At 41.2% G+C, this 115,343-nt stretch carries 95 protein-coding genes and 3 tRNA genes (1 of these 98 only partly in view); 59 read left to right on the top strand and 39 right to left on the bottom strand.

Annotated elements, in window-relative coordinates:
• Positions 1 to 547 carry the 5' end (the start) of a serine hydrolase domain-containing protein gene (locus IYN84_RS18920; RefSeq protein WP_196140835.1) on the bottom strand. Its footprint begins 776 nt before the window's first position, so only the first 547 of its 1,323 coding nucleotides appear in the window; the start codon lies at positions 545 to 547; the stop codon falls past the left edge of the window.
• 213 nt (positions 548 to 760) lie between these two features.
• Between IYN84_RS18920 and IYN84_RS18915 the strand changes: the two genes are divergently transcribed.
• Positions 761 to 2,314 carry a LytTR family DNA-binding domain-containing protein gene (locus IYN84_RS18915; protein ID WP_196140834.1) on the top strand — a complete coding sequence of 518 codons (1,554 nt, stop codon included), beginning with the start codon at positions 761 to 763 and terminating at the stop codon, positions 2,312 to 2,314.
• Between the two features lie 587 nt (positions 2,315 to 2,901).
• Here IYN84_RS18915 and IYN84_RS18910 read toward each other — a convergent pair.
• The 5 genes from IYN84_RS18910 to IYN84_RS18890 form a co-directional block, all read right to left on the bottom strand.
• The gene (locus IYN84_RS18910; RefSeq protein ID WP_196140833.1) at positions 2,902 to 3,105 is read right to left on the bottom strand and encodes a hypothetical protein; all 204 of its coding nucleotides are present in this window, start codon (positions 3,103 to 3,105) and stop codon (positions 2,902 to 2,904) included.
• 8 nt (positions 3,106 to 3,113) lie between these two features.
• Positions 3,114 to 3,542: a hypothetical protein gene (locus IYN84_RS18905; protein ID WP_196140832.1), complete on the bottom strand. Its 429-nt coding sequence runs from the start codon at positions 3,540 to 3,542 to the stop codon at positions 3,114 to 3,116.
• Positions 3,543 to 3,593: 51 nt separating this feature from the next.
• Positions 3,594 to 4,355: an esterase family protein gene (locus IYN84_RS18900; RefSeq protein ID WP_196140831.1), complete on the bottom strand. Its 762-nt coding sequence runs from the start codon at positions 4,353 to 4,355 to the stop codon at positions 3,594 to 3,596.
• Positions 4,356 to 4,413: 58 nt separating this feature from the next.
• On the bottom strand, positions 4,414 to 6,636 hold the full coding sequence (locus tag IYN84_RS18895) for a DUF5916 domain-containing protein (RefSeq protein WP_196140830.1): 2,223 nt from the start codon (positions 6,634 to 6,636) through the stop codon (positions 4,414 to 4,416).
• Positions 6,637 to 6,895: 259 nt separating this feature from the next.
• Entirely contained in the window at positions 6,896 to 8,713 is a 1,818-nt protein-coding gene (locus tag IYN84_RS18890) for a tetratricopeptide repeat protein (RefSeq protein WP_196140829.1), read from the bottom strand.
• Between the two features lie 243 nt (positions 8,714 to 8,956).
• On the opposite strand from IYN84_RS18890, the gene IYN84_RS18885 reads away from it, so the two are divergent.
• Positions 8,957 to 10,027 (top strand): AraC family transcriptional regulator, encoded by a 1,071-nt coding sequence (locus IYN84_RS18885; RefSeq protein ID WP_196140828.1) that lies wholly within the window; start codon positions 8,957 to 8,959, stop codon positions 10,025 to 10,027.
• An 83-nt stretch (positions 10,028 to 10,110) separates the two neighbouring features.
• Here the strand turns inward: IYN84_RS18885 and IYN84_RS18880 are convergent, their stop codons facing one another.
• Positions 10,111 to 12,135, bottom strand: a complete 2,025-nt coding sequence (locus tag IYN84_RS18880) for a TonB-dependent siderophore receptor (protein WP_196140827.1) — start codon at positions 12,133 to 12,135, stop codon at positions 10,111 to 10,113.
• 252 nt (positions 12,136 to 12,387) lie between these two features.
• Between IYN84_RS18880 and IYN84_RS18875 the strand changes: the two genes are divergently transcribed.
• Positions 12,388 to 12,792, top strand: coding sequence for a hypothetical protein (locus IYN84_RS18875; protein ID WP_196140826.1), 405 nt, complete (start codon positions 12,388 to 12,390; stop codon positions 12,790 to 12,792).
• Positions 12,793 to 12,957: 165 nt separating this feature from the next.
• Here IYN84_RS18875 and IYN84_RS18870 read toward each other — a convergent pair whose 3' ends face one another.
• Positions 12,958 to 13,815: an enoyl-CoA hydratase/isomerase family protein gene (locus IYN84_RS18870; protein WP_196140825.1), complete on the bottom strand. Its 858-nt coding sequence runs from the start codon at positions 13,813 to 13,815 to the stop codon at positions 12,958 to 12,960.
• Positions 13,816 to 14,205: 390 nt separating this feature from the next.
• Between IYN84_RS18870 and IYN84_RS18865 the strand changes: the two genes are divergently transcribed.
• Positions 14,206 to 18,669 carry a two-component regulator propeller domain-containing protein gene (locus IYN84_RS18865; protein WP_196140824.1) on the top strand — a complete coding sequence of 1,488 codons (4,464 nt, stop codon included), beginning with the start codon at positions 14,206 to 14,208 and terminating at the stop codon, positions 18,667 to 18,669.
• A gap of 207 nt (positions 18,670 to 18,876) precedes the next feature.
• Here IYN84_RS18865 and IYN84_RS18860 read toward each other — a convergent pair whose 3' ends face one another.
• A complete protein-coding gene (locus tag IYN84_RS18860) occupies positions 18,877 to 19,095 on the bottom strand; it encodes a tautomerase family protein (protein WP_196140823.1) in 219 nt (72 codons plus the stop codon).
• Between the two features lie 168 nt (positions 19,096 to 19,263).
• Between IYN84_RS18860 and IYN84_RS18855 the strand changes: the two genes are divergently transcribed.
• Positions 19,264 to 19,947, top strand: coding sequence for a helix-turn-helix domain-containing protein (locus IYN84_RS18855; RefSeq protein WP_196140822.1), 684 nt, complete (start codon positions 19,264 to 19,266; stop codon positions 19,945 to 19,947).
• On the opposite strand, the gene IYN84_RS18850 is transcribed toward IYN84_RS18855, so the two are convergent.
• Both IYN84_RS18850 and IYN84_RS18845 read right to left on the bottom strand, forming a co-directional pair.
• A complete protein-coding gene (locus IYN84_RS18850) occupies positions 19,876 to 21,090 on the bottom strand; it encodes a VCBS repeat-containing protein (protein ID WP_196140821.1) in 1,215 nt (404 codons plus the stop codon). The two genes, IYN84_RS18855 and IYN84_RS18850, sit on opposite strands and share 72 nt — an antisense overlap.
• 279 nt (positions 21,091 to 21,369) lie before the next feature.
• Positions 21,370 to 22,923, bottom strand: coding sequence for a choice-of-anchor X domain-containing protein (locus IYN84_RS18845; protein WP_196140820.1), 1,554 nt, complete (start codon positions 22,921 to 22,923; stop codon positions 21,370 to 21,372).
• 211 nt (positions 22,924 to 23,134) lie between these two features.
• On the opposite strand from IYN84_RS18845, the gene IYN84_RS18840 reads away from it, so the two are divergent.
• The 9 genes from IYN84_RS18840 (at position 23,135) to IYN84_RS18800 (ending at position 34,728) form a co-directional block, all read left to right on the top strand.
• The gene (locus tag IYN84_RS18840) at positions 23,135 to 24,235 is read left to right on the top strand and encodes a type 1 glutamine amidotransferase domain-containing protein (RefSeq protein ID WP_196140819.1); all 1,101 of its coding nucleotides are present in this window, start codon (positions 23,135 to 23,137) and stop codon (positions 24,233 to 24,235) included.
• A 112-nt stretch (positions 24,236 to 24,347) separates the two neighbouring features.
• Positions 24,348 to 25,364, top strand: coding sequence for a dual specificity protein phosphatase family protein (locus IYN84_RS18835; RefSeq protein ID WP_196140818.1), 1,017 nt, complete (start codon positions 24,348 to 24,350; stop codon positions 25,362 to 25,364).
• A gap of 338 nt (positions 25,365 to 25,702) precedes the next feature.
• Positions 25,703 to 26,074 carry a DsrE family protein gene (locus IYN84_RS18830; RefSeq protein WP_210330704.1) on the top strand — a complete coding sequence of 124 codons (372 nt, stop codon included), beginning with the start codon at positions 25,703 to 25,705 and terminating at the stop codon, positions 26,072 to 26,074.
• Between the two features lie 180 nt (positions 26,075 to 26,254).
• Positions 26,255 to 27,616: a DUF2314 domain-containing protein gene (locus IYN84_RS18825; RefSeq protein ID WP_196140817.1), complete on the top strand. Its 1,362-nt coding sequence runs from the start codon at positions 26,255 to 26,257 to the stop codon at positions 27,614 to 27,616.
• Between the two features lie 94 nt (positions 27,617 to 27,710).
• Positions 27,711 to 31,049 carry a two-component regulator propeller domain-containing protein gene (locus IYN84_RS18820; RefSeq protein ID WP_196140816.1) on the top strand — a complete coding sequence of 1,113 codons (3,339 nt, stop codon included), beginning with the start codon at positions 27,711 to 27,713 and terminating at the stop codon, positions 31,047 to 31,049.
• Between the two features lie 140 nt (positions 31,050 to 31,189).
• Complete coding sequence (locus tag IYN84_RS18815) at positions 31,190 to 31,762, top strand: hypothetical protein (RefSeq protein WP_196140815.1); 573 nt, start codon at positions 31,190 to 31,192, stop codon at positions 31,760 to 31,762.
• 102 nt (positions 31,763 to 31,864) lie between these two features.
• On the top strand, positions 31,865 to 32,410 hold the full coding sequence (locus tag IYN84_RS18810) for a hypothetical protein (protein WP_196140814.1): 546 nt from the start codon (positions 31,865 to 31,867) through the stop codon (positions 32,408 to 32,410).
• A gap of 96 nt (positions 32,411 to 32,506) precedes the next feature.
• Complete coding sequence (truC, locus tag IYN84_RS18805) at positions 32,507 to 33,235, top strand: tRNA pseudouridine(65) synthase TruC (protein ID WP_196140813.1); 729 nt, start codon at positions 32,507 to 32,509, stop codon at positions 33,233 to 33,235.
• A 335-nt stretch (positions 33,236 to 33,570) separates the two neighbouring features.
• The gene (locus IYN84_RS18800) at positions 33,571 to 34,728 is read left to right on the top strand and encodes a thioesterase domain-containing protein (RefSeq protein WP_196140812.1); all 1,158 of its coding nucleotides are present in this window, start codon (positions 33,571 to 33,573) and stop codon (positions 34,726 to 34,728) included.
• A gap of 160 nt (positions 34,729 to 34,888) precedes the next feature.
• On the opposite strand, the gene IYN84_RS18795 is transcribed toward IYN84_RS18800, so the two are convergent.
• Positions 34,889 to 35,980, bottom strand: coding sequence for a glycerophosphodiester phosphodiesterase family protein (locus IYN84_RS18795; RefSeq protein ID WP_371734995.1), 1,092 nt, complete (start codon positions 35,978 to 35,980; stop codon positions 34,889 to 34,891).
• Between the two features lie 723 nt (positions 35,981 to 36,703).
• On the opposite strand from IYN84_RS18795, the gene IYN84_RS18790 reads away from it, so the two are divergent.
• The 3 genes from IYN84_RS18790 (at position 36,704) to IYN84_RS18780 (ending at position 40,716) form a co-directional block, all read left to right on the top strand.
• Entirely contained in the window at positions 36,704 to 37,138 is a 435-nt protein-coding gene (locus IYN84_RS18790; protein WP_196140811.1) for a DUF6795 domain-containing protein, read from the top strand.
• A gap of 2 nt (positions 37,139 to 37,140) precedes the next feature.
• Positions 37,141 to 38,325: a lipase family protein gene (locus IYN84_RS18785; RefSeq protein ID WP_196140810.1), complete on the top strand. Its 1,185-nt coding sequence runs from the start codon at positions 37,141 to 37,143 to the stop codon at positions 38,323 to 38,325.
• Between the two features lie 552 nt (positions 38,326 to 38,877).
• On the top strand, positions 38,878 to 40,716 hold the full coding sequence (locus IYN84_RS18780) for a hypothetical protein (protein ID WP_196140809.1): 1,839 nt from the start codon (positions 38,878 to 38,880) through the stop codon (positions 40,714 to 40,716).
• Between the two features lie 178 nt (positions 40,717 to 40,894).
• On the opposite strand, the gene IYN84_RS18775 is transcribed toward IYN84_RS18780, so the two are convergent.
• A complete protein-coding gene (locus IYN84_RS18775) occupies positions 40,895 to 41,296 on the bottom strand; it encodes a hypothetical protein (RefSeq protein ID WP_196140808.1) in 402 nt (133 codons plus the stop codon).
• Between the two features lie 83 nt (positions 41,297 to 41,379).
• Entirely contained in the window at positions 41,380 to 41,589 is a 210-nt protein-coding gene (locus tag IYN84_RS18770; RefSeq protein WP_196140807.1) for a cold-shock protein, read from the bottom strand.
• A 369-nt stretch (positions 41,590 to 41,958) separates the two neighbouring features.
• Here IYN84_RS18770 and IYN84_RS18765 point away from each other — a divergent pair, with 369 nt between their 5' ends.
• Both IYN84_RS18765 and IYN84_RS18760 read left to right on the top strand, forming a co-directional pair.
• The gene (locus IYN84_RS18765) at positions 41,959 to 42,693 is read left to right on the top strand and encodes a rhomboid family intramembrane serine protease (RefSeq protein WP_196140806.1); all 735 of its coding nucleotides are present in this window, start codon (positions 41,959 to 41,961) and stop codon (positions 42,691 to 42,693) included.
• 109 nt (positions 42,694 to 42,802) lie between these two features.
• Entirely contained in the window at positions 42,803 to 43,198 is a 396-nt protein-coding gene (locus tag IYN84_RS18760; protein ID WP_196140805.1) for a TspO/MBR family protein, read from the top strand.
• A 25-nt stretch (positions 43,199 to 43,223) separates the two neighbouring features.
• On the opposite strand, the gene IYN84_RS18755 is transcribed toward IYN84_RS18760, so the two are convergent.
• Positions 43,224 to 43,886: a HutD family protein gene (locus IYN84_RS18755; RefSeq protein WP_196140804.1), complete on the bottom strand. Its 663-nt coding sequence runs from the start codon at positions 43,884 to 43,886 to the stop codon at positions 43,224 to 43,226.
• 261 nt (positions 43,887 to 44,147) lie between these two features.
• On the bottom strand, positions 44,148 to 44,741 hold the full coding sequence (locus IYN84_RS18750) for a winged helix-turn-helix domain-containing protein (RefSeq protein WP_196140803.1): 594 nt from the start codon (positions 44,739 to 44,741) through the stop codon (positions 44,148 to 44,150).
• Between the two features lie 339 nt (positions 44,742 to 45,080).
• Between IYN84_RS18750 and IYN84_RS18745 the strand changes: the two genes are divergently transcribed.
• Both IYN84_RS18745 and IYN84_RS18740 read left to right on the top strand, forming a co-directional pair.
• Positions 45,081 to 46,091 carry a retropepsin-like aspartic protease gene (locus tag IYN84_RS18745; protein ID WP_196140802.1) on the top strand — a complete coding sequence of 337 codons (1,011 nt, stop codon included), beginning with the start codon at positions 45,081 to 45,083 and terminating at the stop codon, positions 46,089 to 46,091.
• Between the two features lie 289 nt (positions 46,092 to 46,380).
• Positions 46,381 to 47,106 (top strand): hypothetical protein, encoded by a 726-nt coding sequence (locus tag IYN84_RS18740; protein WP_196140801.1) that lies wholly within the window; start codon positions 46,381 to 46,383, stop codon positions 47,104 to 47,106.
• Positions 47,107 to 47,167: 61 nt separating this feature from the next.
• Here IYN84_RS18740 and IYN84_RS18735 read toward each other — a convergent pair whose 3' ends face one another.
• Entirely contained in the window at positions 47,168 to 48,343 is a 1,176-nt protein-coding gene (locus IYN84_RS18735; protein WP_196140800.1) for a VWA domain-containing protein, read from the bottom strand.
• A gap of 16 nt (positions 48,344 to 48,359) precedes the next feature.
• Positions 48,360 to 49,202 carry a MoxR family ATPase gene (locus tag IYN84_RS18730; protein ID WP_196140799.1) on the bottom strand — a complete coding sequence of 281 codons (843 nt, stop codon included), beginning with the start codon at positions 49,200 to 49,202 and terminating at the stop codon, positions 48,360 to 48,362.
• Positions 49,203 to 49,663: 461 nt separating this feature from the next.
• On the opposite strand from IYN84_RS18730, the gene IYN84_RS18725 reads away from it, so the two are divergent.
• A complete protein-coding gene (locus tag IYN84_RS18725) occupies positions 49,664 to 51,520 on the top strand; it encodes a pre-peptidase C-terminal domain-containing protein (protein ID WP_196140798.1) in 1,857 nt (618 codons plus the stop codon).
• 117 nt (positions 51,521 to 51,637) lie between these two features.
• Here IYN84_RS18725 and IYN84_RS18720 read toward each other — a convergent pair whose 3' ends face one another.
• The 7 genes from IYN84_RS18720 to IYN84_RS18690 all read right to left on the bottom strand — a co-directional run bounded on the left by IYN84_RS18720 (position 51,638) and on the right by IYN84_RS18690 (position 59,898).
• Entirely contained in the window at positions 51,638 to 52,087 is a 450-nt protein-coding gene (locus IYN84_RS18720) for an immunity 22 family protein (protein ID WP_196140797.1), read from the bottom strand.
• Positions 52,088 to 52,232: 145 nt separating this feature from the next.
• Positions 52,233 to 54,521 (bottom strand): GAF domain-containing hybrid sensor histidine kinase/response regulator, encoded by a 2,289-nt coding sequence (locus IYN84_RS18715; RefSeq protein WP_196140796.1) that lies wholly within the window; start codon positions 54,519 to 54,521, stop codon positions 52,233 to 52,235.
• A gap of 198 nt (positions 54,522 to 54,719) precedes the next feature.
• Positions 54,720 to 55,865: a saccharopine dehydrogenase family protein gene (locus IYN84_RS18710; protein ID WP_196140795.1), complete on the bottom strand. Its 1,146-nt coding sequence runs from the start codon at positions 55,863 to 55,865 to the stop codon at positions 54,720 to 54,722.
• Positions 55,866 to 56,362: 497 nt separating this feature from the next.
• Entirely contained in the window at positions 56,363 to 56,791 is a 429-nt protein-coding gene (locus IYN84_RS18705) for a hypothetical protein (protein WP_196140794.1), read from the bottom strand.
• 187 nt (positions 56,792 to 56,978) lie between these two features.
• Positions 56,979 to 58,448: a DUF4407 domain-containing protein gene (locus tag IYN84_RS18700; RefSeq protein WP_196140793.1), complete on the bottom strand. Its 1,470-nt coding sequence runs from the start codon at positions 58,446 to 58,448 to the stop codon at positions 56,979 to 56,981.
• Positions 58,449 to 58,655: 207 nt separating this feature from the next.
• The gene (locus tag IYN84_RS18695) at positions 58,656 to 59,381 is read right to left on the bottom strand and encodes a CPBP family intramembrane glutamic endopeptidase (RefSeq protein ID WP_196140792.1); all 726 of its coding nucleotides are present in this window, start codon (positions 59,379 to 59,381) and stop codon (positions 58,656 to 58,658) included.
• A gap of 1 nt (position 59,382) precedes the next feature.
• A complete protein-coding gene (locus IYN84_RS18690) occupies positions 59,383 to 59,898 on the bottom strand; it encodes a MarR family winged helix-turn-helix transcriptional regulator (protein ID WP_196140791.1) in 516 nt (171 codons plus the stop codon).
• A 284-nt stretch (positions 59,899 to 60,182) separates the two neighbouring features.
• Between IYN84_RS18690 and IYN84_RS18685 the strand changes: the two genes are divergently transcribed.
• The 3 genes from IYN84_RS18685 (at position 60,183) to IYN84_RS18675 (ending at position 65,126) form a co-directional block, all read left to right on the top strand.
• Complete coding sequence (locus IYN84_RS18685) at positions 60,183 to 62,402, top strand: hypothetical protein (protein WP_196140790.1); 2,220 nt, start codon at positions 60,183 to 60,185, stop codon at positions 62,400 to 62,402.
• A gap of 2 nt (positions 62,403 to 62,404) precedes the next feature.
• Complete coding sequence (locus tag IYN84_RS18680) at positions 62,405 to 63,625, top strand: urea ABC transporter substrate-binding protein (protein WP_196140789.1); 1,221 nt, start codon at positions 62,405 to 62,407, stop codon at positions 63,623 to 63,625.
• Positions 63,626 to 63,755: 130 nt separating this feature from the next.
• A complete protein-coding gene (locus IYN84_RS18675) occupies positions 63,756 to 65,126 on the top strand; it encodes a DEAD/DEAH box helicase (protein ID WP_196140788.1) in 1,371 nt (456 codons plus the stop codon).
• A 7-nt stretch (positions 65,127 to 65,133) separates the two neighbouring features.
• Here IYN84_RS18675 and IYN84_RS18670 read toward each other — a convergent pair whose 3' ends face one another.
• Positions 65,134 to 65,721, bottom strand: a complete 588-nt coding sequence (locus IYN84_RS18670) for a hypothetical protein (protein ID WP_196140787.1) — start codon at positions 65,719 to 65,721, stop codon at positions 65,134 to 65,136.
• Between the two features lie 297 nt (positions 65,722 to 66,018).
• Here IYN84_RS18670 and IYN84_RS18665 point away from each other — a divergent pair, with 297 nt between their 5' ends.
• The gene (locus IYN84_RS18665) at positions 66,019 to 66,312 is read left to right on the top strand and encodes a hypothetical protein (RefSeq protein WP_196140786.1); all 294 of its coding nucleotides are present in this window, start codon (positions 66,019 to 66,021) and stop codon (positions 66,310 to 66,312) included.
• A gap of 85 nt (positions 66,313 to 66,397) precedes the next feature.
• Positions 66,398 to 67,285, top strand: coding sequence for a hypothetical protein (locus IYN84_RS18660; protein ID WP_196140785.1), 888 nt, complete (start codon positions 66,398 to 66,400; stop codon positions 67,283 to 67,285).
• A 32-nt stretch (positions 67,286 to 67,317) separates the two neighbouring features.
• On the opposite strand, the gene IYN84_RS18655 is transcribed toward IYN84_RS18660, so the two are convergent.
• The gene (locus IYN84_RS18655; protein WP_196140784.1) at positions 67,318 to 68,049 is read right to left on the bottom strand and encodes a helix-turn-helix domain-containing protein; all 732 of its coding nucleotides are present in this window, start codon (positions 68,047 to 68,049) and stop codon (positions 67,318 to 67,320) included.
• Between the two features lie 175 nt (positions 68,050 to 68,224).
• On the opposite strand from IYN84_RS18655, the gene cysK reads away from it, so the two are divergent.
• Both cysK and IYN84_RS18645 read left to right on the top strand, forming a co-directional pair.
• Positions 68,225 to 69,202 (top strand): cysteine synthase A, encoded by a 978-nt coding sequence (gene cysK / locus IYN84_RS18650; protein ID WP_196140783.1) that lies wholly within the window; start codon positions 68,225 to 68,227, stop codon positions 69,200 to 69,202.
• 213 nt (positions 69,203 to 69,415) lie between these two features.
• A complete protein-coding gene (locus tag IYN84_RS18645; RefSeq protein WP_196140782.1) occupies positions 69,416 to 69,928 on the top strand; it encodes a hypothetical protein in 513 nt (170 codons plus the stop codon).
• 88 nt (positions 69,929 to 70,016) lie between these two features.
• Here IYN84_RS18645 and IYN84_RS18640 read toward each other — a convergent pair whose 3' ends face one another.
• Complete coding sequence (locus IYN84_RS18640; RefSeq protein ID WP_196140781.1) at positions 70,017 to 70,961, bottom strand: homocysteine S-methyltransferase family protein; 945 nt, start codon at positions 70,959 to 70,961, stop codon at positions 70,017 to 70,019.
• Between the two features lie 228 nt (positions 70,962 to 71,189).
• Here IYN84_RS18640 and IYN84_RS18635 point away from each other — a divergent pair, with 228 nt between their 5' ends.
• Positions 71,190 to 71,822, top strand: a complete 633-nt coding sequence (locus IYN84_RS18635) for a TetR/AcrR family transcriptional regulator (protein ID WP_196140780.1) — start codon at positions 71,190 to 71,192, stop codon at positions 71,820 to 71,822.
• Here the strand turns inward: IYN84_RS18635 and IYN84_RS18630 are convergent, their stop codons facing one another.
• Complete coding sequence (locus IYN84_RS18630; protein ID WP_196140779.1) at positions 71,823 to 72,683, bottom strand: AraC family transcriptional regulator; 861 nt, start codon at positions 72,681 to 72,683, stop codon at positions 71,823 to 71,825. It lies immediately after the preceding gene.
• A gap of 301 nt (positions 72,684 to 72,984) precedes the next feature.
• Here IYN84_RS18630 and IYN84_RS18625 point away from each other — a divergent pair, with 301 nt between their 5' ends.
• The 4 genes from IYN84_RS18625 (at position 72,985) to IYN84_RS18610 (ending at position 77,253) form a co-directional block, all read left to right on the top strand.
• A complete protein-coding gene (locus IYN84_RS18625; RefSeq protein WP_196140778.1) occupies positions 72,985 to 73,458 on the top strand; it encodes a carboxymuconolactone decarboxylase family protein in 474 nt (157 codons plus the stop codon).
• 719 nt (positions 73,459 to 74,177) lie between these two features.
• The gene (locus IYN84_RS18620; RefSeq protein ID WP_196140777.1) at positions 74,178 to 74,720 is read left to right on the top strand and encodes a GbsR/MarR family transcriptional regulator; all 543 of its coding nucleotides are present in this window, start codon (positions 74,178 to 74,180) and stop codon (positions 74,718 to 74,720) included.
• Positions 74,721 to 74,794: 74 nt separating this feature from the next.
• On the top strand, positions 74,795 to 76,258 hold the full coding sequence (locus tag IYN84_RS18615) for a cytochrome ubiquinol oxidase subunit I (RefSeq protein WP_196140776.1): 1,464 nt from the start codon (positions 74,795 to 74,797) through the stop codon (positions 76,256 to 76,258).
• Positions 76,255 to 77,253, top strand: coding sequence for a cytochrome d ubiquinol oxidase subunit II (locus tag IYN84_RS18610; RefSeq protein WP_196140775.1), 999 nt, complete (start codon positions 76,255 to 76,257; stop codon positions 77,251 to 77,253). The genes IYN84_RS18615 and IYN84_RS18610 overlap by 4 nt, the downstream gene beginning before the upstream one ends.
• A gap of 271 nt (positions 77,254 to 77,524) precedes the next feature.
• On the opposite strand, the gene IYN84_RS18605 is transcribed toward IYN84_RS18610, so the two are convergent.
• Positions 77,525 to 77,851 (bottom strand): hypothetical protein, encoded by a 327-nt coding sequence (locus tag IYN84_RS18605; RefSeq protein WP_196140774.1) that lies wholly within the window; start codon positions 77,849 to 77,851, stop codon positions 77,525 to 77,527.
• 438 nt (positions 77,852 to 78,289) lie between these two features.
• Here IYN84_RS18605 and IYN84_RS18600 point away from each other — a divergent pair, with 438 nt between their 5' ends.
• The 5 genes from IYN84_RS18600 (at position 78,290) to IYN84_RS18580 (ending at position 82,228) form a co-directional block, all read left to right on the top strand.
• The gene (locus tag IYN84_RS18600; protein ID WP_196140773.1) at positions 78,290 to 79,579 is read left to right on the top strand and encodes an ABC transporter substrate-binding protein; all 1,290 of its coding nucleotides are present in this window, start codon (positions 78,290 to 78,292) and stop codon (positions 79,577 to 79,579) included.
• Positions 79,580 to 79,996: 417 nt separating this feature from the next.
• Positions 79,997 to 80,500, top strand: a complete 504-nt coding sequence (locus tag IYN84_RS18595) for a hypothetical protein (protein WP_210330702.1) — start codon at positions 79,997 to 79,999, stop codon at positions 80,498 to 80,500.
• A gap of 110 nt (positions 80,501 to 80,610) precedes the next feature.
• Positions 80,611 to 81,003 (top strand): hypothetical protein, encoded by a 393-nt coding sequence (locus IYN84_RS18590; RefSeq protein ID WP_196140772.1) that lies wholly within the window; start codon positions 80,611 to 80,613, stop codon positions 81,001 to 81,003.
• A gap of 100 nt (positions 81,004 to 81,103) precedes the next feature.
• Positions 81,104 to 81,472 carry a hypothetical protein gene (locus IYN84_RS18585; protein ID WP_196140771.1) on the top strand — a complete coding sequence of 123 codons (369 nt, stop codon included), beginning with the start codon at positions 81,104 to 81,106 and terminating at the stop codon, positions 81,470 to 81,472.
• 318 nt (positions 81,473 to 81,790) lie between these two features.
• Entirely contained in the window at positions 81,791 to 82,228 is a 438-nt protein-coding gene (locus IYN84_RS18580; RefSeq protein WP_196140770.1) for a hypothetical protein, read from the top strand.
• Between the two features lie 167 nt (positions 82,229 to 82,395).
• Here the strand turns inward: IYN84_RS18580 and IYN84_RS18575 are convergent, their stop codons facing one another.
• Positions 82,396 to 83,592: a pyridoxal phosphate-dependent aminotransferase gene (locus tag IYN84_RS18575; RefSeq protein ID WP_196140769.1), complete on the bottom strand. Its 1,197-nt coding sequence runs from the start codon at positions 83,590 to 83,592 to the stop codon at positions 82,396 to 82,398.
• Positions 83,593 to 83,764: 172 nt separating this feature from the next.
• Between IYN84_RS18575 and IYN84_RS18570 the strand changes: the two genes are divergently transcribed.
• The 5 genes from IYN84_RS18570 to IYN84_RS18550 all read left to right on the top strand — a co-directional run bounded on the left by IYN84_RS18570 (position 83,765) and on the right by IYN84_RS18550 (position 88,425).
• Positions 83,765 to 84,445 (top strand): adenosylcobinamide amidohydrolase, encoded by a 681-nt coding sequence (locus tag IYN84_RS18570; protein WP_196140768.1) that lies wholly within the window; start codon positions 83,765 to 83,767, stop codon positions 84,443 to 84,445.
• 500 nt (positions 84,446 to 84,945) lie between these two features.
• Positions 84,946 to 86,154, top strand: a complete 1,209-nt coding sequence (locus tag IYN84_RS18565; protein WP_196140767.1) for an RtcB family protein — start codon at positions 84,946 to 84,948, stop codon at positions 86,152 to 86,154.
• Between the two features lie 165 nt (positions 86,155 to 86,319).
• Complete coding sequence (locus IYN84_RS18560) at positions 86,320 to 87,255, top strand: hypothetical protein (protein ID WP_196140766.1); 936 nt, start codon at positions 86,320 to 86,322, stop codon at positions 87,253 to 87,255.
• Positions 87,256 to 87,297: 42 nt separating this feature from the next.
• Complete coding sequence (locus IYN84_RS18555) at positions 87,298 to 87,540, top strand: hypothetical protein (protein ID WP_196140765.1); 243 nt, start codon at positions 87,298 to 87,300, stop codon at positions 87,538 to 87,540.
• Between the two features lie 606 nt (positions 87,541 to 88,146).
• Positions 88,147 to 88,425: a putative quinol monooxygenase gene (locus IYN84_RS18550; RefSeq protein WP_196140764.1), complete on the top strand. Its 279-nt coding sequence runs from the start codon at positions 88,147 to 88,149 to the stop codon at positions 88,423 to 88,425.
• Between the two features lie 96 nt (positions 88,426 to 88,521).
• Here IYN84_RS18550 and IYN84_RS18545 read toward each other — a convergent pair whose 3' ends face one another.
• Positions 88,522 to 89,805 (bottom strand): alpha/beta hydrolase-fold protein, encoded by a 1,284-nt coding sequence (locus tag IYN84_RS18545; protein WP_196140763.1) that lies wholly within the window; start codon positions 89,803 to 89,805, stop codon positions 88,522 to 88,524.
• A gap of 232 nt (positions 89,806 to 90,037) precedes the next feature.
• Here IYN84_RS18545 and IYN84_RS18540 point away from each other — a divergent pair, with 232 nt between their 5' ends.
• Positions 90,038 to 90,955 (top strand): MBL fold metallo-hydrolase, encoded by a 918-nt coding sequence (locus tag IYN84_RS18540; protein ID WP_196140762.1) that lies wholly within the window; start codon positions 90,038 to 90,040, stop codon positions 90,953 to 90,955.
• A gap of 19 nt (positions 90,956 to 90,974) precedes the next feature.
• Positions 90,975 to 91,511 (top strand): hypothetical protein, encoded by a 537-nt coding sequence (locus IYN84_RS18535; protein ID WP_196140761.1) that lies wholly within the window; start codon positions 90,975 to 90,977, stop codon positions 91,509 to 91,511.
• 79 nt (positions 91,512 to 91,590) lie between these two features.
• On the opposite strand, the gene IYN84_RS18530 is transcribed toward IYN84_RS18535, so the two are convergent.
• Positions 91,591 to 92,763, bottom strand: a complete 1,173-nt coding sequence (locus IYN84_RS18530) for a metallophosphoesterase (protein WP_196140760.1) — start codon at positions 92,761 to 92,763, stop codon at positions 91,591 to 91,593.
• Between IYN84_RS18530 and IYN84_RS18525 the strand changes: the two genes are divergently transcribed.
• Positions 92,750 to 93,691, top strand: coding sequence for a helix-turn-helix domain-containing protein (locus IYN84_RS18525; protein ID WP_196140759.1), 942 nt, complete (start codon positions 92,750 to 92,752; stop codon positions 93,689 to 93,691). The two genes, IYN84_RS18530 and IYN84_RS18525, sit on opposite strands and share 14 nt — an antisense overlap.
• A gap of 39 nt (positions 93,692 to 93,730) precedes the next feature.
• Here IYN84_RS18525 and IYN84_RS18520 read toward each other — a convergent pair whose 3' ends face one another.
• The gene (locus tag IYN84_RS18520) at positions 93,731 to 94,444 is read right to left on the bottom strand and encodes a sterol desaturase family protein (RefSeq protein ID WP_196140758.1); all 714 of its coding nucleotides are present in this window, start codon (positions 94,442 to 94,444) and stop codon (positions 93,731 to 93,733) included.
• A 109-nt stretch (positions 94,445 to 94,553) separates the two neighbouring features.
• Between IYN84_RS18520 and IYN84_RS18515 the strand changes: the two genes are divergently transcribed.
• The 3 genes from IYN84_RS18515 (at position 94,554) to IYN84_RS18505 (ending at position 97,422) form a co-directional block, all read left to right on the top strand.
• The gene (locus IYN84_RS18515) at positions 94,554 to 95,591 is read left to right on the top strand and encodes an AraC family transcriptional regulator (protein ID WP_196140757.1); all 1,038 of its coding nucleotides are present in this window, start codon (positions 94,554 to 94,556) and stop codon (positions 95,589 to 95,591) included.
• 249 nt (positions 95,592 to 95,840) lie between these two features.
• Positions 95,841 to 96,317, top strand: coding sequence for a MarR family winged helix-turn-helix transcriptional regulator (locus IYN84_RS18510; RefSeq protein WP_196140756.1), 477 nt, complete (start codon positions 95,841 to 95,843; stop codon positions 96,315 to 96,317).
• Positions 96,318 to 96,333: 16 nt separating this feature from the next.
• Positions 96,334 to 97,422, top strand: a complete 1,089-nt coding sequence (locus IYN84_RS18505; protein WP_196140755.1) for a S41 family peptidase — start codon at positions 96,334 to 96,336, stop codon at positions 97,420 to 97,422.
• Between the two features lie 62 nt (positions 97,423 to 97,484).
• On the opposite strand, the gene IYN84_RS18500 is transcribed toward IYN84_RS18505, so the two are convergent.
• Positions 97,485 to 98,762 carry an MFS transporter gene (locus tag IYN84_RS18500; protein WP_196140754.1) on the bottom strand — a complete coding sequence of 426 codons (1,278 nt, stop codon included), beginning with the start codon at positions 98,760 to 98,762 and terminating at the stop codon, positions 97,485 to 97,487.
• Between the two features lie 1,044 nt (positions 98,763 to 99,806).
• Between IYN84_RS18500 and IYN84_RS18495 the strand changes: the two genes are divergently transcribed.
• The 6 genes from IYN84_RS18495 to IYN84_RS18470 all read left to right on the top strand — a co-directional run bounded on the left by IYN84_RS18495 (position 99,807) and on the right by IYN84_RS18470 (position 104,268).
• Positions 99,807 to 99,885 (top strand) — tRNA-Leu (locus IYN84_RS18495).
• 48 nt (positions 99,886 to 99,933) lie between these two features.
• Positions 99,934 to 100,022 (top strand) — tRNA-Ser (locus IYN84_RS18490).
• Positions 100,023 to 100,089: 67 nt separating this feature from the next.
• Positions 100,090 to 100,172 (top strand) — tRNA-Tyr (locus IYN84_RS18485).
• A gap of 406 nt (positions 100,173 to 100,578) precedes the next feature.
• On the top strand, positions 100,579 to 101,136 hold the full coding sequence (locus IYN84_RS18480) for an HNH endonuclease (RefSeq protein WP_196140753.1): 558 nt from the start codon (positions 100,579 to 100,581) through the stop codon (positions 101,134 to 101,136).
• 616 nt (positions 101,137 to 101,752) lie between these two features.
• The gene (locus tag IYN84_RS18475) at positions 101,753 to 103,705 is read left to right on the top strand and encodes a S8 family serine peptidase (protein WP_196140752.1); all 1,953 of its coding nucleotides are present in this window, start codon (positions 101,753 to 101,755) and stop codon (positions 103,703 to 103,705) included.
• A gap of 284 nt (positions 103,706 to 103,989) precedes the next feature.
• Positions 103,990 to 104,268, top strand: coding sequence for a hypothetical protein (locus IYN84_RS18470; protein WP_196140751.1), 279 nt, complete (start codon positions 103,990 to 103,992; stop codon positions 104,266 to 104,268).
• 11 nt (positions 104,269 to 104,279) lie between these two features.
• Here the strand turns inward: IYN84_RS18470 and IYN84_RS18465 are convergent, their stop codons facing one another.
• Both IYN84_RS18465 and IYN84_RS18460 read right to left on the bottom strand, forming a co-directional pair.
• Positions 104,280 to 104,936 carry a response regulator gene (locus tag IYN84_RS18465; RefSeq protein WP_196140750.1) on the bottom strand — a complete coding sequence of 219 codons (657 nt, stop codon included), beginning with the start codon at positions 104,934 to 104,936 and terminating at the stop codon, positions 104,280 to 104,282.
• 14 nt (positions 104,937 to 104,950) lie between these two features.
• Complete coding sequence (locus IYN84_RS18460) at positions 104,951 to 106,402, bottom strand: ATP-binding protein (protein WP_196140749.1); 1,452 nt, start codon at positions 106,400 to 106,402, stop codon at positions 104,951 to 104,953.
• Between the two features lie 259 nt (positions 106,403 to 106,661).
• Between IYN84_RS18460 and IYN84_RS18455 the strand changes: the two genes are divergently transcribed.
• Together IYN84_RS18455 and IYN84_RS18450 are read left to right on the top strand one after the other, a co-directional pair.
• Positions 106,662 to 108,521 (top strand): PKD domain-containing protein, encoded by a 1,860-nt coding sequence (locus IYN84_RS18455; protein WP_196140748.1) that lies wholly within the window; start codon positions 106,662 to 106,664, stop codon positions 108,519 to 108,521.
• A 91-nt stretch (positions 108,522 to 108,612) separates the two neighbouring features.
• Positions 108,613 to 109,344, top strand: a complete 732-nt coding sequence (locus tag IYN84_RS18450; RefSeq protein WP_196140747.1) for a hypothetical protein — start codon at positions 108,613 to 108,615, stop codon at positions 109,342 to 109,344.
• 137 nt (positions 109,345 to 109,481) lie between these two features.
• Here IYN84_RS18450 and IYN84_RS18445 read toward each other — a convergent pair whose 3' ends face one another.
• Complete coding sequence (locus IYN84_RS18445; protein ID WP_196140746.1) at positions 109,482 to 111,392, bottom strand: M6 family metalloprotease domain-containing protein; 1,911 nt, start codon at positions 111,390 to 111,392, stop codon at positions 109,482 to 109,484.
• A 486-nt stretch (positions 111,393 to 111,878) separates the two neighbouring features.
• Here IYN84_RS18445 and IYN84_RS18440 point away from each other — a divergent pair, with 486 nt between their 5' ends.
• Positions 111,879 to 114,320: a prolyl oligopeptidase family serine peptidase gene (locus tag IYN84_RS18440; RefSeq protein WP_196140745.1), complete on the top strand. Its 2,442-nt coding sequence runs from the start codon at positions 111,879 to 111,881 to the stop codon at positions 114,318 to 114,320.
• A 198-nt stretch (positions 114,321 to 114,518) separates the two neighbouring features.
• On the opposite strand, the gene IYN84_RS18435 is transcribed toward IYN84_RS18440, so the two are convergent.
• Positions 114,519 to 115,148 (bottom strand): 2OG-Fe(II) oxygenase, encoded by a 630-nt coding sequence (locus tag IYN84_RS18435; protein WP_210330700.1) that lies wholly within the window; start codon positions 115,146 to 115,148, stop codon positions 114,519 to 114,521.
• Positions 115,149 to 115,343 lie beyond the last annotated feature (195 nt).

Below are 115,343 nucleotides of genomic sequence, written 5' to 3'. Positions count from 1 at the left end.
GACGAACTCCGGCCATGTGACTGACCAGCTGCCTGGCGGTCATTTCTGTTGAATAGCGCGGATAATCGGGCAAATAATTATGGATTGGTGCATCAAGATCAATCATCCCCTGTTCCACCATACGCATTAATGTTACCGCCGTGATGGACTTCGAAACGCTACCTACCCGGTACTGGGTGTTAAGGCTGGCTGCCTGTTCTGTCTCAACTCTGGCAAGTCCAACGGTACCTGCCCATACGAGTTCGCCATCGACGGCCATGGCGCCTGACATGGAGACCGATTGTAATTCTTCCGCTAGATCAAGCATATTTTGCTGGGCTTTATGAGCAACACTATGGACCATACTAGTTGCGTCCGATTGCGATTGATGAGTTTGCTTGTCATCAGACCTTGGTAAATTGGCTAAATCCTGATGGGCCAGATGCCGGGTTGGTAGAGGAAGGTGCGGCTTTTCCCATTGCCAAACCCAATATCCAATCGCCCCGACATAAATAGCGATAACCGCGAGCGGTGCTGCTAACCATTTTAAAACCTTCTTCCAATTCACAAATAGTCTCCTCATTTTATTTTTGCCTAAAAGCTGATTGTTAAGTTCAGTGCCAGATGCAGGGGTGAGCCAGGATTCTAATTTCGCATCCAATCTCAATTTACATCTCGACCTGATAAATTTATATTGCACCTACAACCTTGTTCCTTTTAATAAGTACGTCGAATACATGGCTTCGAACAACCATAAAGTGACAAATGACTCGGGATATTGATGAGCAGCTCGGATAAAATGACCAAAAGCGCAATGAGCGTTTGGCAATTTGCCCTTTTAATAACAACAGCTTATGTTGTCGGTATGTTTATTACTCACCGTACAACCGTGTTGGAAACCATCTATTGGTCAGGCTATGAGCTTGAAGTTCAAAATGATGAAGGAGCCTGGGTAGACGGCAATCGTTTCCAGATTGGGACCCACGAAAAGGTACAACGGGTTCGGTTTAATCTTCAGATCGATGACTCTGAAAAATGGAAGAGTCCGATTAGTTTGATGGTGGGAGGGCCTTTTTCTGCTGAAATCTTTTGGGATGGCGAGAAGATTGGAAATAAAGGCGAGGTAGGCAACAGCATTGAGGAAGAAACGGCTGGCCCTATTGATTTCTCCTCATTTGTTCCTTCCAGACTACTGAGCCCCGGAGCGCATCAAATTGAACTTCATATTTCAACCCGGCACTTACTGGTGCGTGATGATTCGGTCCTGCATTTTGTCTGGGTGGCTCCCTATCGTCAGGATGGACAACGTGACCTGCGCTACTATGCGGTACCGCTGCTGATTTTAAGTGGTCTCATCGCACTGAGTTTGCAAAGCTTTCGTATCGGCCGCAGTGCCGGCAATTCGCTGCATACTGGGCTGGGACTGTTTGGATTCTGTATCGTTATTACTCTGATGTCGGAAGTATCCCGTGCAGTTATTAACTATCCTTACCACTACCATGAGCTGCGTGGTCTGCTTGCTTGGTTTGGTAACCTTGGAGCCGGATTCGCCTTAATATATACCTGTTATCGCCTGAATGATTCGCGCTTCTCAAAAATAATACTGGCACTGGGAATTGGGGTGGTTATTGCCAGTTACTTTATCCCTATGAATAGTGGCGACCAGAGACTGGCGCAGGATTTTACTTTGTTAACCCTGGCGCCCACATTGGTTTTCGTTGTTTTATTAATTAAAAAACGAATCAGTTACTTTTCAACATTACCGATCTTCTGGTTAGCCTGTATAACCTCACAGAAACTATCCACCGGTCTTTTCCTCGATAGCTTCCAGTTTATCGCTTCTCTAATTTTAATCGGTGGTGCCTGGGTTTGGACTTATGTTGATACCTCGGCTTATAGTGGTACTTTGCCATTTAACGGCAACAGGCAAGCTGAGAATCGCGAGCAAAGCAAAAATCAGGTACCGGCAGAACAGGAAGGCGCGAGCCACTTCATCATTCGATCGGGGGGTGAAGAGAAGAAGATCCCGGTTTCTGATTGCTATGCATTAAAAGGGGAAGGTAACTTTACTGCCGTTTTGTTGCTCGATGGCCAGTCCGTACTTCATCAGGATGGACTGGGCACAATTATGAAAACCGAACCACGAAACTTTATCCGGATTCATAAATCCTATGCTGTTAATCTAGGTGCGGTTGTGAGTTTGAAGTCGGCGGAAGGAAGTAAGTACTGGTTGCAAATGAGCAATAACGAAACCATTCCGGTGAGTCGATACCGGGTGGCAGAGCTCAGAGGGCTCCTCAAAACGAGAGACCTGGCGAATACTACGAAAGCTTAGGAAGCCAGGTTCACATATTTGTGGGGCTGGTCGAGAATACGGATTTGAGGGGCTGTTTGAAAAAGCTTTAAACAAGGGAAGAATTTTTACGACCCATTAAAAGTTATTCCAAATCAATGACAAATCAGCTTTATGATAAATCAGCTAACAGATGAGCCAACTCCGCCAAACAAATGCGTCTGATGAAACATGACTCAATCGTTAAAAGCTAAAGCGCAGCTAGCATGTTTGAAGCAATAATTGGATGACCGAGCAGGGTAATCTGGAACTCATCGATATTCGACTGTTTGCTATCAACAACTTCTGAAATTTTCGCATATCTGTCTATTTTGCTTTTTTAAATCTTCATTGAGTTAAATAAACAGTTCCCGGGGGAGTTCCATGACAAGTTGCGCGAAAAACATCGCCAACGCTTGCAGGCCTATTAGTCTTCAACTGACGTTAGCACATTGGCGACTGAACGCCTGGCCGTGACATTCATCAGTAGCAAGCATTTATATGCCGTACGAGCCAAAATGGGATACGCATCAATAGTCTAGTCTTTACAACTGCTTTATCCGCTAAAGAAAGACAACTGTGACCATGCACTACCAATTTATCCAGAGAGCCCCTTTCAGCATCAAAAGAGAAATATCCGCCGGATGTGGCTTTGGATCAACACACCACAAAACATGAGACCAACTTTGAGATTTGAGGTGGTTATTACTATCAGCATTTGACAACCGGTGACTTTGTGCGATCGATTGCAGGTTTACCATTGATTGAGAGCTTTCCGTGATTGTCGCTCCCATTTTAGGCGCTAAAGATTAATTTCAATGCTATCGATTTTCCAACGCTGCTCCATCTTCATGTGGACAATTTGCTTTTCCGGACCTGTCGAAGCATTGCCGCAAATATCCTGTTGCGAATACTCCAGTATGGCTGTGTCATTTTCTAGCGTTTCACTGACGAGATCGATTTTTTTGCATTTAGCGGCTTCCCTGGAGAACTCCAAATAGGTCGCAATCACTTGCTCCCGCGATTTCTTCATTTGCTTCATATATTGCTGCAGTTTGGCTTCAGCTTCACGTTGCTTTCTTTGAGTGAAATAGGCCAGATCTTCCTGGTATCCAATACCTTCGATTACTTTTGAGTTATATTCATCGTACACCTCGCTAGGAGACTTCTGTTGAGAGCAGCCTGATGACGCGACCATTAAAGAGGCTATTAAAAACATATTAATTTTCATGATGAAGCTCCTTGAAATAAAGGGGAGTGTTTAAAATTACTATTGGAAGAATTAGCAATTATTGCCAAATAACCAACAGATTGAGTTTTCTAGCAATTCTGCTCCATGGCTAAAGTTATGACCTTCTGTACCGAATTCAAATTGATAGTCATACTTTTTAAACTTTAAAGCAGCCGCCATTTGTTTATTGCCTAGTGCCCAATTGCCGTAGCGTGTGTCCAAGTCATTTTCACCGCTCTGAAAAAACATTCTTATTGATTTTTTAGGTGAATTTCGAATCAGAGAAGGGTATTGTCCGCCGCCACGGATATCGACAAAACTGCCACAATGGCTCAATACGTTGCCGAATGAATCGGGACGAAACCAGGCAACAGACCAGGCACAAATACCTCCGGAGCTAAAGCCTGCAATCGCTCTGCACTTTGGATCTCTGGAAACATTAAATTCAACTAGTGCCTCGGGGAGAAGCTCATCCACAAGAAATCGTGAATATCGATCACTGACGGTATCGTATTCGAGGCTTCGTTGTGTATCGGGGTGTTGCTGGGCCTGTGACGGTTGCGGATAAATTCCCGGGTTAACAAAAACACAAATGGTTGGCAGTATCAGACCATCTGCTACCAGCTTATCGATTGTCTTGGGGATCTGCATCGTTCTATTTTCATCGAGGTAGCAATAACCATCTTGGAAAACCATTAAATTTGCCTCTTTTTGCGGAGAATAATTTACGGATGTATGTATCCAATAGTCTCTTACCGTTCCCGGGTAAATATCACTATGAAATGATTTTTTTGCTAGTTTTCTATATCTCATCTTTTTTATATGCACATGTTTTAAAACTTAATAAGTTAGTAAGTTCAGGTCATTCAGTCTAAAACTGATAGCGAATTTTAACCAAAAAATTGTCGCCTACTTTTTCATTCCACCCGGGCTGAAAAAGCGAATTAAGCGAATCACTATCTTCAAAAAATGCGCTTCCACCGCGACTATAAACCAGGTAAATATTTGATAAAGGCGCTAGCTCATAACGGTATCTAAGCTGGAGTGCAGTATCGGAAAGACTAAAGTCCTGAATTTTATTTTGTGAATCCAGCAAAGAACCATCCATAGTGATTCTATAGCCTTTTTGTGTTTTTGCATTCAACGCCAGCCATTCAAATTTAAAGGACAGCTCTTGTTTATCATCGATAGTTGCGTTGAAATTAATGCTGGTCAAAAGTTGATGACGGCTATAGCTGGTAACATCATTGTCTTGTTGCCAGACAAGCCACTCATCAGAGCGAGTGTACCATGTTGCAAGATCTAGCGAATAATTATCACTATAGAAATATGTTCCATGTCCATGTATCTTATAACCGTTCCCACTTACCGCTTGATTATATAGATAAGCTTGTACATGGTAGTTGAACGTCTCTTTATTCGCGCCGTAGTAGAGTAACTCAAGCTTGAAGCCTGAGTTTTTTTCCAAACTGTTGTTACCTCGACTCAATAAGTCGTCGTAACCGCCATTGTCAAAAGTGATTCTAGTCATAATGCTGCTGGCATCTTTCCACGACCAGGTATCTGCCAGCACAATCGATTCAACTAATTTTAGTCCACTTGTATTTTCTTTACGTTCAAATTCGAAATCCAGGCGATGCTCCTTGACTGAGCTGGCCTTGTCGACAATTGGGTTTTTCCAACTATTGGTATAACTGATACTGGAAAGATCATTACGCGGTAAGTATCCGAGATCATTGGGTTCAAACTCATCACCGTAATAGCTAAATTGGAATGATTGTGCCCAATTATCATCGAGTTGATGTTCTAGCTCTAACCAATTAGCTGTATCACTATGATTATTTTCTGTTAGATGGACATGAGATTGAACTAGCTGCCCAGTTAGTTTGAGATGATTGCTGAAGCTATAGGAGTAATCCAGGGAGTTTACCGTTGCACTTCTATCGATATCGGGTCTGTCAACACGAGTCAACAAATATCCCAGGCTATACTTTTCTTGCTTTGTAAGGGCTCGACCAACATAAAATTTACGGCCTTTAGATAATTTGTCGCCATCTTCAAATGCTGAGAATAAGCCGTAGTTTATTTCATTTACTACGCTGGTAAATTTCATCGCTCCTAAAAGGTCTGCACCAACACTGTCACCGATGTCTGGTTTGGCGCCAATACGACGGGTGTGAACTAAACGTAAAGATTCTGTACCACGAACGTCAAACAGCCCTTGGTTTTCGGTAAAGAATGGACGGTTTTCAGAAAAGAATGTTTCTGTTGGTGAAAAATTAACCACTAGTTGATCACTTTCAACGTGGCCAAAATCTGGATTGAGAGAAATGCTTAACTGCTTGTTACTACTTGGCTTCCAGAAAATATCAACTCCAACGTCGCTAAAGAACTCATCATTGACCCTGTCTTCTCTCACAGAGGCATAACCAAACATCTGCAATGAAGATGTTGAAAAGTCACTGATATTCACTTTATTAAAGTCCGACATGAATCTTTGTCGATTGTATTGTGTTGGAGCGTTAGCATAGGTCTTTGAAAGGTGAGCCACACGCCTGGAAATAAAAAAACCTATTTCACGTTTATCATTATCGGCTAGCGCCATTGGCGCTACATCCCACGGGATGTGAATTTCGCTATACCAATGTTCGTCGTCTGATGAAGTTTGCGCATACCAAACACCGTTCCACTCGTAACTATAATCATTTTCATTTCGGTAAATACCGTCTTCAATTGAGCCTCCGTTAGCGACGGTAAAACTGTAAGCGGATATCGAGTTATTATCAAAATCAAGCACGATGTTATTATAGTCGGCGACCATGTGTGCATCCCTTGCGGTACGCTTGCTTCTTTGAGCCGACTTAGGTTGATGGTTTATTATCGCAAAGTAAATGCCATTCGCATTGCTAAGAACCTTTACTTCTGTTTTATATTCAGGAGTAGAAAGAGAAAATGGACTAACCGTTGTAAATGTATTGCTACTTTTTATGTGTTGCCATTCTTTATCGTTAATTATTCCATCGACAATGATAGCCTTTACCTGAATTGAAAATATAATCCAGGAAAACAAAATTATTTTATATATTAGTTTCAACTAGAGTTACCTGTTTTCTTTATAATAATCGTTTAAAAAATATCGTTAAGCTCGCTAAGGTATCTTCTACAGCCTATGAGTAAGTCAAATGGCCATCCTCAATGTGACCGACAATGAATGCCAGATGAATATCAAATCATATACGTTGAATATTGATGAATACGGGCTTTAAAGTTTTTCGGATGAACAATATGGGCACGAACCAGTGCTCGTGCTCGTATTGGGGTTGAGAGTTTAGGAGCCGTAGTGTATTTAAAACTTACTCTATAGCTTTGTGTGCGTAGGTTTTTATAATCTCAAAGATGGCATTCATCGCCGGATCTTGTCCTGAAAAATACTGCTTCGAAGAAAGCATGGCAGGGACGTGTGGTGCCACCCAGATCCGATGGTCTTCTGCTTTTGACGCCTGATGGAATTGCGTTGAAATAATTCCCCAGGTTCCGCTATAGGGTAATTTAAACCAACCGGCTTCACTTAGGGCATTGGGTCTGGAGCCACTGGGTTCACCAACCAGTATTGGACTGGTAAGGCGGTTGATATCCAGTAATAAATTATGTGCGGCAGAAAAAGTATTCCGCCCCATAATCACAAAGAGTTTACCATCGGGATTCGATGCTTCAAATTGCACCAGCGTTTTGAGTAGAGGCGGGTAAGTGCTGCCATCGCCACCGGCATTATGGCGTAGATCCAAAATGATATTATCGACTTTAAGCGCTGATATTTTGTTACGTAACTCAATATTGAAATCTTCAAAGGGTTGAGAGGGGTCGTTGTGTACATAGTTGTACTGAATATATAGCACTGACTGCTCAGGGATCGCCTGATACCAATAGCGTTTTTTGATCCTCAGGTTGTGGATTGCATTAGTATTCGCCAGCGCTGGCAATTTGGGGAAGCCATTGAAGCTCATCGCTTTTAGCCTGGGCTTTATCACCTGTCGCGTGCCTTTACGATTCTCAAGGATCAGCGATATATCCTTAGCATTATCAACGATGTCTAATCCTTTGAGTACTTCGGCCATTCCTAAATAATGAGGCCCGAGCCACAGCTGTTGCATTTCATTATCCCTCGCGTTAATGCGTTGAGTTCTGGTTAAGGCTTCTTCAATTACGGTGCTGCCGATAGCGACGACTTTACTACCAACCAATTGCTCGTATCCTTGATCAGCTTTGACGATAAAAAGCCCGTCGCTAAATTGATAAAACTGCAAAGGTAATTGATGAAAGGTGCCTATTTTGGCGTATGCAGGGACAATAAAATTATGACCATTGCCCACCGCTGCGACCAGCTTCATCAATTCAAATACGATTTCCTGATCCGATAGTTCAGGAATTTTCTTACGAATACTGACTATCATTTGTTCGAATTTCGTTCTATCCAGTGAGTGGTAGAGATTGACATGGAGTCGCTTTATTTCTGAAATCAGGAATTCCAAGTCATATTGCCATGATTGAATTCGAGATAAATTCTCAGGAAGAAAACTACCAGAAGTTTTTTGAAAGGCTTTAGAGTTAGCCATGGATTTGAAATGATCGTTGTTGACTAAATCTTTTCTCCCATCGTAACGTGCTTGTAACGATTGGTTTATCCAAGATATTGCGTTGGCTTCGTCTCCAAGTTCAGCATAAGCCTCGGCAATTTTAATCATAATGTCATTGGCAGGCGCTGAGCCCGTTGGGATATTCGATAGAATAGTACCTAAAGCTAATGTTCTTTTAAATGCTGTAATCGATTTTTCCCAGTCTCCCAATTGAAAATAGGTGAGTCCCAGGATGTACCAGGTGTCACCGTCGTCGGCATATTGGCTGGTCAAGGATTCAAGAACCGGTTTGGCGGTTCGCCACTTTTCTTCACGGACAAGTTTTAGCGCTTTTTCCCGATTGGTATAGTAAATAGCCGGAGTATCCAGTTCGCTCAAAGACGGATGTTGACCGATAGCACTATTGGTCATTTCGCCAACCCTGTTAGTTTCTAAAGCACTATTGGTTTCTAAAACATGATTGCTAGCCGCAGCGTGAATTGAAAAAATAGCAAACACAGTAAAGATACAAAAATAGATTGCCCTGGTAAGGTGCATTACACTTCCTTTCTTTGAATGTACAATATGGGACAATATAGTCATTTTAGGCTAGCCAATCGTCCGAAATCAGGATTTAGGACGCTTTTTTTGGCAAATTATTGCTTTGTTGAACAATTCATAACCAGGTATTAATTGGTATCCAGATATTGTTCATAACATTGTTCATAACACGACACTAAGATTAATAACCAGGCACCGCGATTAATAAGCCTCTGAATATGGATTAACAAATACTAAAATATGTCAGAGTTCTCTTTTACATTAGCCAATATAGTTCAAACCCTGTTTATTTTTCTTGGAATATTGGGCGGAGCGCTTCTTTTTGAAAAGCAGCGCTTCAAGGGGGTAGTGTTGCTGCTCGCTTATTTCACGCTACTCATGACATTTAATCTGTTGGAAGAGCGAGACATATCGAAACAGTTTCTGTTTATCACCCCATCATTCACGCTGTTGATGGGACCCATTCTCTACTTTATGGTGATGAGCCTGGCCAGTGCGCCTGGGCTATCCCACTGGAACTGGCTAAAGCATTGTATACCAGCTCTGCTCTCGATTCCTTTTACCAGTCATTTGCAATGGGTGGTCGCACTTGGCTCTATAAGTCAGCTAATGTATTTGGTCGCATCCTATCGATTATTGCAACGCTATGATCTGGCGGTGTTTAATTCTCGCTCGGATGCCGAAGCTTTGCAGTTGGGGTGGGTCACAAGCGCCAGTATTGTCATTATAGGCTTTCTGGTGGTGGATATGGTGCGGCTTAACATACGCCCATTGCTGGATAATGATGTTTATTATTCTTGGTATTTAGTCGACCTCAATATCCTGTTTTTAATTTGTTGTTATTTGCTAGTGAAGTCGGTTAAACAACCTGAATTATTTGATGGCTTGACAGATTATGAAAGTAGTGAGGGTGAGAAAGACTTTGCTAAAAAAGTTGCTAAAAAGGCTGCTGAAGGTGAGCAAAAGCTATTAGCGATGCAGCTGTTTGAGGTGATCGACAAAAAAATTACGAGTAATCAATTGTATAAGACGCCCAAATTGACCGTGCAACAAGTCGCCGAGGAAGCTTGTGTCGCCGTCAAGGAGACTTCCTGGGCAATCAACCAGGTCTCTGGGAGAAACTTTAACGACTACATTAACGGATTGCGCATCGAAGCGGTTAAGCAGCAACTCAAAGCCGAGGCGGGGACGGGGCCCAGCATTCTGGATATCGCTATGGAATGTGGGTTCAATTCAAAGTCGACTTTTAACCTTGCGTTTAAAAAATTAGAAAATATGACACCGACTCAATATGCGAAAAATGGAAATTAGACCATTGTTTAAGCGCTCATCGTTACACGGGGACCTACGTAACTCATTATAAGTAATACGTCTGATGGGACAACCGTCGGTTGCTAAAAGCTAAAACGCAGCTTGGCATAAAGCTCCCGGCTGGGACCAGGATAGGGGGCGTGGAAGCCATCGTAATAGGGCTGAACAAAAATAACATCATCATCTGTTAAGTTGTAACCGCCAAAATGGAGATCAACTTTCTCCGACAAAAAACCTTTTTTGATTATATTGAGGTTGAGCAATGTTGTTGAATCTAGCTCTTCGGCAACTAATTGTTCTTCGTCCTCAGTCACGCCTGTGTAAGCATACTTCTTACTTTGAAAAACCAGGCTGGGATTGATTGACCAATCATCATCCAGATTATACGAAAAATTCATTGTAAACTTATGTGGCGAAATCCCGAGTAATTCATCGTCAGTCACAAGTTCAAGAATGTCATCGTCTGGATTGGAATCAACACTTCGCACCGCGTATTGATCAACACTGTTTTCTGAGACTTTATAGTAGGAGTAGGATAATGTCAGGTATCCCCAGGTATCTTTGTAACGACTTTCAAATTCAAAACCTTGTGTACTGACATTAGGGTAATTTCTGTAGGCGTCCGAGTCAATAAAATAGTAAACAATGGGATCATCAATACTGATATCAAATAGATTAGCAGTGAGATAGATCTTGTCATTCATTTTGTAACCCACTTCGATTTCGAACACCGTTGTATTCTCCGGCTCTATCGAGGATTGAAGGCCTTCCGGATCATTAAAATCGATAATATTTTGGATCACTGGTGCGCGAAAGGCCTTACTCCAAAGCACCTTCAAGTTGAGATCGTCCCATGAGTTGGTATAACCGAGTCTGGGAAGAAAATTATCTCCGGCTTCACTGTGATCAACATAGCGTCCACCAACGGTGAAATTGCCAATGTGGGTACTGAATAAGCCTTGTCCAAATATCGCAAGGTTATCGTATTTTAGATTGTCAGTATTGTCTTTGTCCTCATAGTAGCTCATGCCAAAAATAATATTATCTGTTTCGTTTACATTGTAATCGGCGGTTAGTTTGAAAGTGTTTCTTTCTACTTCCTGGCCAAAATACTGTCCGTAGGAGTCAGGATCGGAATTATCCAGATCAATTGCCGCCTGCGATGTGGAGTGCCATGGTTTCTGAGACTTCAGGTTTACTTCTGGTGTTAATGTCCATGCTTCATTGATTTTCCAGGCGTACTTGAATTCATAAAAATTGCTTTCAAAAGATTGTTCGAGTTCATAGGGGGAGTTTACAAAAAATACATCGCGTTGAGTCATGTCATAACGGTCAAGCAGTAATCTTGCTGAAAAGTCCTTGTAAGTGATACCAAAATTCAACATTAAACTATCGAGATCTGAATTGTCTTCCATATTGAAAGTATCACCGTAAAAATCGGTAAAGTTTTTGTCACTTCGTTTTCCCGAACTATAGTGAATATTTGCATTGTAATGTCCGCTTTCGATTTCGTTGGCCGTAGCAATGGATACACCAGAACGACCACTACTTTCTTTCATTTGGCTGTAGCTTACTGCGCCTTCGGTTCCATTTAATGATGATGCTGATTTAGTAGTGATTTTGATGACCCCCATTTCTGCAAAGCCACCGTATATTGCAGATCCCGGTCCGCGAATGATCTCAATTCTTTCGATGTTCTCAACAGGAAAATGATTTCCGAACTGAAGTGTGGCAAAGGATAGTTCGTTAAATTCCTGGCCATCGACCATCAATAGAATCTTTCCTTCATGAGACCAGTTTCCACGAGCGGCGATCCCTACCACACCCTGAACATCCATTGCGAAACTAAATCCGGGCACCAGATTAAGTACATCCATCAAATCTCGGGCGCCGGAGTTGACGATCTCTTCTTGAGTGATCAAACTCACTATTCCGGGAGACTCCCTTAAGGTCAGTCCCTTAGAACCTGATGCTACAGAAAGTTTAATATTCAACAAGTCCTCCAGGCTAATGGATGACATTTCATCTTCTTCATAGGCCTGCGTTGATGAACAGGGATAAGCTACATTAAGGATAAGTAACGAACCGAAGAGCATTTTGATTTTCATTGGAAAGTCTTCCACCTTGACTAGTCTAAGGAATCTATAGTTCATGATGGTCAAACTGTCAAAGTTGACTTTCAATTTTGAATGGCGGCAGACTTGTGTAACACATTGAAAACAATAGTAAATCTGTGCAAAAGCAGCATTCAATACTGCTTGGAAACATTATTCATGGCTTTAAATACAGTCTCTATTGAGAAAAGTTGGTAGCGCGATTCAATCGTTATTGATTTCTCAATAATTAGATAAGGAGAAAAAATGAACTCTGACAAAAGAGAATATGAGTTTGTTTTAGCCAATGTATATAGTGAGTTTTTTAAGATTCGTCATGCGTACAGGGTTAAGGAGTGGGCGAGCATAAAAAGCTTCTTTTATTGTTTTTTTACGTTGCAAGGAGGATATGTTGAATTACTTTCAATGGAAGATAACGTCAATAAAGAAATGCTTGACTGGGTTGATGGTCATTTTAAGACGAGTAATTGCTCACAAGATGAAATCCAAAAATGCCGGGTTAATTTAAAAATGTACAAAGAAGAGCTGGTTTATAGAAATACCTTCTTGGTATTATTTATTCCTATTCTGGTACTAAGTATTACAATTGGAAGTTTGGTTGAGGGTAGCAAGATTTATTTGTTAGTCATCAATGGTCTCTTCTCTATCTGAATTGTTTTGGAAAGAATAGGCATTGCAAAGCACATAGCTTGCGCAAATCAACTTGATGTACTGTTGGAGCGACTTGTTCGTAATAGAAATAATAGAAATAATGATTAGACTCAAGAATTAAATTTCTGGAAAAATGAGACATGTACAGGCATGTCAGAATTTTAATTATAAAAATCGACTCCAAACAGGCCTTAGCAACCATAAATTAAAAAACAGGATCGACAGAAGTCGTTTCTTCTTTTTCCAGAAGAAAGCTGACTGCTGTTTTAAAAACGCAGCACTTAATATTCCATCCGCCACTTTGACCGATTCGTCTATGTTTATGGCCCTTAGCTCAGCAAGTTTTGTGGATTTTTGCGTATCACCTGGAAAAGTACGCGCCTTATTTTCTGAAATCCAGACAGAAGCAATTTCATTCGCTCTATTTAGCAAATCCTGATGCGGAACCACCCATTGCACCAGGCCTATCTCAAGTGCCTCCTGCGCATTGGGTTTCCAGCCTTCTTCACCTATCATTCTTTGAGCGTTTTGTTCTCCTAACAGGCGTGGAAATTGAACACTGGAACAACCTTCAGGCGGAACCCCGAGCTTTGCAAAAGGGGTTGAGAAAGTAGCACTTTCCGATGCGATAATTGCATCGCATAAAGTGGAGGAGGTAACACTTGCGCCAATTGCCGGACCATTAATGGCGGATAATATCGGCTTGGGAAACAATAGAAATATTTCAAAAAGCTGCTGATTTAGCGTTTTGATAGCCTGGTGCAATTTTCTCGGATGCATCGGTTTTAGTGAACCGCCCAAATCCACCCCGGCAGAAAAATAATTACCGGCGCCGCTAAAAATGACTGCTTTGACCGCATCGTTTTTTGCCGCTTTACTAAAAGTTTCTTGCAGCGCTTCTATCATCGGTAATGTCCAACCATTTAATTTCTCAGGCCGATTCATAAGGATAGTGAGTATCTGGTTTTTGATGGTTGTAGCAATGTAACCTGCTGCTTTACTACTTAACTGTAATTCATTCACCGGTCTTTACCTTGTTTGATGGTCTATAAATAATTCGACTAATTAAACAGTTCGACTAATTAAACAGTTCGACCAATATAAAACTGAACCTGTAACAGGGAGATATATTAATCCTATTTGATTGTTTTTGCTAATTGCGGAATTAAAAGTAAAAAAGAGATCATAAGAGCCTGAGCGCTGACTGGAAATTCGATTTGAAATGGCAGTTTGATTGATGACTTTACCGAGTATGATAAATGAATTTAACGTTCTTTACTTTGAATTACTATGGAGCTGAATTGAAGAATCAGCCTTGCAGCCAAATATGCATCTATTACATCTATAGTCTAAGCTTAAGAAGTTATTCTGCTTTCTTTGTTTGGTGTTTACATAAGGTTTTGAAATCTTTGGATGTCTAGAACTTACTCGCTGCTCTTCGGTGTTTTAATCAGTTTGTTGTGGCCAGGCAACCTTGTTGCCCGTTCAAGTCTTTTTGATGCGGGCAAACTATATTTCGAATCAATCAGAAGTGGAGAGATTGATGCCATTATTACCGATGTCACTCAAGATCAGGATGGTTTTTTGTGGTTTGCCACCCAGAACGGTCTTGTGAGGTATGACGGCTATCAATTTAAACGATTTATACACAATCCTGAAGATCCGAATTCGCTGGTCAATAATCGTGTGTTAACCCTCCACATTGATGTCTCTGGCAATCTGTGGGTTGGGACAAAGTATGGCGGACTATCCTTATACAGGAAGGAAACTCAGGACTTTGTTTCTTACAGTCATAAAAAAGATGATAACAATAGCCTGACCGGAAATCATGTTCGCAGTATTGTCAGTGATTCGAAAGGCGGGATCTGGGTTGCGACATTTAGTGGCCTCAATTATCTGGACTGGAAAACCGGTCAATTCAATCGAATCCTTCATGATCCCAATAATCCGGCTTCCTTGCCAACTAATCGCTTAAATTCTTTGCTAATCGACGGCGAATATCTTTGGGTCGGTGGAGCGAAAGGTCTGGTCAGGCTGAATATGTCTACATCAAAAGTCGACTTTCCTAAGGCTTTAGCCCCATTGTCTGAGTTTAATATCTTTAAACAGTTTCGCGATAGACTTGGCAATCACTGGATAGGAACCGCTAAAGAAGGGGCCTTTCGACTGGATTTGAATAGTCAGCTTCATCAAATAAAATCAAAAGGTAACGCCTTAAAGGACATTCGAAAGCAGTGGATATTTGATTTCGAACAGCCTAATCCGGAGGAAGTCTGGTTAGCCAGTTATGGCGGCGGATTGTTTGTTTATAACCTTGCCACAGAGCAAATTACTCGACATGTTCTTTATAAATCCGGGACAAAACACGGGATTAATTCAAACGATATTAGCGCTTTGTATACAGACCGCTCGGGGTTGACCTGGATAGGTAATTGGGGAGGAGGGTTAAATCGTATTAATAGTACGAATGCTGCCTTTCGCGTCCTGTATGAAGCAGAAAACTCTATCTCCAGAAACAGTATTTTATCTTTCCTTGAAACCAGTCAAGGAGAAGTATGGATTGGTACTATGGGAAACGGGATTGATATCTATCACCCGGAAAAAGGCTTTGTTGAGGGCATTCGACCTAATCAAACCGGACAAGGTCTGGGTGATGATACTGTGATGTCGATGTTGCAGTCAGATCAGGATACATTGTGGATTGGAACTCGCCGCGCGGGTGTATACCGATACTCGTTGAAAAATAAGACGTTTAAGAATTATCAACAACAGGATGGGCTTAACAGAAACTTTATTACCAAGATACATCGATCAAAGGATGGGCGTATATGGGTGGCTAATAAAAATGGCCTCGCCTTATATCAACCACAAACGGATAACTTCACTCAAATAGCGACACAAGGCGATCCCGGTACGCCTTTTTCATCAGAGGTGGTGTTCATCAAAGAGTCTCGACAGGCTGTCTGGTTTGCGACGGTGGAAGGTTTGTATCGGATCCGGTCCGGGGAGAGTCTTCTCAAAAAAGTAGAATTTAGCAATCCTGCGCTTGTTGCAAAAAGTTGCACTTCGGTTATGAGCCCAATTGTTGATCAAAATGATCAACTTTGGCTTGGTTGTCAGAATGGGCTTAATAAAGTTGTTAATCAGTATCAAGCGATTGTTAGCCTGGAGCATACTCCCTCTTCACTTGTTGGAGACAAAGGTTCGTATGCGAAGAATATGCTATTCGATCAAGCTGGCCAACTATGGCATCTTGAAACGGTAAGAAGAATGGATAATCACTATGCCGTAAAGCTGGATAAGAATTATGGCATCGATATTGGCAATTCTTGGGCGGGTAGCGCACTCAGGACATCAAATGATGATTTATTATTTGGTGGTACTTCAGGTTTATTACTTGTGCGACCGGCATTGTTTCAGGAATGGAAATTCAAACCGCCCATTGTTTTAACCAATATCGCCGTTGATAACTTGCCGACGAGGCTGAATGTGACCGGTTCACTGGAATTGAAACCTTACACTAAAAGCTTTAGTTTCGAATTTGCATCGCTGGATTTTTCCAAGCCAGAGCAAAATCAGTACGCATACCGATTATTGGGGTATGACGATAACTGGATAGAAACAAGCAGCACCTATCGAATTGCCAGTTACACCAATCTGGCGCCTGGAAATTATACCTTGCAGGTGAAGGCAACCAATCGCACCGGCGTTTGGTCTGATAATCAGGTGTCAGTCAATATAAGGCAGTTGGCAGCATGGTATCAAACACTATGGTTTAAGCTTTGTCTGGTTGCTGCTGGATTACTCGTAATCTATCTGGCTTTCGAAATTAGAACTCGAACTCTAAAAGCTAGAGCGACTATACTGAGACAAAAAATCAAAGCACACACAGCGGACCTGAATCGTTCCTTATCGTTAGTTGAAGCAACACTCGAATCGAGTGCAAATGGCATTTTGGTTCTGGACAACGACGGCGTTGTCCAAAGATTTAATGCGCGTTTAGCCGAAATGTGGGGGCTTGAAAATGACGCCGATGCTTACAATGAACGACAACAAATATTGAATGTTATTGCAAATCAAATTGAGCATGAAGAAAAAATTTCAGATGATCATTTGCCAGAAAATAATAGCATTAGAAATCAGAATCATGATTTGATTCGGTGTAGGGATGGCCGCATTTTTGAGCGGTTTTCTCAGCCTCAGCGAGTCGAAGGTAAAACAGTCGGTCAGGTCTGGAGCTACCTGGATATTACCGCTCAAAAGGAAAATGAGGCAGCGCTACAAAAAGCTAAAGATGAAGCGGTTCTAGCTAATAATTCTAAATCAGATTTCATTGCCAATATGAGCCATGAAATTCGAACACCGATGAATGGGGTAATTGGGGTAACGGAAATGTTACTCGATACCGAACTTGATACCCTTCAGCAAAAATACGCATTGACGGTAAAAAATTGTGGAGAGTCCTTACTTGCCATAACCAATGATATATTGGACCTTTCAAAAATTGAGGCAGGTAAAATAGACATAGAAACGATCGAGTTCGACCTGATGCTTCTATTGGAAACTTGTGTAACAACCAACGCCCTGCGCATGAAAAATGAGGTAGAGCTCATCTGTCGCATTGACAATGATGTGCCCCAGTATGTGGTTGGCGATCCGACAAGGTTGAATCAGGTGTTAACAAATCTTGTCAGCAATGCAATCAAATTTACCGAAAAGGGTGAAATTATCATTGCATGCTATCTTGACCAGCAAAAGAAATCGTCAAGAAATTTTCTCAACCTCCGGTTTGATGTTTCTGATAGTGGTGTAGGCTTGTCGCAAGAGCAGCAAAGCAAATTGTTTCAAAAATATGCGCAAGCTGATGTATCGACAACTAGAAAGTATGGCGGAACAGGTTTGGGTTTGATGATTGCAAAGGACCTGGTGCAGTTGATGGGCGGAGACATATCTTTACAAAGTGAAGTTAATAAGGGCACCGTTTTTAGTTTCAATATTGTTGCCGGTAGCGGCAAAAAAGTCATGGATGACTATTCAATAAAAAATGTCCAAAGTATTCATGCGATTGTCGTGACAGAAAATCCCAAAGTGGGGGAGTCGTTATCTGATGCATTGTCATACTGTTATATAGAAACGCAAGCCTTTGAGGCGCCGCGTGAAGAAGACGTCGACTTATGGGGTAGTCAGCTAATGGCTTTAAAGGAATCAAATGATGGAGATATGATTTTATTTATCGATAGTGGATTCAAAAATTTATCACCTTCCAGACTGCAATTGGCAGTAGCGAAAATTAAGTCTTCAGGTTTTAAGGTCGTTATTCTGGAAAAAAATATTCAGTTGCAGCGAAAAAAGATCCGGGAAGATGTTGACATCGATTACCTGTTGCATAAACCTGTTTTGCCTCAGCATCTTAAACAATGTTTGCAGCGCCTTTTCGACAATGTTGAGCCTGCCCAATTTTTTCATACAGTCGATGGTGAAGATAACAGCACGATCGACATAAATAAGAGCTCATACCGCGTGCTGGTTGCCGAAGATAACCCAGTGAACCAAATGGTTGTTAAGTCTATTTTAAGTAAATTAGGCCACCAATGTGATATCGCTGAAAATGGTCAAAAGGCGGTCGAGTTTGCATCCAGAACTGAGTATGATTTGATCTTTATGGATATGAGAATGCCTGTTTTGGATGGTGTTGAGGCGACGATGAAGATTAGAGCGAACGGCCAAAATGTAAAAACACCAATAATTGCGGTGACAGCTGACGCCATGAAAAACAGCTTCGATGAATCCCTTGATGCGGGTATGAATGACTTCTTGATTAAACCCCTTAACAGGGTGGCTGTCGCCAATATAATATCGACCTGGACTAACTTGTAGTGCTTTGCAAAGATCGCCTCGTATAGCGTTAGATTAATCTCTTGAGCAGAGGAGACCTCCTTGAAGCCAGAAGGACTAGAGCCGTATCTCTCTGTTCATCTGTTTGCATTGGTAACAGCAAAAATTTACCAAAAAATTAAAAGGCTTACCCTGAAAGCAAGCCTCTTTGAAGGGGACGTTAGACCACAACTAACCCTGTTGCCGCGCTTAACTGGCTTTTTTCATCTGGTGAATCATTGGTGCGGTTAACGCGGTACCACCAATACCCCATTGCCCTTCGGGAACTTCTTCTATTTTCACCCAGGTCACCTGGCGCATGGCTTCGCCTTCAATTTCAACCATTGTATCGGTGAGCTTGCTAATCATTTCTACTTTTTCTTCTTCCGTGAATACATTTTCGATTAAATGAACAGTAACTAATGGCATGATATTTTCCTCTTATCAATTTCGTTAAGTTTTTGGGTTTATCAAGTAATGTCTTGATGTGTGTAGATTAACGAAAACAGCATTGCCAAAGAACTCCGCACAAAGTAGCATTTAACTACAGATTACGTAGTAACCAACTACAAATTATGTCGTAAGGAGTGAATGACCATGGAATACGGACAGTTTTGCCCTATAGCCAAATCGATGGAGCTCATAGGAGAGCGCTGGACGCTGCTGGTATTGCGTGAATTGCACATGGGCGCAAGGCGCTTCAATGAACTGCAACGAGGACTGCCCTTGATCTCTCCCACCATACTGACCAAAAGGTTAAAGGAATTGACCGATGCGGAGATTATCGTCCGCAAAAAAATAGCGGGACAAAATGGTCATGAGTATTTTCTGACTCAGGCCGGAAAAGAGACTTTGCCCTTTATTCTGGCGGTTGGTCAATGGGGCATGCGTTGGGCTCGCGGCGATTTAAAAGACACCGATCTGGATGTGGGTCTGTTGATGCTCTACTTGGAGCGCAGTATCAAGGCAGAATATTTTCCCGGTGGTCAATCGGTTATTCATTTCAAGTTTACCGATCTCGATAAGTTGAATAGCTGGTGGCTGGTAGTCAAAGAAAATAAAGTGGATACCTGTCTGGAAAATCCGGGGCAGGAAGTTGATGTCTATTTAACGACCGACCTGAAAACCATGATTGATTGCTGGATGGGAGATCTCTCCTATAAGAACGCAATTAACGACAAGTTGATGACTGTGTACGGCCAACCGGCATTAACGCGCAATATTCGCGAGTGGCTTTGTTGTAGTGTGTTCGCTGATTTGCCGCCTGCTGAAGAGATTTAAGCTGGTAAAATCTAACAGACTAATTGAATGACTCTCACGATTAGCAACAATCACCTCATTTTCTCCATCCCCATCGATATCGCCGATCGCAACGCTTTCCGGTCTCTTGCCAACCGGAAAAGAGCGTTGCTGATATCGTCTGTTGGTTTGCTCATAGAAAACGACAGTCATATCGTTGGTTCGATAATTGGCGGTAATCAACTCAGCAATAAAGTCTTTGTTGATATCGCCTATGGCCACAAAGGAAGGTGAACCGGTCACCATTAGCGGAAAGTCTTCAGCCATTTCAAACTCACCTTTGCCATTACCGAGTAACAATGTTAAACCTTCTCCATTGCTGTCTCTAAAACTGGACCCCCTGTGCACGGTCAGAATATCCTGGTTGCCATCGCCATTGACATCAGCAGTCTTCACCAGAAAAGCTTTGGCGGCGTTGCTAAAGAGCTTTGCTTTGTTAGCTCGCTTGGCATCATTGAGCTGACTGCCCAAAATTACGGAGACACCATCTCGCCTGAAAGCCGGGGTAACAATATCGGATAAATTATCTCCATCGATATTGGTGACCACCAGATTGGTTCTTGGTTGTTCATGGACATCGATTACTTGTGGTTGCGGTTCAAAACTGCCATCACCTTTACCAAAATATATCAGCAATTGGCTGTTCGCCCAGCTGTCGACGACAACATCGGGAAAGTCGTCTTTGTTAAACATTCCGACACCCAGAGTATGAATGTGAGGGGCAGAACTTACTGAAAATGTACTAATTGTCGTCTGTTCAAATGCGCCTTCTTTATCGTTATACAAAATATGAAAACTGTTCGTTTCGTGGTTAGCAATAATCAGATCCTTATAACTATCTCTATTCATATCAAAAACGATCAGTTCAGACGGGTTAGCGCCAACTTCATAAATCTTTTTGGAAAGCAACGTGCTCGAGCTAGAAAAAGTTAATAGACTGATGGTTCCTTCTGCATGACTGGAAACTATCACCTCATCCTGGCCATCATTGTCCATATCAACTGCCAACACTCTGTTAGGGCTTTTTCCTACCTCAACAGTCTTTCTCGAACTCAGCTCTATTGCTTGTAACCCGCTACTTGTTAATAAAAGTATGAAACAGAAAACTGTTTGTCGAAATTGCATCGGCTTGTCGCTCCCAAAAGGAAGTTTTGTCATTCCAAAAGACGAAGACTGGTTATTTTCGTTTACGGACAGTGGTTTTATTTAATTCTAAAATTTTTATCAGTTAAAACAAGTGCTATAAGATGAGACGACGGAAATAGGCGATGGCCTGATTGGCGTTCGGAATAAGGCAAACAGGTATAAAACTTCAACGAGTTAAGGATCCTCAAGTAGAGGATGTACGAGTTTATTCAATGGCAAGCCCTTTTATTGATGGGCCCTTTTTAATGTTCAAATATTTTATGGTCGAAGTATGCTGGTAGCATCGATGTCTACCCGCGATAACCCTCGGGTCGCTTTACTCCAGTTAGTTCCGAATCCCCACTCTTGCTGAAGGTTTTCTGCGCCGGCAAACTCGCTAAAAATATTGGTAAACCAGACAATTTCTGCATCGGTGTGAGCCCTGTCACTGATGTGCAAAATCCCTAGCGTTAGAAGACTCGGGTCAAAATTTTCTGGTAACACTCGTTGTCCAAACTGGCCAATAAAGTCATTGACTGTAAATGCAATTGTTTCTTCTGCAGTGACCAGGTTATTCGTGCACAGTAAGTAGTACTCCTGGGTTTCGCACCCTTCAAGGGATGGATTAACCAGCTTGTAGTAGGTGCTGGTTACTTGCTCGGCTTCAAGTAATCCCATCATGTAAAGAAAAATATCTGCCCACACATTACGAGAATCGTTCATGATTTCGAGTCGAAAATCCCCCTGTTCATCTCTGATGAGATAGGTTTCTTCGAAGACTCCAGGAGCAGTCTCAAACACAACAGGGTAGGGCCATCCCCTGTCAGGATCCCAGAATGGACCAGCCAGCTCACCAGTTACAGTGGTATCGCTGTCGAGGTGCATATTATCGCCTGAGTTCCAGGCTCTGATACCTTCGCCAGGGAAATTACTGGCATCCAGCCCAAGCAAGCCATGCCCCAGTTCATGATTCATACCTTCAATTCCCGGCCAGCCACTCCAGATAATGCCGGTTAATTTTTGATGTTCCTGTTCATCGATAATGTTGTAACAGTGTGAGCGGGGTTCACAAGGCGGATTAAAACCGGTTCCTTCGATATTGTCATGGACTCGAACGTATCCGGCGCCATTATGTGCGTCTCTTGTACTGACAACAAAGAAGTCAAAAACGTCACCGGCTATCGACCAGGCAGTTTCACAGGCTTTACAGGACTCAGGCGAGTGCAGCAGCCAGTTGTTTTTGGCGCGGTTGTTATAATCATCACCAACTTCAATAAAGAATCCGGCCTCATTCACGGCAACGCCATCTGCAATTGACTGAAGGCTTTGAGTCCCGCGGTACTCAGGTTTGATAAACCATATATCGAGCCTGCTGACAAATGGCGCATTAGCTAAATATTCTTCAGGTAAATACATACAGGCGCGGGTATAGATACCATCACTGGCCACCAGATCACCATGGGTACCATCATCAAACATGGTTGCAGGCGTGGTATCATTGACTACTTTAAATCCTGCTTCGTCGAGTTGATAGTTGTAAATAGTAGGAGTTCCTGCATCACTTTTCATCAGGTAGGTAAAAGTCTGATCGACATACAAAATTGAAGGTTCGATCATTCGGAAGTTCGCCTCCGGTAATACCTCCGCTGCAGAGGCCAGAATCGGCGAAACATTTTCACCGATCTCGCAGCGACTAACGAGTGAAGGTTCCCAGTTTGAAGATGGTTCCGGCTCTGTAGCTGGCTCCTCAAAAGAGGGCGGTGGAGGCGAGCTTGTGTTTCCGCAAGCAAAAACAAATAGTAGACATACAGCCAGTGTTAATTGAGTTTTCACATGAAAATCCTGAGATTTTCGATCAAGTATAGTACAGAAGCCAATAAGGCAATAAATTAATAGCAGCCCGTAGCAGAATAAAACGTTGCCCATGAGGTGTTTTAGAATGCACTGGTTTGCCTCTTCAGAATAATCGTAATGACTCAAATTTCACAATCATTTCACAAGCGGTGTATTAGTCTATATCCCGGTTAACCCTCTGGAGCAGATTATGCTAAAAAAGTTATTCATCGTATTGGTAATCTTGATTCTAATCCTGGGCGGGGGCCTGTACGGCGCTAAAGAATACCTGAAGGGATTACTACCGGATAAAGCCCACTTCACAGCTATCAGACAAACCCAAACCAGTGATTTACCCTATGTGACTGAAAATATACCTGCTGGTCGAGGAAAGATTCTGGCAGTGGTTACCAGCGTTGGCAAGATGGCAAAAGTTGGTGATTCGGAATATACACAAAAAACAGGATACGAGCATACAGAGCTGGCTCGAGCTTATTGGGTATTTACCGCCAATGGCTTTGAAGTGGATATTGCCAGTCCTAAAGGTGGCAAGCCGCCTGTGGTGATTGATGATGAAGATATGGGGGCTTACGACTACGCCTTTCTAAATGATAGCGCCATTCAGCAAAAAGTAGCCAACTCAATCCCTTTGGATGAGATTGAACCTTTGGACTATGAAGCAGTGTACTTTGTAGGAGGTAAAGGTACCATGTTTGATTTTCCTGACAACCCGTCGATCCAACGTATTGCTAAAACTTTGTACCAAAATAATAAAGTGGTTAGTGCCGTCTGTCATGGACCCGCTGCACTAGTTAATGTTCAGTTGGACAATGGTAAAATGCTGCTGGCGAACAAAAAAGTGAGTGCTTTTACCAACGACGAAGAGCTAATACTCATACCTGAAGCTAAAGAGATCTTTCCGTTTCTGTTGCAGGATAAAATTGAAGCACGGGGCGCTGATTTTCAAGCGGGACTTAATTATCTGCAAAAAGTGAGTCATGACGGTAAATTAATTACCGGACAAAATCCCTGGTCAGTATGGCTATTGGCAGAGAAAGTTGTCGAAGAATTAGGTTATCAACCGAAACAGAGAGAGAAAACTCCCGAAGAATTTTCAATTGAGCTGCTAATGATTTACCAACAGCAAGGTCTGGAAGCGGCGAAAGAAGTGCTTAAACAGCAACCGGGATCTTATCAGCAAATGCTTATTGTTATGCATGCTGTTTTAGCCTTTATGCAGCTTGAGACCAGTAAAGGATTCGATATTCTAGAGCTGGCGGAGGAGTTAAAAGAGCTAGTGGATACAGAGTAATCTTGTATTCAGAAGACTTGTTCAGAGCTTTGTTTCTGGCTTGAAATAGCCCCAGTTATTAGCCATATTTTTAATTCAACAATTTATCAGGTTCGAATTGGATAGTTAATTTATGGCGGTATTTACACAAGGCGATGTCTCTTTTCATTATTGGCCTGTTGAAGAAGGAAAGCTGATTGCCGGGCGCTCTCCGGTAGGTTACAAAAGTTACCAATGCAAACAATATCTTAAGCATCTTCTCGACCTTGGAGTAAGAACCTTTATCAGCCTTCAGGAGGAGGATGAAGTCGCGCGCAAGCCGTTTCCTTTTTACCACGATGCACTGGAACGGCTGGCAAAAGAAAAGGGAGTTGAAGTCAGCTTTATTCGCATGCCTATTATGGACGGCACCACCATCAGTAGCCCTTCCTTGATCCATTTGCTGGATATGATTGACAGTGCGAACCGCCGTAACCAGATGGTCTACCTTCACTGTCTGGCTGGACATGGACGAACGGCGACAGTGGTTGGCTGCTGGTTGGTACGACAAGGAATGAGCGGGGATATGGCACTCAAGCGAATTACTGAACTACGCCATCATGATAGTCATCTAAGAGAAAAGAAATCACCACAGAAGCCAGGTCAAGTGGCCAGAGTTGCTTGTTGGAGCGAAAGAATCGATGTTGAACCTCGTTTACATTTGAGCAAGCCATTCAGATACTACTTCAGAAATTTTCAAACCAGATCTGAGTGCGAGAAGGACGATGCTATATCGGTTTCTCGCCGGGAACTTTTGGACGCATTAAAAAGCAATATTGATCTACCTATAGGTAGTGGCGTGTTTATTGTGGTTGACAAAAAGGGCAGCGAAATTATTTTGCTATATTCGTGGGCTCCAGAAGCACCAGTACAGAAGCTGCCTGACGATCCCGTGTTCGAGCTGGAGTTACCTTACTTTTATGACGGTCGGCCCAATAACGTCACTTTTATTGAGACACGACGGGCCTGGGGCAAGAAACCAATCCGCACTTATGCGCGAGCCATCAGGCTGAGCGAACTGCAGAATATCTTTGAGCATTTACCTGAAAAATTTTATCAGGATTGCGTGCCCGGATGTCGATTAGGACGTAGTCTTTACTATTCAGATTAAGCATATAGTTGATTTCAAGCCAGGTTGACAGTATTAGTGCTGTTCAATATTAGTGTTGCTCAGTATTAGCATTATTCGACATCGGTCATGAATTTTTGATTGGCTTTTTAGAGCGGGTTTTAAAAATCCGCGTACCCTCACGAAATACTCGTTGTTTAGTGTTTTGCCTGACTATTTTTAAATAATCCTGTTCCACTCTGGTGAGTCCTTCCAGTTACTACAAAATATGTAGCCAATTACTACATTTTTCGATCTAAATTAAAAAGCGCTATCTCCCTACAATAGAACCATCAGCTAAGCATTACTGATAAATACCACCTAACTTGATGAGGAGAAAGATGATGGAAAATGCAACTAACGAACTAATTGTAGTAATGACTAAAGGTATCAATGATGAGCTATCCTCCGTTGGCCTAACCATTGCCAATGGCGCGATTACCGCGGGAATGACTGTCGGTGTATTCCTGACCAGCAATGCAATCGATCTGGTCCGGAAAAATGGTGTCGACCATACGCATGTCCACCCAATGGAGTCTTTGAAAGGATTACTTGATGACTTCATTGCCAGAGGCGGTAAAGTCTGGGCATGCCCACCTTGTACCAGTGCACGCGGCTATAATCAGGACAGCATTGTCGAAGGCGTTGAAATACAGGGCGCGAGTGTCATCTTTGAAAGAATGAAAACCGGCGCGGCTACAGTCAGCTTCTAATCTTGCTCGAGTGGTAAATTGACTGACAATTTACCACTCGAAGACTATTCCTTCAAAGCAGGTTACTCTTACCTGGACTCTATGTTATTCTCGCCCAACGGCTTGACTCATTCACTGACTTGGGTCGATAAAACGAATAAGAAATATTTAAGCGATTAAGAATTATTTTAGGGAAATAAAATGACTATCAGGGATTATGGAACAAAAATTGCCGTTTCTATTGTATCAATTCTAATTATATCGATTTTAATTGTATCTGCGCCTGCCAGCCTTGTTGCGAAAAACAACGAAAGCAAAGAAAACAAGGAACATCCGGGGATCTTCCTTCGTCATATCATTTATTTTAAAGATTTAGCGACTGCAGAAAAAATTATCAGAAACACCGATGCTAACAAGTTTTTTAATAGGGTCGATGAGTTTCCTGATGTCGCCGTTAGCCCGGTATATAATCAAAAGCTAATCAAGGATGTGAGCATAAACTTTCCTGTACCTGACATTAACTACCTGTCTTATTTTGGGCGCGGTATGAGTGATGAAGAAAAAGGAAAGGTACAGGATTATCAGGTGGCTGTCTTATATGATTTCCTGTTTCCTTTGTCGGTTAGAGAAAAATCTCTCTTTAATGTAAGTCAGCTCATGTTAGAGATTGCAGACAAATATAGCGGATATATCTGGGATTCGGAAACGCGAGAGTTGTTTGCTGCTTCTGAGTGGAAAAAATATCGTATCGATTCATGGTCAGGGGATGTTCCAAACGTGAAGCTCAATACAGTTATTCATGCCTATCAGGTGGGTGACGGATTTAGGGCAATAACCTTAGGGATGGCAAAGTTCGGCTTACCCGATCTGGTTATTAATGGCTTCGAGTGGAATGATAATTATTCGATCTCCTCTTTGATCAATTTAACGTCTCAGCAAATCGCCGAGCAGGGGCTGAATGAATTCAATTTTAAACTCGATATTCGCAGCCTGAAAGATTCTAACTTTAAAAAGACTTTAGTCGATTCACTTTATGAAAATGCTAGTGAAAGTGTATCGGTCAAATTAAAGGAAGCAAAGCCCGAAGAAGGCGATCCTGATAATTTTCTGTTGGAATTTGATTTTAGCCAATACGAAGGGAAATCGTTGTTTCAAAAGCAGGATACGTTATTGAGCAGTTTGTTTGGATGGAAAGATGAAGTTGCTTATATCAAACACAATGCAATGATTGAAGCTGCGAGTGAGGCAGCCAGACAAAAGCTTCCCGAATTAAAGTCTCGATTTAATGCCGGTTTGGAAGTCGGCGAACAATTATCACTTAAGGCGCCATTTAAAACTCGCTCGGGCGAAAACGAGTGGATGTGGGTGGAAGTGGTCAGTTGGAAGGAAGGGGTTGTTAAAGGCATACTCCGAAATGTTCCTCGTGACATCCCGACATTAAATAGAGGCGATGAAGTAACGATTTTCCAAAATGACGTATTCGACTATATCTTCTACAACAAGGATGGTACCAGCCAGGGCAATAAAACCGGAGAATTGATTCAAAAATTTCAACGGCGTTGATACTGAATAGCTGCTCAATTGATTTCAACAGCAGCTTTCCTATAATTCATTAATCTTTGAGCAAATTTGTAGTCGTTGTGAATAGGTCTGATGTATGAGGATAATTCGGCTCTCGATATTGTTGCTATTGCTATTTTTCTCTTTGGCAGTTGCGGCTTCCCGACCAGCCTTGCGCTTTAATCATCTCACTGTTGAAGATGGCCTTCCGCAAAGCAGTGCTAATACGGTGATTAAAGACAGCCAGGGATTTTTGTGGATTGGCACACAAGATGGACTGGCGCGCTTTGATGGCTATTCTTTTAAGGTTTTCAAACACGATGTGGATAATCCTTTTTCAATTTCCGAGAATGACATAAGAGTCCTAACTGAAAGTAGCGATGGTTACATCTGGGTGGGAACTTTTAGTCGAGGCCTTAATCGTTTCGATCCTGAAACAGAACAGTTTAAACATTATCGCCATAATCCTGAAAATCCTGACAGCTTGAGTAATGACAGCGTACTAGCTCTGGCGGAAGACAGTCGGGGAATACTGTGGATTGGAACCAGAGGCGGAGGACTAAACCGGTTTGATTCGAAAACAGAGCGGTTTAGCCATTATCGGCATGATGCCGGCAATCTGAGTAGTCTGAGTCACGATATTGTCAGAGCGATTTTTGAGGATAAAAGCGGGAAGCTATGGATAGGGACTTATGCTGGAGGACTTAATCGTTTTGATCAAAAAACGCAAAAGTTTGCTCATTACCGGTTTGAAGCGAACAATCCCGACAGTTTGAGCGGCGACAGTATTTTGGCAATTGCCGAGGACCAACAGGGAAGCCTCTGGGTTGGTACGCGAACCCGAGGGCTAAATCGATTTGATGTTCCAAGCGGAAAATTTACTCGCTATCAGTTTGATCCCGATAACCCGGGAAGTCTGAGTCATGATGTCATTAGAACCATTGCGGTTGACCAGCAGGGAACGCTCTGGGTTGGGACTAACAATGGCGGTCTTAATCGGTTTGAGCCTGCAACCCAGAGTTTTACTCGCTATCGCTTTGATGCCAGTGCAAGTCATAGTCTTAGCAGCGATTCTGTTTTAGCCATTTTAGACGACCGACAGGGAACACTATGGATAGGAACGAATGCTGGCGGTCTCAATTACTTTAATTTCAGGACGGAAAGTTTTGGTCATTATCGGAGTGAAGCGAATAACCCCGAAAGTTTAAGTCAAAATATTGTGCGGGCTTTTGAAGAAGATAAGTTCGGCAATCTTTGGGTTGGAACTCATGGTGGAGGACTCAATCGTCTCGATCCAAATACCGGTGCCTTTACCCACTTTCGATTTGAACCGGATAATCCTGATGGTTTGAGTAATGATCGGGTGCGAGCGATAACAGAAGATGGCAATGGAACGCTATGGGTTGGAACCCACGGCGGCGGATTAAGCAAGTTTAATCCCGAGACAAACACTTTTACCCATTTTCGAGCTTCTGCTAATCCTTCTGGCAGTGGGCCCGGGAATCGTTCTAGTGGACATTTTGATAGCGGCTCAAATAATCGTTCTAATGGAGCCTCAGGTAGTCTGGGTGACGATTTTGTTTTGGTGATTAAAGAAGACCATCAAGGTTTTCTCTGGTTGGGCACTTATGGCGGAGGTGGATTAAATCGCTTTGATCCTCGAACACAGTCGTTTAAACAATACCGTTTTGATCCAGCAGAAGAGAATAGTCTGAGCCATAATCGGGTACTGTCAATTGCTGAAGATCATGAGCACATCCTGTGGGTGGGAACAGCAGGTGGAGGGCTTAATCGCTTTGATCCGGAAACCGAAAAATTTACCCGCTATCATTCTGATTCCGCTAATCCGTTGAGTCTTAGCAATGATACTGTCTATTCGGTAATTGAAGACAGTCGGCAAAGACTCTGGGTGGGAACCGCTAATGGTTTGAATCGTTTCGATCCAACCTCCGACAGTTTTAAGCACTATACCGATAAACAGGGATTACCGAATAATGTGATTTACCGTATCGAAGAGGACAATCTGGGCTATTTATGGTTTAGCACCAACCAGGGACTCGCGCGGTTTAATCCGCAAACGGAAACCTTCACAAATTATGATGAAGGCGATGGTTTACAGAATAATGAGTTTAATGCCGGTGCTTCATTTAAAAACAAAAAAGGAGAATTGTTTTTCGGTGGAATCAATGGATTTAACCGGTTTCAGCCGGAGCAAATAACGCGTGACACCCTCAAGCCCACCGTTGTAATTACTGATATGCTGTTGTTAAATGAATCGGTCCCTATTCGAACTTATCAGGACAGTCACGAAAATCAAGGCAGCAAAGACAGGTTTACTCTGGACAAGGCCATTCATTTATTATCTGAGCTGACCCTAAGTTATGACCAGAATCTGGTTTCCTTTGAATTTAGCGCCTTGCATTTTAGCAATCCGAAAAAGAATCAATATGCTTACAAGTTAGAAGGGTTTGATGCGGACTGGATCAGGACCAGTTCCAGCAAGCGATTTGCAACCTACACGGATCTGCCCGGTGGTGACTATGTTTTTCGGGTAAAAGCCAGTAATTCTGATGGTGTATGGAATGAAGAGGGCGCCTCAATCAATATCAGAGTATTGCCGCCGCCATGGAAAACCTGGTGGGCCTACTCGATTTACACCTTGATTTTGCTGAGTCTGGTTTTTAGTTTCGTCTATACACAACGAAAGAAGCTGGAGCGTGAACGTTCGATCAACAAGAAGCTGCAACAGGTCGATAAGCTTAAAAACGAGTTTTTAGCCAATACTTCGCATGAGTTAAGAACGCCGTTAAATGGCATTATCGGTATTTCTGATGCATTGGTTACGGGGTATTCGGATAGTCTGCCTGAGGAAGTCGCAGAGATGCATATGATTATTGCAGATAGTGGTAATCGACTGGCAAGACTGGTTGATAATATCCTGGAGATAACAGTATTACGAGGAGATCAGGCAAATCTGGTCGTGCAATCAGTTAATATTGTTGATGTTATCGAACAGGCAATTGAGTTCAACAGGATCTTTGCTGATAGTAAGAATCTAGAAATTAAAACACAGATACCTGAGGATTTGCCACTGATCAATGTCGATTCTGAAAAGATTAAAAAGGTGTTTATTAACATTCTTGAGAACGCAATCAAATTTACCCAGTCAGGTTATGTGATGATTAGCGTTACGGTTAATGAAAAAATGCTGGATATTGCATTCCGTGACACAGGGATCGGGATTGACCAGGCGCACCGGGAAAAAATTTTTGAGTTCTTTCATCAAGTTGATGGTTCCAACACTCGAGTAGTTGAAGGTTCCGGGCTAGGACTTTCAATTGCTTATCATCTGGTACAGCTTCATAATGGCAAGATTGTGATTGATTCCGAGGTTGGCGAAGGGGCTTTGGTCAGTGTAAAGCTGCCACTTAGCTAGTCAATTGCTTTCTCATAAGAAATAGTAAACCATAAATCGATGTTTGTTTCTACTGATTGTGAGTAACTGGAGTCGCTGTATCTGGTTGGATACAATGCTGTTCTGTTGAAAAAGCGAAAGTCCAAAAGTAAGTGGAAAAAATGAAAAAAATAATTCTGTTCTGTGTATTGGCCGTCTATCTTTCAATTTCTTCTGGTTTTGCTGAAGAATGTCCTGATTTACAGGAGGTAGCCAGGTTTATTACTCAGGACAATCTGCCAGAAGTAAAAAAATTGAGTCAATGCAATTTTGATTTTCATCTGGAAAATGATAAAGCACTCCATATTGCCGCGAAAAATGGTAGTTTGGCGGTAGAAAAGTTCTTGTTAAGCAAGGGACTTGAGTATAAAACTGGATATCTGCAAACGCTTTGGATGTTTGCTATCAATAATGGAAGAATGCTGGAAAACGCTATCAACATGGCATCTATGACAGCAAAAGACAAACCAGATGAGAATAACTGGCAAGAGATAATTAAAAGTCATGTTTACAACAATAGTCATATGATAGATGGTTTTGGTAAACCGCTTATTTTTGGAAGGTCGAAAGAAAGAGGATTCTATTTTTGTTCCTTAGGGCGAGATAACAAAGTGGGTGGGCAGTATTATGAACAGGATGTTTGTAGCGATTCAAACCTGGAAGAACTGATTAAACTGAACTTTCCTTCGAACTAGGGAATATTTATTTTAAATAACAGTCGAATCGCCATCAACAGGAACAAGGCGTTGGCTATGCTAAAAAATCGATACAATAAAACAATTGAATTAGGAGTAATAATGTTTAGAAAAATATTAGGGGTTTTCTTATTTTTAAACGTTACCGTCGCATCTGCGAATAATGCGGAATTGCAAAAGCTACATGATGAAGATCAAGCTTCTCGTATGGCGCAAGAGCAGGACCATAAAGATGACGAACGTCGAATAAGAGTGTTAGAAATATTGGCTTCTGGTGGCGTGGTAACGCCTAAAGATAAAATCAATGCCGCGCTGGTTTTGCAGCATACGGGCTTTACCTTGTGTAATAAAGATTGGAAAAGTATTAGCGCCGAAAATTATTTGTTGGCGCATCTTCTGGTTAAGTCTGCGATTAAGCAAGGCGCAAAGGGAGCTGAATTACTGTACGCTCAAACTATCGATCGCTATCTGGCGATGACCCAGGGCACTCAAAAATATGGCACCAATGTACTCGTTGACCTGGAAACGGGAGAGCAATACTACCCGGAAATTGACAGAAGCGTATCGGATGAAGAAAGGGCCAAGTATGGCGTCGACAAACTGGAAGTCTTATTAGCCCGGCACCCGGAGCGAAAGCCAAAGATTTAGTGTCTAGAAAGCTAGCGTTCGAGTCTATTCAACATTTGTGGAAAAGATTCGAACTACTGAAGCTGACGTAACATTAATTGGATGTTCAGATAAACAATGCTAACCATTCTCTACCAAGATGAATACATAGTTGCCATCGATAAACCATCAGGTTTATTAGTCCATCGCTCGCTAATCGACAAGCGTGAGACGCGCTTCGCACTGCAAATGACTCGTGATCAAATCGGTCAGTATGTCTATCCGGTTCACCGCCTGGATAAACCGACCTCCGGCGTCTTGGTGATGGCTTTATCTCCAGAAATTGCGACGCAACTAACAGAGCAATTCACCGAAAAACAGATAACCAAAAAATACATCGCTCTGGTCAGGGGCTATACGCAGGCAGAAGGAATTATCGACTATCCGCTCAAAGAAGAGCTGGATAAAATGACTGATAGAAAGGCTCGTCAGGATAAACCGGCGCAGGAGGCTGTGACTCACTATAAAACCCTGTGGCAGGGAGATGTTCCGATACCTGTTGGTCGTTATCCCAGTGCTCGCTATTCGTTAGTCTCTCTGGCGCCACAAACCGGCCGTAAACATCAGCTTCGACGGCATATGAAGCATATTTTTCATCCAATCGTCGGTGATACTACCCATGGTGATGGAAAACACAACACCATGTTCAGAGAAAAATTTTCTTTGACTCGATTATTGTTGGTAGCCAAAACGCTGACCTTTGAGCACCCTGTCACTGGAGAATATATTGAATTATCATCGTCAATTGGAGACGAGTTTGAAAGCGTTTTAGGCGGTCTGGGATGTCCCTTGGACTGTATCCCCTGATCTGTGTTCCCTGAACTGTTTTCAAGACATTGTAACAGGAAAGATTGTTAACAGAAAAAACTTCAATAGACGAATATTTATCTCATCAACAGAATTTCAGGCGTTAAAATATTTCTTAAACAAATATTTTTTTAAATTTATAAGATGCTTCTTTTTTAACGGTTTTTTCCATTTTGAATTTTCGGTAAACTCGCGCCGCTTTTTTGCAGTTAATTTATAAGCACTCCTTTTCCAGTCTGAAAGTTTATTGATTCAAGTTTTGTGCATTTGAGTGTTGCAGGTTTGAATGCTGCAAGTTTGAATTCTGTAAACTCATTTTTTATGAGGAATTAATTATGCGAGCTATCATAGCGACTATCTTTCTATTGGTTTTCCTGTATTGGCCCATCCCGTCTCACTCGACAATGCTTCAATCTGAAGAGTCACCGAAGTTGTCAAATTTGTTGACTAGAGATGAATTTATTTCCCGGCTCTCAATGGAATCTTGTGAAAAGTCTCCGGACCGAATCTATATTGATACCAATAATTCTGACTTTGATCTGGCCCATGCCTATAGTTTTTCGTGGCTTGCGTTACAAACGCTGGATGTGATAACCGGTTCTTTTGAGGATGATCCTGATGCCGATCTGATAAAAGCTGAGGAACAATGGAATTTAAAGGATATCAAAATGATAGAAAGCAAGCCCTGGCAAGTGAAGGCGATGATTGCTGAATATCAAGATGTTGTACTGCTAACTTTTCGCCATACAGATTCCAATTTAAACTGGTTATTTAATGCTGACTACGGTTTGTGGAATTTTGAGCATAGTTTTACTCTGGGACAAAAAGTTCATCATGGGTTTGGTAGTATGCTTGGCGCAATCTGGGAGGAGACCACTTCAGAAATTCGCTCACGTACCGCCTATTCTGATAAGCCGGTTTATGTTTTTGGACATAGCCTGGGTGGAGCCATGGCTTTGCTCGCCGCAGCAGGCTTATCCGTAGAAGGAGTAAGGTTGGCACAAGTCTATGTCACCGGTGTTCCCAAAGTTGCCGGGCGCGATTGGCAAATTCAAGCCGAGTCGCAACTCAATGCAGTTCCCATTTATCGGGTCACCAATAGTCAAGATTTATTTGCGCGGGTACCGGTAAGCAACTATGCTCTGGATGAATTTAGAGAGATGTTCTCTTTCGTTCCAGATTTTCTGGCCAATCTCATTGGCAATACCAGAAGTCAAATGGAGTTTGGTGTGATTGGTGAGCATGCTTTAATGACTGATAGTCATCAACTGGTCAAGAGTAGCGCTATGGATAGCGAACTAAACGAACCGCTTTACTGGCTGAATCTGGCTGAGCAATTTTCGAATATCGATCAAAATGCGACTAATATTTTTGAAAATATTACGCAAAAATTTGCAATCCTTTCTGAAAATCTGAAGAGACATTTAATGCGTAAACCAGAGAACGGTTATACCTGTTCAATGATTCAGCTGTTAAAGTCTGAAAGCAAATAAAGATAATATGTGAGTCATTAGTTATTGAAAGCGAGTGATAGTAGATGTTTGATTTTTTCTTGAATCTCTAAAGCTTTTCTTCGACGATTATTGATAAGTATTTACGGGCAAAAAAATGACGCCTTTAGCAAAGGCGTCTCTTTAATTCCAATGCAAAATATTATTTCAACCCTTTGCAGTTAACATAATAGCTCACTGTTGCCGGCCAGTCAGAAAAAATACCTTTGACACCGACATCCTGCGCAAGTACATCCAAGAGCTTTAACATATCCCCATCATTATCAATAGCTGGTGAAATGGATTGATAATACCAGCCACCTGCATCAGCGAGTAAGCCAGAACGTTCCAGAGTCCAGGTAATAATTTTCAGCCCAGCCGCTTTCGCTCGGGTAGCATAGATAGATGGAACTATATTGTTGTCGCTGTCGATATCTACCAGCATCCACATCGGTGGAGCGATAATTTGGATGCCGTCAGCAGCTAGCGCTTCCATGGAAGGAGACCAGGTAGCGGGGTCGCGAAAGTTGAAAGACGGTAAGTCATAGCGATCGTCGAGATAGACTGCCTGCTTTCCAAAGCGAGGTTCGTTTGCAATCCAGTATTTAATATCATCCAAATTAAATGATTGTGCTAATACATGTCTCGGGTTAACTTTTGCCGCCTTGTATTCGTCGATCATCTGTTGTGCATACGCCGCTTGAGTATAATCTCCTTCATAGGGCATATCGACACTGGGGCTTTTAAGTTCGGGTGTCATTTTAACTCCTAATGATTTGAACAGCTCGATACTTTCTGCATGTGTAAGCAATGTGCCGGATTGGGAATAGAGATCGGTTCTCCAGTTTGGTGTAGCCTGTAGATATTCTTCAAGACTGGTGGCATTAGAGTTGACTGCGTCCATTTTTCCTTTCAGTGTTTTAAACTCATCCACAGTGATATCGCTGGTACAGCATTTGGCCTGGGCAGGAGCGATCAGATTGCCGTCTATGTCGAATGTGGCTGGAGAGAAAGGCACTGAGCATTTTTTGGCAAGAGGAGTTTCCAGAATATTAGTGGTGCTGTGTAAGTCACATTGTGAGTGACGACAAACTAGTTGGCGGTCTTTGGTAAAGGTCACATCGCACTCTATCACTCCTGCGCCCATGCGGGCTGCTGCAACATAGGATTCTTTTGTATGCTCGGGAAATTGCAACGGAGCACCGCGATGTCCAATTGAGAAGTCGGTCTTACGAAATTTTTTTTTCGAGAACACTGTTGAAGCTCGTGTTTTAGCGAGCCAGGAGCCATCTGATCTACCAGATAATAAGGTCGGGGACCTAGTTGAATTGCGTTTTTATAAGAATGTTTCGTTTGCTGCTCAGATTCCGGTTTAGCTATGACAACAGTACTGACCAAGAGCAACAAAAATGAAACAAAGCGAATTAAGTTATATCCATGCATAAAAAACACCTTCTAGTGAGTAAAGGTGTTCCATGCTAAGGGACTTGTTTGGCGAATTGGTGACACTAATATGTCGGTTGAATGACCTGGATAGAAAAATCTCATCAATAGAAATTATTTAGAACTGAACATTTAATGACCTACTCTGCCTTTAGTGGTTTTCAATACTAGTGAGATTTAACTACTAATAAAACCTGGTATTTAGGAGTTCCAATATTTAAAAGAGTTGATCGTTAGTGATCTTATTTGCTTTTGTTTTATGGTTTCGCTGGTATAAAAATAAAGAGGTTCGGTCTAGCTTGATAGTTATCAGCTGCAATAGTAAAAGAAAATATCTCAAATAAAAATTCGAGCGGGTTTATTTCTCAATTTCATTATTTAAAGTAGACGCTTTCTTTATTTAACTGATGAAAAGTGATAGCTTCCAATCAGAAGTCGTAATTTACTCAACAGGCTAATGGATATGCATTCAAAATTACGAAAATTAGCTGTAATCATTTTTACGCTGCTTTTAATTTCTTATGGAGCTTTTGCTATGGGACTATCAGATCTTGGTAAAGTCTGTCTATTTTCGAAAATGTCCGGTGTTATCCTGATGGATGGAAAACCCGCTTCGGGAGTTCGATTAGTTCGAACAGTGAACTTAAGTTCCGACAAAGTGGATGAAACTACAACGGATGAAAATGGAAATTTTGAATTCCCTGCGGTATTCGAAAGGACGATAACGAAATACTTGCCTCAGGAATTTGTTTCCAATCAAGAGATCGTTGCTACTTACAAGGGGAATGATTACAGAATCTGGTCCGCTGTCAAACGCCGTCCAGAAGAAAATGTTGAATCTAAAGGTAAGCCTCTGGTAGTTACTTGTGAGTTAAATAGTGAAGAGACTTTAATTAAAGTTAGCAATTCTCCTATTTTTAGCTTGTGCACCTGGGATGTTGAACCGGATGAAAAAAGGAGAGGGCTCTAATCATGAAGGCATTACAACCCTATCAGGCTGCGGCTTTAGCTGATGATGTATACGCTCTAACACGACTGTCCACTATCGAAGATGCTATCAAGTATTTAAAAGCAGAGCATGGTGATTATTTTGATTTTTCTCCGAATAATATGCTTAAGGGAAAAACCGGGGGCCCGGGCTTTATCAAATGTCGTACTGCATTTGGCTTTGCACTCATTGGTAAACAAAATTCAAAGTTTGCGGGTCAGGCTTTTATTATGTTCCGCGGAACTCAATATCTGGCAGACTGGTTGACTAATCTTAATATATCGGTCTCAAGAACCAGGTCTGGTCAACCGGTACATGACGGTTTTAATACTGCATTCAAAAGTATGCTCCCCCACATTAAAGCATTTGTCAGTATGGCGGTAAGTAAAAGAGTTACTCGATTTCATTGTATCGGTCATAGTCTTGGCGGAGCTCTGGCCACCATCTGTGGCGAATGGATCAAGAGCGCCCATGGGATGAAACCCTATATCTATACTTTTGGCAGTCCAAGAGTTGGCCTATACGATTTTTCCAACTATTGTACGACCAGGATAAGTGATTCAAATATATTTAGAGCTTATCATCGTACCGATGTAGTGCCCATGATACCGCCATGGCCGTATGTGCATACCCCGGTTCGTGGGCAGGATTACTATATTCCTTCTCCAGGACTGCATCCAGGTGCCGAATGGCATGATATGGGTAGATACTACAATAGTGTTGAAGACCATTCCTGGGCACAGTTGGCAGGTTTTCGTGAACAAGAAAAAACAGACAAGCTTATTGAAACCTGGTTAAAGCATGATGCACCAGTTGCCTTGACAATTACTTCAATAGAGTGGCTAAGCGATGCACTCATCTATGTCGTTAAAAAGTGTCTTTCGGGAGCCGCACAAATTATTTCCAAATCATATACCACAACCATGACTCTACTTGATCAGCTTGCATTGATACTACATAAGGGAATCAATATTGCGGAATCGATTTCTTCCTGGGTTGGTTATCTGATTGTCAAAATAATGAAAATGCTGGGTATGAAAAGGGTCATAGATACGGCAAGCATGACGCGAGAATTTATAAGATCACTGTTAGCAGCTTTGCATGGACGTGTTAACCAATATGCGAAAAAAGCATTGAGCGATGTTATGGTTAAGGGACGTGCCTTGTAAACTCAACGACATTTATTCACCAGCAGTTCTCGAAATCAAGCTTCTGGAATCCAAAAATCTTGAATTCAAATTTTTCTTGAATTCAAGATTTTTCTGAAGTCAAAGCACCTCCGCTGTAATGTCCCTGAATCAAGCGTTCATGGACATTACCTCTCATTTTAGGTGACATAATTAATCAGATATAATGGATGTTTTCTATTTGTGATACTGTCACCAGGCGTTTTATATCTGCTCAGATTTCACCCAAAAATCCAGGTTATCTCAACCGAAGCGCTATCCTTTCGGAGTTCTGTCAGGTTGGAGGATTCGATGGAAAAAGTGAAATATTAACAAAATCCATTAATGAGATTGAAATCCTCTGGTTAACCTGATTAAAATCCGATCAAACTAAAGTCTTCGGTATCTAATCAGCTTTCGAGATTTTTATTGATCTGGCCAGAAACGTCGATTAAAGTTCTTCATCCTCATAGCTATCTGACGCGAAATCAAGGGAAATCAGGTTTTGCCTGATTCACAAATATTAATTCGAATTAATAGGGAGCTCATCATTGAATGAATATTCGAAGTAAAATAACTAACACTAGTACTTTATCCTTGGCTCTTTTGGCCATAGTCGCTTGTGGTGGTGGAGGCGGAGGGGATCCAACCCCGCCAGAAAATAATAAACCAAGTGTTAGTGCTGGAACTGACCAAACCGTTGATGAGATGGTTGCAGTCATACTTGAAGGTAGTGGAACAGATAGTGATGGTTCAATAGCCAGCTACGCCTGGACTCAAACCAGTGGAACAAGTGTTACTTTGACCAATTCTAATAGTGCATCGGCTGCTTTTACTGCGCCTTCGGTCGATGCAGATGAAGTGCTGGTTTTTGAGTTAACGGTAACGGATAATGATGGAGCATCATCGACTGACTCTGTCTCTGTAACCGTCATAAACAACCTTTTACCAGCGGTAAATGCCGGTGAAGACCAGACCGTTGACGAAAATGTTCAAGTTACTCTCGAAGGTATGGCTACTGATTCAGACGGTACAATTGCTACATACTCCTGGGTGCAAACTGAAGGGCAAATTGTCAGCCTAAGTAGTTCTGATAGTGCGTCAATTAACTTTAAGGCCCCCTCGGTTCTTGCAGATGAGACATTGGTTTTTGAACTTACTGTAACCGACAATGATGGTGAATCTGCAACAGATTCTGTTTCAGTTACTGTTCGAAATATTGACGATCAGATGCTTACAATCCATTCAAATACAAAACATTGCGGAGATGAGCTCGCATTTGATGACGGTGAAATCTTACTGCACAGTAGCGATGGGTCAATTGTTCGTAGAGTGGCATTGCATAGTTCTGGTACAACACTGATTGCAGTTGATGGGGAGAGCGTTAATTTCACGCTGATTACTCGTGAAACTCAATATGACGCATCAGTCAAGACTGTTGCAAAAACTTTCTATAGCGCTGATGCAAATGGAGAGTATTTCTTTGCTAATACTGACTACGCTAATTTACCTGAAAACTGTACTTGTGAAGACGCTAACGTTAGTCTCACAACACCTTTTGGGGAGGGTGGTTTAGATTTTTCTCTAACTGCTGCGGACTATCGTTGGACTAGTACTAATTTCGATACGACAGAACAAACAGTCAAAGCATTTTGTTCTAAAGATACAGACGATATTTATGCGTTCAAATTTAAGCGCGAATCAAGTGAGCTAACCTGGGGAGTAGACTCTTACCAGGTGAATGTGGACGATACTGCTTTCATCAATCCAGAAGAAAACTTTGCTAACGCTTCGATCTCGATTAACTCTCTTCCTCTTGATTATCGTTTGACCGTTTATCTGGAAAGCCTAAGTTCCAATATATCCCACAATTTTATACCTGATGATTTAAATAATGTTCCAGTAATCAGTAACCTTACTCCGCTTGATGGTCAAGTTTTCCATGTTTCAGCATCTTTGAGTTATGATGCAGAGAATACCATTTTGAGTGATATCAGTTACTATAACTTTCGAGGGAATAGCACAGAGGACTTTACAGTATCGGTAATCGAAAATCCGGGAAATGCTTCCTTTGCTCTGGATCTCGATCAGGGAGCATATACGGTTACTCCAAATGAGTTAGGATTTAGCGCTCCTGAATCATACCTGTATTTGTCTGAAAGTGATGGTTACGCGATGATTTATGCGCCTTTGACCGAGAATGCACTAGAACTTTCATTGCCAGAGTATCCTTCAGAATATAGTCTTGATTTTAGTGATGGTCCTTCTACACGGGTGTCACGTGTGCGAAAGTATAGTGATGATCGAAATTATCGCGATGCAATCGCCAAGCGATATGGAAACGAGCTAGATTCTGTTGATCAGGTGGTTGCAGTAACCGAGCTCGATTACTAGTTAGTAATAATCGGATTACTTTATTGAGAAGGCGGGGAGACCCGCTTTTTTGTGCTTAAAATTTTTTTATTGTGTGTATATCGTTATTAATTCTAGCTAACCAAATACATTCTATATGCCGCTCTATAAAGAGATAGAAAACTTTGCTGTATCTTAGCTGTATAAGGTACAAACTTTATTAGGCGTCACTGTCAAAATTGAGATTTTCAATAACAGTGTTCAGCTCTATTTGAGCAGCGCTTAAGACGACACCATTTTCGGCTGCGCGCGCTTTATCAAGTTGAGCTTGCTGTCGGCTACGATAATTATCAATACATGTTTGAACTGCTAGCTTTATATTGTTAAAGGCCGGCTCAACCTCTTTGATGCTACGGACCCAAGTTTCAATAATACTGCTATTTTCGGGCTTAATCTTTATCGGATATTCTCCCTTTGAAACAAGATCGTTAAACTCTTTCAGCCAGATCATCGGTGCTTCATGATTTAATTTAAAGTAAAGTTCTATATAGGGTTCTTTTCGTATCTTAGGTGGGCGCGTCGGATCGACTCCGATGATTTTGAGATCAAAAATTTCTTTCACAATCGTATTCCGAGTATCTTTGTAAGGGAGACTAATTGTTTCCCTTACAAAGATAGATAGTATTATTGTCGTTTACGGATAAACTACAGAGCAACAATTTTATCTGCTTGTGGGCCTTTAGGACCATCAGTGACAACGAACTCTACATTTTGGCCTTCGGCAAGAGTTCTGAAGCCTGAGTCGACAATTGCACTAAAGTGGGCGAACACATCTGGTCCTGAAGCTTGTTCGATAAAACCAAAACCTTTCGATTCGTTGAACCATTTAACGGTTCCCTGGACAGTATTAGACATATTGATATCCTGAAAAATAAATAAAGTAAAAGCCAGTTAAGGCATATGTAGCTGTAGGATAGACTGGTAGATAAAAGCTTCAGAACGAGGAATTACAAAGTAAGACAACGAAAAGGAGGTGTTAAATAAGAGGCTTTCTTTTTGCTGATACCAGTGTATAGGTTTAATGGGATAAGTCAAATGATTTATTTTGGCCGAGTTTTAGCTAAAGTTAAACCTGACACTTGATAAGGGAGGTTTTACCTAAGGTTACGTAACAGGGGATATGGGAAATACTTTGTGGTTTATTGAGTTTTCAATATTTAGCCCAATATAGCTTTAATGACCGACTTAAACTCAAATACAAAGTCCAAGAGCAACCATTTTCTGATGGTAGTCTATTTCATCCTGTTTCTTTGGGTGATTAAATCGGCGGAGGAGCTATTTAATCTGAACTTGTGGTTTCTAGCCATCAGACCTGACGAAGTGAGTGGACTTGCCGGTATTTTTTTCGCACCATTACTTCATTCCGACTGGGGACACCTTGCGGCTAATAGCTTTCCTCTGTTTCTATTAGGAAGTATATTGTTTTATGGCTATCCGCGCTCAAAATGGAAAACCATTGGTCTAGTATGGTTTGTATCCGGTGTCGGTGTCTGGTTATTTGGCCGGCCCAGTTATCATCTGGGAGCAAGTGGCCTGGTTTCCGGATTTTTCTACTTTATATTTATTGCTGCGATTCTTAGGCGCGACAAGGTATCAATTGCCCTGATGTTTATTGCTGTACTTCTTTTCGGCAGTGTGCTGCTTGGGATTCTTCCCTGGGACCCCAAAATTTCTTTCGAATCACATTTTTTCGGCGCGGTTGGTGGCGTTATGAGTGCTTTTCTATTTCGCAATCTAGATCCAAAACCACAACGTAAAGTTTACGAATGGGAAGGAGATGAGGAAAAAGGAGAAAGTGATATTTGGAGAGAACAATCGGAATCTCAGCTTGATAATCAAATAGAACAAATGAATTACAGCGGATTAAACTACACAGAGTCTTCAACAATTGACAAAGATACAAGCAAAATAGATTCAAGCAATAAAAGTTCAGAAGTTAGTAAGGTAGAGCGACGTTAGGACGAGGTAATTTATCACCAATAGAGTCAAAATTTTAAGTAAAGTGATCCATTGAAGCATACCCATCGTATCCTTGATCAATGAACTATTTTTGTAACAAGGAATGCTGATGAATTTTATGGAATGGTACAATACTCTCGAAAAGCCCGACTGGACACCAGAACCTGCTTTTATTGGTTTAATGTGGCAGATACTTTATCCGATTATTCTTGTAACTTTTGTGTTTGTTTTTATACAGGCTTTTCGAGGTAAGCTACCCAAGATTGTTGCTCTTCCTTTTGCTATTAATCTTGTTGCCAATCTTGTTTTTACCCCCATTCAGTTTGGGCTTAGAAACCTCTCCCTTGCTGCGCTAGATATTTTTGTTGTATGGGGAACTATCATCTGGATGATTGCTGCTATCTGGAAATACTATCGTTCGATCGCTCTTGCTCAGATTCCGTATCTTGCCTGGGTCAGTGTTGCCACGGTGCTGCAGTTGATGATTTCCTGGATGAATTTCTAACTACAAAGTCGTTCTTGGTAGATGATTACCGGGATTCTAGTGTTGGTTCCTCTTTGGAATTATTTGGAAAACAAGTACCCGGAGATAACTTTTTCAGGCGAACGAATATGATGTTTTCTCCTGCTATCATCAATTGTTGCGTGCTCTTCGGTTTGCTGGATAGCTTATCAATAAAGGCCAGATAACCTTCAGGTAGGTTTGTAGCTGAGGATTCTTCTTCCAAAGTGATTTGAGCTTCGGCTGAAAGGCTGTAGATAAAATTCAGGTCCTGTAAAAGAAAGGATTGCTGAGTTTTTGTCGTCCAGGTATCTACCTGTGCCTCGAAAATATCTGTTCTGGTCATTATGTTAAAGTCCCGAATCGGACCATTATGAAGACTGCCGATGGTTCTGGAGCCACCGTCAAATGTTGCGTAACTCAAACATTCGGATAACTTACTGACTTTTCCTTTATCAGATAGATGATTGTCATGTTGTAGATCGATACCACTGCCTTCAATCAGGATCAGATTTCGTTGATAACCGGAAAAATCGGAAAACTCACCATCTTCAATCACGCTAGCTATACTGAGACGCCAATCAAACTGAACAAGAGTTCCTCCCGGATTAATCGCCAGTTCAGTTGTTGTCCCTTTCCCGTTTTTCCAGGGAATTGATTTGAAGGATTCTGGAGACAATATTTTAATCATAGTATTTTTGTTGTTACACCTTCATTCTGTAGAACGGGATGATGTTAATTGTATCGCTTTCTAGCTGTAGCCTGAAACAGAAATCTAATTTATTCTCATTGCTGATGCTCTACTTTTTGAGTAGGGGATTAGGACTTCTTGTTTTACTATCCTGGATTTCCGTGGAAGTGAGCAATTCCTGATATAGGGATTTATTTCCCATATCAGAAAGCATGGTGAAATTTGTTTAATTCGTAAAGAATTGGTTGAGTCTGAATATTGTTATTTGGAACTGCCTGATTTGTCTAGCTTGCTTGAGGTATCTGAAGTCATATCAAGTTTAACTAAATGTCCACCATTACGGGTTTTTTCCAGTATCTGAGAGTAGCTTCTCTGCTTTTCCTGCTCGCTCATTTCAGGACTGATATGAACAACATCCAGACTGAAAGGAAATCCGGATAATACTAGAGTAAGTGTGACACCTGTACAGGCAATAAGTAAAAAGCTTGCGTAGATTTTAGTGCTTCTGTTTTTCTTTAAAGGCGGGATTTCAGCTGTATTTGCAAGATGCGACTGGGTATTTTCTATTAGGCGATAACCTTTTTTGGGAATTGTTTCCAACTGAGTTGGAGTTTTAGGATTATCTCCAAGGGCTTTTCGAATTTTCTTGATACAATTATTAATAGCATCTTCACTTACGACTCGACCATTCCAGACCTTTTCTATTAAAGTTTCACGACTCACAAGATGTCCAGAATTCTCGGCGAACAATAGCAGAGCTTTGACACACAATGGCTGAAGCTGAATAGTTTCGGTTCCTCTTCGTAGTCTGTTCTCATCCTGGTAAAGCGTCCAGTCATTAATTGAAATAGTCATTGAGTGAATCCTTTGCGACATAGAATCATAGTGGCGAATAAAGCGAAGATAGCAATACTTATGCCAAAACGTATCAATATTATCTCATTCCTTTCAGGCTCTTTCCGACCAAACAGCTGTTTCCTTGAACCGGCATGGTTAGGTTATGGTCAGGTTAATTTGTGGGCAATAACTTGTCAGAGAAAACGGGTACAGAATAGTTAGAAAATGGTTAGGCTTGCTGCCTTGTGGCCTCATGTGTAGCTGGACTTAAATAGAGTCGTCGGTCTGCGAAATTAATTTCGTCGACAGATGATATACAGAACAAATGTTGGAAGCACAAACTTTTGGAGGTAATCAATGAGAAACTTAACCTGTGCTAAAAAGTTCATCGTAGGTGTAATTATGGCAAATCTGTCAATTTCCTTATTGCAAGCCGGTTCGGCTGACAGGCAGCACGGCCATGCACAATATAAATCCGATGAACGTTGTAAGTCTTTGACTGAAAAAACTTTACTAACACCCTTTACACGCTCGACTGCCGGCCATGTTTTGGTTGACGGAAAGTTTAACGGACATATCACCAGAAGTGTTGTTGATACTGGAGGTATTGGCGTGGGCGGCGTTGTTTCGGAAAAATTAATGGCAATGATTCAACCGAAGGATAGCTCTCGCAATAGAACAAATGTGCAGGGCGCGAATCATTCGAGAGCAATGAAAATTACTCAACTAAGATCCTCGGGAATCGGTGACAACTTGTCTGAAAAGTTGAACTTTGTTGTTTCACCTAAAGCCATATTAGAGGATGAAGCTGAGGCATTGATTGGTAGTGAATATCTTTGCAGCTTTATTGTTGAGTTTGACTTTAAGAAGAATCAGTTAGTACTTCACCCCAAGAAAAAGTCAATTGAAGGTTTAACAAAACTGTCTGTTAGTCAGGATAAATCCTTGGTATGGAGTACCCTGGAAAACAAGTCGAGAGTTCCCGGTGCAATCGTAATGGATATGACAATCAATAACTTACCGGTTACCGGAATACTGGATACAGGGGCAAAGCATTCGATCATGAATTGGAAAGCTGCAAGCTTGATAGGTGTCGAGAAGGGGGATCCCAGAATAAAAGTCGAAGAAAACCAGTCTTCAGGTATTCATGGGGATGTACAAAAAGAAAGTTATCGACTCAAGATCGACCAGCTTGGAATCGGTGAGCAAAAAGCAGCAGTAACCGATATTGATTTGAGGGTAGCCGATATGGGGTCTTTTTCACCTCTCATCGGCGAGGGCGCAGCGATAAACTTAGGGGTAGACTTCTTTGAAGGACGACGTTTGATTATCGACTATGCAAATCGCAAGGTTGCTATATCTAACTAGCGACTTTTTCTACCGATCAGAGGAGTAATCTGAACAGTAGATTGACTACCTTTTAGGCGATTCTTTTTCAAAGGACAAGGAAGTTCTTTGAAATTCTTTGTCCTTCCAGCTAAACAAAATGTAACATGTCCAGATTGCCTGGTGTGTTGGTGGTGTACTACACTGTTCCAGTCTGGATTGCTGAAAAAATTCTTGTATCGGCGAGATTTCTAAATCTCTGTTTGATAATCAGCTTACCTGATATGCTGCTCGTTCATATATTTTAAGGACACACCTGAAGGTTAAGAATATGAAAAACTCAGAGTCTCGCTTTATTCATTTACTAAAACATTTTGGCAAAGACTTGTTATTGCTGGTTTTAGGCGTTTATCTGGCTCTTTGGATGGAAGAGAAAGTTCAGGATTGGGAAAACGATCAGAGGCAAAGGGATTATTTATATCGTTTAAGTGAAGATTTAGACTCTGATATCTGGCAGATGGAAAATCTGTTAGATAAATTGACTAAAAAAGTAGAAAGTATTGAGAGTGGATTAGCCATCTTACAAGGAGGGGATATCGATATTTCTACACAAGAAGGGGCCGAATTTGTATTAGGTATAGGAAGAATAGTTAATGAATACTTCTTTTTCGAGCCGCAGGAATTTACTTATCTTTCTATGCGGGAAAGTGGTGATTTTAAATTAATTAAAGAAGATTCGGTCAAATCTAAATTGATCAGGCACTATAGCCACTATAGCATTCTGAAGTTACTGCAGAAAAACTATATGCAAGGACTCGATTCAGAGTTTATTCCGCTTTGGGTGAGAAATGTCGACATGATTAAGCAAGAGATCATTAATAAAGAGCTTGCCAATGATGTGCTTTTCAAGAATATGGTTGCTTTCGCTTACAATGAAACTTCGAACAGAAAACAGTTTATTAGCAAAGTTCTCAAACAGACCAGATTATTGAAATCGGAGCTATTATTGCAGTCTAAAATGGAAAATGATTTAGTAGCGAGTATTAATCAGTCGTAAACTTGGCCAAAACTGGTTAAAAGGACAAATGTCTAAATTAATTGATTTGTGCGCAGTATGACTAGCTGGTTAACGACTTTATCGCTCGTTCCATTCCTTCCAAAGTTAATGGAAACATTTCTCCATCAACTAACTGGGAGGTCATTTCTATACTACGAGTGTAATGCCAATAATGTTCTTCGACAGGATTAAGCCATACGACTTTGGCGAAAGTTGATTTGAGTCTTTGCATCCATACATAACCTGCTTCTTCATTATAATGTTCAACACTTCCTCCTGGATGAGATATTTCGTAGGGAGCCATTGAAGCATCGCCGACAAAAATTACTTTGTAGTCGCTGCCGTAAGTTCGAAGGACTTCTTCCAGAGATATATTCTCAGAGTAGCGCCTGCTGTTGTCCTGCCACACATTTTCATAAATAAAGTTGTGAAAATAGAAATACTCGAGATGCTTGAATTCGGTTCGACAAGCAGAAAACAATTCTTCACAGATCCTGATATAAGGATCCATCGAGCCACCCACATCAAGGAAAAGTAGTACTTTTACTGCATTGTGCCTTTCAGGAACCATTTTAATATCTAGCATACCTGCATTCTTTGCGGTGCTGCTAATCGTATCATCAAGATCCAGTTCTTCATTAGCACCACTACGTGCAAATTTGCGTAACTTTCTTAAAGCAATTTTAAGGTTGCGCGTACCTAGTTCGACACTATCATCAAGATCTCTGAATTGACGCTTTTCCCAAACTTTTACTGCTGACTTATTTCGACTTTCTCCGCCGACTCTAATCCCTTCCGGGTGATAACCGCTGTGACCAAAAGGGGAGGTGCCTCCGGTGCCAATCCACTTGTTTCCTCCCGCATGACGAGATTGCTGGTCCTTTAGTCTCTGTTTGAATGTTTCCAGCAGTTTTTCCAGTCCACCTAATGATTTAATTTCAGCTTTTTCCTCTTCCGATAAATGTTTCATAAACTCTCGGCGTAACCAGTCTTCCGGAATCAAGGCCTCGAGAATGTCATCAATACTTTCTAGTTCGTTGAAATAATAGGCAAAGGCTTTATCGAAACGATCATAGTATTTTTCATCTTTAATCAAACAGATTCTCGCTAACAGGTAAAACTCATCCATATTGCAAAAAGCCAGTCGTTTCTGCATCGCTTCTAGCAGATGCAACAGCTCTTTAATGGATACTGCTAGTCCTGTTTTTCTTAGCGTGTAAAAGAAGTCGATTAACATAATGAGTAATTACAATTTATGACTCTCGACGCAACATAAATGCCAGCTTTTCCAGCAAATGGACATCTTGCTCGTTCTTAACAAGTGCGCCATATAAAGGAGGGATTGCTTTGCTGGGATCTCTGTCCTTGAGTGCATTTTGTGAGATATCATCGGCGACCAATAGTTTTAACCAGTCAATAAGTTCTGACGTTGAGGGTTTTTTCTTAAGACCACGAACCTCTCTAACCTGGAAGAAAATTTCCATTGCCTCTTGCAGTAGCGACTGTTTTAAATCAGGAAAGTGGACCTTGACTATCTGTTCCATTGTGGATTTATCAGGAAAGTTAATGTAGTGAAAAAAACAGCGACGCAAAAATGCATCCGGCAGTTCTTTTTCATTATTACTGGTAATGATAATTATCGGACGATGAATCGCTCTTACCGTTTCTCCGGTTTCGTAAACGAAAAACTCCATTTTATCCAGCTCTTGCAAAAGATCATTTGGAAACTCAATATCCGCTTTATCGATTTCATCGATCAGAAGAACGGCTTGTTGTTCAGAGGCAAAAGCTTCCCAGAGTTTGCCTCGCTTTATATAGTTCTTGATATCATGAACTTTATCATCGCCGAGCTGAGAGTCGCGTAACCGAGATACGGCATCATATTCATAAAGTCCCTGATGAGCCTTGGTGGTGGATTTGATATGCCATTGAACGAGTGGCATTTTCAAGGCTGCGGCGACTTCTTCGGCTAGCATTGTCTTTCCTGTACCCGGCTCACCTTTGATAAGTAATGGGCGCTCCAGAGTTTTAGCCGCATTCACTGCCATTTGCAGTTCTTCGGTTGCAATATAATTCTCAGTACCAGTAAAGCTCATAGACTCCTCGAATTAGGCTTGTCTGTAAACGGAATATTCTAACATACTTGAATCTTGGGGAGGAAAGAGGAATGGGTCATTGTGATGCGAGTCTTTTGTACCCATAGATTGAAGTCGGGACGAGTGCTTGCTTTAGTTGATGCGAGTATTTGCAAACAATTGGACCCGATTATCTAAAGACGGAAAATCTGCGCTACGTATATTCGCTGGAGTCCGAACTGATACGCCCAGCCAAAGAGTAATTCACAAACTTACCATTTTTGTAATAAAACTGAGCATTTATCATTGCACAAAATCTCACCAATTAATAATTAATAAAGAATACAAAATACTTGTTAAATATTAACAAAACAAAATTTTAGAATGGGAGTATGCTGGATTGGTTCCAGGTAGTTGGAGGGAATAACAAAGCAAGTTGAGAATAAATTATTGATTAAAACATAAATAAACAGGTGATTACTATGTGCAATGGAATCCGGTTTTTTAGAGGCAGGTTATACTCCATCATAACCTCGATACTTATATTTACAGGCACTCAGCTCTCTTATGCCGCTGACACTTTATCTTTCGAGTCTAAGGATATCCACATTCCTTCATTGATATACAGCCATGAAGAAATGATAAACTTTGACCTCCAGTTTTACCTGGAAACCAAAGCGCCTCATTTGTTACCTTACAAAGAAATGATTTCGCACTACGCTGGATATTCATCAATCAGTCCGAAAGTATTACTTACCCTGATGGAGCAACAAACTGGAATTGTTTTAGCTTCTTCAATATCTAAAGAAATGTTGCTGACTCCTTTTGGCAAATTATCATCAGAACACGGATTTCAGGCACAGTTAGCGGATATCAGCGGGCGTTTAGCCAGTTTTTATTATCAATCCGATGAGCTTGGGCGAGCTAGTTTGAATGAGTCTGCAACTTCTCGCCGCAAGATGTTGAATATTTTAAGCCGCATTTACAATATTGATACGAGTCAAAGTGAAGGCGATATACTTCAAGAAAGAAGTCTCCCAACTGTAAAGTTAAAAAAATTTAGTCAGCTTTATCAAAGCCTGTTTACAACCGAAGTTAATGAGACGAGCAAGACAAGCAAATCAACTTCATCATCGCTAACAGAAAGTAGCATTGCCAGTATTGACATCAACAACTATTTTCAAATGCCATTTCCGGTAGGAGAAAGCTGGACCTTCGGTGGCGCACACACCAATACCGGTAGTGGCAGCTATCCATTATCTTCCCTTGATTTAAATAATGGTGGTTATTGGGGAGCAGATTTAAGTCATATATTTATCGCCGCGGCGGCGCCGGGGCGGGTCATCATTCACTCATCCTGCTTTATGGAAGTTATTCATGACGACGGATGGTCAACGACTTACTATCATCTTTCTCGAATTCGTGTGGCACATAATTCCAATGTGACCCGAGGAACCAAGCTTGCAAATTATGCAAGTACTCGTAGGCAGGCGCTATGTAATGGTGGGCAATCTTCGGGGCCTCACGTTCATTTTTCATTGAAAAAAAATGGTCAGTTTTATCACTTAAATGGTATTAAATTTTCTGAGTATCAGGTTCACACCGGCAGGAATAGTTACGATGATAACTGCAATTATTTCTGGTTAAATCGGAAAGGCAGTTATTATTGCGCCTGGAACTGGATTTATAACGAAGGCGTTGACGACGATTTAGAGCCTACCATCTGGCCAATGGAAAATGGTCAGGTCAGAAACAATATTAATGGTGATAAAGGAGTGACCTACTATTACAGGATTGCATTGCCCGAAGGTGCTTCGAACTTGAAAATCGAGTCTTATAATGGCAGTGGTGATGCTGACATGTATGTCAGGAGAGGAAGTTTACCAACAATCGACAACTATCAATGTCGGCCATATAAAGAGGATAGTAACGAGTCCTGTTTATTTAGCTCTCCGCAAGCAGGGGACTGGTATATTATGTTGAAAGCTTTTACATCATTTGACGGACTTTCTCTAAAGACTAGCTTTAACAGTGCCGGAGGTGGTTACTCTCAATATAATCTTTCAGCAAGTAAAGGTCAGTGGCTAAAATACTGGATAAATGTTCCCGAAGGTATGTCGAAGCTTGAAATTAAAATCATCGGCAATAACGGAGATGCTGATCTCTATGTGAAGAAAACCAGCTACCCCTCCACTGAAAGCTATGATTGTCGACCATATGACAAAGGCAGCAATGAAATCTGCTCTTTTACAAGTCCTGAAGGGAGACAATGGTATATTGGTATACATGCCTTCGAGGCGTTTTCAGGATTAGCAATGGAAGCCAGCTGGTCTCCATAAATCAAAAACCAGACAGGTTTAAAGCCAGATAAAACTCCCGGCCAGTCTTATCGAGGCTGGCAGGGAAAACGCTATCCATTTGATGAAAGTAATATCTGCAATGGATTTTTGAAAATGCTAGTCTACTTCATATACGCTGTCCGACTCTTCATCATAAGTGAATGCGCCAATACAGTGTGTATATTGATCATTTAATATTCCTGTCGTTTTCGTACTGTACTCGTAATCAAATAGCAGTATTACCCAGCTTACTTTTAATAAATTGTTTTGCCTTGCTTTATTTATTGCAGGTTTAATAAAAGATTCTGAAAAAGAACATTCGCCAACTGCTCGCTCGAAATCAATTAAGTCCTCGGTTGAACCATTCGTTTCCAAATGTTCAGGAACAAAAAAGCGTAATTGATAGTTGCTTGACCACTGGTTCCTCGCTCGTTGTCCTTTGTGGCTAAAGATTTCTTCAAAGTACTCGTCCGGGATATCAATGTAGGGAAAATTGGAAGCCCAGATAGTGACTTTATTTTTCTTGGTAAAGTCGTAGCCTTTTTCTGTTTTTAAATGAGATTTCATTTTAGGGTCGTGATTAACTCGATTGATTCTGGTATTTTTGAAATTATCTCACGCTATAGGGTTGACGACAAGAAACAGATCTTGAGAAACCATCAGCGAAAAAGTACTCCTCTCTTTTTGAGCACTGTGGATTTTTTACTGTCTTTTACCTGGAAGCTTGCATCGCTCTATTTAAAATTGCAAAAAGCTCTTTGAAGTCAACGGGTTTTGTTTGTACTTCGTCCATACCTGCATCGAAGCAAGCTTGCCTGTCTTCTTGTAGTGCGGATGCTGTCATTGCGACAATAGTAACATTGCTTTTGTTCTTATCTTTCAGTTGACGAATTTTTCTGGTCGCTGTCAGACCATCCATTATCGGCATTTGAACATCCATAAAAACTATATCAAAGTTATTTTCTTTTATTGCTTGCAGCGCTTTTTGACCATCATCGACAATGGTGAGTTGATGACCTTTTTTGCGCATAACTACACTCATTAATAAAGCGTTTGGTGCGGTATCTTCCACTATTAACACGTTAAGACTTTTAAATGGGGAGTCTGACGAATCCTCGTTGTGATCTTCTACCGGAATTTGCGATTTTTCACTAACCTCCAGAGGAAGTGTAAAATAGAAGGTTGTACCTTTCCCAAGATGGCTTTCCAACCATATCTTACCCTTCATCGCGTTGACCAATTGACGAGAAATGGTGGTACCGAGGCCAGTTCCACCAAAAGTTCGAGTAGTAGAGGTGTCTGCCTGGGTAAAGCTTTCGAAAATGTTTTCCTGTTTTTCCTGAGAAATGCCGATACCTGTGTCACTTATAGAAAATAGCACTTCTTTAGAACCCTTAACCTGTTCTACTTTTAGTTTGATACTTCCATTTTCAGTGAATTTAATCGCATTTCCCGACAGGTTAAGTATTACCTGATTGATACGTACCGGGTCACCGCGAAAATAATGGGAAAGCTGAGGCGAGTAATCAAAATGAAAGGCCAGACCTTTTTCTTCTGCCTTAAACTTAAGTAAGTGTGATGTATCTGAAAGAAGCTTAAAAAGATCAAAAGGAATAGACTCGAGTACCAACTTTCCACTTTCGTTTTTGGTGACATCAAGGATATCATCAATAATAGTGAGCAAGTGTTGAGCAGCTGAATGGGCGGTATTGATATGCTCTTTATCTTCCTGCGAAAGCTGATCATGTTCCAATACTACATTCATGAATCCGAGAATGATATTCATGGGGGTTCGTATCTCATGCGACATATTTGCTAAAAAACGCATTTTAGATTCTGCAGTTTTTTCTGCTTCTCTCTTGGCTAGTCGTAGCGACTCTTTTGTCTTTTCCAGTTGTTGGTGGGCATTGGCATTAGCAATCGCATTGACAGTATAACCTGCGATCGAACGGAGAATATCAACATGAATGTCTGTATAGGAACCAGTCTCAAAGGTTTGTACGGTTATAAAGCCGTACACCATATCATTCAGCATCATAGGAACATATATTAATGCCAATGGGACACCGGAATAGGCGTCATCTTTTAATACCGGTCGCTTATTTTCCCAGTTATCATACTCGTTCACATCGAAGTACTTTTTGCCTTCGATACGTATGTCATTGATGAACACGACTTTTCTATTTTCTATACACCACACGGGAAACTGGTTCTTGATTTCCATGGTTCGAGTGTAGGGCTTGTAACGCTGGCCTCTTTCCATCGCCAGATCGATTCGAATGAGCTGTTCTTTTTCATCATAGATACCGATTCCAAATACGGTAGCATCCATCAACTTGTTCACATGTTGGTAAACTGTCCAGAGAACGGTTTCCAGATCAAGTGTTGAATTAATTTCTCGGCCAATTTCACTAATGATGCGTACATTTTGATTGGAAAGAATTGCCGAGGATTTCTGTGTTTCAATTTCCTGTTGTATTTTTGAGAGCTTGACTGCAGATGCCGTGATATTGGCGAAAGAACACATGACTTCTTCTGTCAAAGAGTCAAAGGCTTGCTGTTGATTACTTTGCACTGATATTACGCCGATGACTTGGTCGTCCGCCAGAAGAGGCCAGAATAGATAGGAGTTGATTCTTGTATTCAGTCGAAACGGATCTTTTGAAGATACTCTTGGATGGTGAATTGGTACTTTCTCAAGGATGCACTTGATAGCCGGATTGGCCTTTTCACTCATGTGGGTTGAAAAGTGAGTTTGCTCCCTGTTATCCAGTAAAACATAGTCGAACTCAATAGCCTGAGTCTTCTCATTAAATAACCCGAAAAGAAAAGCATTAAACGTTACCAGTTGACCAAGGTGTTGGGCCAGACATTCGGCAATGGAACGTTTTGCGGATGGCTGATTAACTTTCTCGCTGTATGCCGCGATAGTTGCTACTAGCGCCTTGTTTGAAAGTGAAGCGTTAGTATTCAATGAGTTATTGGAGTGTTTAGTCTTCAACTTCGCTATCTTCTCATTCCGATAGATAAAAGAGCTAACAATAAGTCTTTAAGTGGAGTCTGGGTTTAGAAGTTAAGTATAGACCAGTTGAATAAGTCGATCGATTTATCCTGATTTTTGTGGTCAGGCCCCCTGTTTTGATTGTTCGCGACCCTGGCTTATAAGCTTTGCCTGCAGGGTCGCCCGTTTAATTGGTGTCTAGTCGATAACTTCCATGGACTCCTTGTAGACGACACCACGTTCTTCCAGTCCCTGTTTTAAAAATGATACACATTCAGCTCTTTTCCCGAGATACTCAGGTGGGGAGATTCCAACGTGCGAATAAGTTCCGCTGGCAATCAGCCGTAGAGCATGTGTGGCAGTGTAGCCGGTGGTTCGAGCCATTGAAATAATATCGGTTTCTGGGCAATAGCGGTCATTCATATCAATGGTGTAGCGAACTTTTTGACCATTCTTTGTCCCTTCAATAACCGACTGAAAAATGGTGATGTCTGCTTCACCTGGCTTAAGTTGCCAATTTGGAAAAAGTACCTGTCCTGTCATTTCAAGTGGACTCACCTTGCTACCGTTGAACTCTAATGTCTTTTCTTTAGAGAAAAAGCCTAGTTCCCTCAGAATCGCCATTTTTTCAATATGGCCGGGATAGCGTAGTGTTTTTTCTTTCATATTGGGGGCGTCTATAGTTTGCGCCAGAGTACGCAGACCATCGGTATTAAAAGCTTCCAGAGTTCCTACCTCAGGAAAGAAAATATATTCAGGATCCGACAGAGCAGGGCGAACGACTTCTTTACCATTTTCGATATATCGAGCAGGGCGTATATATTCTTCAATAACGTCTATCGGTGAAAAAACTGCTTTATACTCACTTGGCCATTCCCTGATTTCCGGTAGTCCTCCGACAAAAGTTAAAATGCTATCAACCATGTCCAGTTGTTGGACTGCATTCATAATCAGTACGCTACCCATGCCAGGGTAAATACCGCAGTCCATAACCATGGTTACTCCATTTTCTTTCGCCAATTGATCAAGTTCGAAAGGATCTTCTTCATAAAAAGAAATACAGGCACAGTTTTTTCCGGCTTTAATGATTGCCTTGGCGGTTTCAAATCCCATGAATCCTGGAACTGCACTGACAACTAGATCAAAGTGGCTAACTAGTTCTGTGACGTTGTCAGGAAAGGATAAGTCTTTCTGAATAGTTGTTATGTCTGAACATTGCTGTTTGAGTCTGGCCAGCGCTAAGGTAGAGAAATCTGCTACACTAACGTCAAATTGATCTTCTACGGCCAGATCTCTGGCTATTGGCCCGCCAACCAGACCTGCGCCAAGCACGATAACTTTCATCGGTAAACTCCTTAAAATAAGAATAAAAACTAAGATTTTTTAGTCAAAAAGAATTTCTCGATATCACCGAAAGTGATTGTGAGCAAAAAACACTACGTACAGATGCAATAAATTTAAACCCTGTATCGAGTTAGGTGGTATTCGAGAATTAAAAAGGCTGATTTAGCTAGAGTCCGCTAAAGCGGTTGACATACGCAACCAGCTCAGTGCTTGCCGAGTTGAGCAAATAAGAGGCTGATTCGCGTTGATTCATAGAGGTCATTATTTTTGTCGATAACCCCAAGCTTACATTTACTTCTCACTAAATATCAAGAGCTATATTGAGCACTACTGAAAAAATCACTCAATTATCTTGGTCAGGACAGTGTCCCATAGTACCGACTTAATTGTTAAAGTTAATGCACTTATTTTTTTATCACGGTTGAAAAATAAATCTATGCTTTTTAACTGAGCTGTACTATAGGCAAGAAGAACATAAGAATGATAATAAAAAAATCCTAGTTCTCCCGGGTTACTATTGAAAGGATTGGAAAACGGCTGTTGCCAAAGTAAACTGTAACAGAGCGCGTTTCCTTGCTGTCGAAAAGCTCCTCTTGCATATCGGGGAAAATACGCTTGCCATTGGCAAACAATGCCAATAGATGATTCGCTTCAAATATTCTTCTGCCACCGGCCATGTTTTTAATGGTGACTGTTGCCCAACGTTCCCCTTGTTCATTGCTCATAGTTAAGGCATGAATTACTTTAAACTGACTTTTTTCCGGATAGACTTTGTTATCATTGCGAAATTGGATTAACTCTGAATTGACTATTGTCTGGTCGATCATAAGGCTTTCTGAAAGCGAATCAGATGCTTTGGCATGCATTGAAAGAAAAAGTAAGAAAAGAAATAATACCAAAACGATAAGTAGTGTTTTTGGGAGCACACTGGAGGCCTTTGATAATGAATTTTACCATAGCATAGTTTAATTAGCTGAACCCTGGCTGAATAACAATGTGATTAACATGAGAGAGAAAGTAAACTCGTTCTCTCTCATTCATCAGATATACTACGGCTTTCAAAATATAGCTTATGATAATGAAGGTTCAAGCTTATATTCTTCTGTTTTTGTGTTAGCTGACATCTTTAATTGGATAGTGATCCTGTTTTCTGTATTTTGCCCTTGCTAGTTCCAGTTTTTCCTCTTCTTCTAGTAAGGCTTCCTGCATTTTGCGATACATTCTTAATGAATAAAAACTAAATGGTGAGAAGAAAAGTTTTATAATCACGGGCATTAGCTCTATGGCAATAAAGAAGATTTTCAGTAACCAGCTAAACAACATTGCGGCTTCGCCTATTTCGGGATCTCGATGGATATTTTTTAGCGCAAGGTAACGGCGTAGCATTCCTGTTTTCACCTCATAAAACAATCCATCTTTTTCAAGTTTCTGACGATACTCATCCATTTTCTTTTGTTTTTCATCAATTGCACGGTTGAGCATACTTTTAGCGGTGCCTAAACTATCTTCGAGGCGTGCAATTGTTTGCTTGTTTTGTTCATAATTTGCCTCGGTAAGTTGTAAATCATTGATGTTTTTCTGTACCTGATTTAGTGCCTGGAGAGCTGACTCAATATCAGGTTTTAGCGACTCGAGCTTTTGTTGGGTATCTTTTAACTCACTCTCAAGAATTTCTATCTGTTTCCCTAGGTCTGTATATGTAGCTACCGCACGATGATATTTAGGGCCCTCTGTAGGCGCACGACCATCCTTTCCAGTACGTTCCAGTAAGGCTTCATTGAACCAGAAATTATAGTCTTCTCGTGCCTTAGCCAGTCGCTTATTGATAGATGCTATCTCATTGAATAGTGTTTGTTGAGTTCGCTGTAACTCTGTAGAGTTTTGCTGCTTGATAGACAGAGTATTGCTTAAGGTTGATTCATCGTCAGTGCGTGATGCTTGCTCGTAACGATGGTTTTGATCACTCAGTTGCTGGATTTCAGCTTGAATATCTTCAACTTTCCTGCGATCAACACTGATGCCGGTTTCCAGCTCCTGTTCATATTTTTCAAGCTTGGTAAAGTAGGGACGATTTTTCTCATTTGATTCATGTTGAATCTGCTCATCGATTGCATTGGCTTGTAAACTGATTTCCGCTAGCGTCGCCAGGCCAACGGCGATGATTAATGAATAAATAATTCTCGGGATAAGACCTAATATGCTTCTAAATGGGATACCTCCTTTAAAAGGATTTTTCAGTGCCCAGTCCGATCCGATAATAGCCTGATCAAGGAAGAACAAAGTAAGAGAGAAGATAATTCCAACGATAACTGCGACTTTAAAGTCCAGAAATAAAGATACCCCGTAGGTGAACAACATGCAGGTAAAGGCAAAGGTTACTAATTGACGAAAGACCATCGCGTAAACCAGGGTCCGATCGTATTTTCCACACTTCTTTAACTCTTCGTAGTCAGTAAGTGAAAGAAAAGAGAATAGTTTGAAAAAAATTCCTTCTTTGAATAAGTTTTTTTCAAAGTCATTTCTTATTGCCATGACCGGTTTATTGTCGGCCGAAATTTTTTCATTGCTATACTCGTCTGCCATGGTCTGCCTCTAAAAGATTGAACAACTCGAACGGGTAAAAATAGAGTTTTAAAGAGTATTAAGACGACAGAAAGTAAGATTTGGTTGTTTTGAATTTGTAAATATATGTGTGTATCAGTAGATGCATTACCGCTGGAATAGGTTAATACTCTTCTACCGTTAGCAGGAGTAACGGCAGGCAATGACGATGGACTTTAATGGCTACTACTATGCCGCAGGTACGTTCCCCAGATAAATCATGGTCATTCCGAGAGTATTAGCCAGACCGTGAGAAATAATCAAAGGCCACAAACGTCTGCCACACAGGATATAAATAGTACCTGAAACTATGCCGATAAGTCCTGTTTCCACCATCCCTGTTATGCCCTGATAATACATATGCTGTTGACCAAAAATTACCGCTTGAGCGATGATTGCGAGTGTCGTTTTAGCTGGCAGCCCAGTGAAAATACTTTCAAACCGATTTAACAGATATCCGCGAAATAATAGTTCCTCGGTGAAACCGCCGATAATCCAGGATACTAAAAGCCAATATAGGTAAACAGGCAGGTTGCCGGGAACATCTGCAAACCGGTTTTGAGTAAAATTGATTGTTTGCTCATTGACAACTTGAGGCGATAGCAGGCCGTTAGCTATTGCTCCGGCTATTACGCCTGTTACGATAGTTACTACTAATGCACCGACCGTCCATAACAACAACTTTATATGGGATTGTGTATGAGCAAAGCCAAGCTCTGACCATAATTGACTTCTCGATTTAAGGCGCCAGCTAGCGATTGTGAGCGCTACTATAAGCGAGACAGGTCCAGCAAAGGTCCATGTTGAAGAAAATTGCAGCAAAAAGTACTTGATGGCAAATAACGTTGCCAGGATCAGGAACAGATCCAGAAAGAGTGCTTTTTTATTGATTTGAGTGTTCACCGGAGTGGTCATGTTAATGTCCTGATAAATTTGAGAGGCGCTCTTTTAAGGGGGTTTCAAGCAAGGATTTCTCAGCATCCCTGATCACCTGAGTGAGCTGACACTCTAGATCTGATTCCAGCTCTTCAAAAGCACGAGCCAGGTTCTGGACAAATGGAATGAGCTGTTTTACTTCTTCTTTTCCTTTTCTGGTAAGCACTACATATTTGGCCCTCTTATCTTTATCCGATGAGCCTTTTGTTACCAGACCTAGCTTTATCAAAGAGTTAATTCTTTGAGTTGCCATTTGGTGGCTCACACTTAAAGCATTAGCAAGACAAGCGACAGTAACATTCTGATTGTTGTCCAGATAGAAAACAGTGGACAAAGCTGTTGACGGAGTAACCATTCCCTTTTCGAGCAGTATTGTTGTCCCCTGTTCGATAATGAGATCCGCCAGCCTGCGTGCAAAATGAGCCAGGTAGGGGCTTCCAAGAGTATCAAGGTAATCATTATCGGAGGGGGCAATATCTATCTTACTATTGTGCATGTTTTGAATATTTCCGCTTGTCTATATATGCAGGTACTTGTATATATTATCCTGAGTGACGAATTTGTACAAGTACTTGTAAGTATTTTTGTTGGGGTTGGGGTGTATCTATGTCACATAGCTTTGGATTTACCTCTCTTTTCGAGATTTTTTAACACTTTTAGCAACCTCGAGCTTAAATTCCAACTAATCGCCTATCCCAATTGACTGGAGTTGACTATATTCATTTACATGGAATCTTCTGTTTCTTGTCGGCGGAAATAGTCGCGAAGGGAAATCTTGACATGTACGAAATTGAGGCAGGAAAAAATCAAATTCTTCATGCTGAAAATAATGAAAAAAAACTGTCAGAACGGATAGCTATTCGAGTTAGAAATATCAGTTTATTGCTTTTGATTTTACTTACTATCATGAGCATGGGAATATATTTCAAAGTCATTACTGAAAACCACAATAACGCTCAGCAAGTTCTGGATGCGATTACCAAAAGCATTGGTGACAAAACCCTGGAGATAGAAAAGCTGGTCAGAAAGGTCGAGCCAGTGGTGGAACAGATATCACAAGATATTGCTAGTGGAAGACTGGATATCGATAAAATAGAGGAGCGACTTCAAAAGGATTTGAAAGAGAATGCCTGGATGTATGGATTAGGTCTGGCATTTGAGCCAAAATCTAGTCCCGACAGTCCCCGGCTATTTTCTCGCTATTTTGTTATTGAGGATGATAATACTGTTGTAGAACGACCAATCAAATATGACTACACTCAATTTGAATATACCTGGTATCGCAAGCCTCTTTTAGAAGGAAATACCTGGTCTGAACCATTCTACGGACAAGCAAGCAAGCGTTTGATTACTGAGTTTGGTATCCCCTTCTGGTTGCCAGGAAAAGACAAGGACAGGGATGCACCGAGTGGCGTTATTTTTGGCAATCTTTCGATAGACAAACTCAAAAAACTGATTCAGTTTGAACATGAGACTATTGCCTATTATTTCGTTCTTTCCCGTCAGGGACGCTATATAGTTCACCCCGACGAAGAGTTAATACTTACCGGCGGTACTATCTTCGAGTCTGCGTGGCAAGCCGAAGATAGTACCTTGAACTCAATGGCTATTCACGCGGTTGCCGGAGAGAAAGGGTATGTTTCACATATTAATCCAATGACGCAGGAGAAATCCTGGATGATCTACCAGCCTATGGCCGGACTTGGTTGGGCTGCGGTGGTTATTGTCGACCAGGAGAGAACTTTGGATGAAGATAACTTGCGTCGTCAATGGTTCCTTCTTATCTTCCTGTTAACTACCTGGTTGGTATTGTCAATTATCGTCATATTTTTCAGTTTTTCCGCGCCATTAAAACATTCGCTCTTTGCTTCAATATTAGCATCGCTAATCATTTTTGCCGGTGTAGGTGGATTCTGGACTGTAGCTGAATATTATCCGCTTCAAGAAAGTGTTGACGAGATAAAAGTAATGAGTGGCAATGTACTTAATGATTTCACCAATCGTCAAAAGCAGACGGCGAATGAGCGTTTTATCGAGCAGCCGAGATTTGTAAAAACGGGTGTTTACCTGCAGTCGATCGAATTTCAAGGTGCTAACAATGTAAAAATATCAGGATATGTCTGGCAGCACTATAAAAAAGGAGAGCACAAAGGTGTTTCACGCGGGTTGGTATTTCCTGAGGCGGAAACGCCTTTGATGCAGCAGGTTTATCGAGAGTTAGCAGATCCATCGGATCCAGCTTGTAGTCTGAAAAAAATTGAAGATTATGACTGCGAAGAACTCATCGGCTGGTATGTGTTTGCGACGCTTAGGCAAGAGTTTGACTATTCGCTCTATCCCCTCGATTCTCAGCAAGTCTGGTTGCGGATGTGGCACCAGGATTTTAAAAAGCATGTAATTCTGATACCTGATCTTGAGTCATACTTTCTACCAAACCCCGAATTGACTCCCGGTGTGCAAGATGGCTTTGTATTGCCTGGCTGGAAAATGGAAGAAAGCTGGTTTAGCTTTCACAACGAAAAATTTAGCACTAATTTTGGTAGTAAAAGAGCTAATGGCTTGATCAATAAACCTGAGCTGTTATACAACGTCAAAATTCGACGTGAATTTTTAACACCATTTGTTTCTCGTATTATTCCGGTTCTACTAATCTTGATCATCATGTTCTTGATCGTATTGATTAGTACCAAATCAAGCAAGGCTGCGGATTGGCTTGGATTTTCCGCTAGCAATGTTGTTATTGGATTGTCCGCACTATTTTTTGTTGTGGGTATAAATCATTCTGAACTAAGACAGTCTCTTGAGTCATCAAGAATCATGTATTTTGAATACTTCTATTTCGTTATCTACGTCATGCTTTTATATGTAGCCGTCAGCTCCATTTATATTGCCAAGCATGAAGCTATTCAAGGTAGAGATGAAAATTTTATTTCGAAAACACTTTACTGGCCGGCATTGTCCTCAGTGTTGTTTTTTGTAACCATTTGGGTGTTCTATTAAAAATGAAAAGCAATATCAAGCAAGGTCTGTTTTTTCTGTTAATCGCAGTAGTAATGATTTCTTTAATCTTTATTATTGTTAGTTATTTCCATAGACCGGCAATAAAGATAGGAGTAATGCACTCTTTAAGTGGAACCATGGCTGTTAGTGAAAAAGGCGTTGTGGACGCTGTGCTGCTCGCTGTTGATGAAATCAATCAACAAGGTGGTTTAATGGGAAGAAAAATAAAGGCCGTTGTGCGCGATGGCGAGTCTAGCCCAAGGATATTTACCGAAATTGCAAAAGCGCTAATTGAGAAAGACGAGGTAGAGGCTATTTTTGGTTGTTGGACTTCGAGTTGCCGCAAGGCTGTTCTACCTGTTATAGAGAAAAACAACCATTTACTTTACTACCCATTACAGTATGAAGGTATGGAGCTATCAAAAAATGTTATTTATCTTGGAGAGGTTCCCAATCAACAAGTATTGCCTGCCTTAGAGTGGACATTTAGTGAAATTGGCAAGCGAATCTATCTTATTGGATCGGATTATATTTATCCTCGAGCAACCAATCAAGTGATAAAAGATCAAGTAGAAAAATGGAGAGGAGAAATTGTTGGTGAGTCTTATGTGCCCTTAGGCGAAAAGAATTTTTCTTCGGTTGTTGAGGATATTCGTCGAGTTATGCCAGATGCTATTTTCAATACTATTAATGGTGACAGCAATTTAAGCTTTTTCAAAGCTCTTAGAGAAAGTAATATTTATCCAAAGTCAGTGCCGACTTTCTCATTTTCCATTGCTGAAGATGAGCTATCCCTGTTTGCTGATGTTGATATGGATGGAGATTTTCTAGTGTGGAATTATTTATCAGATTCCAATAACCATATTAATCAGGAGTTCAAAAAGAGATTCACTGAAAAATATGGAGCGATGAGCAGGATCGGTAATCCGATGGTTACGGCCTATTTGGGAGTGCATTTATGGGCAAAAGCCGTAAGAATGGCGAGAACTTCTGAAGTGGAAGAGGTATTAAAATATACCAGTGATATATCTATTCAGGGGCCTGGTGGCATGATATACGTTGAGAAAAATACGCATCATACCTGGAAGCCAATTCATATCGCTCAAATTGACAAGAACAAGCAACTTCGCAGCGTATGGTTTTCCAAGGTGCCTATTGCTCCGCAACCGTTTCCTCAGAGTCGTAGCGAGAAGGAGTGGAAAGCTTTTGTTGACGAATTTTAGTTGTTTATTAATTCGATAATTTATCGCCAATGTCGACGGGAACCGATATTATACCGGTCAATAACCTTTACTATAACCTCTTAACTACGACCCTTAACTAAGAAGAGGCCAATCCGAGATAGTACATTCCATGACAAAAATCGATGCTGATAGCGGTAAAATATCTGCCGAAAATAATGAGCTAGTTCAGCAACAGGCGACAGATAATAGTTCACCAAAACAAGAATTCTCCAGTTTGCTACTAAAAAGAGAGCTTCTGCGGGCGTTAACTGAAAATAATTATGTTAAGCCGACACCAATCCAGTTAAAAGTTATTCCAGCAATTCAGGCGGGACATGATCTAATGGCCTCAGCTCAAACCGGAACAGGCAAAACCGCTGCTTTTATTTTACCAATTCTTAATCAATTAAGTGACGCCAAGCCGCCGAAAGGGAATCAGGTAAAGGCTTTGGTATTGGTACCTACCAGAGAGCTTGCGCTTCAGGTACACCAAAATGCTGAGAAATATGGACTTTATACAGGATGTCGATCGCTAGTGGTTTATGGCGGAGTAAAAATTAATCCGCAAATGATGAAGCTTCGTAAAGGAGCCAGCGTGTTAATTGCTACTCCTGGTCGTTTATTGGATCTAATGGACAAGAATGCGGTTAAATTTGATGAACTCCAGTATCTGGTATTGGACGAAGCTGATCGAATGTTAGATATGGGATTTCTACCGGATATAGAGCGCATCAAAGCGAAATTACCTCAGGGTCGGCAGACGCTTCTACTTTCTGCCACATTTTCAGAAACCATCAAGCAGCTAAGTAAACAGTTCTTAAATCATCCGCTTGAAGTCGAAGTGACACCGGCAAATACTACTGCACGTACGGTTGACCAGTGGTTTCATCCTGTTGAGAAAAGTCAAAAAACAGCTTTGTTAAGCTATCTGATTGGGCACCATCGTTGGGAAAAAGCTTTAATATTCGTAAAAACTAAAAAGGGAGCAAACAAGCTCGCGTATGATCTGGAAAAGTCGGGTATTAAATCTACCGCTATCCACGGAGACAAGAAGCAGGGAGCGAGAAATAGAGCACTATCAGAATTTAAAGCAGGTAAGGTACAGGCTTTAGTTGCGACGGATGTTGCTGCGCGAGGACTGGATATCGAACAGATGCCTTTGGTGGTCAACTATGAACTACCGAAAGTTGCCGAAGATTATGTTCACCGCATAGGTCGAACCGGACGAGCAGGTGAAGCCGGACAGGCTATTTCTCTGATCAGTATGGATGAAATTGATTTGTTGAAAAAAGTACAAAGTTTAATCGGAGTAAAGCTTAAAAAAATTGGGGTCTCTGGATTTAAACCTGAGCAAAAATTTCCTGATATTCCGTTAGTTGCGGCAAAAAAGAAAAAGCCACATAAGAAAAAAATAGCAAAAGCAAAAATCAAGGCAGAAACAAAAAAGCGGTCTGCATCCAGGAAAAAGCAAGTTGATAAAAACTCAATAAGCAAAAAATAATTGGGATTTATTCAGTAACGACAGTTTTTTCAAGAATAATCTGTTTTAATTTACTCGCACTCATTGTTTGTGCTGTTCTTTTGAGCGGATTACCCGATTTTTTTTGTTTCTCTGGATCAAATATAAAGCCCTCCAGAGTGTCTGAATTTGAAAAATATCGAATAATTGAACCGCAGATCGGAGTCTCGTAACGGAAGGCGCTTTTATGTGAGCCTTTGATTGTAAGCCGGATTAACCAATGACTGTTAGTTGGAAAATAACGTCTTTTGGATTTGAGGCGCTCTTCTTCTGTTGATTCCGGGACAGTATTTGAATAGTAGAAAACTAGACCTTCTCCGGTATCTATCTTATCACCAACTCTGCCAGTAGATTTATCATCCCAAAAGTCAATAATTTCGAATTCAAAGCCGGGGTAGATCTTGCCCTGGAACTCAATCTCTTTATCGTTGACCTTAACCAGGGCGATACGTTCGTTAGTCTTTGCTTTACTTGATTCAATCTCGCGAGTGAAAGGTTGAGACGTTCCACAGGTAATAGCAAATGCTTTATCAACAGCCGTCAAGATAATGAGTAACAACAGAAAAGTCTTTTTCATAAGAAGTTTCCTCCGACAAGGGATGCTGATTATTTTTAAATGCTATTGCAATAAATAACGGAATGCAAAGAACCGTTGGAAATACCGACCCTGAGCCTTTCGTTCTCCTTGGTTGTCGTAAGTTTGAATAGTGCTTATGTTTGGCATTTATCAGAGTTAGATTCGTTGAACAGGCTCAAATGGATTATTTGTGGTAAAGGAAGGTTTCTGTAGCCTATCAAGAAGCTATAATGAATCGGATAACATTGTTGAGTAGATTTCAGCTGCAGCGCATATTCATTCAGAGGACTGGAACAGATGGGACATAGAGATATGAATCGTTCAGGAAAATCAGATTATTTTGTCTCTTCAGAGTGTCACCTGTGTGATGAGTTGAAGCAAGTGCAGTCACACAGATTGGCTTTGGAATCGGACGCGAAAAGTATTTATCAGCGGCTACGCAACTATGAGGAACAGCGACAGCTATTGTTAGTTCGTAGTGATGGGTTAACAAGCCTGTTTCGATGTAAGAGCTGTTATCAGGAATGGGTTTTCATGCATGGTGATGGTCCTCTTAGCGCCTATTTTCTAAAGTCAAAGTCAGGCAGATAGCTATTTCAGATGAACAATGCTGCTTTTTAAGGTAACTTTGTAGTAACATCCTGCATAGGTTTTCTGTTAACACAAATCTATTTTGATGCTTGGTATTTTTAATCGCGAAAAACAGCTGTTGGATGAAGATATTATTCTGTGGATTTTCGACAGCTATGCTTGGGCCATGGAACAGTTTGACAAGACTGTTTTTCTGGACGAAGCCGTACTGGTTCTCCCAAATAACGAGTATTTCCCGGGTAAGGAAACCTCAGTAGAGGGGATGGCGGATTTAATATTCAGTCAGGTTAAAGCATATGCGGGAATGGAACACTGGCCCACCGAATTAGTTAGACTTGACGAAACTCAGTGTGAACTACCGCAACAACCTCCTCTGATCGTCAGCGGTAAATTGCGCGGTAAAGGCGCTGTTGCCGAATTTAAGTCCTATTCTCCGCAGTTGCCGGTGGTTGATGAATCTGTCCACTTCTCAAGTATGCCGGTTTCCAGTTTTCCACACCCCAAAATGCAGCAAGTATCAACTGAGTCGGCATCAGCAAAGGCGATTATTTTTGCCTATCATTCTCAGCAGCTTAGAAGTCCTGAAGGTATTATCGCCCATTTTGTTCATGGTTTGTCTCACCATCTGATAAGTGCCGCAGGAAAGCTTCCTCCCGGAGGAAAGGATTACCTTCCCATGGCGGGAGAACTCATTGGTATCTTTATGGGATTCGGTGTGATATTTGCTAATAGCGCAATAGTTCCTCGCAGTGGTGGTTGCGGTGGTTGTGGCGGCGCACAGGCACCGTTCAGGCAGGTATTTATGAATGAAGAGGAGTCGACCTATGCGCTCGCTCTGTTTTGTCAGCTCAAAGGAATTGATGGCAAAAAAGCCGCAAGGCATCTGAAAAAACATTTGCGTGGATTTTTCAAATCTGCGCTTAGAGACTGTAAACAAAGGTTGGAACATTATCCGCAGCTGAAACTTGTTTAAGCCAGCAGGTGGGCGCCTCAACAAATTAATATCTACGCTGGTGGTGTGAATTTGCCATTACCTGTTGCAAAGCCACTTACTCTTAACCATTTTGATATATTGTTGGTCAACTCGATATTGCCGACCACCAACATCGCTTCACTTTCTATGGCTTTATGCATGGAAAGTTCACCATACCAGATTTTGGTCATTTGCTCGACTGTGGTTGTGATATACACATCGACCTCATAGCCTAAATCCTGGCTGCAAAATTGTGCTTCACCATTGTATATATTGATAAAGTGCCTGGGGTTGTCCGGGTTGTCTTTAAAGGTAAATTGTATGGTAATGTCGCAGTCGGGTAGTTCGTCCAGGTCGATCGCTCCGGACAAATCTCGCAGTAATCCATATACGGTATTCTGCTTTTCCGTCATTCCTTCATTTGCAAAGCGCATACCCCATTTACCTATTTCTGTTAATACAGGGCCAAGCGCTTTCCCTGAAGGGGTTAGATAATAATCGTAGCGGCCTTGAGTCGCCGTTTTCTTTCTCAGTATGATACCGTTTTCTTCCAGCATTCTAAGTCGATTTTTTAGTAACGTTGGAGAGATATTGGGCATGTATTTTTGAAATTGAGAGTATTTGGTTGAGCCCAGAAACATTTCTCTGATAATTTGTAAGGTCCACCGCTCTGCAAGAATAGAGGTCGCCATCGACACTGGACAGGCTTCCCCATAGTCGTACTTTTCGCTGAGATTTTGCTCGTCGAGCATCCGTTCATTCATAGTCGTTCCTTATCTACTATCCCGATTTAGTGTGAAAACCGTTTAGCCTGGTAACTCTTTTCGCTACAAATTATGTAGTCAATTACAACATTTATTGGACTAAAAATGAATAGCTTTCAGTTTTAACCTGTTTGTTAAGACACGGTATTCATTATCACCAATAAGGAGACGAGCCATGATTTACAACAATATCAGCCAGACTATAGGGAATACGCCAATTGTGAAATTAAACAAATTGGTGCAGCAAGGAACAAATATCTACGTTAAGCTGGAAAGTTTTAATCCGGGTGGTTCGGTTAAAGATCGGATGGCCAAAGCTATTATTGAAGACGCTGAAAGGCGAGGCGAGTTGACACCCGGACAGACAGTCATTGAAGCAACCTCGGGTAATACCGGCATAGCTCTGGCAATGGTATGCGCAGCCAAAGGCTATCCATTTGTCGCAACTATGGTGGAAACTTTTTCTGTGGAAAGACGAAAAATAATGCGCGCTTTGGGAGCGAAAGTCATACTGACTCCCGCGGCAGAGAAAGCGACCGGAATGGTTAAGCGAGCGGAGGAACTGGCAAAAGCTAATGGCTGGTTTCAACCAAAACAGTTTGAAAACCCTGCCAACCCGGCTATTCATAGGATTACCACAGCCCAGGAAATTCTGTGTGATTTTGAAGATAAGCCACTCGACTTTTTAGTTTGTGGCTGGGGTACCGGCGGAACCATTACCGGTATAGGGGAGGCACTAAAGTTAATTCGACCCGATATTAATGTTGTAGCCTATGAGCCTCAGGCTTCACAGTTGCTTAAAGGCAAAGAGTGGCAGCCACATAAAATACAGGGGGTTGGACCTAACTTTATGCCTGACGTACTTAACCCCGATATAGTGGATATTCTGGAAACTGTTACCGATGAAGAAGCGAAAGACACTGCAATGAGGTTGGCCGCTGAAGAAGGTATCTTTGTTGGATTATCCGCAGGTGGAGCAGTTGCCGCAGCGCTTAAAGTCGCACAAAAGGCTGAGCAATCAGTCAACATTTTAGTCATGTTGCCTGATACAGGAGAGCGTTATCTTTCTACTTACCTGTTTGAAGATTTGCTCGAAGGCTCTGACGATGAATTTTTGAGTAGTTTGGAAAATAAAAAAGTCTATTCTAACTGAAAGATATGGGATCAAATTAATTCCGGTTAATTTGCTCTTGGCATAGTCGGGCTGGTTTGCGATAATTGTGGCAGGTGTTATGGGACGCCTGCCCGCCAAGAGGATCTCACCCATTCGAAATGTTACTGATTCGCTGATAATTCAGCCAGATATAGCATTATCATTCTGAATATTTGTTGTGCGGGGAACAAAAATCTTATTTGGAATTGAAATATGTTATCGCCAATCGAAGAACTAAAAATCCAGTCTAAAAAACTGTTAAAATCAATTCGCACAGATACTAGCGAGCCTCAAGTCAAAAGCTTTCAAAAATATATATCCGGTAAAAAGTCTGGTAACCCAATTCAGTTGAAGCATTGTCAAAACTATATTGCCCAGCATTATGGCTTCGATGACTGGCTTCATGCGCGCCGAGTACTTGAGTGTGAAAATCAGCAACTATTGCAAGATTACGGAACTTTCTGGTATTCGAGTCGTTGCAGCAGTTTGCTTAATCACTGGTGCAATACTTATCGCGAAGCTCTGGAGCTGTTAAATCAACATGGCGGTTTTTTACTGCCCTACAAAAATCAGTTTATCGTAGTTGAGAATAACTTTCTGGAAGCGCTTGGTATGCCCGGGTGTGAAGAGTTATGGCATGCACTGGCAAATAACTGGTGTCAGGGAGATTCAGATATTCGCCGGCAGCTGGCTTTCAAAAGAGTTAGCGTTAAACGGACTCAGTGATTGTCTGTGGCTGTTGTCTGTGACTATTGTGCGTGACAGGACTCCTCATTATTCGATTAAAATCCGAAGCTGAGGAGTCTATTGCAGGTTAGTTAATCGAGTGGTTGCAACATTTTACCATCTGTACGACGTGTTCGTGGTTGGTACCACAACAGCCTCCTATGACCCTCAGATTCTTTAATACTGAATTAAGTTTCGAATAATCGAGGCCCAGCGCAACCGGGTCTCCGCTATCGAGTTCGGTCGACTCATCCAGTTCGGCGTGACTTTTACAAGAAGCATTACTTCTTAATCCTTGTATTCGTTGGCACCAGGCGGCGTCGCCCAGTCTATTTTGAAAGTGACTTGGATGGGCACAGTTGATCATATAATAAAGCGGATAATTTGCAGTTTCCCGGTCGATTGTTTCTATTGCACTTTTGAGTGATTCTCCTGAGGGAAGTTGACCGTCGGTTTCTGTAGTAAACGAAATAACTATTGGCATATTCAATTTTTTGGCTGCCAGAGAAATTCCTAGTGCTTCATCAACATTGGTCATAGTCAGGGCCGTTACCAGATCCGCATCGGTCGCTTCAAACGCGGTGATTTGCGCTGTATGGTAGTTGATACTCTGTTGGATACTCATTTTCTGCTGGGGTTGATAGCCATCGAAGCGAGGTCCGATGCAGCCACTAATCAGGCATGGTTGCGAAACAGGATAGCTTTTGCGAAGTTCATTCAAATACTCGATTGCATGAGCGTTAATGACTGATACCTGATCAGGAGAGTACCCCAGTTTGGCAATATAATCAGGGTTCGCTCTCCAGGTAGGAGCTTCGAGAATTATCCCTCTGTGATGAGTGCGAGCAATTTCCAGATAATGCTGATAATAATCAGTTAAATCTTCTCGACCTTGCTGTGTTTCCAATAATGGAAATGATGCAAACTCGGGAAGTTCATAGCCATTCTTAAAAATAAGCTCTGTTTCAAGTCCTCCGTCGGTTATCAGTGGACTCTGTTGTGTTAAAGGTAATTGTCGGCGATATAAACTCATTTTCTCTCCTTAGTGTGAGTTGCAAAACTATGTTATTACGGTTAGTTAATTTTATAAAAGCCGTGGGGTGAATGCAGTAGACCGCAGGTATGAATCTTCAGGTTTTTAATTTCTTTTATTTCAATAAGTTAAAAAACATGCGGAGGGATTTCGAGTTTCTGGATTAATTTACTATACCTTTGGTATAGTAAATTAAAGTTTTTAAGGAGCAGGGAAGTTAATAGAGCGATGAAAAGGGCTGATTCAACGAAAAAACGAATTATGGATGTAGCAGAAAGTATTATTCTGCAAAAGGGCTTTGCCAGTACATCTATTGAAGAAATTATTCAGCAAGCGCATATTACCAAAGGCGGTTTCTTTTATCATTTTGACGGAAAAAGTGAGTTGGCTTATGGACTACTTAACCGCTATTTATCTGCTGATGACGAATTTTTTAATGATTTGTTTTCCCGCGCCAGAGAGCTAACAGAAGATCCGTTGCAACAAATGTTGCTATTTTTAAAACTGTTGGCAGAGGCTATGCTGGCACTAGAAGACACTCATCCCGGTTGTTTGGTGGCGGCTTTTACTTATGAAAGTCAGCAATTCGATCATAGTATCATTGAGACAATGAAGAAGGGGACTTTAGCCTGGCGTGCTCTTTTTAGTGAGCAATTATCTGTAATCATGGCAAGTCGTAAACCCAGGCTGGCAATAGAGATCGATGAATTGGCCGATATGCTTTCAGCAGTACTTGAAGGAGGGATAATTCTCTCCCGGATATTAACTGATCGCCATGTTCTGGCGTCGCAAATATTACAATATCGAAATTACCTACGCCTTTTATTTGAGAACTCGATTGAAGTTCGAACCGACGACTAATTACTTAATAGTCGACTCCGCCATACACTTGCTTTTCTTTTGATAAAGGCTCGGAGTAATTCCGATAACCTGTTTAAACTGTCGGGTAAAGTGCGCTTGATCGTAGAAACCGGACTCCAGGGCTATTTCGGTCAGGTTCATGTTGCAAGGATTATTTTTAATTAAGTTTCTGGCAAATTCCAGTCGTTTTATCATGGAATACTGTTTGGGAACCAGGCCAAGATGATGCTTGAAGTCACGATCAAGTTGTCGCTGACTCAGGTTAAGCAACTCACTGAGCGAAGCAATTTCAATCTTGCCACGACTTGAATTAATATGACGAACCGCGGTACGCACTCGTAAGCTTACTGGTTGCGAATTTTTTAAAATTGATAGCAACGTATGGTCAAGTAGGTTTATACGCTTTTGAAGGCTTTTTGATTCGGCAAGTTGTTCGTAGAGATCCTTTCCAATACCTTTTATTGAAAGCTCATCCGGTTGTAGAAGTTGTTCAACCAACTCGGACAATGGTTGTGAATAAAACGTTGAAGCGCTGCCAGGATAAAAGCGAATGCCCAGGGTATTAATATCATTTGTTGTTTGCAGGTTGTGCGTGATTAAAGTCGGACCTGAAATAAAAACATCGTTACTTACTAGCTGGTTATTAACTTTAATGGAATTCGAGAAGTTGAAAATAATTCCGCTACCACCTTCGGGATGAAAATAGTCTGTTTGTATTTTTGATGTTGATTCGGATGAGTGGTGATTATCATTGACCTGGATATGCCAATAACATTGCACTAGCTCTCTTAGCGCAGGATGGGGTTTCAGGCGCTGAAAGTTTAAATGAGCCAATGGGCTAGCTTTTGATTGTAGTGTCAACTATTTGAATCCATTGAATTGACTGAATTTGCTGAATCGACTGAATTCGCTAAATCCAATAGTTATTGTGATCCAACAAACTCTGTCTTGAGTGGTGAATGCAGATTATATCAGGGGAGGAAACTTTGGTCAGCTAGTGACAATAACTGGTTACATGATTCTAAATCGAAATACAAAAGAGAAATACAAAAGAGTCATAACCTGTCCTGTCTAAAAAATACAATTCTTGCATGACTTAATAGCGTATCTTTCCAATCGCATTATCTAAATAACCCCTGACTGTTTATTCATGGAGAAGAAGATGACGATTTCTATTAACTACTGGAAAATAGCACCAAATGCAGTTTTACCCATTTTAGAGATAGAAAAATATACTACTCGGGAGCTGGAAAACAACCAGCTGAATAAGGCGTTGCTGGAGCTGGTAAAGATTCGAGTATCACAACTAAACGCTTGTGCCTACTGCATCGACATGCACACTAAAGACTCTCGTGCCCTTGGAGAAACTGAGCAGCGCCTCTATGGCCTGAGTGCGTGGAGAGAAACACCCTACTATAGCGAAAAGGAGCGGGCGGCATTGGCCTGGTGTGAAGCAATTACCGGGATCAATAATCAACCGGTCTGTGATAGTTTGAAGGAGGAAATGAAACATCACTTTGATGAAAGATCTATTGTAGATTTAACTATGGCGATATGTGCTATTAATAGCTGGAATCGCCTGGCAGGTAGTTTAGGGGCTGATGTTGGTAGTTATCAGGTGGGGCAATACCGCTAGATAGCTTTGAAGTGCGCTATTCAAAACGAGGTAAGATGGATTTTTTTGAACCCAGGTAATACATGGACTCAAAAGGTTTCGCAGCGCCTTGTTTTGCTGCGACCTACTTTTGCCAAGAGCTGCAAAAGTAGGCAAAAAAGCCCTATGCTCAGGCCGCAAGGCCGGCGCATAGGGCTCCTGTTAAAGCATTGAAAGAGCCTGATCGCCTAGCACCTATTTACCTTCACACCCCACCCTCTAGTAGGACCTAACTATGAACCAGGAATAATACATTTTATGTTGTGACTATAGTCGTTTGTATAGAGCTCCTGACACTGTATGTGAGTTGCTCGAGAATCGGTTCATGTCTGGAAAGACTTTACCGGTGTTACTTGAACAACAAGGGGGCTTGGAAAACATTTAGGGGCTAATGAACAAATGCTGCGCAAAGGAATTAAGTTAAGGCTTAAAGTTTTCGTTAGAACCACTTCACTGATGATTGTCTTTTCCTATTCACCTCTGGCAAATATCCTGCTTCAGACCTACAAAATTCCCAAGCGCATTTTATCGATGGAATAATTAACAGCCTGATATTTAATAAAAAACTCAAAAAAACATGGAATTTAGCTTGATAAAAATCAACTATAGTTCCCGAGAAATAAGTTTCTCAAGTATTGAACAAAATAATATTAAGTTTACAATTTTCAGTAATTTCTGAAAATTAGAAAATTGAGGTTGTCATGGAACTACCTGCAGAACTGGAAACTTTTGTCGTTCATTTTGGAGAAATGGGCAGTCGCTGGGGATTTAACCGAACGGTCGGTCAAATGTTAGCTGTGATTGTATTTACCGAAGAACCGCTTAACGCCGATCAAATTGCGAATATGCTAAGTATCTCACGAGGTAACGTCAGCATGGGATTAAAAGAGTTGCAGTCTTGGCAGTTAATTCGTGTGCATCACAAACCCGGTGACCGCAAAGACTACTTTAAACCGGCAGGAACCATCTGGGAGTTGGCTCTACAGGTGCTTTCGGAGAGAAGAAAGCGGGAAGTGGAGCCGACGCTATCTTTGCTTCGAGGTCAACTGATGAGCGACCACGGTGACACCCACCATTTTGCCAATCAGCGAGTTCAGGAAATCCATGATTTGCTCGAATTATTTAATACCTGGTTTGACGATATTCACCGCATGAGTCCAGAGAGCTTGAAGACGTTAATGAAGCTCGGCTCGGGCGTGGGTAAAGTCCTGGATATGAAGGAGCGAATCACCGGAAAAAATTAACATCTGGCCGAAATGGCATCTTGCAACACGAATCAATTTTCAATGGTCTCATTGCTAACAAGATGGAGCTGACCATGCTTGAAACGCTTTTACTTTCTCGAATTCAATTCGCACTTAATATTAGTTTTCATATTTTATTTCCAACAATTACTATTGCACTAGCCTGGTATCTTTTCTACTTTAAAGTTCGCTATGACTTGAGTCGACATCCAGTCTGGATGAGACTCTATCGTTTCTGGGTAAAAGTCTTTGCGCTAACCTTTGCTATTGGTGTGGTTAGTGGTATCACTATGTCGTTTCAGTTTGGAACCAACTGGCCCGGTTTTATGGAGAAGGTCGGCAACATAGCTGGTCCTTTGCTCGGTTATGAAGTTCTTACTGCTTTTTTCATGGAAGCTACATTTCTTGGAGCTATGTTATTTGGAATGAGGCGGCTGCCGAATTGGCTGCACTCTCTAGCCACATTTCTGGTTGCTTTGGGAACTTCGCTTTCTGCCTTCTGGATACTGGCACTAAACTCATGGATGCAGACTCCACAGGGACATATCATGCTGGATGGTGTCGCTCATCCGCAAAGCTGGATGGAGATTATTTTTAATCCATCTTTTCCATATCGATTAACTCACACTTTACTGGCTTCAGGTATTACTGCGAGCTTTTTAATTGCAGGAATTTCAGCTTATCGACTGATAAATGGTGATGAGAAAAAAGCGCCGAAGCTAGCGCTTCGCTCTGCCATGATTACGGCTGCCATACTTGTTCCATTGCAGGTCCTTGTTGGAGATTTACATGGATTGAATACTCTTCAGCATCAACCACAAAAAGTTGCGGCAATGGAAGGCGTCTGGGAAACAACTCGCGGAGCCGATATGTTGATATTTGCTGTTCCCGACGAAGAAAAGCGAACGAATCATTTTGAAATAGCGATCCCAAATTTAGCCAGCCTGATTCTCACTCATGATGCCCACGGGGAGGTGAAAGGACTCAATGAGTTTAAAGAGCTGCAGCCACCAGTTAAACCAGTGTTCTACGGCTTTCGAGTGATGGTTGGCCTTGGATTGCTGATGCTGCTAATTAGCTGGTGGGTTGCGTGGAGGTTGTTGACCAATAAAAATTTGAGTCAGCTTCAAATGAAATCAATTTACTGGATGACTTTTTCCGGTTGGATCGCAACCCTGGCCGGCTGGTATGTTACTGAGATAGGAAGGCAACCCTACCTTGTTCAGGGGCTTCTTAAAGTTAGTGACGCTGTTACAAATATTCCGCCACAAAATGTTGCTTTGTCATTGACTATCTACACGGTTGTTTATCTGGGATTATTATTTGCCTATTTACAAACGCTGTTCTACATGGCGAAAAATGCTGTTCAGGTTGAGGAATATTCAGATAGAGAGCTAAAAAGCGGGAGTAAAAAAGAATCCATTGATACGGCTTTTAGTCAAAGTACAGATGTAAAAAGTACAGATGTAAAAAGTATCCAAGTAAAAAGTATCCAAGTAAAAAGTATCCAAGTAAAAAGTGCAGGAGAAAGCGCATGAACCTTGAGCAATCGCTTCCTTATATTTTTCTGGCATTGATGGCTGTTTCAATTTTAATGTACACCGTGCTAGACGGTTTTGATCTTGGGGTCGGACTGCTACTGCCAAAAGATAATCTTGAATATAGAAACCGGATGATTGCCTCTATTGGACCTTTCTGGGATGCTAATGAGACCTGGCTAGTTCTAGCAGTCGGTATTCTTCTTATCGCCTTCCCAAGTGCGCATAGCATGGTATTAAAATCCCTCTATTTACCGGCGCTGTTTCTATTGATCGGGTTGATCTTAAGAGGGGTTGCTTTTGATTTTCGCGCAAAGGCAGTCACTCGCTTTAGAGAGCTATGGGATAAACTATTTTGGCTCGGCTCTTTATTGGCAACCTGTGCGCAGGGGTTTATGCTGGGCATGTACGTGATGGGATTTGAATATAATTTAACATCAATTTTATTTTCAATTCTTAGTGCTTTTTGCCTGACAAATGCCTATCGCTATATTGGTGGTACCTGGCTGGTAATGAAAACGGAAGGAGAGCTACAAAAGTTTGCCGCGAGAAAAGCGAGAGTCGCCGGTTGGATTACTGCTGCGGGAGTCCTTGCAATTTGTATTGCCAATCCACTAATCAGCGAAGAGGTTGCGCAAAAATGGTTTAGTATGCCGGAGGCAATTTTGTTATTACCGATTCCCTTAATGTGCTTTGTTATATTACTGGTTAACGATCTCTATCTAAAACATGCGCCATTGGAAAACGATAAAGCATGTTGGCTTCCATTTTGTTTGACGGCGATATTATTCTGCCTTTGCCTGATTGGACTTGTCTATAGCTATTATCCCTATGTAATACCCAATAGGCTACTCGCGACTGATGCGGTTAGTTCCACTGCTTCGTTAGAGTTCATTTTATATGGTGTGGTCATAGTGTTACCGATTATTATTGCCTACACGCTTCTATCATATTGGTTGTTTAGAGGAAAGTCTGAGAACTTAAGCTATTACTAGTGCTATATATCGGAAAAAGAACAAAATGCGCTGGCAACAAATGGGAGAAATTTTGTTGGTTGTTGTATTTAGTGGGATTGACTTATTGAGGCAGGGATAGCTGGTATCCGCCTCTGCAGAAGCTTTTACCATAAGAGTTATTATCGCAAGCGTCTTTCAAGAGTTTCTGGCAGAGGTGTTCTTTCCTGATGAGTTTATTTTTGAGGAACGATTTTGGAGAGGTCATCTACACTTTGCAGACTCATATTTTTAAAGAGTGACCACTAAAAGTCTAAACTGAGAAGTAATCAGCTATCCAGTCATAAATTTTTTGAGTCGTGAGTTCCTCAAAGTCAATGGCATCAAAATTATCGGCAGGATCTCTATCTCGGAATGCAAATTGATAGCTGACTATTCCCGGTTGTTCGTCGTGCAAAATTAATATGATTCGTCGTTGAGTTCTCAAACAATCGATTGTCATTGTATCTGCCGGAAAACCGATATCCCGCATACCTCTGCTTAAACCAACAATGGGATTGATATCCTTGAAGTCACTCTGTATTCGGCCATGCGCCTCAGTAGCTCTGTCGGACAGAATTTCTAAAATGGTTTTCGACACGTCTATTACTCTATGTGGTTGCTTGCAAAGATCATTTTACCGTGATTAACACTGTTTTATCCTGAATAACACAGTTTTATCCGGACTAACTTCGATTTATCTGAGCCAGAATGCTATAACCGGATAGTTAGGCAAGTATATCCAATTACTCCCTGATAGTCATTTATCAGAAAGTTTCTCAGTAAGCAGAGGACCGGTTACCAATGGTTGGCGATAAGAAACCAATGTTTTCCCGTTCAAATAAAGTCCAACAAGTCGAAAGTTTTCGCTATTGTAGAGAGAAAAGGAAAAGAATCGTCTATACTGAGATACAAGCTAACAATTAAAAACCGCTCTATGTTCGAAAGGATGTCATTAGTTGCTTTCATCTTCAGAATTACTCTTTTCGTAGGGATTTCTATCATTCTGTGTTCTTGCTCTACGCCTGCTAGCCACAAAGTGAAACCTGCACAAATTAAGAGCATTTCTAGTGGAGATGGTAAGCTTCGTGAGCTCAGTCTAAAAGAGTTAATCCACATTCCCTTGAATAAAGGATACTCACATCACACGATACACCAGTCCGCCACAAATCCTATCAATGATACAAGTGTGAATTTCGGTATTATGGCGCCTATCAGTGAGTTTCCGGTTTATTCCGCTGAAATTATTGCCGCTGCAGATATGGCTGCAAACTTTGTGAATCAAAATGGTGGTATCGATGGACGCCGGCTGGTTATTTTGCGTGCCGATGATAAAGAAAATACCCCGGTGTCAGCCAGGCTCGCCAGAGAACTCGTTGACAAGTACCGAGTGGAAGCGATTATTGGACCGGCAACTTCTAATAGTGTTGTAGATGTTTTACAGCAGGTGACTATACCCAACAATATACCTCTGATTACTCAATCTGCCTCTTCAATGGTTTTGACCGATATCGGAGGTAAGCACGCCTTTTGGAGAATGGTTGCCAACAATCAACAGCAACTTGACCTGATGACGGACTTTATTCACAAGAAATCCGGTCATCGACGCATCTTCCTGATCACCGGGCGAGATATCTATAGTCAGGAAATCGCTTCCGGATTAAAGGCGTATTTCTCAGAAGTTAGTAATGGTTGGGTTGAACATTTGGCGATTAGCGACCTGGTTCATTTGGGCGGAATGGACCTGCTGTCAGAAATAAAGATGGTGCAAAAACAAAAAGCGACAGCGGTGATCATTACGCTGACCAATGCTCAGGTAAAAGATATGATCAAAAAGATCCGACGACACTGGCTTGGTAAGTATCCTCTAATTCTGGTGGGGGATACGGTAACTCCAAAATATCTGATTGATTCAAACCCCGGAGATATTAGCGCCTGTATATTCAGTTTTGTGGGAACCCAGCAGGATATGGATAAATCTCTGAGTTTGAATATTGCTGAAGCAATCACCACCAAAGCGACCGGTTTTGATGGAGCTTATATTTACGATTCCACCATGATAATGGCGATGGCGAAAGTACTTGCAAAAGAGTTTGATTTAAGTACGAAAGAGGCTGTTAATCTGATTGCTTCTGATGGCTATCCGATAAATTATTCGGATTTTCCTAAAATCATCGAACTATATCGGCAACATAAAAAGTTTAGCTATACCGGGTTTAGTGGCCGGGTTTTATTTGATGAACTGGGAAATAACTTAACTGCTTACGCAAAAATCTATTCGATAGCGGAAGATCCAGCTGAAAGTAAAAAAGCCTGCGTAACCCCTTAGGTCAATTGTTTGAGACATTAGATAAAGTGTATTGGTTCATACTCAAACTAACACATTCTAATTTTAAGCATTATGAAGTCTGACAATTAATGATACTTCGAGGCCTTATCTAAAACGGAAGTCCAGCGATCTTCAATATTTTTATCCTACCTACCTTGAATTTACACTTTTTAGCGAAGTTTAATTCAGCGTTGGTTCACTTAATACGTCTGCAAAATATCAAGTAATTGATTTTAATAAGCAATGATTTTTTCTCTGATTCCTATGTACATAGTATATACATAAAAACACTTGCGAAATTTCTTGTCGCTAGTAACATACTGAATTAATTGAGAATTTTAACAAGGATGAACAAGGATGAACAAGGATGAACAAGGATGAACAAGGATGAACAAGGATGAACAAGGATGAATAAAGATGAATAAAGAGTACATTAAGCTTAGTTTTAGCGTAATTTACTCCACTCAATCAGCTGCTCCGGTGCAACAACTGACAAAACAGAAAAGCATTTTGCGGTTGTGCTCGGCGTTATATGTCAAGGACTATACCAATATGATTTTTTATGTTCCAGCTTTTCTACTTGTTTTTATTGGGTTCGCTCATTCATATCTGGGTGAGCGTTTTATCCTGATAAGGCTATTTCGCCGAGAAGATATTCCTAAAATACTGGGAAGTTCGGAGTTTACTAAAAAGACGCTACGCTTTGCTTGGCACCTGACAACTATAGCGTGGTTTGGTTTCGCAGCAATACTTGTCGGTTTGGCGCATGGTAAAGCAGATATAACATTCCTTGTCTACGTGATTTGTGTGACCTTCTTTATGCATTTTATTATTTCATTGGTAGCATCTGGAGGTAAGCATTTTTCCTGGCTCTTCTTCCTAATTATAAGTGTTTCATGTTTTTTCGGGAAATACGTATAAGGCTATCAAGGAACTCCTTTTTCGTCGATTTGTTTTGTGCTTGAATAGCACAAAGCAAATCAATTACAAAGTCGCCAGCTTGTAGCTGTGTAAGCAATAAAAGGCAATTCATGGGAACCATTGATTATACTAATTACTCATTTCAAGAGCTTTTAGAGGCCAAAGCGGGAATTGATGCGGAAGCATATCCAGATAATTACAATGCATTGGTAAAGGAGTTAGAGTCTAGAGGAGCAGGGGATGAGGAAAGGAAAAAGCGGCAAAAGCAGAGCGAAGAAAAGGAATTTTCAATTGCAGAAAAGAGAGTCAAAATTATTGGATATTTCCAGATCGCTGCTGCTATTGGGATTGCTGTCCTATTACTGATGGGATCATTCTCAGATGAGAGACAAAACTCTCTAGGGATAATGATAGGTATAAGTTTTGTTTGCTTTAATTTCTGTGCCGGATACACTGCAATTAAAGAGCAATATAAGTGGTACTGGCTTTCCATAATCAATTAGGACCTCCAAGTTCCAAGTTTTGCTATTGGTTCAATTATTGCTAACCAGCCATTGCTGCATATGCTTTCTGAATGAGGTGTTATGTAATGAAAAAAACAAAATGTATTTACTAACAATTTTCGGAATCGGTATGCTCGGTTTTGGCTGCTATATGGTTGCTAAACCATTGGAATTTTCGAAAGGAATTGTGAAGTTTAGTGAGAAGGCATGGTTTCATCCCTTTGAAATAGCAAGTAGGTTTTTAATTGGTCTTGTATTCTTAATGTTTGCAGACGAATCGTCTTATCCAGCTGTTGTAACTTTGCTCGGCGGGGTGCTATGTTTCGTAAGTGTGTTTCTTATCATTATTGGTCCAGGTCGGCATAGACGCTTTGCCTTATTAGCATCCAGAATTGGTAAAAGCTTTCGTTTATTGGGTTTGCTGGCAATTGTATTTGGGGCTGGTCTTTGTTATCTGGGGTCGATGTAAGTTGTATAACAAGCATGGCCAGGCGAAATTTGGTTGACCGATAATAATTTTAACTAAAAAGAAAACTATTTGAGGGGGGAATAGGCGGTATTCAACAAACCGACAATTGCTTAAGATATACTCGATACTATTGATTTGTTGTACTGACTTGGAAAATTTTGCAAATGTACTAATGAGAAATTTCCTCAATAACTCTAAATTTGAAAATTGGTTTAACCTTTTTAGGTGGCAGCGTGATATTTTTCTTGTGGTGAAATTATTTTTTTAAGGGCGGTACTGCGACTATTATGAGGAAAGTTGTATTTCTAGATTCGAATTATGAAAACAGTTAACATTACGCCAAATATTTCTCCTTTTTTTAAAATGTCTCTATTCGCTTGGAGCATTACATGCGTTGTCGGTCTCTTTAAGGAAGAACTGGCTATTTTCTACATTTATTCCATTGCTTTAACGGCCTTGACGATAATTTATTATCTTGGATGGAAAGTTGGGCTTTTGCGCCTGGCCTTCAAAAATACAGGAATAGAGTATCGTTTTTTAACAAAGCGAATTTTCATTTCTAAGATGGATATATTTAGTTTGACTTATGCTAAATCAGGATTTGGACAAACACCTATTTTTATTCTAGACAATTCAGGCAATGAAGTAGGGTTTAGTTCAATTAACCTGAAGAATAGTGAATGGCAAAAAATCAAAAAATGCTATGGGGAAACTGTTCTTTATAAAGAACAATTGGATAGTAGTCAAAAGCTATAAAGAGCGCGATAGGTTGGGTTGGCTCTGCGTAACCTACTAATATACTTGAGAAAAAATCTGATAATTCAAATTGAAATTTATAAGTTCACGTTTTAACTTATTTCAAATAAAGGGAGTAGATTAATTTCCACTCCCTTTATTTTCGAATAGACTTAAACCATCACAAGTTATTTCAGCTCGTTCAGGAACGCGCTAAAACGTTTCAAGCCCTCAGTTAAATCGGCAGGTTTACAGGCATAGGAAATTCGAATTGCTTTGGGCTCTCCAAAAGCGCTACCGGGAACAACTGCGACGCCTTTGGTTTCAAGAAGAAGTTCCGAAAAATCGACATCATTATTAATTTTCTTGCCTTCGATTGATTTTCCGAAGGTCGAGGATATATCCGGAAACGCATAGAAGGCTCCTTGTGGTCTCGGGCAGATAATATCCTGATGCTGCGCCATGGTAGCCATGACTTCATCTCTTTTTTTCGAAAATTCAACGCACATTTCATCGGCAAAGTCTTGTGGACCTTCAATAGCTGCCGCAGCCGCTGCCCCAACCACACCAGGGATATTGGTAATCGAATTACTGTTAAGGGTAACCAGTGCATTCGCTACTGATTCAGGTCCAGCCATCATTCCAACACGCCAACCGGGCATTCCATAGGATTTTGAAATAGAGTCCACCATAATAATACGGTCGCGAAGCGCCGGGTTAGTTTTTAGCAGGTGGTGGAAGCCTACACCATCGAATACCATTCGGTTGTAGATGTCGTCAGAAATTATCCAGAGGTCGTGCTGTTCAAGAACATCACCAATCGCTTTAATTTCTTCTTTTGTATAAACCATACCGGTTGGGTTTGAGGGATTGTTAAATAACAATACCTTGCTTCTGGAAGTGATTGCTACCGCTAGCTGCTCTGCGGTCAATTTGTAGTTTTGTTCTGCCGGACAGGGCATAGGCTTTGCTGTAACGCCGACCAGATCAGCAATATCCTGATAGGTTGTCCAGTAGGGAGCAGGGAATAGCAGCTCTTCTCCCTCATTCATCAAAGCGTACACAAGAGAAAATAGGAGGTGCTTGGCGCCAATCCCCGAAGCTATATTGGCTGTGGAATATCCTTTAAAGCCATTTTCTTTCAGTCGCTTGAGGTAAGCTTCGACCAGATGGTTTTCACCTCTGCCGGGCAAATACTGACCCGAATCGTGTTCCAGAGCATTCCTGGCCGCCTGATAGACGTGTTCGGCTGGCAGAAAATTGGGTACTCCGACTGAAAAGCTGATGATATCTTTTCCTTCTGCTTTTAAGCGTTTTGCTTTTTCGGCAATCATCATAATAGTGCTTGGTTTGGCACGACCCATTCGACTGGCTAGAGCTGGCATGAGCTGATTACTCCTTGAATGATTAAAAATGACAGACAGTTAAAATGCTTTTTAGCTGTGGGCTAAGGTTGTTAGCGAGATTACCTTGAAATTGACTATTTCGCTACTCTTTATGACGACATAATGGGAGCCATACTTTAAAATTATCTGATATCTGAATCGGATCAGAACTATGTCACTTATTCAACTTGAAAAAACTCAAAAACATACTCGAATAGAATTTGCTCATCCTTTTAATGTGATGAGCTCTGCGGTACTCAATGGTGGATGTCAGCAAGCACAAAGAATTGTCAATATGTCTGTGGACAAATATGGAGCTTTTGACCTAAGCCCAGGTGAAACTATTCAACAATATTGTGATCGATGTGGATGGGAGAGTATTTCGGTGGGGATGATGACTGCCGCATCAATGAAGTCACTAAGAGTAGAACGAAAGTTATATGAGGGAGTGGAAATCGGAGTGGCAGTTACTGCTGGTTTATCCAATTGTCTGCGAGCAGGAGATAAAGCTGCCGTTCAAACTATTTTTTCGCACAAGTATTTAGCGGGCACAATTAATCTGGTCGTCTTTACATCGGCTATGCTTTCGGGGTCAGCAATGCTCGAGACATTAATGATTGCTACCGAAGCCAAAGCCGCTGCCATGCAAGAGTTGAAAATAATGAGTCCGGTTTCCGGAAAAATGGCGACCGGTACCGGTACTGATGCCATCGCTGTCGCTTCATCGCCCATCGGAGAGAATATTTACTACTGCGGTAAACATGTATTGTTCGGCGAGCTGGTAGCTCAAATGACAATTAAGGCAATCAAGAGTTCGGTAAATCGAACAGAGCAACAGAAAGTTGTTTTTTGATTTTTGTCCTGGAGTCTGGTTTATTTTTTTTTAATGGATTCGCACAAAAGACGATTAAACTAAATACTGTTAAGAACTATTTTAAAATAAAAGCAATAAAAATTTGACAGAAATAATTATCGGTGTATTATTTCGCCTGTTCGCTTTATGCTCAATTATTGATGTTGTAACTAAATAGAGCGAAGTTAAATAGCTAACAGCAAATTTGAAGCTATAAGAAAATCTAAAAATATTTGACGTATGAGGAGTAATTAATGAAAAAAAATAAATCACAGGAAAATAAATTCTAACCTTCTCATGCATCTGCTCGGAAGGATTATGAAGAATACCTTTCGAGCCAGTAAAGACTTTATCAAGTAAGATTCCATAAAAGTCAATTCTTATAAAGCCCTGGCCGGATTTCCTGCCAGGGCTTTTTATTTAGTCCTGTCAAAATCTAAATTAAGGTGTTCTCCGATTAATTAACTTTGCCACAAATGAGTGGCATTGAGGGTACTTTTATGCCTGTTAAAATGGAACTTAATAAAAATGCGAAAAACGGTATGAAGCCGGTAAAAATTTACACCCGCGACATCGATCATACTGCAATGAGTCAGTTAAAGAACTTGTCGCAACTACCATTTATACATTCGCACATAGCAGCAATGCCTGACGTGCATGCTGGAACAGGAGCAACCGTCGGTTCGGTTATTCCGACTAAACAAGCCATTATTCCTGCTGCAGTTGGCGTTGATATTGGTTGCGGAATGAATGCGGTTCGTTTGTCAATAAAAGCGTATCAATTGCCGAACAATCTAAAGCAGGTACGCAATGAAATCGAACGCGTTGTTCCTGTTGGGAATCGCGCACATAAAATGATTTCGGTGAGAGAGAAAAGCTTGCGCAAGCTACAGGCTGGAATGGATACGCTTTTTGATAAACATCCAACTTTGCTCAAAATGATGAAGAAGCCTCGTCAAACCTGGGCACAGCAATTGGGAACTTTAGGGAGTGGTAATCATTTTATTGAACTTTGTATCGACGAAAATCAGGACGTGTGGTTTATGTTGCACTCTGGCAGTCGCGGTATTGGCAATAGTATTGGTCGCTACTTTATCCAAAAAGCAAAGAAAGATATGCAGGGGCATATGCATAATCTGCCGGACAGGGATTTGTCCTACTTTTCTGAGGGTTGTGACAACTTTGATGATTATATTGACGCGCTGGAGTGGGCTCAAGACTATGCCTATTACAACCGTGCTGAAATGATGGATATGGTAATTCGAGCAGTTAAACCATTGCTACCACCATTCCAGGTAACCAGAGAAGCGATTAATTGTCATCATAATTATGTGCAAAAAGAAGTGCACTTTGGAGAGAAGATTTACGTCACTCGTAAAGGTGCTATTAGCGCACATGAAGGAGAGCTTGGAATTATTCCGGGTAGTATGGGAGCGCGTTCTTTTATTGTTCGCGGCAAGGGCAACCCTGATTCGTTTTGTTCTTGTTCTCATGGTGCAGGAAGAAAAATGACTCGTACTGCAGCAAGGAAAATATTTCGCAGAAAAGATATGGAAGCACAAACTCGTGGTATCGAGTGTCGAAAAGATTCCGGTGTCATTGATGAGATTCCTGCGGCTTATAAGGATATTAATGAAGTGATGCAAAACCAGACGGACCTGGTAGAGATTGTGCATCAATTAAAACAACTCATTTGTATTAAAGGATAGAAAATGAGCTTATTTATCGAAACTGCTAAACGGTTGAGGCAGTCAACTTCGATCCGTTTAATTTTACTACTTACATACATTTAACCAGGAGATAACTGATGAAAACACGACCCGGTTTCAAAACCGAGCGAATAAGACTATTCAAAAATTTAAGGAAAAAATCTAATGGAGATGAAAGTTTTAAACGAAGTCATCGATTGTCTGAGCAACGGACGTCGACTGGCTCACTACTTTGAAGATAGGTATGCTTACTATCTACTGGCTAAATATTGTGAGAAGTACTCTGAAGCTAGTATCGCTCAAATAAAGCAATCGTCTTTCTCGAAGCTATTGCAAAGGCCAGGCATTAAACAACTTGTTTCGAATTTTGGAAACGGTAAAGTGGATACCATTTTGTTGAATAATCCGTTGGCTACAGACTACACCCGCTATGTCATTACTTTGTCCAAATGGGGAATGAAAAAGGATTATCGATGGTCGCAGACGACTCTGCCTGGTGCGAATCTGGTAATGCAGCTAAACCTGACCAATCAGCATGATCAATATCTGCGTGAATTAAAGTTGAATGACTCGCCATTTAAATACCGGGCTCATCCGATCCATGAATCGAAGAGTTCGCTTTCCTGGGCAAGGATCGATTTTAGTTTTGAAACAGGTGAAGCTTTGGTTGAAGAAATTCAGACTGACTGGATTCGACGTGCGGCCAGGCATTTTCGCTGGGCCAAAAGAACCTTGGGCAATGGTAATACCTGGTATCGCCATGCGGGTGCAACATACCAGGCTCAGGATATGTTCGAATACACCCGGTCGTTGCTGGATAGATATGAGAAGCAGTGGATGGAAGCCACCTTATTTCACGCGATCAAACTGATAAAGGAGGATATTGGACTAAGTAAGATCTTTTATCATAGTTATCAAACAGGCGCGGTTGTTAAAAATATAACTGGAACTCTTCCGCCCAAAAGCTTGTATACAAGTCTTCCACGAAGGTTCTGCTTTGTACCTGATGCAGGTGGACCCGATTTTGTAGTGAGAAATAGTAAATTTAAAAGACGGTTGAAAAAGATTAAAGAACCCAGCTGGTTAAAGCTGGAACTTTAATAACCATGATTAGCGATTTATTAAACAGGAAATGGAGTTACTATGCCAAAAGCAAAAAGAAACAAAAATCGAAGAGCCAATCTGAGGCGAGGTTTATCTGAATCTCAATTAGGAGCTTCGACTATTCAGGTAACGATCGAAAGCCGGCCCAGAAATCCGTTTTCCGATCATCCTTTAATGAGAAAAGGCGGCGTTCACCAGAAATCTAAATCCGCCGAACGCTCCAAAGCCCGTCGCGAGACTAAAAGACTTGCTCGCGACTGGTCTTTTTTTAAAGCAGCTTAAAATTTCTCGGCTCAAGTAGTGTTAAATTTGATTATTAATTCTATTTTAATTTGGTAGGTGTAACTTTTTTCCCCATTGGACCTGGCCTTCCATATCCTTTTTTTGTAATGTCTTTACTTTGCAACTCTTATACCGTTAGTTTCAGAAGATACTTTCGCATTTACTCAGCTTTGACCTCTGTAACATATCGAATCTAAAGGAAGTTAAGAAATTAGTCAGTGTCTAAATATAATAAAAATCATTAGTCCGGAATTGACATTGAAGACATGTTACATAAGTATCAGTTATCTTCAAATATTTTTGTGTAGCGTTATCTATATACCAATTGTTACTCCTGTCAGCTTATACATTAAGCGTTTCTACCCTATGGAGCATTATGGTTATTCAGCACTCTTTATTTTTTGCTGGAGTCACTGTCGTTCTGTCTATCTTATTTCTATTAGTTATTGATTTTTTACTATTAAAAGTTAAAGAGATGAGGCAAAGTTCCGAACAAAAATACTCAATTAAAGAAACTTAGGCTGGCAAGCACTAGTATTCGCTATCTCAGAAGAACACAACCACACTAAAATTATGCCTGCACAGTATCTCGTTAGGAATCAAGAAATGAAGAAGGTTGTTTTAAAAGGTTATGTGCTGGTTCCAGAGTCTGATTTGGATGCAGTAATGAACGAGCTTCCAAATCATATAGCAAACACTCAATCTGAAGAAGGATGTCTTGTTTTTAGCGTGGTGCAAGACAATTTAAATAAAAATCAACTTAATGTTTACGAAGAGTTTATTGATGATGTGACATTTAACAACCACCAGAAAAGAGTCAGCAGCTCAACGTGGGGCGCAATTTCAGAAAACTGTCAGCGTCACTATGAAATTAGCGAACAATAAAATTAGCGAATTATAAGAAAGCATTATTTGCGTAAGAATTTTATGTCTTCAAATAGTTTCTTTTATAATCCGCTATGAATACTTCAGCCTTTTCAACTAAAACTTCTTATCAGGCTCAAGCTCCCAGTACTCCCAGCTTTCCAGCTGATACTTTTTGGCTAGTTTTAAAGCTTGCTTATGATGTTTTTTCGCGGTCTCAGGGTTTTTTAATCCTTCCTGGGCGAGACTCATCTGGTAATGCCACTTAGGATTTTCTGCGCTTTGAGCTTTGGTTGTGTTGAGTAATTGTTCGGCCTTATCAAACATAGCTTTTCTATTGAGGCCCAGGGCTAGATTAATTGTAATTTCCTGAAGAGAGTCTGGGAAGTCCTGCTTTACTCGTTTCAGCAACGCCTCAATTTCACCCTCTTGTTTACTATAAAAAACATACTTGGCAAAGGTATAGCTTTGAAGCCAGCCAAAATCAAATCCAGCCCATTGTTTTTTCTTCTCGGCAAATGCATCAAGTACCTCGTTATAGTCCTTGAACTTCATCAGTTCCGGCATATCGATAAAGTAGTCTTTATACAGGAACTCTAGTGCATCATATAAAGCAGGTAGTGCGGTTGTATAGTGAGTTTCTTCAGGGTATTGCTTAAACTTCCATTGTACAGGCTGATGCTTACTATTCTTTATCTCTTCAACTAGCTCATTGACGCCCATTCCTCGTTCGTTGGCTAAAGAAATAAACAGAGGCGCTCTTAATTGATTGGAGGTATTTTCGCTGTTAAGCATTATTTTGAACCGTTGATTAATAGCCATTTCGTCATACCAGGCGCTGGGACTCATTGCTAGAAAAGCATTGAACGGAGATTTTTCATCCAGATAGCTCTGAAGAACAAATAATCCACCCAGTGAATAGCCGGCAAGAGCGCGTTTACTATTGGTCCGAAACTGACGATCAATTTGAGGAACCAGCTCCTTATACAAATAAGCCTTGAATTTTTCAACTCCACCGAAAGCCGGATCATTTTTTCCATCTTCTCCTTTACTTGGCCAGGTATTACTTAACAGATAGTCAGATGGACCTTGATTGGCAATCCCAACAATGATCATGGGCGCTATCTTTCCGAACCTGGCCAAATGTTTTGAAATATTGGATACGTGGTGAAATTGGAAGTCGCCATCGATAAGATAAAGAACGGGGTAGTCACTATTATTCTGTTGATAGTTTTCAGGTAAAGAGATGAAGTAGCGTCGTTTAGAAGCAAAAATTTTGGATTGGTGTTGATAGCTCTTTCCATAAACCAAAGTATTCTCTGGGGTATCTGTTGCAAAGAGCAGGTTCGCAAAAAGAAAGTTACAACAGAACAAAATTGAGCCAAGAAATACTCTGGACATTGAAATACACCCTCATTAATCAAAAAAGAACAGTAGCTGTTATACGTAAGATAAAAGCGCCTTACAAGTCCTTTTCTATGACAAGGACGTTATAGGACATGCTAACCTTCGGTATTTTGGCAAGGACACGCCAAATTCAATGATTTGTAACTAATTATTTATTGTCATTATTGTGGAAGCTAGATAAAAATAGAGCGCTAATCCTGGAAGAACCTTATTGATGGAGAAAATAATGTCTGAAATAACACCTCGTCAAAGTTTGGTTGTTAAGCTTTTGACGATAATCTGCTTTTCTTCGGTGTCATTGATTTCTCAAGTGACAGCACATGAGCACCTGAGCTCTCAGGCCGATAAAACAAAAAGCAGTAGGACTCTGGCTCATTATCTTGGTAATGAAGGTGTGATGGTATCTGGAGACAAAGTTAAAGTCTTGTTTGACCCTTTTTTCCATAATCATTATGACTCATTTACACTGGTACCAGAGACAATTCGACAAAGAATATTCTCCAATCAGGCACCATATAATGATATCGACGCTATCTTTGTCAGTCATATTCATGGCGATCATTTTGATGCAGGAGATACGGTTAAGTATTTGCTAAACCACAAGAAGGTTCGACTATTTGTACCTGCACAAGGTATCGATAAGTTAGAGGCAATAGAGGGATTTAGTCAGGTAAGTACTCAAATAGAGGCGGTAGAATTAAATTATAACGATAAACCGGTCAAAATCGATATGAAGGAATTTCAGGTAGAAGCTGTATTTATTCCGCATTCTGGCTGGCCTAATACCAAAGATGTGCAAAATATTGTATATCGGGTAAAGGCAAACAATGAATTTACTGTAATGCATTTTGGCGATGCAGATTCAAATCCTGACTTTTATACTCGATACAGTGGCTATTGGCAAAGTGAAAAGACTCAACTTTCGTTTATTCCCTTTTGGTTGGGTCTTAAGGCTGAAGGAAAGAAAGTTATCAACGAAATAATCAATACAGATAAGTCTATCGGTGTTCATGTTCCAGCTAAAGGCCATCCGGCTCTTCCTGACTCAGGACTGGACTATTTTTCCAAGCCCGGAGAAACTCGAGAAGTGACTGTTGGTAAAGAACAGGCGGGCGAAAAAGGACGAGCAATAAGTGACAGATGAAGAGAGAAAAGGAAATATCATGAGTAGATCAGTTGTACCAATTGAGACTCCCAAGAGCAGTTTACTTGATCGTTATAATCGAGCTGGTGGATATACAGACTGTTATATGACTAGTCTGGAGGTGTCTATCTCGCACAGCGAATTTATCGAAGCTTTCTATACAAGCTGGTTGTTTAAGATCGAACGCTTTATCCTCAAGTGGTTGGTTAACAAGCCTTCTTCAGATATTGACGCCAACCAACTGGCCACGGGTAATCTCGATAAGTTTGCTGCCTGGACGGTTGAAGATCGCGCAGAAAATCAGTTATTGCTGTGCGATTACCAAAGTAAAACACGTTCATTCTTAATGGTAAAACCGCTTACGGATAGTCTGACAGAACTCTACTTTGGATCGGCTGTTGTTGCGACCAAAGCATCTGAAAAAGGCGATCCGACTTCGAGTTTTTTCTTTAGAAGTTTGAGTGGCTTCCACAAGCTTTATTCAGTCGCCTTATTGTCTGTGGCTAAGAAAAGGCTGTTAAATACTAAAACAGAAAGCATAAAAAGCGGGCCATAGAAAGAAGGCCATTCAGTAAAGCAAATCAAACACTGGATGACCGGGTAGAAGATGAATTTTCAGTGGAGGAGGAAAGGCTTTAAATTGCTTCCTGAGATCCATCTTCCAACAATCGGAAATATTGGTCTCCGTCGATCAATAACGCCTGTGATTCTCTGGCTGGCCAGTAAAGGTTATAGTCATTTGGATGAGCAACATCGATGGCGATGACTTTTCCCTGAAATTGACGGTTAATCTGCGGTTGTAGCGTATGACCTACAACAACGGCTTCGGCGCCAAATTTGGCCAATCCCTGTTCTACTGCTTTCTGGGTTAAATCTTCCTTAAAGTAACCGCGATACCAGGAAGGGCCAGAGCTCGGCGAAAGTAGTATCTTTTTGTCTCCTTCAGCCTGGCCAGGATAATACGGACGCCGGTAATTATCTCTTATCAGTTGATTAGCTGACTCCAAAGTCAATTGGCTTTCTGCCAGGTCAGGGTGAATTCCGCCATGTACAAACAGGTGGCCATTGATCACTTCCATTGTATTTTTACTTGCGATCCAGCGTCCAAGAAAAGAATTATGCCCAAAGAGTTCAATTTGCGCTTTTTCCAATACCGCTGCCAGATAGTAGTACTTAGGTGAAGCAGCTTTGAAGTCTCCCTGCATATTCTTGATTTCGTGGTTGCCGATAATAAAATGAACCACACCACCATGTCGTTTAGCGTCCTGTTCTAGCTTATATATAAACCAGAGAACCTGAGTTGTCGATTTTCCACGGTCAACAAAATCGCCCACCAGTACTAAATGGTTTTGGCCGAATTTCCAGTTGAGTTGGTTATCAATGACACTATGAGATATCAATAAGTCGCGGAAAGCTTTGTAGCCACTTTCAATATCCGAAATGGCAAGTATTTTATTTCCGTCATTATAGTTGGTTGGTGGAGGTGTAAACTCACTCTTTAGTTGAAAGCTAAACTCGCTCTTGTCCAACGGAAAGAAGGTAGATAATGTTGGTGATTCTGCCAGAGATACCTGCATCTTCTCAGAGTGTAGGCCTTCATCCCAGTGCCCGTGAATATAATTGACGCTTATCGAATCTTCATCTTCAAAAAACACATAAGGACCTTCCTTGTCCCATTGCATTCCTATTGGATTGTCACCGTAGTGAACAGCTGCATTTTCAGAATAGGCATAAATGATGACAATGGTTGCTATCACAAGCAGTGTTAGAAAAAGGCCTTTAAAATAATTTACAATGGCTCGCTTCATAGTTGACCTGATTTGTTACAAATTCAAGCACATGAGTTTGCTTGCTTTTGAAATCAGAATCTATCAAAATCTTGCTATGAGAGAAGATATTCAGGATTTTAAGAAGAGTGGCGTTAAATCGCTAGCTCAACGATCTTTCAGAGACGGGGCCTCCTTTAGCTGTTGGCAAATTGAACCGAAAGATGTCAGATATCTCGATGAGAGAACTAATACTTTAAGCTTATATCTTCAAGGCGGTGAGTATAGTTATCGATACGATCAGAGAAGCAATCGTGGTGGACCGGGGTTGCTTTGCTTAATGCCGCAGGGACAAATTTCCAGTTGGCATGTATCAAAAACGGTGCGTTTCAGCCATTTTTATTTTACTGATGCCTACCTTAAAGAGTTTATTCTTCTTAATCTGGAACGTGAATTAGGTCAAATCAATCTACCGGATTTAACCTACCATAGTGATCCTTTTCTAAAGTCCCTGATTATCGGCAGTATGACTTTCGGTTTCCAGACTTCGATCATTAAGCAACAGGAATTATCAAATCAGATCCTCTATCATTTAATAGAGTACTATCTTTCAATCAAGCCGACTAATAAGTTTTCTAAAACGGGTTTAGGATTGCGTCACAAGAAAATCTTAACAGAGTATATTGGCGAACACTACGCTGAGAAGCTGACACTTGAGCAATTGGCGCAACAAGTTGAGCTATCGCCATTTCATTTTTCTCGCTTGTTTAAGAAAAGTTTTGGTCTTACTCCGGGGGATTTTATTCAAGCTTACAGAGTGGAGAAGGTTAGAAGCATGCTTGCGAGTGGTTGTAAACTATCTGATATCAGCTTTATGACCGGATTTAGCCACCAGAGTCATATGACTCAATCTTTTAAACGAAAGTATTTACTCACTCCTGCACAATATCGCAAGCAGCTTGCTATCTGATTCATATTTAATTTTTTGGGTCACAGGATTTTTATCATCCTAAGCCGGATGAACCGTCTTGTCTGTTTGTGTTTTATCTTGTTCCCGCTCCTTTCGATAGTAGGTTCCAAATAACCAGTCGCTGATTGGGTAGGTGATATTAAAGTTGAAATGACTCATCAATTTCTGGTTGTGGTGATGAAGATGAAGCTCTCTCAAGCTTTTCATAAAGGGAAACTTATAAATCCAATGGGAGTCAGCCAGGTGGTAGATCGTATGAAATATCTCATAGTTTATAAAGTAAGCAAAAGCAGTTATAGCGAATAAAAAAGCAATATTCGTTGTTGTCAGATAGGCCAGAATCAATCCTGCCGGGATAGCAAAAAATACCAGGAAAAAGAAAATTAGATAGGGAGGAAAAAGAACTGCGGCAAAATCGTTAGCGTTGTCAAACTGCATTGCTTTTTCCGTAAAGAATCGATGGTGTTGTCTTGCATGACGTCTGAACAATAGCTTGAGCTTACGAATGGGACGATGCATCGGAAAACGATGGACTAGATATTCCACCAGATTGGCATAGATAAATGTCAGTGGAATGGTTATCCACTCTACAAGCGATACGTTATCAAGTTGACTAGTTGAAAAAAGCAGACAGGACAACGCAAATAACATTGAGAAACTGAAATGGAGGTAGCCATTATAGCGCGAAGGTTGATGGTGCTTGCGATAATGTTCTCTGAATTTTCTGACTTTAGTCGGGAGGCTGTTTGACATTTTTTCTCAATCTCTTTGAGTATAGCGGCTATTTACATGGACTGTTTCCTAGAATATAGTGATTTCAACTTAAACGATTGACTTCTTACGCCAAGATATTTAACCCTCTATGCCAACTCTGCGAAATAATAATGAATGCGTTTTAAATATAACGGTTGCTAATAGTTATTTGATGTCGCTTGTTGATTTCTGTGAAAAACGTTTCGGTGAAAAAATCTATCGCCACCTGGATTTTGTCGACTTCAAAAAACAACGTGAGCTTGATGCGGAAGTCCGAGTCGATGCCGCTCTGTACAATCAGGTATTTGAAGTAATTGCGACAAACTTCAATTGTCCAACGCTAGGTTTGGAATTTGGTGCGCAGATTGGAGCGAAAGCTTTCAATTTACTCGGCTACCTGACCATGTCGGCACAAACTTTAGGCGACGCTGCCAGAGCGCTACAAAAATATAATCGACTGGTGAGCGATATGGGGGACAGTAACATTCATTTTGAGAACCGAATTGGATTTGCTGAATGGCAACCAGTTTCCGAAATTCAAAAATTCAGTTTTCATGTAGTTGATGCTGTTCTTGCTGGTTGGTGCTCATTCAGTCGTCAGATCGTTGAAAAACAGGTTCCTCTGGTCAGAGTCGAGCTTAAACACAATAATGAAAAATTCCGAGCAAAATATGAGCAGGTTTTCGCCTGTCAGGTAGAGTTTTCTGCAAAACATAGTCAACTTGTATTCGAAAGACAATGGCTCGACTTACCGATTGCACAGTCGCAAAGAGCTGTCTATCAGGCGATGATTAAGCAAGCGGATCTGGCCATCGCAAAAATAGAGGCAGGTACTTTTCCTGACAATGAATACATTATAAACGCTATTATCGAATGTTTGCCTGCGGGCGATTTTGGTATTCGTGCTATGGCATCGAGATTTGGTGTTTCGGAAAGGACGTTACAACGAAAACTTAGCCGGCAGGCGGTCACTTTTCGAGAGCTTCAGGATAAGGCCAGACACAAGCTAGCGATACGACTCCTCGACAACAATGAATTACCTCATGCCACAATTGCCGGCTTGCTCGGGTTTGCCGAGCAAAGTGCCTTTATTAGAGCCTTCAAACGTTGGCAAGGTGTTACTCCCAGGCGATATCAAAAACACTAGTTTTTCGACGATTTTCTCTATTTTAAGTGACAGTCATTTTCACGGGGACTGGTTTCATTCTTTAATATTAATCGTAACTTTTTGATATTTAAATAATAAATATTATTTTACAATCCACATCGGAATTGACGTCTAAATTACTTTACCGCTTATATAATTTTCAATAGAATGCCTGAAAGAATAAATATAAGCGCTTATATATTGTGTTTGAGAGCGTGTTAATGACTAAGATTAGAGGAGTTTTGGATTATGCAGCGTGGATTAGGAACGCAACTAAGACATATTATCGAGCTACTAGATGGGGCTGTAACTCAGTCCTATGTTGCAATCGGGCTTGAATACCGTCCCAGATACACCCCAATAATGAAAGCTTTGATCCGGTTGGAGAGTTGTACTGTTAATGAGTTGGCTAATTATGCAGGAATTACTCAACCAGCTGCGACTCAAACAGTCAAGTTGATGCTCAAAGACCAGCTCATTACCACCAATAAAGATGAAAAAGACAATCGAAAAATTATTATCAAACTGTCACCACAAGGACTAAAAATCATTCCAGAGTTAGAAAGGTGCTGGCAAGCCACAAAAAAAGCAGAGGCGAGCCTGAATTTAGAACTGGGTTTTGATTTCGGAGAAAATCTGTCTCACGTAATTTCAGCACTTTCAAACAGATCTTTTGCAGAACGAATCGAGCAAGCAAAAATAGACCAGTCACAATTATCGATATGAATTAAGGAAAAGAAAAATGAGTTTATCAATAAGAGCTATTACCTCTACTCTTGCAATTTTGTTCGTTTGCAATTTTGCGAGCAGTGCAGCGGCAACGAACGAACAGTCGGAAAACATCCATATGATGACTGCCAAGGAGCAAAAAGAAGTTTTAAAAAAACTGAAAAAACAGATTAACGAGCAATACATTGATAAGACCGTTGCTCAAAAACTCAGTAGCGATCTTGAAAAGCTGAGCCAAAATAAAATTCTTGCTAATCCGGTTGATGCAATCGAATTTGCGGAGTCAATTACGCTAGAACTACAAAGTACCTCGGGAGACAAGCATCTTCGGCTCGAATATTCTCCACAGTCTGAAGCTCTTGCGACGGCACAAAAGTCCGACAATGAAATCTCCACAGATTTTGCTTCGGAGCAAGAAAAGGCCATGTGGGATTCTCACAATATGGGGTTCGACAAGATGGAAAGGTTGCCTTTTAATATCGGTTATTTGAAAATTTCTGCTTTCGCCCCGATGAAACATGCAGAGCCTATGATTGCTGCTGCATTCACATTACTTAACCGTTCTAATGCGTTGATTCTAGACCTTCGAGGAAATTTTGGCGGATATGAGTATACCAGTGGGCTTTTAGCCAGCTATTTGCTTGATAAGAAAACCCATTTGATCAATATGCATTGGAGAAATAATAACCGGATAGAACAGCGCTGGAGTCAAGCGAAAGTTAATGGACCTCGATATGCCATTGATAAGCCGGTTTATATATTAGTGGATGAAAATACTTTTTCTGCAGGTGAGGTTTTTAGTCACGTAATGAAACATTTAAAGCGGGCTAAAATTGTTGGAGCACAAACTGCTGGCGCTTCTAATGCGGGAGAGGATTATCTGATTGATAAGAATTTCTCAGCATTTATTCCAAATCGTCGAATGACCAACGCAGTGACAGGTAAAGGATTTGAAGGTGTTGGTGTGAAGCCCGATATTAAAACAACATCTGAGCTCGCCTTAAACCTTGCACAGGTAGATTATCTGGAAACGCTCTATGAAATTACTGAACATCCCGCTTTGAAAAAGCGAATTAAAGCGAGAGTGGAGTTACTTAAATAAAGCTAGAAGCAGCCAATTAAGACTACCGAAAAAACTCCGGTAAAATTAATGGCTGCAATCTATCAGGCTGTTTGAAGCGCCTCTTCCGGGCGCTTTAGCTTCTCCAAAATTGAGTACAGAAATATCACCAGAAGACAAAGTACTGTGCAAATAGCATATACCCAGAAGCCATTCAGTAAGTCGAGTATCAAGCCTCCACCTAAGGGCGCTAAAGCAAAGCCCAATGAATAAAATGAAGTGGCACCAAAGTAAGCGCCACGAAGGTGATCGGGGGCCAGTCTATCAATATGCACATTCATCGTTGGAAACAAAATGGTTTCAGCAAGACTCATTATGATGACTGCACCAATCCATCCCCAGAAAAGATTGACAGGATTCATTGCCATCCATAATTGAGACAAGGTTAGAAGAATCAAACCTATCTGTATCCGCTTTATCAGGTGAATCCTTGCCATTATTTTTAACAATAAAAACTGGCTGGTAATAATAACCAGGGCATTAGTAAAGATCATTGAGGAGATAAGCTCCATCAACTGCGGAACTGCCGATCTTGTTAGATATTGAATTAATGTTGAGTCCATTTGACCATAGACAAACATGCAAAGAATATTAGCCAGAATCAAACATTGTAATAAACGATCATTACTGAGTATTTTTAAAGTTTGGAGCAAAGAGTTACTTTTAGTCTTTTCCTGACTAACCAAATCGCCTTTTTCCTTTCTGCTTTTACTTTCTACATGATTTATATTAGCTACTTTTAGCGTATTGAATCCTATTGCCAATAGGGCTAAGAGGATCGCAAAGGCTATTGCGGTGATATAGAATGAGTCAGGTTCGCCAGAAAGTCCTAGCCATAACCCCAGCATGGGACCGATTGCACAGCCGGCATTTACAATAAAATAAAGTGACTGCATGGCAAGCTCTCTGGTCTGTGGCTCTTTTATCATGTCGCCAATGAGAGCTGATGATGTTGGTCGCCAAATTTCTGTCGCTACTGAACAACCTGTAATTACTATTGCATACCCAATAATAGAGCTGGTATTGGCAAGAAGGCAAAACGAGACGATGTAAATGATTCCGCTGAAATACATTACCATTTTTCTGCCAAAGCGATCGGAGAGTGTTCCACCGACAAAACCGACAATAACAGAAATTAACGCCGCGGTTGTTAGCAGCGTACCGACAGCTGTTGCTGAAATACCAAATTGGTTATAAAGAATAACCGTTAAAAAAGGCCAAACCATATAATAACTGCCGCGAGTAATGAAGGCGCCAAACAGCAATATCCACATCATTGGTGGAAATTGTTTGATTCGGGCAATAGATACATCACTATGCATGGGAAGGGTCCAATGAGGTCATTTTGGCGGAAGAAGGGGAATGTATCGCAAGTTAAAGACTAAAGTAAATTAATTTTAGCTATGACGCTGTGATAAATGTGTAGTTCATATTAAGTTATTATTCCAAAACTCAAAATCAATGGTTCCATTGCTCATATATTCTTTGCAAGGAGCTGGTTAATAGCTGAAAGAATTAAGGCTGGTTTTATACCGATCTTGAAATAGAGCAGTGAAAATCGTAGACTTGCATTAATTTACTTTGGAAAAGCTAATGAAATACTTTACACCCTGTTCAAAACTAAAATCCTTTCCGGCGGAGATACTCTCTGACTGGAATTGTTTGCGTGGGTGTCATGTTTATTTATGTCACATGCAGAGTAAGGAATTTTAATCATCGGCTTTTCTGGAAAGCCGAAATGGCTTCCCGGTAAAAGAAGTTGACAAAAATTTTTAAATCAAAAAATTAATAAGTCATTGACGCCGAAAGCCAAAAGCTTCCGGCGTTTTTTTATGTCTAAATTAAGGAGAATACTGTTTATGAGTTACTTTGGTTTTTAATAGATTTGTAATAGAAAAATAGAATTTGAATCAGGTTTGTTTTAAAAAACAGGGTCATTATTTGAGTTTTTATTCAAAGGGTAATGCTCGTCCTGAAATTCTTTAACTTATTGAAAATTAAAAACAAAAACTTGTTATTTAATGTTTTTTTTGCTTGACCTTATCGTTTTTTTTATATTTAATTTAAGCAACTGAAATTAATCAAATCCAATTTATATTATGAGCAACAACTACTGCATACCGGCATATCTCAAGTCAGGAGGAGAACCTTCTAACTTAGCTATGCCCAGTTATTTTAAAAGCTGCATAAAACAGCAGCCAGGTTATGTCGCTCATTAATCACTTCTGAATTTTCGGAAGTGAAAGCTTCCGAAAAGTCTCAAAGCTCAAAGTAGTATCTAGGGAACAATTTAAAAGCCAAACATTTTAAAATTGTTTTTTTAGTATTTCTTTATCGCAAAGTTGAACTCTTGGAAGCTAACCTGAGCGCGGATAGCTGAAATGGCATACGCTGCAGGCTTAGACCCTGCCTTTGGGGAAGTTCGAATCTCTCTCCGGCGTACCAGATTATTCGGTGACTATTGTCGCCGCTTAATTATTGTCGTAGCTAAAGGGAAAGTGATCCGTGATGGTGATCGGCTTTGTTTGCTAAACAAAAGAAAGACTAAAAGCTTTGCGGTTCGATTCCGCCGCTTTCCGCCAAATTATCTGCTTGTCATTTAACCTGGAGCGTGCTTAGCAACTTGGTTAAATGCTGCAATTTGACATTGCGGAGTTCGAGTCTTGGGAACTCAGTCGGACTGTAAATCCGATGCTAACGCTAGCCTGGTTCGAATCCAGGACTCCGCACCATAATTTCGTTTTACGCCGACGCTCTGATGAGAGAGCATAGTTTAGAAACTTCACTACGGGGTTACTGACAAGTAGGTTCGAGTCTTACCGGCGGAAGAAGCAATGCGAGCAAGAATTTTTTTCGGGGATTTTCTATTTACACTGCTCACGGTGAAAGCCCGACCCGAATAGTGTTTGCGTGGAAGAAATCAGACCTAATGCTATATAAAATTAATACAAGATAGCACCAGCACAATAGAGAACCAAATCCACAGAATAGCCAGATAGAAGAAGAATGTATGATTTGTGGGAAATGTTTTCACTATTGGAAATTAGAATAGTCAGAGTTAGACAAATTGTGACAAAAATTCGATTTCATTTTTTAACTTGAGGTAGTTCTACTATACTGAATCTAGGGAGAAACTATATGGATATTAAAATTTTAAAACTGAATAAAGCGGGGCAGCCACTTTCCTGGATTGATTACGAGCAGGCTGCATTGCTTTATTCCAGAGATCAGGTCGCCTGGACTTTTGGTGATGTCAGCGTTCGCCTGAGAGGCGGATACTCGCGCTTAACAGGTAAACAGTCGACATTGGAAATATCTTCAGTGATCGCTGTTAAAGGTATATCTAAATTTAATCGACGGGTTCCACCGTTAACTAACCGAGCTTTATTTGCTCGAGACCAGTTTATGTGTACCTACTGCGGAAGAGTTTTTCCCGCCAGCGAACTTACTCGCGACCATATTATGCCAAGGGCCAGAGGAGGCCGTGATCGTTGGTCTGAAGTAACAACTGCATGTAGATCCTGTAATAACAGAAAAGGTTGTAGAACCCCTGAAGAAGCAGGAATGAAATTGCTTTGTATTCCTTACGTTCCAAATAAGAATGACTATTTGGTATTGCAAAATAGAAGAGTGCTGGCTGATCAGTTAGAGTTTCTTAAAAAAGGATTCAGCAAGCACATGAAAGCAAGCTATTGAGTATATAAGCTGGAAGCCGTAAATATGCTTAAATGACAAGTTTATCTAAATAACAAGTTTACTCAAATAACAAGTTTACTCAAATAACAAGTTTACTCAAATAACAAATATGGATGAATGGATGTTGGGAGAAAATAGCTAAACTTTGTCATTGCAAAAGCAAGAAAATAAAATAGAGCGACTTTTCAAACAAGAATAAGTCGCTCTGGCTTTTCAATATTTAATTGAACAACCGCCCTAAAAATACTAAGATATTTTTAAATGAAAATTTGGTAAAAACATTAGTAAAAAAGGAATAATGTTTTTATAACGAATTAAAATTTGTTATGCGGGGGGCTCATTTCCTTCGGATATCAGTCTGGTTCTCTGTGCGAGATTCTCATGCACATTTCTTGCACATTTCCTACATTTTATTTTCACATTTCCGATTTAGTGTCTCGCAACCAATAGTAAAAAGTATCGATTTTTCTGTGCCTTGGTGGACTGTTAAAGGGTAGTGCCAGAGAAAGCGAATTCAGACGTAAATACTGCTGTCTGAGCTGATCTTCTTATTGCTAATCAGACAGTGCTATTGGTTTCAATGAAATAAAAATAATTAATGTTCAGGAGAACCTAAGTGAATAATAAATTAATACTTAAAAAAGCAATTATTCCTGCTTTACTATTAGGCGCTTTTTCATCCGCGGAAGCCGCGGATAATCAACGTTATATTGTAAAGTTTAAGGATGGTTGGGACGGTGATTCAACGCCGACACTTCAAATGTCAGCACAGCAACGAAATCAGAGAAAGGAAAACAACCGCCAATATATTAAAGGTGTCGGAGGTAATGTTCATTTGTCGCTGGCCAGAGCAAATGCTGTGGCTGCCGATTTGTCATTAAGTCAGATATCCAAACTCAATGCGTCAGGAATAATCGATTATGTTGAAGCTGATCAAAAACGTTTTCTGATTGACCCAGCAGAAAGAAAATCTGCCAATCAATCAGAAAATTCAGCAAACTCGATTACTCCAATGGCTGAGTCAGAGCCTTATGGTATTAGCCTTGTTCAGGCTGATCTGGTGAGTGATTCTTTAACTGCTAATCAGACAGTTTGTATCATAGATACCGGATATGATGGTGATCATGAAGATTTAATTCAGGCTTCAAGTAGTCAGGTCAGTGGTTACAATCAGACGTCGTCTTCAACCTGGAACAACGACGGCTACGGTCATGGAACTCATGTTGCCGGTACAATTTCTGCAATCGGTGGTAACGGTGTTGGCGTAAATAGTGTGAACCCTAGCGGCTTGATAAATCTTTACATCGTAAAGATTTTTAATGACAGCGGAAGCTGGACAAACTCGTCAGATTTGGTCAGTGCAATGGAAACCTGCCAGGACAATGGGGCTAATATTATTAGTATGAGTTTGGGCGGCAGTTCTTCGACAACAACTGAAGAAAGTGCAATCGATTCAATCTATCAAAATGGCGTACTAATGATTGCTGCCGCAGGTAACGGTGCGAGCAGCAGCTATTCTTATCCTGCCTCCTACGATAATGTGGTTTCAGTTGCTGCGGTAGATTCTAGCAGTGAATGGGTCTATTTTTCACAATACAATGACCAGGTTGAGCTAGCTGCTCCAGGTTACGAAGTTTTGTCGACCTTGCCTGATGATAGTTACGAAGCCTGGTCAGGCACGTCTATGGCAACCCCACATGTTTCCGGTGTTGCAGCATTGGTATGGAGTCATTTTTCAGATTGTTCTAATGACGAAATTCGTTCTGCGTTAAACGCTACGGCTTCTGATCTCGGGTCCAGTGGACGTGACAACTACTATGGGTATGGATTAGTTCAAGCTTCTTCAGCATACGATTACCTTAGCCAGTATGGCTGTGCAGGTTCTGATGATGGTGGTGGCGACGGCGGTGGTGACGGAGGCGGTACCGATGGCGAGCTTGTGAACGGTGATACTGTTTCTTCTTTAAGCGGCTCATCATCCGAAGAGCTTGATTACTACATTGATATTCCGGCGAATGCCAGCAACCTTTCTGTAACTATATCAGGTGGTAGCGGTGATGCTGATCTCTATGTTCAATATGCAAGTGCACCTACCACTAGCAGTTATGATTGTCGTCCTTACAAGAGTGGCAATAACGAAAGTTGTGACTTTGCTTCGCCTGAAGAAGGGCGATATTACATAATGATTCGCGGTTACTCGGCTTTTTCTGGCGTGAGTTTGAGCGTGAGTTATGATGAAAGCGATGGCGGAGGTGATGGCGGTAGCAATGGCGACAGCTTTGAGTATACCGATTTGTCTGCTAGCCGCCGTCAGTGGGTTTACTACACAGTCGAGGTGCCGGAAGGTATGAGTACTCTGGATATTGCTATTAGTGGTGGAAGCGGTGATGCTGATCTCTATGTACAACATGGCTCACAAGTTTCTACTTCCAGCTACGATTGTCGCCCATACAAAAGTGGAAATGAAGAAAGTTGCAGTTTCAGTAATCCGTCTTCAGGCACCTGGTACATCGGCGTTCGAGCTTATTCAGCTTTCAGTGGTGTAACCTTAAGCGGCAGTTATCAATAATTTTTAGTGTTGTAAACCAATAATTTTAACTTTCATTATAAGTATTGCCTTTTGTTGGAACCGCACCAGTTGATTTTTACTGGTGCGGCTTTTTGTCCCTCGACAGATTGAGCTTAAGTATTTTCTACTTCGAAAGCAAAACCATATTTCTTCCATACTGTTTCCTTATTCATCATTTAAATTAGAAAGCATCAGTTGATGATTGATTCAGAGCTATATTAATGAGGCCTGCAATTCAACCAATTGACCATTTGATTTATGTTATTTTTAACGGGAGTAGTATTATGAGAAATGTAACAACACTTATACTTGTTGCTGGCGTATGTATGGTTTCATTTAGCGCTTTAGCAGAAGGTAAAGGGCCTCGGAATGGTAAAAGGCAACCTCCTGAGGAGGCATTCAGTGCCTGTGAATCAAAAGCTGAAGGCGATAAAGCTGAGTTTACCGCACCGAATGGAAAAATAATTGTAGGAAGTTGTCAAACTCTTGACGACAGACTCGTTCTAATTCCCGATGACCATAAACCTAAGAGAAGACCAAAGTCGAATAAAGACGAAAGTTAAGCGTATATCGCTTAACTTTCAACCTTATAGCCAACACCATAGACAGAATGAATACAGTCACATGAACCTAGCTTTTTACGAAGTTTTTTTATGTGACTGTCGATAGTTCTATCGCTGACAATTCTTTGATCGTTGTATACATGATCCATAAGTCTCTGGCGAGAAAAAATATGACCTGGACGGTCATACATCACTTTGAGCAATTGAAATTCAAGTGCTGTTAAGTCGATATCCTGCCCCTCAATAAGAACTTTCATTTTATTCTCGTCGAGCGTAATTCCTTTCGGCGCCGGACTAAAATTTGAGTCAAGTCGTCGTAGAATTGCTTTAACTCGAGCGACCACTTCTCTCGGACTGAAAGGTTTACAAACATAGTCGTCGGCACCTAATTCCAAGCCAAGCAGGCGATCAATCTCTTCAATTCTTGCAGTAACAAAAATGATAGGAATGTTCGATACTTGCCTGATCTCTCTACATAGGGTTAACCCGTCTTTTCCCGGTAGCATGATATCAAGCAATATCAAATCGGCAGAGTTCGTTTCCAGCCAGGGCAAAACTTCATCGCCATGATGGATCAAGTGCGCCTCAAAATGACTTTGAAGTAAATAGTCTCTAAGCAATGTTGCCAATTTTACTTCATCTTCGACGACTAGAATATTTTGCTTCATCTTGCTTATCAAACCTATACTGAAGGAAAGTAAATTTTTATGCCAAGTCCACCTAAAGACGACTGAAACAGACTTATATCACCTTCATGGGCTTCGACAATATTTTTACAGATAGCCATCCCTAATCCCGCACCACCTTTTGCACGATTCCGAGATTTTTCGACTCGATATAAGCGTTCAAACAAATAGGGATAGTCAGCAGGAGGAACTCCTGGTGAGGAATCTTCCCAGATCAAGTTGATCCCGTATGTGTTTTTCTCGACACTAACTTTTAACTCTCCCGGCTTATCTGTGTACCTCAGGGTATTTTGAAGCAGGTTTTTGGCTAATTGGTCGAGCCGGTTGCCATCTGCAAATAGTGTGGCACCTGAATCCGGAATATTCAAACTAAGCTGTATCTGACTTGCATTTATATGACCTTCATGGCTTTCAAAAAACTCTCGGATCAGCTCTGTCAGATCCAGATTTTCTTTGTTATAACTAAGTGCGCCCATATCCGATAACGATAGTTCATGGAGATCCTGCACCAGAGCATTGAGTCTATTGAGCTCCTGTTTCAGAGAGTTCAGGGTTTCGGGGGTTACTTTTCTAATACCGTCAATAAGCGCGTCAAGCTCGCCCTGCAAAATAGCGAGCGGCGTTCTCAATTCGTGTGATATGTCAGCGATCCACTTTTGCCGAGAAATTTCATTTTTTTTCAATGTGACAGCAAGTCGGTTAACGTCACGCGCAAGACCACCAATTTCATCATTACTATAGCGTTGAATTTTTGTCTCGTAGTTCCCGGATGCCAATAAGTGAGTCACCCTGTTAATTCGTTGAATTGGTAGAACAAGATGTCGAGCAAACGGGAGTGCTATCAAAAACGAAAGAAAAATAACCAGCATGGCAGCTAAGCCCAGGTCGCGCGTCTGTTTACTTAGAAACTCTATGGCCCGGTCATCCATAAAGTTGATGTCCGGTGTTAGCACAAGTGTTCCGACTTTTTTCCCATCAGAAGTAATGGTTTTTTCCAACTTTTTACTATCGCGAAGCGGACGGCCAAAGACTAACTGATTATCTGCATCCAGAACTGTCAGTCTCATTACAAACGGGGTTAACTGATTAGGGGGCTGAGGTGGTTCTGTGCGAGTATGGCGTTCTGCACGAGGAGGAGGCTCGTTGCCAGGAGGTCGTTCAGCTCCTGGTGGAGGCTGTCGGCGAGCATTTCGACGACCGTCAGGGCGCTCTGGACGGAAAGAAGGACGCGGTTCAGCCAAGGTCAATTGTTGTTCATCAGTCGGTAAACTGGAGGATACTATTTTTCTCCATTGTCTTGAGTTATGCTTTAAAAATTCCCAGTTGCCGTGATTCTTATAGGTGCTCTCTAACTTTTCCAGGATCGGAAGAGCCTTTTCCATTTCTTCCTGCAATATATAGTTTCTAAACCCTGTACTAAGATTCCAATAGATTAATGAAAGCAACACTAAAACACTTGCCAGACTAGTCAGCGATATAGCTAAAAATGTCTTAAAACGGATGCTAATTTTCAACTCAATTTACACAGATTTTCAGGTTAATTAACTATTACTTTAATCGATTTAGCTTAATTCGCCAAAAGAACATTCGGATTTGCACACTTCTTTCACATTTGCTTAAGCCTTTCCTCTTTGTTTGCACCATTAGCTTCGTTTTAAAAGATAAGCTTAACTTTACCCTTATTCTGCTGTATCAGAGGTGAAATTAATGAGCTTTTCTCAGTCTTTTCATAAAACCGACATTCGGATATATAAAAACAACAACCAGAGTTTGCGCTGGTTACCCAAATATATTTGTATATTATCAGCCTGCTTTGCATTAGCTTTACTAACTGCCTGTGGTAGTGGCGGAATTAGTAATAGCAATCAGGATAATGCCAGTCAGGCAGTTTCAAATTCTGCTCCCTCGGCAGATGCGGGAGAAGATCAAGTCGTTACTTCTGGCGATACAGTTTTATTGAGCGGGGAAAACAGTAACGATCCCGACGGAGATGCACTTACCTATCAATGGAGTTTTACCAGTTTGCCAGAGGGTAGTAGCGCTGATCTGGACAATGCAATGACTTCTGCACCTTCTTTTTATGCTGACAGGGCTGGAACCTACATCATTCAACTTGTTGTCAGTGATGGTGAATTGGAAAGCTCTGCTGACAGCGTATCTATTGTTGCAAACGAACCAGGGCAAAATGTCGCGCCACACGCCAATGCGGGGAACGACAAAATTGCGTACACCGGAAAAGTCATGACGCTAGATGCTAGTCAAAGCAGTGATGCCAATGGTGATGTCCTTTCCTATATATGGTCGTTGGAAGAAAAGCCGGTTGATAGTGATGCGGAGATTTTAAGCTCCAATACCAGTAGTCCCAGTTTTACTCCTGATGTCGAAGGAAGCTACGTAATTTCACTTGTAGTAAACGATGGAGAACTTAATTCTGAGTCAGATCTGCTGATTATTAATGCTGCACATTGGTGGATCAATAATAGTGAAAGATCAAGTTACATCAAGGAAGGAGGACAAGGGGTATTAGTCAATGTTCAGTCGGTTGCAACCACGAGCCAAAATAGTGAAGAGTTTGTCGCAATTACCGCAACCGGTATTCCTGATTATTCAGTGACTATCACTCCGGAGGATATTGACAATTTAAACGGTCGACCTAACGCGGCGAGTGATTTTAGCAATTCTGGCGGTGAAACCATTGTTGATATCGGCGATATTGTGTTGTTTGGACAAAGTGTAGGCTATGTCATTGACAGAGTGGGATGTGAATTAGGTTACTGGCCTCCGGGACCGGCTTGTCCTTCGAATCAAAGCAAAAGTAATCAGTTACCTACCGAGCCACAGCCATCATCTGATTCTTGCAGTACCGGATTGGGACCCATCGGTGTCATGCTAAATGGTACTTCTGTGTACAACTGGGATGATGGACAGAGTTATAACAACCAGAATGTCTGGAATAATCTTGCGCCGGAATTTGAAGTCTACGATGTCGATATCTGCCTGGGACACGCTCAGCGAGAAGGGGACTATCATCATCACATGTTTTCAAAGTGTTTACAGGAGTTGATGGGGGATGATGGTTCCAAACATTCTCCCATTTACGGATTTGCGGCGGATGGATATCCGATTCATGGTCCCTACTATGCCCAGGGTATTCTGGCTCAATCCGCCTGGGTTTTACGAGACTATGATAATGCCAATTCAGCAAGCGGCTGTGGTGCTTCAGGGCAAAGAAGCTGTCAGTTGGTAGACCCATATGACCTTTCTAAAGGAACGACTTCGGTATCCTCAGGTCCAGCCACCAGCGACACAGTAACCTCTCAGTCGGGCAATCCTATACAAGCCTCCGGAGGCATTTATTTCGAAGACTTCTATTACGATGCAAGTTTAACTGCAACCGGAGAGCAGTATCTTGATGAGCATAACGGACACCAGCATGGAAATTTCGGATATCACTACCATATCACCGTGGAAGACATTAGTGGTCAGTTGCTCCCTGTTTTTCCATATCAGGTGGGGCCGGAGTTTTATGGCGAACTACCATCCGGCGGAATTGCCAGTTGTCAATAAGGCTGCTTGTTGAATACTAGTTTTCATTTTTCAGATGAAGTAATCGGAATAAACGAGATTCGTTTTGCCAAAAATTTTCGAGGTGAACAAGATGAAGGGTAAAGTTTTATTGATAGTGATGTTCGGAATAAGTTTCTTGTTCATACTTTGCAAAAGCTTTGCGGTAGAGCAAGAAGATAAAAGCGAGGTAACTACTTCCGGTAGTTTTAACAAAACTGATTCGAAACTTCTGGATAACTCCAGCGAGTCTGGTATCTCTGATGATTTAGCCGAGTCAGGCGCGTCAGCTATGTCAGGCGCGTCAGCTATGTCAGGCGCGTCAGCTATGTCAGGTGCGTCAGCTATGTCAGGTGCGTCAGCTATGTCAGGTGCATCGGCTATGTCAGGTATGCCTGGTGGAATGGCGATGATTCATGATCATAATCCTGTTGTCGTTCCTGATAATTTGGCTGTACCTAATCTGGAGATAGCGCTATATCGAGATAAAAAATCAGGTTTTAACCTTCATCTGAAAACTGCCAGTTTCAATATTGGGCCTCCCGAGTTTGAAGGAAGTAGTAAAGAAATTATTTCTGGACATGCTCACCTTTATGTCAATGGTAAAAAAATTCAACGAATCTATGGGCGTTACACTCACTTGCCGCAAAGTTTATTCAGGCCGGGTATCAATATGGTGATGGTTTCGCTAAATGCTCACAATCATGATATCTGGACTGCGGGCAATAAACAGATTTTTGCATCGGTTGCTATTCAACGAGATGAAAAATTATTTGAAGTGAAGAAGTTTGCTTCTTTTCCGCTAATGGTCGCAAAAGCCGATTAAACAATATTGTTCGCATAGTAAGCAGCGATATACCAAATGCGATGATAAAAAAAGCGCCGTAAAATACGGCGCAAATGATCACTCTATATATTTTATTTGCCACTCAGAATGAATGGCTTTTTCTTTTTGCAATGTGCTTAGATCTTAACTTCATTACTGTAGTCAGACTGCTCACTAGAGTTTGTTGCCTTAACTCGATACTTAAAGGTGCCGGAACCAGGAACATCGCTAAAGCTGGTGCTATCGGCACCAACTGTTGCCAAAGGAGAGAAGTTACAAGTTTTTGACTTGCCTTTACCACTCTCCAGGCAGCGTTCAATGATGAAGTTGTCTTCATTTGAGCTATTGTCCTGCCAATTCAGAGTGACTGTTTTTGTCGCATTTTTACCTTTGCCGGACGTTTGTACTGAAGCGGTCAGGTTGGTCGGTGCCATCAAACCGCTGCTACCACCACATCCATTGAGACAGAAGGTCATGGTTGAACCTGACAAGCTGATATTGGTCAGTGAATTACCGGTTTGATTAACGATGCCATTTTGATAGGTATCAGTGTTAGGATATCCGCCAGGACCTTCACCAATCGCATTGCTTACAGAGCCGTGATAAACATCGCCCGCATCACCGCGGTTTTTAGCCTGTTCCAAATCGTAAGCGCCGTCGGCCTGAAGTAAAGCTACGCGGTAGTGGTTTCCATTTTGTGGCCAACGTGCCTGCCCAGGATAGCCTTCAGTATTAAATCCTGCTTGTTCATCGATATGCCAGATAGCCAGACCGCCTTGTGGCAAAGTACAATCGAACTCCGAGTTTTGTCGATTTTCAACCAGCAGGTATTCTCCGCTTGGAAAGCCCTGACTAATTTTATAAACATCGGGGTATTGCTCTGACTGTCTCAAGGAGTATTCACCCGACGCACTAATTTCCTGTGGAGAATACCAACCTAACTGGGTTTTACTCCACGGCGAAAAGTGAGGTGGGCAGTATTGGGTGCCCTGGAAATCCCATGAGTTAGCCATCAAGCCGTAGGAACCAATTCCGGCACCACCACCGTTTGTATCATAGAGATCAGGTAAGCCAAAGAAGTGGCCCGTTTCGTGAGCAATTACACCAATACGGCCGATTTCTGAACCGGAAGTACTCCATAGCGCCGGACTGATATGGTAATCGTTTACGGTAACCCCTTCTTCTGAAGTCCAGGCTTGTGATTGCATCGACCAGCGGTGCGACCAGATTCGGTCTGCAGATGATGTTCCGTCTACGTCGGTTCCGCCCCATTCAGCACCGTAGCCAGAATGGAGGAAAGCGATTGCATCGATTTTACCATCACCGTCCGAATCATAATCTCTAAAGTCGACAGTTTTATCGAGTTCGCTGAGCGCTTCTCTAAGTGCTTCCCACAGAGTTTGATCACCAGATTGACCATTCGCATAATAAGCTTCGGTATTTGACACCGTAATCCAGGGCTGAACATCAGAGTTGAGTTCCATCTGGTTGTAGGAGTTTTTGAGATAAACGTCGCGAACACTACCGGTTGGTGCGAGAGTTGCGTCTCCTCCGACAGCATTGAACAGAACATCAACATCAGCGACTGAAGGAAGACTTCTTCCGGTGTGATTTGCAAAGCGGATCATCACAACCAGATTTTTTACTGCTCCACTAGGAGTTATTCCTTGAATACTGGTCGATGACTCTACTCGCTTTGAGGATTTTGCTTGAACTTTAGCGGCAGGCAAAAGGCGTTTTTGAAGTCCCAGTGCTTTAGGATTGGCTTTGCCCACGATGTGTTCTGATGCAACCAGGGCTCCTTTGCTATTGAGTTTGGCGTATTTATACCAACCCTTGTGGCGGATGATAGTGTATCCATTTTGATCCTCATTCCAGTTAAAATGCTCATCACCTTTAACTCGTATTTGGACAACGCTACCATCTGGCTGAGTGTCGAATACAGGGTTCGGATTCGCTGGAATAGCATGACCGAGCGGCATAAAGGCGACTTGTGCAGATAAGCCAATAGCACCGGCAAGTATTGAAAGTTTTGTTTTGATTTTCATTATATAGTCCTAATTTTGAATCTTCTCATTCAAGAAGAAAATGAAAAGTTAACTCCTATTTATTTTCCTGAGATGACTAAGCCCGGGCCCAAAGGCTTGCCTATCTCGCCAAAAGATTTTGGTCGAGATTTCGGTTTTATAAATAGTAAAAAAACGACTTTTTTTATCACTCAAGCGGCTAAATTTCTTGAATTGTAAAATAGTTACACTTATTTTTTTTAATTAACACCGGTTCAAAAAATGAAGAGGTTGTGAAAGTGAGGGAACTGAATTTACCGGTTCGATATGCATTTTCTTACAATTTAATTGAGAAAGATTTAAGCTTAAATTAATTTTTGGTCGCTTCTTCTATTGAATCTTAGTGGGGGATAGTAAAAAATTGGATGCAGGGATGTTTACCATTACAAACGATACTAGCATTACAAATAAAACTAACATTACAAATAAAACTAACATTACAAATAATAAATAAGTCAGGAAAAAACTATGAGTAGACTTTGGCAATTTCTCGCTACTGCCATTCTGGTGGTAGCTTCTTTTAATGCCTGGAGCGATACAGCTCTGGGTTATCAAAAGCCTCCCAGCGAAATTCTCGATCTGGTAGATATCAAGCTTGCACCCAGTACCTTTATGGACGACAAACGAGAAAATATGCTGATGCTTTATCGAGATACCTATAAGTCGATAAGTGATCTTTCCAAAAAAGAAATGCGGCTTGCCGGTTTACGTATTGACCCGGTAACTAATATTGGTAGCCGAGTGACCTACTATAATGAGATGAAAATCAAACATCTTGTTGATGGTAAAACCATTACAGTCAAAGGCATACCTGAAAATGCTCGTCTGGCGAATTTTCAGTGGTCGCCTGATCAGAAGAAAATGGCATTTACTCATACGACGGAAACCGCAGTAGAGTTGTGGTACCTTGATATTGCTAAAGCTAAAGCAAAGCGTTTGTCCAAAATGGCACTCAATGCGAATTTAGGAAATGTAATAACCTGGTTTGCCGACAGTCGCTCATTATTAGTTAAGGCGGTACCTGAAAACAAAAGGGCGTTAATTGATACCAATTCGGCTGTTCCAAATGGCCCTACGATTTCTGTCAGTGACGGTAAGAAAGCGCAAAATCGTACTTATCAGGATTTGCTCAAGAATAAAGATGATGAGTTTAATTTTGAACAACTAGCGTTATCAACACTTTATAAAGTGACTTTAAAGGGAAAAAGTAAACGCTGGCTGGATACCGCAATGTATGGTGATCTATCTATTTCGCCAGACGGAAAGTACGTTTTGGTTAATGAAGTAAAGCGACCTTTTTCTTATCTGGTGCCTTATTATCGTTTTGCAAGTAGTACCAGTGTCTATGATATTGATGCAGATCTGGTAAGCGTGATAGCCGATACACCTTTAGTTGAAGACTTGCCAAAAGGCTTTATGGCAGTAATTGACGGCCGTCGAGAAGTGAGCTGGCGACAAGACGAAGCCGCAACATTAATCTATGTTAAGGCACTCGACGGTGGTGATCCGGCGAAAGAAGTAGAGTTTCGCGATCAGGTTTATCAGCTTTCAGCACCATTTAAAGGTGAAGGACGCCCTTTGATTAAAACCTTTAATCGCTTCTACCGCATCACCTGGGGAGATAACAACACTGCAATTGCGCAGGATTACTGGTGGAACAACCGAAACACCAAGTCCTATCTGTTCGCTCCGAATGACAATAGTAAACAACCGCGCATACTCTTCGATAGAAATTACCAGGATCGCTACAGTGACCCTGGAAGTTTTGTCACTCAAAGAAACCAGTTTGCTCGACCTGTTCTGGCAATACAGGATGGCAGCCTGTTTTTGCTAGGGGCTGGGCATAGCAAAGAAGGACAGTTTCCATTTTTGGACAGTTTGTCGCTTAATGACCAAAAACTGACCCGATTGTATCACTCAAGTTATACCGATAAGCTTGAGAGACTTTATGATTTTGAAGCCGATAAAAGCCGACTATTGGTTAGAATTGAGTCCAAAAACGAATACCCCAATTATTATTTTCGAACACTCAATTCTCAAAAACAGGCGCTAACTCAAATCACCCATTTTGAAAATCCATTCAAGAGCATACAAAATGTTGAGAAGCAGGTAATTGACTATAAGAGAGAAGACGGACTCGAATTATCTGCAACTCTGTATTTGCCTCTGGACTACAAAAAAGGTGAAAAGTATCCCATGTTGATGTGGGCGTACCCCAGAGAGTTTAAAGACAAATCCAGTGCTTCACAAAATACTCAAAATCCGAACGAGTTTACCTATCCCTATTATGGCTCGCCAATTTACTGGGTAACAAAAGGCTATGTTGTACTTGATGATGCTGCTTTTCCTATTGTTGGCGAAGGTGAAGAAGAACCTAATGACTCGTTTAGAACTCAGCTTGTTGCCAATGCTAAAGCGGCTATCGACGCGGTCGATGAGAAAGGCCTGATTGACCGGGAGCGGGTTGCAGTTGGTGGTCATAGCTACGGTGCATTTATGGTTGCGAATCTGCTTTCTCACTCTGATCTTTTTGCCGCAGGGATTGCTCGAAGTGGCGCCTATAACCGTACCTTGACTCCATTTGGTTTCCAAAGTGAGGAAAGGAGTTACTGGGAGGCTCCTGATATCTATTATACGATGTCTCCCTTTATGCACGCAGACAAAATGAAAACGCCTCTATTGTTAATCCATGGCAATGATGATAATAATTCTGGAACCTACCCAATGCAGAGCGAGCGTTACTTTAATGCGTTAAAGGGGCTGGGGGCGCCTGTGAGGTTAGTCATGTTGCCTAAAGAAAGTCACGGTTACCGGGCCAAAGAAAGTATCTTGCATGTGCTCTGGGAACAGGACCGCTGGCTGGATTTGCATCTGAAACCAAAACAAAGTCAGCTTTCAAACGCAAAATAGTTATCGTTGAAGCAAAACTTTTGCGTGAAAGCAGATAAATCCTGAAACAGCCCGGCAATGATGTCGGGCTGTTTGGGTGAGAAAGCTTCGACAATGTGTCGAATAACAGGAAAGCCTGTTTAATGTATACACTCGAATCGTGGACAAATAATTGGTCCTTATCTGCAGAATGATTGAATATTGCAACCAGTTCTCTGTCTAGACGCAGTGAGGCTGAATTTGAGGATTGGAGCGTCGAAACCATCCGGTAATAGAATAACGATCTGCTTTTGACGGGAGCACTTCGTGTGGAAAATCTTCGCTCAGAAAAGTGACCAAGGTTCCTGAACGAGGAGCTATTTTGAGCTTTTCGTGCTTTGACGGATAAATCACCAGCTCACCACCATCTTCGCTTTTCCAGTTTTCATTCAGGTAAAGAATGACAGTCAATATTCTGTTGTTTGCACCCCTAAATGAGTCTGTGTGAAGTCGATAGAAATCGTTTAACGCATAATGAGCGACATGTGTTTCAAAATAATTTAAACCTAGAAAAAGATTCTGATTTATCTGGCTTTTAAGCTGGTCAGCCCAATCTAACCACATTTTTCCCTGTAAAGAGTTTCCTTCGATCCATAGTATTTTGTCTCGTCTTATACTTTGGTTAACAAGGTGTTGTTCGTTACGTCCAATACCAGCTTCACGAAACTTATCGGCCTCTTGTTCAAGTACGAAAGATTTAAGTTGCTGCAGAGAAAACTGGTCAAAAGCGTTTTCAACAACGGAATAGCCTTTGCTACAGATATCGCCAGCAATCTGTGAGAATAACGAGGGGGGATAACAAATACCCATTTCTGAGACTTGCAGCTGGAGGGTCATAATTCAGGCAGTTTGGCAATTTGGCTGCACAAGATAGTCTGCTGGTAATGGTGAGTAAAACAAAACTATTTTATCTTAAGGATGACCAACCTTGATTTGCCTGCAGGATTAACTAAAATCGCAGACTTTGTTAATCTAAATTCAATCTTTCTATATAGCTAAACAGGG

Origin of the sequence: Aliikangiella sp. G2MR2-5 (assembly GCF_015687155.1) — a bacterium.
Taxonomy (GTDB): domain Bacteria; phylum Pseudomonadota; class Gammaproteobacteria; order Enterobacterales; family Kangiellaceae; genus Aliikangiella.
Note: the sequence above shows the minus strand (reverse complement) of the source record. Positions and strands in the feature narration are given on the sequence as shown.

What these genes read in the sequence shown, in the direction of transcription:
- IYN84_RS18615 (WP_196140776.1), top strand. Translation starts at nt 74,795, where the DNA reads ATGCTTGAAACGCTTTTACTTTCTCGAATTCAATTCGCACTTAATATT.
- IYN84_RS18660 (WP_196140785.1), top strand. Translation starts at nt 66,398, where the DNA reads ATGCTTGGTATTTTTAATCGCGAAAAACAGCTGTTGGATGAAGATATT.
- IYN84_RS18785 (WP_196140810.1), top strand. Translation starts at nt 37,141, where the DNA reads ATGAAGGCATTACAACCCTATCAGGCTGCGGCTTTAGCTGATGATGTA.
- IYN84_RS18595 (WP_210330702.1), top strand. Translation starts at nt 79,997, where the DNA reads ATGAATAAAGAGTACATTAAGCTTAGTTTTAGCGTAATTTACTCCACT.
- IYN84_RS18565 (WP_196140767.1), top strand. Translation starts at nt 84,946, where the DNA reads ATGCCTGTTAAAATGGAACTTAATAAAAATGCGAAAAACGGTATGAAG.
- IYN84_RS18530 (WP_196140760.1), bottom strand. Translation starts at nt 92,763, where the DNA reads ATGAAGCGAGCCATTGTAAATTATTTTAAAGGCCTTTTTCTAACACTG.
- IYN84_RS18655 (WP_196140784.1), bottom strand. Translation starts at nt 68,049, where the DNA reads ATGAATGAACGGATGCTCGACGAGCAAAATCTCAGCGAAAAGTACGAC.
- IYN84_RS18535 (WP_196140761.1), top strand. Translation starts at nt 90,975, where the DNA reads ATGAGTAGATCAGTTGTACCAATTGAGACTCCCAAGAGCAGTTTACTT.
- IYN84_RS18555 (WP_196140765.1), top strand. Translation starts at nt 87,298, where the DNA reads ATGCCAAAAGCAAAAAGAAACAAAAATCGAAGAGCCAATCTGAGGCGA.
- IYN84_RS18455 (WP_196140748.1), top strand. Translation starts at nt 106,662, where the DNA reads ATGAGCTTTTCTCAGTCTTTTCATAAAACCGACATTCGGATATATAAA.
- IYN84_RS18790 (WP_196140811.1), top strand. Translation starts at nt 36,704, where the DNA reads ATGGGACTATCAGATCTTGGTAAAGTCTGTCTATTTTCGAAAATGTCC.
- IYN84_RS18690 (WP_196140791.1), bottom strand. Translation starts at nt 59,898, where the DNA reads ATGCACAATAGTAAGATAGATATTGCCCCCTCCGATAATGATTACCTT.
- IYN84_RS18480 (WP_196140753.1), top strand. Translation starts at nt 100,579, where the DNA reads ATGGATATTAAAATTTTAAAACTGAATAAAGCGGGGCAGCCACTTTCC.
- IYN84_RS18740 (WP_196140801.1), top strand. Translation starts at nt 46,381, where the DNA reads ATGAAAAACTCAGAGTCTCGCTTTATTCATTTACTAAAACATTTTGGC.
- IYN84_RS18675 (WP_196140788.1), top strand. Translation starts at nt 63,756, where the DNA reads ATGACAAAAATCGATGCTGATAGCGGTAAAATATCTGCCGAAAATAAT.
- IYN84_RS18685 (WP_196140790.1), top strand. Translation starts at nt 60,183, where the DNA reads ATGTACGAAATTGAGGCAGGAAAAAATCAAATTCTTCATGCTGAAAAT.
- IYN84_RS18575 (WP_196140769.1), bottom strand. Translation starts at nt 83,592, where the DNA reads ATGCCAGCTCTAGCCAGTCGAATGGGTCGTGCCAAACCAAGCACTATT.
- IYN84_RS18620 (WP_196140777.1), top strand. Translation starts at nt 74,178, where the DNA reads ATGGAACTACCTGCAGAACTGGAAACTTTTGTCGTTCATTTTGGAGAA.
- cysK (WP_196140783.1), top strand. Translation starts at nt 68,225, where the DNA reads ATGATTTACAACAATATCAGCCAGACTATAGGGAATACGCCAATTGTG.
- IYN84_RS18860 (WP_196140823.1), bottom strand. Translation starts at nt 19,095, where the DNA reads ATGCCATTAGTTACTGTTCATTTAATCGAAAATGTATTCACGGAAGAA.
- truC (WP_196140813.1), top strand. Translation starts at nt 32,507, where the DNA reads ATGCTAACCATTCTCTACCAAGATGAATACATAGTTGCCATCGATAAA.
- IYN84_RS18825 (WP_196140817.1), top strand. Translation starts at nt 26,255, where the DNA reads ATGACTATCAGGGATTATGGAACAAAAATTGCCGTTTCTATTGTATCA.
- IYN84_RS18640 (WP_196140781.1), bottom strand. Translation starts at nt 70,961, where the DNA reads ATGAGTTTATATCGCCGACAATTACCTTTAACACAACAGAGTCCACTG.
- IYN84_RS18820 (WP_196140816.1), top strand. Translation starts at nt 27,711, where the DNA reads ATGAGGATAATTCGGCTCTCGATATTGTTGCTATTGCTATTTTTCTCT.
- IYN84_RS18810 (WP_196140814.1), top strand. Translation starts at nt 31,865, where the DNA reads ATGTTTAGAAAAATATTAGGGGTTTTCTTATTTTTAAACGTTACCGTC.
- IYN84_RS18745 (WP_196140802.1), top strand. Translation starts at nt 45,081, where the DNA reads ATGAGAAACTTAACCTGTGCTAAAAAGTTCATCGTAGGTGTAATTATG.
- IYN84_RS18560 (WP_196140766.1), top strand. Translation starts at nt 86,320, where the DNA reads ATGGAGATGAAAGTTTTAAACGAAGTCATCGATTGTCTGAGCAACGGA.
- IYN84_RS18680 (WP_196140789.1), top strand. Translation starts at nt 62,405, where the DNA reads ATGAAAAGCAATATCAAGCAAGGTCTGTTTTTTCTGTTAATCGCAGTA.
- IYN84_RS18755 (WP_196140804.1), bottom strand. Translation starts at nt 43,886, where the DNA reads ATGATTAAAATATTGTCTCCAGAATCCTTCAAATCAATTCCCTGGAAA.
- IYN84_RS18540 (WP_196140762.1), top strand. Translation starts at nt 90,038, where the DNA reads ATGTCTGAAATAACACCTCGTCAAAGTTTGGTTGTTAAGCTTTTGACG.
- IYN84_RS18525 (WP_196140759.1), top strand. Translation starts at nt 92,750, where the DNA reads ATGGCTCGCTTCATAGTTGACCTGATTTGTTACAAATTCAAGCACATG.
- IYN84_RS18665 (WP_196140786.1), top strand. Translation starts at nt 66,019, where the DNA reads ATGGGACATAGAGATATGAATCGTTCAGGAAAATCAGATTATTTTGTC.
- IYN84_RS18500 (WP_196140754.1), bottom strand. Translation starts at nt 98,762, where the DNA reads ATGCATAGTGATGTATCTATTGCCCGAATCAAACAATTTCCACCAATG.
- IYN84_RS18875 (WP_196140826.1), top strand. Translation starts at nt 12,388, where the DNA reads ATGAACTCTGACAAAAGAGAATATGAGTTTGTTTTAGCCAATGTATAT.
- IYN84_RS18910 (WP_196140833.1), bottom strand. Translation starts at nt 3,105, where the DNA reads ATGGGAGCGACAATCACGGAAAGCTCTCAATCAATGGTAAACCTGCAA.
- IYN84_RS18770 (WP_196140807.1), bottom strand. Translation starts at nt 41,589, where the DNA reads ATGTCTAATACTGTCCAGGGAACCGTTAAATGGTTCAACGAATCGAAA.
- IYN84_RS18625 (WP_196140778.1), top strand. Translation starts at nt 72,985, where the DNA reads ATGACGATTTCTATTAACTACTGGAAAATAGCACCAAATGCAGTTTTA.
- IYN84_RS18435 (WP_210330700.1), bottom strand. Translation starts at nt 115,148, where the DNA reads ATGGGTATTTGTTATCCCCCCTCGTTATTCTCACAGATTGCTGGCGAT.
- IYN84_RS18900 (WP_196140831.1), bottom strand. Translation starts at nt 4,355, where the DNA reads ATGAGATATAGAAAACTAGCAAAAAAATCATTTCATAGTGATATTTAC.
- IYN84_RS18780 (WP_196140809.1), top strand. Translation starts at nt 38,878, where the DNA reads ATGAATATTCGAAGTAAAATAACTAACACTAGTACTTTATCCTTGGCT.
- IYN84_RS18545 (WP_196140763.1), bottom strand. Translation starts at nt 89,805, where the DNA reads ATGTCCAGAGTATTTCTTGGCTCAATTTTGTTCTGTTGTAACTTTCTT.
- IYN84_RS18470 (WP_196140751.1), top strand. Translation starts at nt 103,990, where the DNA reads ATGAGAAATGTAACAACACTTATACTTGTTGCTGGCGTATGTATGGTT.
- IYN84_RS18645 (WP_196140782.1), top strand. Translation starts at nt 69,416, where the DNA reads ATGTTATCGCCAATCGAAGAACTAAAAATCCAGTCTAAAAAACTGTTA.
- IYN84_RS18835 (WP_196140818.1), top strand. Translation starts at nt 24,348, where the DNA reads ATGGCGGTATTTACACAAGGCGATGTCTCTTTTCATTATTGGCCTGTT.
- IYN84_RS18585 (WP_196140771.1), top strand. Translation starts at nt 81,104, where the DNA reads ATGTATTTACTAACAATTTTCGGAATCGGTATGCTCGGTTTTGGCTGC.
- IYN84_RS18520 (WP_196140758.1), bottom strand. Translation starts at nt 94,444, where the DNA reads ATGTCAAACAGCCTCCCGACTAAAGTCAGAAAATTCAGAGAACATTAT.
- IYN84_RS18725 (WP_196140798.1), top strand. Translation starts at nt 49,664, where the DNA reads ATGTGCAATGGAATCCGGTTTTTTAGAGGCAGGTTATACTCCATCATA.
- IYN84_RS18610 (WP_196140775.1), top strand. Translation starts at nt 76,255, where the DNA reads ATGAACCTTGAGCAATCGCTTCCTTATATTTTTCTGGCATTGATGGCT.
- IYN84_RS18890 (WP_196140829.1), bottom strand. Translation starts at nt 8,713, where the DNA reads ATGCACCTTACCAGGGCAATCTATTTTTGTATCTTTACTGTGTTTGCT.
- IYN84_RS18450 (WP_196140747.1), top strand. Translation starts at nt 108,613, where the DNA reads ATGAAGGGTAAAGTTTTATTGATAGTGATGTTCGGAATAAGTTTCTTG.
- IYN84_RS18550 (WP_196140764.1), top strand. Translation starts at nt 88,147, where the DNA reads ATGAAGAAGGTTGTTTTAAAAGGTTATGTGCTGGTTCCAGAGTCTGAT.
- IYN84_RS18590 (WP_196140772.1), top strand. Translation starts at nt 80,611, where the DNA reads ATGGGAACCATTGATTATACTAATTACTCATTTCAAGAGCTTTTAGAG.
- IYN84_RS18815 (WP_196140815.1), top strand. Translation starts at nt 31,190, where the DNA reads ATGAAAAAAATAATTCTGTTCTGTGTATTGGCCGTCTATCTTTCAATT.
- IYN84_RS18855 (WP_196140822.1), top strand. Translation starts at nt 19,264, where the DNA reads ATGGAATACGGACAGTTTTGCCCTATAGCCAAATCGATGGAGCTCATA.
- IYN84_RS18465 (WP_196140750.1), bottom strand. Translation starts at nt 104,936, where the DNA reads ATGAAGCAAAATATTCTAGTCGTCGAAGATGAAGTAAAATTGGCAACA.
- IYN84_RS18730 (WP_196140799.1), bottom strand. Translation starts at nt 49,202, where the DNA reads ATGAGCTTTACTGGTACTGAGAATTATATTGCAACCGAAGAACTGCAA.
- IYN84_RS18905 (WP_196140832.1), bottom strand. Translation starts at nt 3,542, where the DNA reads ATGAAAATTAATATGTTTTTAATAGCCTCTTTAATGGTCGCGTCATCA.
- IYN84_RS18510 (WP_196140756.1), top strand. Translation starts at nt 95,841, where the DNA reads ATGCAGCGTGGATTAGGAACGCAACTAAGACATATTATCGAGCTACTA.
- IYN84_RS18885 (WP_196140828.1), top strand. Translation starts at nt 8,957, where the DNA reads ATGTCAGAGTTCTCTTTTACATTAGCCAATATAGTTCAAACCCTGTTT.
- IYN84_RS18865 (WP_196140824.1), top strand. Translation starts at nt 14,206, where the DNA reads ATGTCTAGAACTTACTCGCTGCTCTTCGGTGTTTTAATCAGTTTGTTG.
- IYN84_RS18915 (WP_196140834.1), top strand. Translation starts at nt 761, where the DNA reads ATGAGCAGCTCGGATAAAATGACCAAAAGCGCAATGAGCGTTTGGCAA.
- IYN84_RS18700 (WP_196140793.1), bottom strand. Translation starts at nt 58,448, where the DNA reads ATGGCAGACGAGTATAGCAATGAAAAAATTTCGGCCGACAATAAACCG.
- IYN84_RS18440 (WP_196140745.1), top strand. Translation starts at nt 111,879, where the DNA reads ATGAGTAGACTTTGGCAATTTCTCGCTACTGCCATTCTGGTGGTAGCT.
- IYN84_RS18445 (WP_196140746.1), bottom strand. Translation starts at nt 111,392, where the DNA reads ATGAAAATCAAAACAAAACTTTCAATACTTGCCGGTGCTATTGGCTTA.
- IYN84_RS18840 (WP_196140819.1), top strand. Translation starts at nt 23,135, where the DNA reads ATGCTAAAAAAGTTATTCATCGTATTGGTAATCTTGATTCTAATCCTG.
- IYN84_RS18635 (WP_196140780.1), top strand. Translation starts at nt 71,190, where the DNA reads ATGAAAAGGGCTGATTCAACGAAAAAACGAATTATGGATGTAGCAGAA.
- IYN84_RS18765 (WP_196140806.1), top strand. Translation starts at nt 41,959, where the DNA reads ATGGTAGTCTATTTCATCCTGTTTCTTTGGGTGATTAAATCGGCGGAG.
- IYN84_RS18515 (WP_196140757.1), top strand. Translation starts at nt 94,554, where the DNA reads ATGCCAACTCTGCGAAATAATAATGAATGCGTTTTAAATATAACGGTT.
- IYN84_RS18750 (WP_196140803.1), bottom strand. Translation starts at nt 44,741, where the DNA reads ATGACTATTTCAATTAATGACTGGACGCTTTACCAGGATGAGAACAGA.
- IYN84_RS18505 (WP_196140755.1), top strand. Translation starts at nt 96,334, where the DNA reads ATGAGTTTATCAATAAGAGCTATTACCTCTACTCTTGCAATTTTGTTC.
- IYN84_RS18710 (WP_196140795.1), bottom strand. Translation starts at nt 55,865, where the DNA reads ATGAAAGTTATCGTGCTTGGCGCAGGTCTGGTTGGCGGGCCAATAGCC.
- IYN84_RS18880 (WP_196140827.1), bottom strand. Translation starts at nt 12,135, where the DNA reads ATGAAAATCAAAATGCTCTTCGGTTCGTTACTTATCCTTAATGTAGCT.
- IYN84_RS18735 (WP_196140800.1), bottom strand. Translation starts at nt 48,343, where the DNA reads ATGTTAATCGACTTCTTTTACACGCTAAGAAAAACAGGACTAGCAGTA.
- IYN84_RS18580 (WP_196140770.1), top strand. Translation starts at nt 81,791, where the DNA reads ATGAAAACAGTTAACATTACGCCAAATATTTCTCCTTTTTTTAAAATG.
- IYN84_RS18670 (WP_196140787.1), bottom strand. Translation starts at nt 65,721, where the DNA reads ATGAAAAAGACTTTTCTGTTGTTACTCATTATCTTGACGGCTGTTGAT.
- IYN84_RS18720 (WP_196140797.1), bottom strand. Translation starts at nt 52,087, where the DNA reads ATGAAATCTCATTTAAAAACAGAAAAAGGCTACGACTTTACCAAGAAA.
- IYN84_RS18850 (WP_196140821.1), bottom strand. Translation starts at nt 21,090, where the DNA reads ATGCAATTTCGACAAACAGTTTTCTGTTTCATACTTTTATTAACAAGT.
- IYN84_RS18760 (WP_196140805.1), top strand. Translation starts at nt 42,803, where the DNA reads ATGAATTTTATGGAATGGTACAATACTCTCGAAAAGCCCGACTGGACA.
- IYN84_RS18830 (WP_210330704.1), top strand. Translation starts at nt 25,703, where the DNA reads ATGATGGAAAATGCAACTAACGAACTAATTGTAGTAATGACTAAAGGT.
- IYN84_RS18570 (WP_196140768.1), top strand. Translation starts at nt 83,765, where the DNA reads ATGTCACTTATTCAACTTGAAAAAACTCAAAAACATACTCGAATAGAA.
- IYN84_RS18800 (WP_196140812.1), top strand. Translation starts at nt 33,571, where the DNA reads ATGCGAGCTATCATAGCGACTATCTTTCTATTGGTTTTCCTGTATTGG.
- IYN84_RS18695 (WP_196140792.1), bottom strand. Translation starts at nt 59,381, where the DNA reads ATGACCACTCCGGTGAACACTCAAATCAATAAAAAAGCACTCTTTCTG.